Here is a 112632-nt window from a genome sequence, read left to right on the forward strand (position 1 = left end):
TGACCACCGTCGTCGAGGTCGACGTCACCAAGGTCGCCAGGCTGCGGGCGCGGGCCAAGGACTCGTTCCAGGCCAAGCACGGCGTGAAGCTGTCCTTCCTGCCGTTCTTCGCGCTGGCCGCGATCGAGGCGCTCCAGACGTACCCGATCATCCAGGCCAGCATGGACCTGGACGGCGGGACGATCACGTACCCGGCCGCGGAGCACCTGGGCATCGCGGTGGACACCGAGCGCGGGCTGCTCGTACCGGTCATCCACAACGCCGGTGACCTCAACATGGGCGGCATCGCGAAGCGGATCGCCGACCTGGCCGAGCGCACCCGGGCCAACAAGATCACCCCGGACGAGATGGCCGGGGCGACGTTCACGCTCACCAACACCGGCAGCCGGGGCGCGCTGTTCGACACCCCGATCGTGCCGTCGCCGCAGTCGGCGATGCTCGGCACGGGTGCCGTGGTGAAGCGCCCGGTCGTGGTCAACGACCCGGAGCTGGGCGAGGTCGTGGCGATCCGGTCGATGGTCTACCTGGCCATGTCGTACGACCACCGGCTGATCGACGGCGCCGACGCGGCCCGCTTCCTCACCGCGGTGAAGGAGCGGCTGGAGGGCGGCAACTTCGAGGCCGAGCTGGGTCTGTAGATCCGAGACGGCGAGGGGGCGCGCGGCGACATGCCGCGCGCCCCCTTCCTCGTTTCCGCGGGTCAGCCGCGCAGGTGCGCCTCGGAGACGGTCCAGAGCTGCTCGGCGGCCTCCGGGTCCCGGGCGTACGCGGCCCAGCCGGTGCGGGTGCCCGGCTGGTTCGGGCCGGCCTCCTGGCAGTCCTCGAAGTACCGGCCGCCGACGCCGTCGAGCAGCGGCGAGGTGGCGACCAGCACCGAGGTCGCGGCGCCCTGTTCCGAGGTCTTGAAGGCGGCCGCGTTGCCGCTGCGCATCCGCGCCAACTCCTCCTCGCTGATGTAGCGCTGGAGGTTGGTCCGGATCGCACCGGGCATCAGCGCGTTGGTGTAGACGCCGTCGTCCGCCCAGCGGCGGGTCGCCTCCACCGCGAAGAGCACGTTCGCGGTCTTGGACTGCCCGTACGCCAGCCACGGGTCGTACGGCCGCTGCCGGAAGTGGATGTCGGAGAACACCACTGGTGAGCGCAGGTGCGCGGCCGAGCTGACCGAGACGATCCGCGCGCCGTCGGCCGCGGCGAGCGCCGGGCGCAGCCCGGTGGCGAGCGCGAAGTGCCCGAGGTGGTTGGTCGCGAACTGCATCTCCCAGCCCTGCTCGGTGCGCATCTCGGGCGAGGCCATGATCCCGGCGTTGTCGACGAGCATGTGCAGCGGCCCGTCCCAGGTTCGGACGAACGAGGCCACCGAGGCGAGGTCGGCGAGGTCGAGCGGCGCGACCAGGATCCGGTCGTTGCCGGTGGTGCCGGTGATGTCGTCGGCGGCGCGCTGCCCGGCCTCGGTGTTGCGGACGGCGAGGGTGACGTCCGCTCCGGCGGCGGCGAGCGCCCGGGCGGTCTCCACGCCGATCCCGGAGGCGCCGCCGGTGACGACGGCCCGCCGGCCTGTGAGGTCCAGGTCGCGGACCACCTCCAGGGCTGTGGTCTCGGCGGAGAACGGGGTGGTGACGGGTGTCGAGCTGGTCATGGTCCATCCTTGTCGACGGCGACGCGGACCGATGTCCGCCCGCTACTATGAGAAGCGGAGGATCCTCCGTTACTCCGCCAGCATAACCGGAGGGCACTCCGGTTACCATCGTGCCGGGCCGGCGACCCGGTCGAGGGAGGAGAGCCCGTGCCCGACCGACAGCTGCGCGCGGACGCGCTGCGCAACCGGCAGCGGCTGCTGGACGCCGCGGTCCAGGCGTTTTCCCAGGACGGCCCGGAGGTAACGCTGGACCGGGTCGCCAAGGAGGCCGGCGTCGGCATCGGCACGCTCTACCGCCACTTCCCCAGCCGGGAGGCGCTGATCGAGGCGGCGTACCGCAACGAGCTGGAGAAGCTCTGCGACGCCGCCCCGGCGCTGCTCGCGGCCCAGCCCGCCGACGCGGCGCTGCGCGCCTGGATGGACCGGTTCGTCGACTACCTCGCCACCAAGCGGGGCATGGCCGACGCGCTGCGGCTGGTGATCGCCTCCGGCGCCAACCCGTACGCGCAGAGCCGCGACCTGCTGCTCGCCGCGCTCGGGGCGCTGCTCGCGGCGGGCGCCGCCGCGGGTGTCGTACGCGCCGACGTGGCCGCCGCCGACGTGCTCGCCAGCCTCAGCGGGGTCTCCCTGGTGGCGGGCGAACCGGACCAGCGCGCCCAGGCCGGACGCCTGCTCGACTTGCTGATGGACGGCCTGCGCCACCGGCCGGGCTGACCGAATCGGCCACCCGGCCCGACCTGCGCTGACAGACTCGGCCGGTGGGCTCGTACGGGTGGCGCGGACGCCTGGGACCGGCGGTGCCGGTGGCCCCCGGTGCCCGGGTCGACCGGTTCGAGATCTTCTTCGACCTGGTCTTCGTCTTCTCGTTCTTCATCATCACCCGGGCCACCGCGCTCCAGGTGACCGGCGGGGCGCTGCTGCACGCGCTGCTGGTCCTCGCCGTGCTCTGGTGGTCGTGGGTGGTGCACAGCGTGGTGGCCACCCGGGTACGCCTCGGCGAGGGCTTCGTCCCGGTGCTCATGACAGTCGGCATGGCCGCGCTGTTCACGTTCGCGCTGTCCCTGCCGCACGCGTTCCGCGACCCGCGCGGCAACGAGGCCGGGCCGATGGTCGCGGCGCTCAGCTACACCGTCCTGCGGTTGATCCACCTGCTGCTGTACCGGCACGCGGTCCGGGACAGCCCGAACGAGCGTCGGCAACTCCTCCGGTTCGGCCCGGAACTGATCGGCAGCACCGCGCTGCTGCTGGTCGCCGCGCTGCTGCCGCCGAGAATCGACGACCTGTTCTCCGCGGCGGTGCTCCGGGACGTGCTGTGGGGCGGGGTCATCCTGCTCCAGTACGGCAGCGGCATGATCGCCGGCACCTGGGGCTGGGGCGTCTCGTCCGCCGAGCACTGGACCGAGCGGTACGACCTCATCCTGATCATCGCGCTGGGCGAGTCGGTCATCTCCGTCGGCGTCGGCAGCAACCTGCTCGGCCAGCCGCCCACCTGGCCGGCCGTGGCGGCGGCGGTGCTCGGCATCTTCTTCACCGCCGCGCTCTGGTGGGCGCACTACGACATGGTCGGGCCGGCCGCCCGGATCGCGTTGCACGCCGCGCAGGACGGCCCCCGGGTGGCGATGGCCCGGGACGCGTACGCGTACCTGTTCCTGCCGATGATCGCGGGCATCATCCTGTTCGCGCTCGGCGCCGAGACGATCGTGCACGGGATCGCCGACCCGAACGTGCCGCCGAGCGAACCGGCGCACGGCCCGGGCGTGCCGCTGCTGTTCGGCGGCGTGATCTGCTACCTCTGCGGCAACATGTTGTTCCAGCTCCGCACCCTGCGCACGGTGAGCTGGACCCGGGTCGGCACGGTGCTGCTGCTGGGCGTGACCATCCCGGTCGCGGAGCGGGTGCCGGGGCTGGCCGCGCTGGGCATGCTGACCGCGATCACCGTGGGTATGGTGGCCGTCGAGGTGATCGTCTTCGCCGAGGGCCGGCAGGCACTGCGCAAGCTGGTCTTCGAGGAGCGCACCAGCCACGAGGCGCACGAGGCGGCCTGGCGGGCCCGTTGGCACGAGCAACCCGAGGACCGCGACGAGAACGGGTGAACCACCTGCCCGCCGCCCTCGTGATACCTGTCGGCCCCGCACCGGGGCCGCAGACGAGGGATACGGGGATCGCATGACCATCGACACCGTCCACGCCGGCGCGGCCGGCACCTGGCAGTTCGGCGACCTGACCGTCAACCGGATGGGCCTGGGCGCCATGCGGCTGACCGCGAACGCCGACGGCAGCCCGAGCGACCGGGACCGGGCCGTCGCCGTGCTGCGCCGCGCCGTCGAGCTGGGCGTCAACCACATCGACACGGCCGCGTTCTACTTCTCGCCGCTGCGCTCGGCCAACGAGCTGATCAACCGGGCACTGTCGCCGTACTCCGACGATCTGGTCATCGTGACCAAGGTCGGGCCCGGCAAGGACCCGTCCGGGCAGTGGCTGCCGGCGGCCCGCCCGGACCAGTTGCGCGGGCAGGTGGAGGAGAACCTGCGCCAGCTCGGCCGCGACCACCTGGACGTGGTGAACCTGCGGGTGCACGGCCCGGAGCCGCTGTCCGAGCACTTCGGCGCGCTGGCCGAGCTGCGCGACGCCGGGCTGATCCGGCACCTGGGCGTCTCCGCGGTACGCCCGCACCAGGTCGCCGAGGCCCGCGCCATCGCCCCGGTGGTGTGCGTGCAGAACTCGTACGGCCTGGGCTACCGCCGTACGCACGACGAGCTGATCCGGGACTGCGCGGCGCACGGCACCGCGTTCGTGCCGTTCTTCTCCATCGTCACCAGCGGCCGGGAGGCCGGCGCCACCGGCGAGGAGCGCCCGGAGGTGCACGCGGTGGCCCGGGAGCACGGTGTGACGGCGGCCCAGGTCCGGCTGGCCTGGACGCTGGCCCGGGGCCCGAACGTGCTGGCCATCCCCGGCACCGGCAACCCGGCGCACCTGGAGCAGAACATCGCCGCCGCCGCGCTGCGCCTCTCCCCCGCCGACCTGGCCCGCCTCGACGCGGTGTGAGGTTCGGCCGTCGGCAGAATCGGCGCGTACGGGGTGGCCCGCCGCCGCGTGCGCGCCGATGCTGAGGCGATGGCGACCTTCTCCGTGCAGGCCCAACCCACCGACGCGGCGAGCTGGACCGAGCTGGCCCGTACCGTCGAGGCGGCCGGCTTCGACGCGCTGTTCGCGGCCGACCACCCCGGCGACTGCGCGTCGCCGTTCGTCGCGCTCGCCGCCGCGGCGGCGGTGACCAGCACGCTGGGGCTCGGCTCGTACGTCTCCAACGCCGGCGTCCGCGAACCGATCCTGCTCGCCGCCGACGTGGCCACGCTCGACGTGGTCTCCGGCGGGCGGGCCCGGTTCGGCGTCGGCGCGGGCCACACGCCGGCGGAGTGGCGGGCCGTCGGGCGCGAGCGCCCGGACGTCGCCGGCCGGGTCCGCCGCTGCGTCGCGGTGACCGAGGCGGTACGGGCGCTGCTGGCCGGCGACGAGGTCACCGTGGACACCGAGGACCTGACGACGTACGCGGCACGACTCGACCGGCCCCGCCCGGTCCAGGACCGGATCCCGCTGACCGTCGGCGCTTCCAACTCGACGCTGCTGCGCTGGGCCGGGAGGCACGCCGACGTGGTCGGCCTGGCCGGCCTGGGCCGGACGCTGCCCGACGGCCACCAGCACACCGTCCGGTGGCGGGCCGACCAGATCGAGGCGCAGCTCGCGCACGTGGCGGCCGGAGCGGCCGGCCGGGACACACCGCCGGTCCTGGAGGCGCTGGTCCAGCACGTCGCCGTCACCGACGACGCGGAGGCGGCCGCCGCCGGGACGGCCGCCGAGACCGGGCTCACCCCCGCGGAGGTGCTGGCCACCCCGTTCGTGCTGGCCGGCACGCCCGACGAGATCGTCGCGGCGGTGGCCGGGCACCGGCGCCGCTGGGGTGTCACCCGCTTCGTGGTACGCGCCGGAGCCGTCGACGCGCTCGCCCCGCTCCTGCCCCGGCTGGCGGGAAAAGAGCTGGACTTCGAGCACACTCGAAAGTGAACACTGGGCGCATGACGACGACACGACGGCTGGGCCGCAGCGGCATCGAGGTCAGCGCGATCGGCATGGGTTGCTGGGCGATCGGCGGCCCGCTCTGGGACGGCACCCAACCGCTCGGCTGGGGCGAGGTGGACGACGACGAGTCGGTGCGCACCGTCCACCGGGCTCTCGATCTGGGCGCGACGCTGTTCGACACCTCCAGCAACTACGGCGCCGGGCACAGCGAGCGGGTACTCGGGCGCGCGCTCGCTGGCCGCCGGGACCGGGCGGTCATCGCGACCAAGTTCGGCTACCCCACCGACGAGGAGACCCGGCAGGCGCTCGGCGAGGACGCCAGCCCCGAGTACGCGCGGCGCAGCCTGGAGGGTTCGCTGCGCCGGCTCGGCACCGACCACGTCGACCTCTACCAGCTCCACCTGGGCGGCCTGCCGGTACCGCAGGCACTTGACCTCGTCGGCACGCTGGAGGACCTGGTCACCCAGGGGAAGATCCGGGCGTACGGCTGGAGCACCGACGACCCCGCCTCGGCGCGCGCCTTCGCCGAGGCCGGACCGCACTGCGCGGCGGTCCAGCACGACCAGTCGGTGCTGCGGGACAACGCGGCCATGCTCGCGGTGTGCGCGGAGTTCGACCTGGCCGCCCTGAACCGGGGGCCGCTGGCGATGGGCCTGCTCACCGCGAAGTACCAGGACGCGCCCACGGCCCGGGGCGACGACGACGTGCGCGGCGTGGCACCGGAGTGGCTGGACTGGTTCACCGGCGGCGTGCCGCGCGCCGAGTGGGCCGAGCGGGTGGCCCGGGTCCGTGAGGCGCTGACCGCCGACGGCCGCACGCTCGCCCAGGGCGCGCTGGGCTGGCTGCTCGCCCGCAGCCCGCACACGCTGCCGATCCCCGGTTGCCGCACCGTCGCGCAGGCCGAGGAGAACCTGGGAGCGCTGGCGTACGGGCCGCTGCCGGAGGACGCGTTCGCCGAGGTGGAGCGCCTGCTCGCCGACCTGCGCACCGCCCCCGCCGACGCCTGACCCGCTCGACCGCACCGGCAGCCACACCGCAGCTCTGTAGCACTTCGTAGCACACAGGCGGTAGACTGCCGGTGTGGCCGAGCACGCTCATCGCGAGATCACCCAACGCGAGCTGCGCAACGACTCCGGTGCCATCATGCGCGGAGTGGAGCGCGGAGAGTCCTTCACCATCACTCGCAACGGCACGCCGATCGGGCGGTTGATCCCGATCCGGCGCCGCACGTTCGTGCCGCGAGCCGAGGTTCTCGCGGCCTTCGCCAGCGCACCCCTGTTGGACGAGGCCCGCTTCCGGTCCGACCTCGACGCCGCCATCGACCAGGATCTGCCCAGCCGTGACTGGTGACCTCCCCGTGCGGGGTCTGATCGACACCAACATCGTCATCCATCTGGGCGGACTCGACGGGGCGGAACTGCCCGACGAGATGGTCATCAGCGCGGTCACGCTTGCCGAACTCTCGGCCGGTCCACATCACACCGACGATCCGCGCGAGCGCGCCCGCCGGATGAGCGTCCTGCAGCACGTCGAGGCCACGTTCGAGCCGCTCCCGTTCGACGCCGAGGCGGCGCGGGCCTTCGGCCTGGTCTCGGCGGCGGTGCTCGCCGCCGGGCGGGGAACGCGGCGCCGGGTAGCGGACCTGATGATCGCCTCCGTCGCACACGCCAACGCGCTTCCCCTCTACACCACGAACCCCGCCGACTTCCTCGGGCTCGACGGTCTGATCACAGTGCATCCGGTCAGCAGGCCGACCGGCTGAGGCCGGCCGTCGGCGCGTGACCGGCGGGCGTGACGAGTGAGTGATTTCGCTCCACGCATCCGAATCGCGCCGCGTACTCGAAGATGTGAGCATGCGGATCCTCATGGCCGGCGCGTCCGGTTTCCTCGGCACCCGACTGGTCGACTGCCTCACCGCGGACGGCCACCAGGTCACCCGCCTGGTCCGCCGCCCGCCGCGCACCCCCGTCGAACGGCAGTGGAACCCCTCCGCCGCGCAGCTCGACCCGCAGTGCGTCGCCGACGCCGACGCGGTGGTGAACCTGGCCGGCGCCGGGGTGGGTGACAAGCGCTGGAACGACGAGTACCGGAAGCTGATCCGGACCAGCCGGGTGGACAGCACCACCACGCTCGCCATCACGATCGCCGGCCTGCCCGCCGCCGACCGGCCCGCGGTGCTGCTGAACTCCTCCGCCGTCGGCTGGTACGGCAACACCGGCGACCGGGCGGTCACCGAGGAGGCGCCTGCGGGTGAGGGGTTCCTCGCCGACGTCTGCCGGGTCTGGGAGGCCGCGACCCGCCCGGCCGAGGACGCGGGCGTACGGGTGGTGCGCCTGCGTACCGGACTGCCGCTGCACCGCGACGGCGGCCTGCTCAAGCCGCAGCTGCTGCCGTTCCGCCTCGGCGTCGGCGGCAAGCTGGGCAACGGGCGGCAGTGGCTGCCGTGGATCTCGATGCGGGACTGGCTCGACGCCGCGAAGTTCCTGCTGGCCCGCGACGGCATCGCCGGCGCGGTGAACGTGGTCGGCCCGGCGCCGGTCACCAACGCCGAGTTCACCAGGGAGCTGGCCCGCCAGCTGCACCGCCCGGCGATCATGCCGATCCCGGCGGTGGCGCTGAAGGTGGCGCTCGGCGGTTTCGCGCAGGAGGCGCTGACCAGCGCGCGGGTGCTGCCCGCCGTGCTCGACAAGGCCGGGTTCCCGTGGGTCCACCCCGACCTGGCGGGCGCGCTGCGCGCCGCCCTCACCGAGTGAGCGGGCGAGGGCGGCGCGGCGGATCAGCAGCCGATCACCCAGTACGCGGGCCCGGTCTGCTTCAGCGTGCTCGTGTAGAAGGTGTTGTAGAGGCCCATCCGCTGCCCGCTGCCGAGCGCGTAGGCGTACCCGCCGGACTGGTAGGCCCGCCCGGCCACCACGTGTGCGTAGTTGCTGGCGGTGACGCAGACCGGCGCGCTGGTCGGCGTGGGCGAGGCGGTCGGCGTGGGCGAGGCCGTCTGGGTGGGTGACGCGGTGGCCGTCGGGGTCGGGCTCGGCGAGGCGCCACCACCGCCGAGCCCGAAGAAGACCGCGTCCCGGTACGTCGAACAGATGGTGTCCAGGAAGTACGCCCCGGCAGTGCCGCACTGGTCCGCGCCCGTACCCGGGTCGACGGGGGTGCCGTGGCCCATCCCGGAGACCCGGTAGAGGCGGACCTGGTCGGCGCCGTAGACCTCCAGGCCGGTGCCGGCCGGCAGCGTGGACGTGCTGGTCGGGGTGGTCGACACGCCCAGCACGTTCGTCCACTGGTCCCGCGACTCGGCGGCGTTCGCGGTCGCCACCGTGGTGTCGCTGGTGCCGTGCCAGATCGCCACCCGTGGGCGCTTGCCGGTGTACCCGGCGTACGCGCCGCGGACCAGGTCGCCCCACTGCGCCGGGGTCTTGTCCACCCCCGGGTTCATGCAGCTGAACGCGGTGACGGTGCTGGTGGCGCAGCGGTACGGGATGCCGGCGATGATCGAGCCGGCGGCGAAGACGTCGGGGTAGGCGGCGAGCATGGCCGCGCTCATCGCGCCGCCCGCGGAGAGGCCGCTGACGTAGACGCGGGCGCCGTCGGTGCCGTAGGTGGTCTTGGCGTAGTCCACCATCTGCTTGATCGACAGCGCCTCGCCCTGGCCGCGTGCGGTGTCACCGGTCTCGAACCAGTTGAAGCAGGAGTTGGCGTTGTTACCGCTGGGCTGCTGCGGCGCGATGAGCGTGAACTTCCACTGGTCGGCGTACTTCTGCCAGCCGGAGTTGGTGACGTAGGTCGAGGCGTTCTGCACGCAGCCGTGCAGCAGCACCACGGCGGGCGCGCCGGCGGGCAGGCCGTCCGGGCGGTACGCGTACATGGCCAGGTTGCCGGGGTTGGAGCCGAACCCGGTGACCTGGGTCAGCGAGGCGGCCTGGGCGGGAACGGCGGCGACCAGCGCGGTGGCCGCGGCCAGCACGACCCCGGCCGCCGCCCCGGCGACGCGGGCGATGAGGGATGAGGAGCGGGGCACGGGGACCTCCCGATCGTGGAATGTGAACTGAGTCACCTCCGAGTTGCCGAGACGTTACGGCCGCGTTTCGTCACACCGGAATGGCCGCCGCTCACACATTCACGACCACCGAAGTGTGCGGCGAGTTCCGTGTCCGGGCGGTCTGCCCAGGTCCGGTTGGTAACGTCCGCTGCGTGCCCTCCTCCCCGTCCCCGGCCGCCGGCCCGGCGCCGACGCGCGTCCGCGACCGGCGCGCCGACCTGCTGGTCACGCTCGCCGCGCTGGCCCTGGCCCTCTGGGTGACGAGTGGCCTGTGGCGGGATCCGAACAGCCGCGCGATCACCGTCAACTCCAGCGACCAGGCGCTGTTCGAGTGGCTGCTGGCGTTCGGCGGGCACGCGCTGACCCACGGGCAGAACCCGCTGTACACCACCTTGATCAACGTCCCGGACGGGGTGAACCTCGCGGTGAACACCTCGATCACCGTGTACGCGGCGGTGTTCGCGCCGCTGACGTACCTGATCGGGCCGCCCGCGACGTTCCTGGTGATCCTCACGCTCAACCTGGCCGCGACGGCGGTGGCCTGGTACTGGCTGCTCAGCCGGCACCTGGTCCGCAGCCGGCTGGCCGCCGGGGTGGGGGCGCTGTTCATCGCCTTCTGCCCGGCGATGGTGTCGCACGCCAACGCGCACCTGAACTGGACCGCGGGCTGGCTGGTGCCGCTGCTGATCTGGGGCGTGTTCCGGCTGCGCCGGCCGGGCCGGGCCGTCACCGGCGGGATCGTGCTCGGCCTGCTGGTGGCTGTCGCGTTCTCGATCGCCGCCGAAGGGCTGTTCTTCACCGCGCTGGCGCTCGGCGTGTTCCTCGTGGTGTGGGCGCTGCACCCGGCGCGCCGGTCCGAGGTACGCGCCGCGTTGCCCCGGATGGCGGCCGGGCTGGGCGTGACAGCGCTCGTCGCGGGGGCGCTGCTGGCGTACCCGCTCTGGCTGCACTTCCTCGGACCGCAACGGTTCCACGGCACCGGATTCGACCCGTTGATCCACTCCGAGGACATCGCCGCGTACGGGTCCTACCCGCGCCGGTCGCTGGCCGGCTGGGCCGGGTGGGGCACCTCGCTGGCGCCCAACCCGACAGAGGAGAACTCGTTCTTCGGCGTACCGCTGCTCCTGCTCGCCGTCGCCTGCTTCGCGCTGCTGTGGCGGCGCGCGGACCGCGCGTTCCGGGCCACCCTCGCGGCGCTCGGCGTGACCGCAGTGGTCTTCGCGGTGCTGTCGTGGGGGCCGACGGTGAAGTGGAACGGCCGCCGGTTCGACCAGACGCTGCCGTTCGGGGTGCTGGACAACCTGCCGGTGATCAACGCGGCGTTGCCGTCCCGGCTGGCGCTCGTGGTCGCGCCGGTCATCGGCCTGCTGCTGGCGTACGCGATCGACTCGCTGCGTGCCCGGCCGCCCCGGCGCCGGGTGAGCGGGCTCGCGTGGGCGCTGGGCTTCGCCGCGGCGCTGCTGCCGCTGGTGCCCACGCCGCTGCTGACCAGCGTCCGCGAGCCGATCCCGCAGTTCATCACCAGCGGCGCCTGGCAGCGCTACGTCCCGCCCGACGGGGTGCTGACGCCGCTGCCGCTGACCGTGGACGTCTACCCGGACGGGCAGCGCTGGCAGGCGTACGCGCTCGCCCACCGGCAGGGTGAGTTCCGGATCCCGTCCGGCTTCTTCCTCGGGCCGGGCGGGCCGGAGGGCCGGGGCCGGATCGGCCCGGTGCCGCGCACCTTCGACTCGCTGATGGATCAGGCGGGCCGTACCGGGCTGGTGCCGATCATCACCGACGGCAGCATCCGCGAGTCCCGGGCGGACCTGCGCTACTGGGGGGTCCAGGCGGTGGTGCTCCCGGACCGGGTGCACGGCGCGAAGTTCGACGTCGACGAGGAGGCGCTGCGGCGCACCGCCACCGCGCTGCTCGGCCCGCCCGAGCGGGTGGAGGATGTCTGGCTGTGGCGGGTGCCGGTCTGACCGCCGCCTCGACCCGATGGCGACGAGGCTCACGGGTCCGGTTCCCGGGGGCGGGACTAGGCTGGACGGGTGAGCGTGACGACTTCCGGGTTGACCGCCGTCCGCGCCGGCCTGCTCGACTACCAGGCCGCCTGGGACGAGCAGCGCCGGCTGCACGAGGCGGTGGTGGCCGGCGAGCAGGGCGATACGGTGCTGCTGCTGGAGCACCCCAGCGTCTACACCGCCGGCAAGCGCACCGAGCCGTGGGACCGCCCGATGGACGGCACCCCGGTGGTGGACGTGGACCGCGGCGGCAAGATCACCTGGCACGGTCCGGGGCAGCTCGTCGGCTACCCGATCGTCCGGCTGCCCGACCCGGTCGACGTGGTCGCGTACGTCCGGCGCACCGAGCAGCTCCTGATCGACGTCTGCGCCGAGTTCGGGCTGTCCGCCGGCCGGGTCGAGGGACGCAGCGGCGTGTGGGTGCCGGAGGACGACCGGGGCCCGGCCCGCAAGGTCGCCGCCATCGGCATCCGGGTGGCCCGCGGCGTCACGCTGCACGGCTTCTCCATCAACTGCGACTGCGACCTGGGCTTCTTCGACCGGATCGTGCCCTGCGGCATCCGCGACGCCGGGGTCACCTCGCTGACCGCCGAGCTGGGCCGGCCGATCACCGTCGCCGACGTGCTGCCGGTGGTCGAGCGGCACCTGCCGACGCTGACGCAGGTCTGAGCCCGGTGCGGCTCGACCTGGTCACGCTCGTCGTGGCCGAGTACGACCCCGCGATCGCCTTCTTCACCGAGGTGCTCGGGTTCGAGCTGGCCGAGGACAAGCCGTCGCTGACGAACGACGGCCGGCCCAAGCGCTGGGTGGTCGTCCGCCCGCCGGGCGGCGGCACCGGCCTGCTGCTGGCCCGCGCCGACGGCGAGCACCAGGCCGGTGCCGTGGGCGACCAGACCCACGGCCGGGTGGGCTTCTTCCTCCAGGTCGACGACTTCGAGGCGGTGTACCGCCGGATGGTCGACGCGGGCGTCGAGTTCGTCCGGCCGCCCCGCACCGAGCCGTACGGCCGGGTCGCGGTCTTCCGCGACATCGCCGGCAACCCGTGGGACCTGCTCGGCCCGGCCTGACCGCTCGGCGGCGCGGTGGCCGACCGGTCCGGATCGCCGTCCGCCCAGGGCCCACCTTTGCCGTCGGTCACGGCGAGTGACGATGCCGCGCCCGCAGCATGTGGCCTCCCGCCGACTTTGCTCTGCAGCCGGATCCGCAACGGTCACTCCTGGTCAACTGCTGCGTCCTTGGCTGCAGAGCAAAGGGCTCAAACACCCTTCCCTCCCTCCCGAGGGCTGTCCGCCATAACCCCAGCTCAGCGCAATCCGCCGGCCTCGAGGGCATCCCGACCACCCCGAACAACCCTCACTGAGCGTGATCACGGGACTGAGCGACCTCTCGTCACGCTCAGTGGCAGATCCGAGCCGATTCGGGAGGGCGGCGCGAGACCGACGGTCCCGATGGCGAGCCCGCGCCCCGCCACCGGGACCGGCAGAGAGCGAGTCCGCCGCCGGGACCGGCGGGGAGGGAGCCGCGCGAGGGCGCAGCCGTCAGGGCGTGAGACGGTGCAGGTCGCGCGGGAAGGCGGTCACCTCCCGGACGTTCGCCGCGCCCGTGAGCCGGGCGACGAACCGCTCCAGCCCGATCGCGAAACCGCCGTGCGGCGGCATGCCGTGCCGGAACGCGTCCACGTACCCGGCGTACGGCTCCACCGGCTCGCCGCGCGCCGCCAGGGCGGCCAGGTAGTCGCCGTGCCGGTGCAGCCGCTGCCCGCCGGTCACCAGCTCCACGCCCCGGAACAGCAGGTCGAAACCGTTGGAGTACGCGGGCCGGGCCGGGTCCGGGTGGGTGTAGAACGGGCGTTTCGCCATCGGGTAGCCGGTGACGAAGAGGAAGTCGCTGCCGTGCTCGCGGAGCGCCCACTCCCCCAGCGCCCGCTCGTGCGCCGGCGCCAGGTCGGGTTCGTCGGCCGGCGCTCCGGCGATCGTCAGCGCGTCGGTGAAGTGCACCGCCGGGATCTCGGCCGGCACCTCCGGCACCGTCACGCCGAGCGTCGCCAGCGCGCCACCGGCCCGCTCGCCGACCGTCCCCACCATCCCGGCCAGGGTCTCCCGCAGCACCGCCATCACGTCCCGGTGGTCGGCCACGAAGCCCAGCTCCACGTCGAGCGACGTGTACTGGGCCAAATGGCGCACCGTGTCGTGCGGCTCGGCGCGGAACACCGGCCCCACCTCGTACACCCGCTCGAAGACGCCGACCATGAGCTGCTTGTAGAACTGCGGCGACTGCGCCAGGTAGGCGGGCCGCCCGAACCAGTCCAGCGCGAACACGTTCGCCCCGCTCTCGGTGGACGAGGCGACCACCTTCGGCGTGTGCACCTCGACGAAGCCCTGCCCGTCGAGCGTGGCCCGGAAGCCGGACACGGCCGCCGCCGAGATCCGCAGCGCGGCGGAGCGGACCGGGTGCCGCAGCGCGACCGGCGCATGGTCGAGCTGGGTCGGCAGGGTGGCGGTGAGCACCGGCCGGTACAGGTCGAACGGGGGCGGGACGGCGGGTGGCCCGAGCGGACGTACCGTCGGCTCGACGACCTCGACCCCGGCGGGCGCGGCGGCGTTCGCGACCACCGTGCCGACCACCTCGACGACCGTCTCCTCGGTGAGCGCCTCGACCTGCTCCCGCACGGCGGGTGCGGCGACCACCACCTGGGCGAGCCCGGCGGCGTCGCGGACGATCAGGAAGGCCACCGACTTGAGCAGCCGGCGGCGGTGGACCCAGCCGGCGAGCCGTACGGTGGCGCCCACATGGGCGGGGAGTTCTGTGGACAGGATGCGTTGCACGACGACTACCTCCTTGACCAATCGCAACGCGATCCCCAGGGAGGTGTGGGCGAGCGGGAACCTCGCGGTGCCACCACACCTTCGCCCCCGCCTGGGCGGGAGCCTCGTTCGTCGCCTTTTCACCGGGGCCGGCCGGGCGGGCTCTACTGGGCGCGAAACGCCGTTCTTCCCGCAGCTCGGGAGGGTCTTCGCGGACCGGCGCCAGACCGCCTCGCAGCAACCGGCGGCTCTCTCGACTGGCGGATCGGTCCGTTACTCGGCTCCGTCACAGCTCTGCCGGCACGCTAGCACCGCACGCGCCGCGCTGTGACCGGGTTTTTTCGCCCCTGGTGTCCGGTGTCACAGCCATTCCGGCGTGACGGCCGTCGCCCTCGTTCATCGACCGGCGCCGACCGGCGTACGCTCGGTTTTGTGACGATCGAGCAATCCGCGCCGACGACTGAGCAGCCAGCGCGCACCGCGACTGTCGCCCCGGAGGGGCGGCGGATGCTGCGGATCGAGGCGCGCAACGCCGAGACGCCGATCGAGCGCAAGCCGCCGTGGATCAAGGTCAAGGCCAAGATGGGCCCGGAGTACACCCAGTTGCGCGGGCTCGTCTCGCGCGAAGGGCTGCACACCGTGTGCCAGGAGGCCGGTTGCCCCAACATCTACGAGTGCTGGGAGGACCGGGAGGCCACCTTCCTCATCGGTGGTGACCAGTGCACCCGGCGCTGCGACTTCTGCCAGATCGACACCGGCAAGCCGGCCGAGTTCGACGCCGACGAGCCGCGGCGCGTCGCCGAGTCGGTCGCCGCGATGGGCCTGCGCTACGCGACCATCACCGGTGTCGCCCGCGACGACCTGCCCGACGGCGGGGCCTGGCTCTACGCCGAGACGGTCCGGCAGATCCACGCGCTGCAGTCAGGCTGCGGTGTCGAGTTGCTGATCCCCGACTTCAACGCCGTCCCCGAGCAGCTCGCCGAGGTCTTCGGCTCGCGGCCCGAGGTGCTGGCCCACAACGTGGAGACGGTGCCGCGCATCTTCAAGCGGATCCGCCCGGCGTTCCGCTACGAGCGTTCGCTGGACGTGATCCGCCAGGCGCGGGCCGACGGCCTGGTCACCAAGAGCAACCTGATCCTCGGCATGGGCGAGGAGCGCGCCGAGGTGTCCCAGGCGCTGCGCGACCTGCACGAGGCGGGCTGCGAGCTGATCACCATCACCCAGTACCTGCGCCCCTCCCCCCGGCACCACCCGGTGACCCGCTGGGTCAAGCCGGAGGAGTTCGTCGAGCTGCGCGAGGAGGCCGAGGAGATCGGCTTCGCGGGCGTGATGAGCGGTCCCCTGGTCCGCTCGTCGTACCGCGCGGGCCGCCTCTACCAGCAGGCGCTCGACGCCCGCCGGGAGGTCACCGTCGCCGGCTGAGGCCGGCCGACCACCGCGTCACCCGCCGCCGGCCGCCCGCCGGATGCCATGATCACAGGCATGACCGCCGGGGTACGCGAGGAGCCACGCGAAGCCGTGCGCCCTCGTACGCCCCGGCGGCCGCCGTTGCCGACGCTGCTCGCCCTGCTCGTCGGGTTCGCCGGTGTGGGCTACCGGCTGGCGCTGCTGTTCGCCGACGTGCCGCCCACCAACAGCGACGAGGCGACGATGGGGCTGGCCGCCCTGCACATCGCCCGCGGTGACGGCTTCCCGGTGTGGTTCTACGGCCAGGCGTACATGGGCACGCTGGAGGCGTACCTGGCCGCGCCGCTGGTCGCGCTGGCCGGACCGTCGGTGCTCGTGCTGCGGCTGCCCACGCTCGCGTTGTACGCGTTGTTCCTGCTGCTGTCCTGGCGGCTGACCCGGCGGCTCGGCGGTGACCGCTGGTACGCCCTGCTCGTCGTCGCCGTGCTGGCGCTCGGCGCGGACCGGGTGGTGAAGAACCAGCTCATCGCCGGTGGCGGCTATCCGGAGCTGAACTCGGCCGGTGCCGCGCTGGCGCTGCTGACGGTCGGGCTGTGCGTGACCGGGGCGGGCGCGCGGCTGCCCCGCTGGGCGGCCTGGGGGCTGATCTCCGGGGTGCTGCTCTGGGTGGACCCGCTGATCCTGCCGTACGTGCTGGCGCTCGGCGCGCTGCTCGTGGCCCGCCGGTGGCGGGAACTGGGCGGCCGGGCCGGCCTGGTGCTGGCCGCTGCGCTGCTGCTGGGCGCGGCGCCGATGCTCGCGGACAGCATCCGGCACGGCCGCAACCCGGTGGCCGCGGTACTGGCGGCCGGTGGCACGGGCACACCAGCGGACTGGGCGGACCGGCTGCACGGCGCGCTGGTCCTCGGGCCGCCGCTGGCGATGGGCTTCTGCTCCCCCGGCCGGTGCGCCACCTGGCAGCTCTGGTGGGCCGTCGCGTTCCCGGTGCTGCTGGTGCTCGCCGCGCTCACTGCGTGGCGCACCCTCCGCCGTACCTCCGGAGGGCCGGGCTCACCGGAGCGGGCGTCGGCCGGGGTGCGGCTCGCGCTGCTCGGCGGCGCGGCGGGTGTGCTCGCCGCGTACGCGGTGAGCAACGCGGCCGGGCAGACGCCGATCGAGAGCAGCCGCTACCTGTCGTGCCTGGCGGTCGCCGTACCGGCCCTGCTCTGGCCACTGTGGCAGGCCGCCCGCCCGTTCGCCGCACACCGGCTCACCGGGCGGCGCCAGCTCGCCGAGGTGGCGGGATTCGGAGCACTGGCGGTGCTCGCGGGAGTGCTCGGTACCGGCATGGCGGCCACTGTGGACGTGGTGCGGACCGCGCCCGACGTGCACGCCGAGGCCGACCGGCACCGGTCGCTCGTGGACACGCTCGGCGCGCTCGACGTGCGGAACGTCCGCGGCGGCTACTGGACGTGCAACCGGCTCACCTACGCGACCGGCGAGAACGTGGTCTGCGCCGTGGTCGACGACGACCTGACCCCCGGTTTCGACAGGCTGCCCGCGTACCGGCGGGAGGTGGCCGCCGACCCGGACGCGGCGTGGGTGGCGCAGGCCGGCTCGCCGCTGGCCGCGCGGCTGGACGAGCGCGTCGGCGCCGAATCGGGGGCGCTCGATGTCGTCACCGTGGCCGGCTGGCGGATCTACCTGCCGCGCCGCTGACCCGGGCCCGGCCCGGTCCGGCGCGCTACCTGGCGCGGCGCTGGGCCGGAGCGGCTGACGGCCGGTCGAGCAGGCCCAGACGGTGCGCCAGCGCGGCGGCCTCCACCCGGTTGGTCACGTCGAGCTTGGCGATGATCCGGGACACGTGCACGCTCGCCGTCTTCGGCGAGATGAACAGGCGCTCGGCGATCCGGCTGTTGCTGTGCCCCTCGGCGACCAGCCGCAGCACCTCCTGCTCCCGGCTGGTCAGCAGGTCCGGCCCGGGTCGCCCGGTGCCCCGCAGCCCCACCCGGCGGGCAAGCGTCGCCGCCTGCTCGCCCAGCGGGGTGGCACCCAGCCGGGCGGCCAGCTCGGCCGTCTCCCGTACCGCGGCGGCGACCTCGTCCCGCTCGCCCGCCGCTGCGGCCGCTTCGGCCAGCCCGAGCAGCGCCCGGCCCAGCGGGTACGGCTGCCCGGCCGCCCGCCACGCCGCCACGGCCTCCCGCCACGCGGCGAGCGCCTCGGCGGGAGCGGCGGGGCCGAGCCCGGTCAGGACGGCGGTGACGTGGGCCGCGTGGGCGTGCTCGGCCGGGTGCCGGGCGGGCAGCGCGGCGGCCACCGCCGACACCTCGGCGGCGAGCGTCGCGTCCCCGCTGACGGCGGCGGTACGCGCCAGCGCGTTCAGCAGCGGCCAGCCCTCACGCGGCAGGTCGGCCAGGTGCGCGTCGGCCAGGGCGGCGCGCGCCGCGCGTACCGCCTCCAGCTTGTCGTCGGCGGCGAGCGCGGCCTCCACGCGCAGCTCGTGCAGCGGCAGCCGGTGGTTCGGCCAGAGGTACGGCCGGCCGAGGAACGCCAGCGCCCGCCCGACCACCTCGTCCGCGCCCGGATGGGCGCGGGCCAGGTGGAGCCCGGCGCGCAGTTGCAGCCAGTGCAGCCCGGACACGCCGGGCGGGTCGATCCGGGCCGCCTCGGCGCAGGTCGCGTCCGCCTCGTCCCAGCGGCCCAGCGCGATCAGCGCCTCGGCCCGGTTCGACAGCAGGTACGCCCCGATCGAGCGGCTGATGCCGACCCGGCGCGCCTCGCTCACCCCGGCCGCGGCCGCCTGTTCCGACTCGTCGTAGCGGCCCAGCTCGTAGAGCACGTCGGAGAGGAAGACCAGTGCGCTGACCAGGGCCCACGAGTCGTCGGCCGTCCGGGCCCGCGCCTCCACCCGGCGCAGCTCGGCCAGCCCCAGCTCCGGCGTGCCGTCGATGCGGTGCAGCAGGGCGATCCGGGTGGGCAGCAGCACCAGGTCGGTGCCGACCTCGGACGCGCCGGCCGCGGCCTCGGTGGCGACCGAGGCGGCCTCCCGAGGGTCGACCTTCATCAGGTGCGACGCGATGTCGGCGAGCACGCCGAGCCGTTCCGGGCCGTGCGGCGCGCCCGCCGCCAGCCGGTACGCCTCGCGCAGCTCGGTCGCGCCGTCGCTCTTGCCGAGCAGCGCGAACAGCCGGCCCCGGTGGTCGAGCAGGCGCGCGGCGCGCAGCGGTTCGGCGTCGGAGTCGACCTCGGCCAGCGCCGCCCGGGTGAGCGTGAGCGCCCGGCTGAGGTCACCGGCGGTCACCGCCGCGGTGAGCGTGTCCTCCAGCACCCGCAGGTGGTCCATGCCGAGCCGGTCGCCGGCGTCGGGCACCTGCTCCCACAGTTCGAGGACGCGCTCCAGCAGCCGGCTCTGCTCGGCGTACGCGTACCGTTCGGCCGCCGCCTCGGCGGCGACCCGGGCCGTGGTGAGCGCGCGCGGGTGGTCGTGTGCCGCGTACCAGTGGTGGGCGATCTCGGCCGGCGCGCGACCGGCGGCGACGAGGTGCGGCTGGGCCTCGATCGCGGCGGCGTACCGGGCGTGCAGCCGCGCGTGCTCGCCGGGCAGCAGGTCGTCGTGCACGGCCTCGCGGACCAGCGCGTGCCGGAACTCGTAGTCGCCGTCCGGGTCGGCCACCACGAGCTGCCCGGCGACGGCGGCGCGTAGCGCGTCCTCCAGTTCGGCCTCGGGCAGGCCGGCCACCTCGGCGAGGAGCTGGTGGGCGAAGCGGGTGCCGCCGGCGGCGGCGATCCGCAGCACCCGCTGGGCCGGCTCGGGCAGCCGGTCGACGCGGGCCAGCAGCAGGTCGCGCAGCGTCTCCGGGATGGCCGCGCAGCCGACCGGGCCACCGGCGGCGGCCAGTTCCTCGATGAAGAACGGGTTGCCCTGGGTGCGTTCGTGCACCTCGTCGACGGTCCGGGCGATCTGTTCGATGCCGAGCAGGTCGGCCAGTACGGCGGCGGTGCCGTCACGGTCGAGGCGGCCCAGCTCGATCCGGTCCACGCCGCGGACCCGGTCCAGCTCGGCGAGGAACGGCCGCAGCGGGTGCCCGCGGTGCAGCTCGTCGGTGCGGTACGTGCAGACCACCAGCAGGCGGGTGGCGCGGGCGGCCCGCACCAGGAAGCCGATCAGATCCCGGGTGGACCGGTCGGCCCAGTGCAGGTCCTCGATCACCAGCACCAGCGGGCGTTCCTCGGCGATCCGCCGGAACAGGTCGGCGACCAGGTCGAACAGGTAGCCGCGCGGGGTGTCGGCGAGGGCCGGTCCGGCGGGCGCGGCGACGCCTGCGGGCATCCGGGCGAGTTCCGGCAGCAGCCGGGCGAACTCCGCCTCGTAGCCGGCGAAGGCGGCCGGCCCGTCGTGGCGCAGCACGTCGCGCAGCGCGGCGGCGAACGGGGCGAACGGCAGGCCGGCCTCGCCCAGCTCCAGGCACTGGCCGACGAGCAGGCGCGCGCCGGCGGCGTCCACCTGTGTGCCGAACTCCTCCAGCAGCCGGGTCTTTCCGACGCCCGCCTCGCCGCCGACGAGCACCGTCGCGGGCTCGCCGGTCCGGGACCGGGCCAGCGCGTCGCCGAGCGCGGCCAGCTCGGGCCGGCGGCCGACGAGGACGGTGCTGGCGGCGCGTACGGTCACGCCGTCGAGCATGCCACGGCCCTCCGACGCCCCGACCGGGCCGATCGGACCGCGAATGGCCCCCGGTCCGGCCGCCCCCGTGACGGCCGGACCGGCGTACTTCCCCACGGCACCGGCCGCGCCGGCGAGCCCGGCGACGGCCGCCGGTGCGGTCACCGGCGGGCGTCGGTGGTGCGGGCGCTGTGCTGCCGGCGGCTGAGCCAGCCGCGCGGGTGCCGCCGTGGCAGCGACCGGGCGAGCCGGTCCTGGGCCGCGTCGGCCTGCAGCTCGGCGGCGTGGCTGCGGTGGATGCTGAGGATGAGGTCTGCGTCGTTGCCGAACATCTCGGATCTCCCTGTCGTGCGGTGTGTCCCTGTCGAGATCGACTCTCCGCGCGAAGGTGCCCCCGGGGCATGGGTACGCCGCCTGATCTTCTCCCCGTCCGGCCTCCTTACCGGCGGGCCGATTCGGGACGGCGCGGCGGTAAGGTACTCAGCCCTGGCGCAGGGGGCGGCCACGGATCAACGGGGTGCGCGCCGACCACTAGACTCTGCGGTATGGCAAAGCCCCAGGAGAAGGTCTCGTTCGGCCAGCGGCTGAAGCAGATCGGGATGGTGTTCCGGTTCACCGCCAAGCAGGACAAGTGGTTCGCGCCGCTGACCGCGGCGGCGGTGCTGATCCCGCTCGCGCTCACCGTGGTCGCGGTGATCGCCTGGGGCTGGATCTGGTTGCCGATCGGCATCCTGCTCGCCCTGCTGGCCGTGCTGATCGTGCTCAACCTGCGCTCGAACAAGGCGATGATGAACGCCGCCGAGGGGCAGCCGGGCGCGGCGGCGCAGATCATGGAGAGCATGCGCGGCGACTGGCGGGTCACCCCGGCGGTCAGCTCCACCACCCAGATGGACATGGTGCACCTGGTGGTGGGCCGGCAGGGCGTGATCCTGCTGGCCGAGGGCAACCCGCAGCGCGTCCGCGGCCTGCTCGGCCAGGAGAAGCGCCGCCTGGCGAAGGTGATCGGCACCGCCCCGCTGCACGACTACGTGATCGGGCAGGGCGAGGGTGAGCTGCCGGTCCGCAAGCTGCGGATGACGCTGATGCGGCTGCCGCGTGCCCTGTCTCCGAAGGACGTCAACGCGCTCGACAAGCGGCTCAAGGCGCTCACCGCGCGGCCGCAGATGCCCAAGGGCGCGATCCCGAAGAACATGCGGCCGGCGCGTGGCGCGTTCCGGCAGACCCGGGGTCGCTGACGTCCGGCGTACGCGGAAAGGAGCCGGTCCCGTGCGGGGCCGGCTCCTTTCTCGTGCGGGTCAGCGGCGCGGGGCGTCGGTGACGACCGACCCGGCGAGCCGGTCGTGCAGGCCGCGCCGGTGCTCGTCCATCAGCAGGGCCGGCACCACGAGGGCCAGCAGGAATCCGCGCAGCAGTCCGCGAAGCAGCCCGATCCGGCCGCCGTCGGCCCAGGACACGCAGCGCAGCCGGGTCAGGTACATGCCGGGGGTCTGGGCGAACAGGCCGATGAAGAAGCCGTACTCCAGGATCAGCACCAGGACCGGCGGCCAGCCGTCGCGGACCGGATCGGAGAAGGCCCGGGCGACCATCAGGCACAGCACCCAGTCGATGATCAGGGCGCCGAAGCGGCGGCCGAGACTGGGCGGGGTGAACGCGGGGTCGGTGGCGGGCGGCACCGGTGTGGCGGCGGTATCGGTCACAGCGGCCAGGGTAGCGCCGCCGCGACCCCTGACGAAAAATACGACATTCGGCATCAGAGTGTGCCGGGATGACGCTCCGCAAGCGACGTAACACGGCGGAAACAGACGAGACACGGCCGGGCAACCCCCCGGCCATAGCGTCGCCAGTAGCCAGCTACCGGAGTGGACCTGCCAGGAGGACGTGTGTTCGCCAATTCCGAGGAACTCCTGCGATACCTCGCCAACGAGGACGTGAAGTTCGTCGACGTACGTTTCTGTGACCTGCCCGGCGTGATGCAGCACTTCAACCTGCCGGTCGAGTCGTTCGACGACAGCGTCTTCACCGACGGCCTCGCCTTCGACGGATCCTCGATCCGCGGCTTCCAGGCCATCCACGAGTCCGACATGCTCCTGCTGCCGGACGTCGCCACCGCCTTCATCGACCCGTTCCGGGCCCAGAAGACGCTCGCGCTGAACTTCTTCATCCACGACCCGTTCACCCGCGAGGCGTACTCCCGCGACCCCCGCAACGTCGCGAAGAAGGCCGAGGCGTACCTCGCCGCCAGCGGCATCGCCGACACCGCCTACTTCGGCGCCGAGGCGGAGTTCTACATCTTCGACTCCATCCGCCACGAGACCTCGGCGCACCAGTCGTTCTACTACATCGACTCGATCGAGGGCGCCTGGAACAGCGGCCGGATCGAGGAGGGCGGCAACCGCGGCTACAAGACCGCCTACAAGGGCGGCTACTTCCCGGTGCCGCCGGTGGACCACTACGCCGACCTGCGCGACCGGATCGTGCGGCGCCTCGTCGACGGCGGCTTCACCGTCGAGCGGTCGCACCACGAGGTCGGCACCGCGGGCCAGTCGGAGATCAACTACAAGTTCTCCACCCTGCTGCACGCCGCCGACCAGCTCCAGCTGTTCAAGTACATCGTCAAGAACGAGACCTGGGCCGCCGGCAAGACCGCCACGTTCATGCCCAAGCCGCTGTTCGGTGACAACGGCTCCGGCATGCACACCCACCAGAGCCTCTGGCGCGGCGGCGAGCCGCTGTTCTACGACGAGACCGGCTACGCCGGCCTGTCCGACACCGCCCGCTGGTACATCGGCGGCCTGCTCCACCACGCTCCCTCGCTGCTGGCCTTCACCAACCCGACGGTGAACTCCTACCGTCGTCTGGTGCCGGGCTTCGAGGCGCCGGTCAACCTGGTCTACTCCCAGCGCAACCGCTCCGCCTGCACCCGCATCCCGGTGACCGGCAGCAACCCGAAGGCCAAGCGCGTCGAGTTCCGGGTGCCGGACCCGTCGAGCAACCCGTACCTGGCGTTCTCGGCCATGATGATGGCCGGCCTGGACGGCATCAAGAACAAGATCGAGCCGCCGGCGCCGATCGACAAGGACCTCTACGACCTCCCGCCGGAGGAGTGGGGCGACGTGAAGCAGGTGCCGGGTTCGCTGCCGGAGGTGCTCAACGCGCTCGAGGCCGACCACGACTACCTGCTCGACGGCGGCGTGTTCACGCCGGACCTGATCTCCACCTGGGTCGACTGGAAGCGGGCCAACGAGGTCGACCCGGTGCGTCTGCGCCCGACCCCGCACGAGTTCGCGATGTACTTCGACTGCTGAGCACGCTCGTCAGCACCGGCCGGGCCGGCTCCGCCATCGCGGAGCCGGCCCGGCCGTTTCACGCGGCCCGTCGGCGCAGCGCGGACCGGATACCGACGACTGCGACGACCACCACCAGCACCGTCATCAGCACCGCGCCCGGAGCCTTGCTGAACCGGGCCAGGTTGGATCCGTCCGGCAGGGTGAGCGCCGAGGCGACCGCGCAGGGCGCCACGAACCAGACCTGCCGGGCCAGCGGCACCGCCGCGACCGCGAGCACTGTCAGCGGCCAGATCGCGTACCAGGGGTGGAAGACCGGGGCGAGCAGCACCGTGGCGGCGAACGCCAGCCCCGCGCCGAGCAGCGCCACCCGGGGGCGGGCCAGCGTCAGCCGGGCCACCCGCTGCCGGGCGTCGTTGAGCCGCCGCAGCGCCGTCCACGCCCGCCACCAGAGCGCGACGAGCGTCCCGGCCAGCAGCACCAGCGCGACCGTCCGGGCCACCGGCACCGCCGCCGGCCGCCGCCCGGCCAGCTCACCGGCGTAGTCGATCACGAACCCGACGGCTGTGGGCGGGGACGTCCACTGCTGCGAGTCGCCGCTGTGGCCGAGCCCCTCCACCCAGCCCAGCCCGAGCCCGGTGGCGAGCGAGACGACCAGCAGCGTGCCGAGCACCGACGCGGCCAGCTGCCCGCCGTCGCGCAGCAGCGCCCGCCAGGTGTAGCGGCCGAGCACGGCGGCGAGCGCCGCGAACGGCAGCGCCACGACGGCGACCGCCTTCACCGCCACGGCCAGGCCGAGCAGCACCCCGGCCACCAGCAGCGCGCGCGGCTTGCCCGGCAGGCGGACCAGCACCAGCAGGCCGAGCAGGAGCAGTCCGAGCGCGAGCGCGTCGTTGTGCGCGCCGGCCACCAGGTGGATCCCGACCAGCGGGCACGCGAGCACCAGCCAGGCGGCGCGGCGGGTGGGCACCCCGGCGGCGCGGGCCAGGCCGGGCAGGCAGAGCGCGGCCAGCAGCACCCCGGCCACCGCGACCAGGCGCAGCGCCACGATCGTCCCGATCAGGCCGCCACCGGCGAGGACGGCGAGCCCGGCCAGCAGCACGAAGAACGGCCCGTACGGCGCCGGGGTGTCCCGCCAGATCGGCGACACCGAGTCGGTCCACGGGCAGCCGGCCGCGGCGACCCCCACCCGGTACGGGCTGAGCCCCTGCGTCCACGTCCAGCCCTGGCAGGCGTACGAGTAGACGTCGCGGCTGCCGATCGGCGGCGCGGCGAGCAGTGGCAGCGACCAGAGCCCGGCGGTCACGTACGCCCACCGGCCGGACGGTGCGCCCCACCGCAGCGACCACCAGGCGCCTACCAGCAGCAGCGTCCCGGCCAGCCAGCAGCCGAGCGTCACCGGCCCGTGCGGTGCGGCCCAGATCGCGGCGAGCGTGCCGCGCGGTGGCGTGCGGGGTAGCGCGCCGCCGAGCCATCCGGCGACGGTGAGCAGCACGGCACCGGCGAGGCCGGCGTAGCGGGCGAGACCGGCGGCGATCGGCCGGACGGGTCCGTCGGGCTCGCTCACCGGCACACTCCTCAGTCCACGGGAACCGGCTGCCGGCCCTTGCGAGCCGACCGTACCAACCACACGACCACCCCGATCACGAACAGGGTCATCAAGGGCGCACCGGGCATCTTGGTGTACCGGGGTAAACCGGTGCCGTCGGCCAGCACCAGGAACGACGACACCACGGTGACGATCGAGAACCAGAGCGTGCGGTGCGCGGTGGCGGCGAGCACGGCCAGCGGCCACAGCCAGTACCAGGGGTGGAACAGCGGGGAGAGTGCGACGGTGGCGGTGAGCGCCAGTCCGGCGTGCCAGAACGGCTCACCGCGACGGAACGACCGGAGCCAGAGCCAGATCAGCACGGCGACCAGCACGACCATGCCGATCGCCCGGGTCACCGGCAGCGCGTCGACGTGCACGCCGAACGGCGCCAGCAGGTAACCGACGGTCTGCCCCACCGCCGTCGGCGGCGAGGTCCAGGCCACCACCAGCCCGCCCTGTTCCAGCCCGCCGACGAACCCCAGCCCCAGCCCGGAGGCGAGGGTCACGGCGGCGAGCGCGGCGAGCGCGCCGCCGACCACCCACCCGCCGTCCCGCACCAGCGTCCTGATCCGGTACGCCCCGACGATCGCGGCCAGCGCGGCGAACGGCATCACGACCAGCGCAGTGATCTTGACGGCGGCGGCCAGTCCGAGCAGCGCCCCACCGGCGAGCAGCGGTCCGGGCCGGCCCGGCCGGGCGGCCACCACGGCCAGCCCGGCCACGAGCAGGCCGATCATCAGCGCGTCGTTGTGCGCGCCGGACACCAGGTGCACGGGCACCAGCGGGCTCGCCAGTGCCAGCCAGAGCGCCCGCCGTGGCGGCACCCCGCAGCGGCGGGCCAGCACCGGCAGCGCCCACGCGGTGAGCGCCACCCCGGCCACGGCGAGCACCCGGAACAGCGCGACGGCGGCGAGCAGCGAGCCGGTGGCCTCCACCACCGCGCCGGCGAGCAGCACGAACAGCGGCCCGTACGGCGCCGGGGTGTCCCGCCAGATGTAGGAGATGGTGTCCAGCCAGGGACAGGGCAGCGCGGACACGCCCTGCTCGTAGGGGTTGATCCCGGCCGAGAAGCTGGCGCCCTGGCAGGCGTACGCGTACACGTCGCGGCTGCCCAGCGGCGGCGCGACCAGCATCGGCAGCAGCCACAGCGCGACGGTGACCAGCACCCACCGGGACGACGGCACCCGATCCCGCAGCGACCACCAGGCCCACGCCAGCAGCGCGGTGCCGACCAGCCACAACCCGATGATCAGCGGCCCGTTCGGGCCCTGCCAGATGCTGACCGGGGTGGGACGCAACTCGCCGTCGGGCAGGGCGCCGCCGAGGAACGCGGCCACGGCGAGCAGCACCGAACCCGCCAGGCCGATCCAGCGCGAGAGGTGGTGAGGCACGTCCGACATGCTGCCAGTACGGTGGTTCGCGATCAGGAGGTGGGCATGCGGGGCGGTCGGGTGGTGGCGGTCTCCGCCGTGTCGGCGCTCGTCCTCGCCGTGCTCTACCTCGCCCTGCCGGCCACCGGCTCGGACCTGTCCGCGCAGGTCGCCCGCGCCGGGTTCTTCGCCGAGCACGGGGCCGCCCTGGTCGACCTGCGCTGGTACGGCGGCGTGCACCCGTGGGGCTACAGCCTCGTCTCGCCGCCGCTGATGGCACTGCTCGGGGTACGCGTCACCGGCGCGCTCGCCCTGCTCGCCTCCGCCACCGCGTTCGCCGCCCTGCTGGCGCGCACCCGGGTGCCCCGCCCGCTGCTCGGCAGCCTGGTCGGCGTGGTCACGATCGCCGGCAACCTGGTGTCCGGCCGGGTCACGTACGCCCTCGGCGTCGCGTTCGGCCTGGCCGCGCTGCTCGCGCTCACCGTCCCCGCCCGCCGCACCCGGCTCGTCGCCGCCGGCGCCGCCGCGCTGCTGGCCTCGGCGGCCAGCCCGGTGGCCGGGCTGTTCGTCGGGCTCGCCGGCGTCGCGCTGCTGCTGACCCGCCGGTACGCCGACGGCCTGCTGCTCGCCGTACCGGCCGCCGCGCCGCTCGCCGTGACCGGGCTGCTGTTCGGCGAGGGCGGCTGGATGAACATCAGCACGGCCGACACCGTGCACGCCGTGGTGACGAGCCTGGTGGTGGCGGCTCTCGTGGCGTACCGGCCGGTGCGGGTGGGCGCGCTGCTGTCCGCGGCCGGGGTGCTGGCGTCGGCGCTGCTGCACACCCCGGTCGGGCTGAACGCCACCCGCCTGGTGGTGATGTTCGCGCTGCCGGTGCTGGCCGCCACCGCGACACTCCCCGCCCCGGTGTCCGATCGGCTCCGCGCCGCCGGTCGGCGCTCCCGGGTCGCCGGCGCGGCCGGGCTGGCCGCGCTGCTGGCGGTGGTCTGCTGGTGGCAGCCGCCGGTGGTCACCGCCGACCTGCGCAGCGCCGACGACCCGACGGCCGACCCGGCGTACTTCACTCCACTGCGCGCGGAGCTGGCCCGGCGCGGGCTCACCGGGCGGGTGGAGGTGCCGCCGACCCGCAACTACTGGGAGGCGGCCCACATGGGGGACGTACCGCTGGCCCGGGGCTGGCTGCGGCAGGCCGACATTGACCGCAACGCGCTGTTCTTCACCACGGTGCCCGGCGCGGACGGCACCGGCATCCCGCTGACCTCGATCACCTACCGGGACTGGCTGGCCGACAACGCGGTGCAGTACGTGGCGGTGCCCGACGCCGAGTTCTCCTGGGTGGGGTCGTCGGAGGCGAAGCTGGTGGAGGCGGGCCAGCCGTACCTGACCGAGGTCTGGTCGGACCGGCACTGGAAGCTGTACGCGGTAGCCGAGCCCACGCCGCTGGTCGGCGCGCCTGGTGAGCTGGTCCGCCAGGACGGCGCCTCGATCACGTTCCGCGCCCCCGCCCCCGGCCCGATCCCGATCCAGGTACGCCACGACCGCTGGCTCACCGTCGACGGCGGCGCCGAGGTCACCCGAGACGGCAAGTGGACCACCGTGACGGTCCCCCGAGCCGGCACCTACACCCTCACAAGCTGACCCACCCGCCCCGCCCTGCCCCGCCCCCGCCCTCCTGTCCCCGTCGATCTTGCGGTTTCGGCCCCTTGAGAGCCGGAAATGCCCCTTTCGTCGGGGCGGCAAGTGCAAGATCAACGCCGAGGGAGGGCGGGGTGGGAGGGGGTGGGGTTAGAGGGGGGACTCCAGGATTCGCTGGACGACTGTGCGGGAGTGGCGGCCGGTGCGCAGGTACTCGTCGAGGAACTCGCCCTGGTCCTCGCGCCCCAGCAGCCGCACCACCCCGGCCAGCTCCACCCCGTGCCGGGGCAACTGGTCCCCGGCCCGGCCGCGTACCAGCATCAGCGCGTCGCGCACCTCGGCTGCGAGCGTCCAGCCGGCCGCCAGCTCGGCGGCGTCGGACGGATCGAGCAGCCCGGCGTCGCGGGCGGCGGCGAGGGCATCGAGCGTACGGGTGCCGCGCAGGGCGGGCACCTGACCGGCGTACCGGAGCTGGAGCAACTGCACCGCCCACTCGACGTCGGCCAGCCCGCCCCGGCCCAGCTTGGTGTGGGTGGCCGGGTCGGCGCCGCGGGGCAGCCGCTCGGTCTCCACCCGCGCCTTGATCCGGCGGATCTCGACCACCTGCTCGCGGCTCAGCCCTTCGGCCGGGTAGCGCACCGGCTCGATCATGGCCTCGAACTCGGCGCCCAGGTCGGCGTCGCCGCAGACGAACCGGGCCCGCAGCAGCGCCTGCGCCTCCCACACCCGGGACCAGCGCGCGTAGTACTGCGCGTACGCGGCCAGGCTGCGCACCAGCGGGCCCTGCCGGCCCTCCGGACGCAGGTCGGCGTCGACGCCCAGCGGCGGGTCGGGGGCGGGCGCGGACAGCAGCCGGCGCAGCTCCTCGGCGATCGCGTGCGCGGCGGCGCTCGCCGCGCTCTCCTCGCCCCCGGGCGGCGGGTCGTAGACGAACAGCACGTCGGCGTCGGAGAGGTAGTTCGACTCGTACCCGCCGAGCCGGCCCATGCCGATCACCGCGAAGCGCAGACCGGGCGGTCCGGGGTGGACGGTACGGGCGGCGCGCAGCGCGGCGGCCAGCGTGGCGTCGGCGACGTGGGACAACGCGGTGCCGACAGCCGTCACGTCCACCACTGTGGGCCGTCGTTCCCCGCCGCCGACCGGGCGCGGGGTGAGCGGGGCGAGCGAGCCGGCGTGGCTGAGCACGTCGGCGGCGGCGATCCGGACCAGTTCCCGGCGGCGCAGCGCGCGGACCGCCCGGATCGCCTCGACCGGGTCGTCGTGCCGGGCGACGGCGGCGGCGAACCCCTCGACCAGCGTCTCGCGCGGACGCGGGGTCAGTTCGCTGTCCTCGGCGAGCAGCCGCAGCGCCTCCGGTTCGCGGGCCAGCATGTCGGCCGCGTACCGGGACGAGGACAGCACCCGGGCCAGCCGGCGCGCGACCGGGCCGGAGTCGCGCAGCAGGCGCAGGTACCAGGGGGTGCTGCCGAGCTTGTCGGAGACCTGCCGGTAGTTGAGCAGGCCGCGGTCCGGTTCGGGGGCGTCGGCGAACTCGTCGAGCAGCACCGGCAGCAGCGTGCGCTGGATGGCGGCGGTCCGGCTGACGCCGCCGGTGAGCGCCTGGAGGTGCCGCAGCGCGCCGGCCGGATCAGCGAAGCCGAGCACCTCCAGCCGGTGCCGGGCCGCCTCGGGCGTGAGGCGCAGCCCTTCGGCCGGTACGCGGGCCACGGATTCGAGCAGCGGCCGGTAGAGCAGTTTGGCGTGCAGCCGGCGTACCTCGGTGGCGTGGGTGACCCACTCGGCGCGGAACTCCTCGACGGCGCTGCGGCCCGGCGTGGCCACGTAGCCGAGCGCGGCGGCGAGCCAGCGCAGCGCGGCCGGTTCGGTCGGCACGGTGTGGGTACGGCGCAGGGCCTGGAGCTGGAGCCGGTGTTCGACGGCGCGCAGGAAGCGGTAGCCGCGCAGGAGCGCCTCCCCGTCGGCGCGGCCCACGTAGCCGCCGGCGACGAGCGCGCGCAGCGCCGGCACGGTGCCGGGCACCCGCAGCGACTCGTCGCCCCGGCCGTGCACGAGCTGGAGCAACTGGACGGCGAACTCGATGTCGCGCAGCCCGCCCGGACCGCGCTTGATCTCGCGTTCCAGCTCCTTCGGCGGCACGTTGTCGAGGATCCTGCGGCGCATGGACCGGACGTCCTCGACCGCCTCGGGGCGTTCGGCGGCGGTCCACACGAGCGGGGCCAGCGCGTCGATCCACTCCTTTGCGAGCTCCAGGTCGCCGGCGGCCGGGCGGGCCTTGAGCAGCGCCTGGAACTCCCAGGTGCGGGCCCAGCGCTTGTAGTAGGCGAGGTGACTGGCGAGCGTGCGGACCAGCGGCCCCCGGTTGCCCTCGGGTCGCAGCGCCGCGTCGACCGGCCAGGCCACCAGCCCGCAGATCTGGATCAGCCGGGTGGCGATCTGGGTCGCGGCGGGCAGGTCGTCGTCGGTGGCGGAGACGAAGATGACATCGACGTCGGAGACGTAGTTCAGCTCGTCGCCACCGCACTTGCCCATCGCCACCACTGCGAGGCGGGGGCGCGGCGTGCCCTCGGGCAGCTCGTCGGCGGCGATGTCGTAGGCGGCGGCCAGCGTGGCGTCGGCCAGCCCGGACAGCGCCGCCATGGTCTGCTCCAGGCCGCGCCCGCCGGTCAGGTCGGCCGCCGCGATCCGCAGCAGCGCGAGCCGGTACGCCTGCCGCAGCAGCGGGACCGCGCCGGTCATGGTGGTGAGCCGGGCGGCGACGCCCAGGTCGAGCCGCCCGTCCGCGGTGGGGGCGAGCCCGTCCGGCTCGGTCGCCAGCACCGCCCACTGCCCGGGGTTGGCGACCAGGTGGTCGCCGAGCGCGGACGAGGCGCCGAGCACCGCGATCAGCCGGCGGCGCAGCCCGGGGTCGGCGGCCAGGGCGTCGCGTACGGCCACCTCGTCGCCGGAGCGCCGCTCGGACTCGACCAGCCGGTGCAGCTGACGCAGGGCCAGGTCCGGGTCGGCGGCACGGGACAGCGCGGCGAGCAGTTCGGCAGCGCCTTCGTCGGCGGGTTCCTGGGTGTCGGGCCGCCACAGGGCGAGCCCGTCCGGGCCGAGCAGGTCCGCGGCGCGGGTGGCGCCGTCACCCTCGGCGAATCCGTAGCGGGCCAGGCGCCCACGGGCCGGCCGGGTCACCGTCAGGCCCCGAGCAGCGGCAGGCTGCGGCGCGGGTTGTCGTCGCCGAGTTCGCCGAGCGCGAGCGCGGCGAACCGGATCGCGAACGGCTGCCACGCCTCCTCGACGTCGGCCATCACCCGGTCGCAGGCGGCCACCACCAGCTCCGGGTCGTAGCCCAGCTCGGCCAGCACCGCGGAGTCGCGGGACCACTCGGCGATCATCGCGGTGTCGCACTCGATGTGGAACTGCAGGCCCCAGGCCCGGTCGCCGAGGCGGAACGCCTGGTGCGGGTAGCGGGTGGACGCGGCGAGCAGCGTCGCGCCGTGCGGCAGCTCGGTGATCTCGTCGGCGTGCCACTGGAGGACGTCGGGCATCAGCGGCACGTACCGGAACAGCGGGTCGTTCTCGGCGGCGTCGCGCCGCCCGACGAGCGCCGGCCCGACCTCCGGACCGGACGGGCTGCGTTCGACCCGGCCGGCGTGCGCGGTGGCGAGCAGTTGCGCGCCGAGGCAGACCGCGAGCGTGGGCACGCGCCGGCGGACCGCCTTGCGCAGCAGCCCTTCCAGCGCCGGGAACCAGGGCGCGCCGGGAGCCCCGTCGGACCCCGGGTATGCCTGCTGGTCGCCGCCGAGCACCACGAGCGCGGCGTACCCCTCCAGGTCGTCGGGGAGCGGGTCACCGGCGTGCGGACGCAGCACGCGCAGCTCAAGGCCCCCTTCGGTGAGCCACTCCCCCAGGCGGCGGAGGTCGTCGGTCGGGTCGTTCTCGATCACCAGCGCGGTCGCCACGACGTCGAGGCTAACCGGTGCGCCCGACAGGGCACGGTCCGGCAGGCCCTAGGCTCCGATCGTGCCTGACGACTGCCTGCGCCCACCGGCCCTGCGTCCCGGCGACGCGGTGATGCTGGTGTCCCCGTCCGGGCCGACCCGTCCCGAACGGGTGGCCCGCGGCATCGAGCTGCTCACCGGCTGGGGGCTGCGGCCGGTGCCCGCGCCGAACGCGTACGCCAGGCGGGGTTACCTGGCCGGCGACGACGCGCTGCGGGCCGCGGACCTGAACGCGGCGTTCGCCGACCCGGAGATCCGCGGGGTGATCTGTACCCGGGGCGGTTACGGCGCGCAGCGGGTGGTCGACCTGATCGACATGGCGGCGGTACGCCGGGATCCGAAGGTGGTGGCCGGGTTCTCCGACATCACCGCGTTGCATTTCGCGCTCTGGCGGGGCGCCCGGCTGGCCGGGGTGCACGGGCCGGGCGCCGCGTGGCGGGACGAGCGCACGCCGCTCCGCTCGGCGGAGTCGCTGCACGCCGCTCTGACCAGCGCCGAGCCGGTGACGGTGGCGGCGGCCGAGGCGGAGGAGACGTTCCCGGTGCGGGTGCCCGGGCGGGCCGAGGGCCGGCTGATCGGCGGCAACCTGTGCCTGATCACCGCGTCCATCGGCACGCCGGACATGCCCGACCTGACCGGGGCGATCCTGCTGGTCGAGGAGGTGCAGGAGCCGCCGTACAAGATCGACCGGATGCTCACCCACCTGCGCCGCTGCGGCGCGCTGGACGGGATCGCCGGGGTGGCTGTCGGCCAGTTCACCGAGTGCGCGGACGGCTGGGACACCACGGTCGTGGACGTGCTCACCGACCGCCTCAGCGACCTCGGCGTGCCGGTCCTCGGCGGCCTGCCGATCGGCCACGGCCCCGGCCAGCTCACCGTCCCGGTGGGTACCCCCGCCACCCTGGACGCCACCACAGGCACCCTGACGGTGACCGCCGCCGTCCGCCAAGGCTGAGGCCCACCCCGGCGATCATGAGGTTGGCGGCAGTTCAGAGATCCACAACTGCCGCCAACCTCATGATCAACGCGTCGAGGGCGTGAGGTGGGCCACAGCGCCAATCTCCAAGGCCGCCCAGACCGCGCCGTCGGGGGTGACCGTCAGGCCGTGGGGTTCCGACGCCGGCGTGGGCAGGGCGTGGCCGGTGATGTGGCCGTCGGGGTCGATGTGGCCGATGCGGTTGGCGCCCCACTCGGTGAACCAGCAGCCACCGGCCGGGTCGGCGACGATCGCGTGCGGGCGCGCCTCCCGGTCCGGCAGCGGGAACTCGTCGATCCGTCCCTCCGGCGTGATCCGGCCGAGTTGCCCGGCGACGATCTCCACGAACCAGAGCGCGCCGTCACCGCCGCGGGTGATGCCGACCGGCCCCGCCGCCTCGGTGGGCAGCGGATGCACTGCCACCGTCCCGTCCAGGCCGACCCGGGCGATCGCGTTCGCCTGGTTGAGCGTGAGCCAGAGCGCGTCGTCCGGCCCGGCCGCCAGCATCGACGGGAAGCCCTTGTCCACCGGCAGCGGGAAGGAGGCCACCTCCCCGTCGACGCTCACCCGGCCGACCGTGTCGTCGCTCATGCCGGCGTACCAGAGCGCGCCGTCCGCACCCACCGCCAGCCCGCAGGGGCCGCAGCCGGGGGGCAGCGCCACCGAGCCGGTCTCGCCGCCGACGGTGATCCGGCCGAGCCGGTCGTCGCCCGAGCGGGTGTACCAGAGCGCGCCGTCGGGGCCGCCGACGATGATCAGCGGGCGGCTGCCGGGCGGGTCGTCGCGGTAGGTCCGTACCTCACCGTCGAGGCCGAGCCGGGCGACGCCGCCGGAGCCGGCCAGCGCCAGCCAGAGCGCCACGTCGGGCCCGACCGTGATCGAGTACGGCCCGGAGCCCGGCCCGGTGAGCGGGATCTCGCGGATGGCGGGCTGTGTCATGGAGTGGCCTTTCGTCGGGTTTCGCCCAGCCTCGCGGGCGCTCCGGCGCCCCGGCAACACGAATAATTCGGGCCTTTCGGACGGGATTGCCAGCTCGCTGACAGGTTCGCCACGGGTGGTCCTCAGTTCCGGCGACCACTGTCGGTGACGTCATCGCACCACCACCGAACAGGAGAATCGCATGATCCGCACGATGTCGAAGAAGCACCTGCTGGCCGGCCTGGCCGCTGCCGGCGTGCTCGGCGTCGGGATCGCCGCCCCGACGGTGGCGCTCGCCGACGACAAGAGCCCGAACCCGTCTTCGAGCGCCAGCAGCACCACCGACCAGGGTGACGACCGCCGCCAGAAGCACGCCGACCGGCAGGCCGAGTTCGCCGAGGCTCTCGCCAAGGAGCTGGGCGTCTCGACCGACAAGGTCACCGCGGCGCTGGAGAAGCTGCACGAGCAGCGCCAGGGCGACCGCCCGGAGCGGCCGGAGCGGCCGTCGACCGAGGACCGGCAGGCCGCGCTGAAGGAGCGGCTGGACCAGGCCGTCACCGACGGCAAGCTCACCCAGGAGCAGGCCGACGCGGTGCTCAAGGCCGCCGAGGCGGGCGTGTTCCCGGGTCCGGGCAAGGGCGGCCCGGACGGCACGCCCGGCCACCACGGCAAGGGTGGCGACAAGGGCGGTCCGGAGGGCAAGGCCGACCAGGGCGCCGAGGCCGAGCAGGAGGGCCAGGGCGGCAAGTGACGCGGTGACCCCGCCGCCCCTCACCGGCCGTTCCCTCCTCCTGGCCGGCGCCCGGCGGGGCCACCCACGCCTGATCCCCTCGGACCGCGGCGGGGTGGTGGTGCACTCGCACCACCACCCCGCCGCGCCCGTCTCAGCGCAGGTACGGCCCGTCCACGCCGATCCTGCCCGGCGCCGGGTTGCCGGGGAGGTCGAGCACGTAGACCCGGAGGTTGCCCTTGCCGCCGGCCGGGGCGGTGAGCGTGCCGTCGGTGACCGTCTTCACGTCACCGGTGACCGCGTCCACGTACCGGCCGTTCGGCACCCCGCGGAACGTGGCGCCGCCGGACACGGTGACCAGCGCGAAGCTGTCCACCGCGCCCTGGGTGAAGCGCCGCTTGTACGCCATCGCGCCGCTCACGCCCTCGGTCGAGTACTGCCCCTTCTGCAACGCCGGCACTGCCCGCCGGATCAGGTTGAGCCGCTGCACGTGCTTCACCAGCGGCTGCGCGAGCGTGGTGGCCACCGCCCCGCCGGCCGAGCCGACCACCCCGAAGTCGCTCGCGGTGACGCTGCCGGCCAGGTGGTCGCCGTAGTAGGCCCGGCCGGTGGTGTCGAGCGGACAGCTCGGCCCGCAGTCGATCCGGGCGCCCTTGCGGAACTCGATCTCCGAGCCGTAGTAGAGCGTCGGGATGCCGCGGAACGTCCACATCAGGCTCATGTTCTCCGCCCAGGCGTCGGTGCCGCCGGTGTACCGGGTGGAGGACTTGTTCGGCCCGTAGTCGTGGCTGTCGACGTAGACCACGTTGTACGTCGCGTCGTTGTAGCTGTCGTCGGAGTCCTTCCCGTTGCCGAACGCGTTGCCGGCGTCGGAGAAGTTCATGTGCATCCGCATGTCGATGACGTTCATGCCGGAGAACTGCGAGTGGTCCGGCGCGTGGTACGTGTTGCCGCGCAGGAACGCGTTGTCGGTGGTCGGTTGCCCGTTCGGGCCGAGCAGCTGCTCGTGGTCGTACTGCTCGATCGCGGCGCGGACGTCGTCCGGGCTGTACTCCTTGCGCTCCTTCCAGGTGAAGAACTGCGCGGAGTGGTTGACCGAGCCGCGGTTCCACTTGTCGTTGACGAACGCGGCGACCTCGCCGAAGACGTAGAAGTCCTTGCCCTTCTCGCCGAACCGGGCGACCGCGTGCTGCTGGATGGCGGGCAGGAAGCGCCGGTTCCAGGTGACCCGGGGGATGTGCACGGCGGTGTCGATGCGGAAGCCGTCCACGCCCATGTCGATGAACCTGTTGTACGCGTCGATCAGGTACTGCTGCACGGCGGCGTTCTCGGTGTTGAAGTCGGCCAGGTCCTCGTGCAGCCAGCAACTGCGCGAGTCCTCGCCCTCCCAGTTGCCGATCCAGCACTGGTGGTACTTGTCGGCCGGGAAGAGCTTGCTGGTCGGGGTGGGCCACTGGCACTGGTGGAGCGTGTAGCCCTCGGGGCTGCGCCCGCCGGTCGGCGTACCCCAGTTCAGGCACTGGTTGCCGGCGGGCGCGGCGGACGACCACACGTCGCCGTTGTACGGCCGGCCCTTGGCCTTGGCGTTCTGCGCCGGGGTGAGCGCCGGGTCGTTCCCGGTCGCCTCGACCGTCGGGTCGTACTCCCGGCCGGCCTGCGGCTGGTCGTAGTACCACTTCCACTGCTCGTCGCGGGTGCCGTAGACGGTGGGCGTGAACAGGCCCTTGGCGCCCCACCGGGAGCTGTGGTTGTAGACCACGTCCTGGAAGATCTTGATGCCCTTGGCGTGCGCGGCGTTGATCAGGTCCTGGTAGGAGGCGCCGGCGCTCTCCAGCCGCGGGTCCACCCGGTAGAAATCCCAGCCGTGGAGCCGTGGAAGTCGTAGTCGGACCGGTTGAGCACGACCGGGGTGATCCAGAGCGCTGAGAAGCCGAGCGCCTTGATGTAGTCGAGCTTGTCGACCAGCCCCTTGAAGTCGCCCCGGAACATCGGGTCGTCGTTGGCCGCGTTGCCGGAGGCGACGTGCTGGCTGCCGCCGCGGTTGTTCGTGGGATCGCCGTCGGCGAACCGGGCGGTCATCACGAAGTAGATGGTGTCCTCGCGCGGGTCGCCGCCGAGCGGGGCGCCGCCGGTCTGCGGGGTGCCGGTGGTCGCGGAGGCGGGCGCGCTCGCCGCCGACCGGTTGCCGGCCGCGTCCAGGGCCCGCACGGTCCAGGTGTACGCGGTGCCCGGCCGCAGGTCGTACGCGACGTGCCGGGTGGTGGTGCTGGTGACCGTGGTGCCGCCGGCTCCCCCGGTGCGGGTCAGCTCGTACCCGGTGACGCCCCGGTCGTCGGTGGCGGCGGTCCAGGTCAGCGTGACCGCCAGCCCGTCGGCGACGGCGGTGAGGCCGCCCGGCGTGGACGGCGGGGTGGTGTCCGGGGTGGCCGGCGCGCACGGGTCCGCGGCGGCGGCGGTGACCCGGCCGTTGTCGACGACACTGCGTCCCACGCCCAGGGTGTAGTCCACGCCGCCGTTGTTGTCCCAGGTCCCGGCGGTGTTGTTGAACGCGGCGGTCAGGCCGGTGGCCGCGCCGAGGTCGACGATCCGGCGGGCCCAGCCGGCGCAGCGCGTCTCCATGACGACGCCCGGCGCGGTGGTCCAGGCGCCGCCGGTGGGCCGGTAGTGCAGGTTCGCGGCGGCCCAGCCGCGCGGCGCGAGGTGGTACCAGACCTCGGCGGTGTTCCCCGGCGTCGGGCTCGGCGCGACAGTGGCGGACGGGCTCGCGGTCGGGGTGCCGGACGGCGACGGGGTGGCGCACGGGTCGCCCGTGCCGATCCGGCCGGCGGCGACGGTCACGGTGCCGGCGCCGAGGCGGTAGTTGGCGCCGTTGTTGTTGTCCCAGACGCCGCTGCCGTTTGTGAAGACGACCTGGAGCCCGGCGGCGGTGCCCAGGTCGACGGTCTTGCGGCGCCAGCCGGCGCAGGCGGTGTCCATCGGCACGCCGGGCACGGCCGTCCAGCCCTGCCCGTCCACGCCGTAGTGGATGTTGACGGACGCGCCCCAGGCGGCCGGTGACTGGTAGTAGACGGTGACGGTGTCGGCCGCCGCGGCGGCGGTGAACGGCAGCAGCGCGGCGAGCACACCGACGGCGAGCGCGAGCGCTCCCCACCGGCGGCGGTTGGTGGTGGTGCCCCTCATGGCGCTCTCCTGACACCCACGCCCGCACGGCGGGCGCAAGGGGATGAAGGCGTTGCAAGAACTTGCGACGCGTGGTGCCAGGAAGTTACCAGCTTCGATTCCCTGGAACCAGGGGTTCACCGTAGACACGGACGTAACGGACTGCACCGCCCGCAACGACTTGCTCCCGGCCGGCGAACGGCCGGGCCGGGAGCAAGGGCGCGCGCTCAGCCCTCGGCGGGCGGGGTGAAGACGCCGAGCAGGTTGCCCGACGGGTCGCGCAGCAGGGCGCGTACGAGTCCGATCGGCGTGGTCACCGGCGCCGTCAGAACGGTCCCGCCGGTCGCCTCCGCCCGGCGGCAGGTCTCCGCCACGTCCGCCACCTCGGCGTAGAAGATCGCGTAGTTGCCGGCGTCGGTGTCCCGGACCGCGCCGCCGATCCCCCGCTGCCCGCCGGCCGCCGTCTGCCGGTACGGGCCGCTCTGCTCCTCGAAACTCCAGCCGAACAGCTCGGAGTAGAACCGCTGTACCTCGTCCGGGCGGTCGGAGCCGATCTCGAACCAGGTCACGGGCGTGCTGGACATACATCCTCCTGAGGTTCGCGCCGGCGGTCGGCCGGCGTCGTCAGGATTCAGCCTCGTACCGGGCCACGACAGCGTCCTGTCGGTGTTTCCACCCGGATCAGACCAGGGTGAGCGGGCGCACCCGGTCGACCGGCACGTCGAGGTCGCCGGGACGCAACTCCCGGGTCACCGGCTCGGCCAGCGGGTGCACCGACACGATCCGGTCGGTGCGGAAGCAGCGCAGACCGTCGCGCAGCCGGCACCAGGCGACCAGGTACCAGTGCACCGAGTTACCCAGGTAGGCCAGCGGCTCCACGTCGCGCGCCGAATCGGCGCCGCCGCGGTCGGCGTACCGCAGGCGCAGCACCCGCCCGGCGGCGACCGCGTCGGCGACGGCGGCCGGAACGGGCGTGCCCGGCCCGTCGCCGACCAGGTGCACCCGGCCGGCGAGCCGGTGCGCCTCGGCCACCGCGGCGGGCGGCATCACCGCGACCAGCTTGCGCAGCGCGGCGCCGGCCGCCGGGGCGAACGGTGAGCCGCCGAGCCGGTGCAGCGCGACGGCCATCGCCACCGCCTCGGCCGGTGTCAGGTTGACCGGCGGCAACGTGCGCGCCCGGTCGACCACGTAGCCGCCGGTGCGGCCCGGCTCGGCCCAGATCGGCACCCCGGCGGCCTGCAACGCGGAGATGTCGCGCTCGACGGTGCGGGTGCTCACCTCGAAGCGGCGGGCCAGCCAGGTCGCGCTGCGCGGGCGCGGCGAGACCGCCCGCAGCTCCTCGACCAGGGCGTAGAGGCGGTCGGTGCGATTCACCCCCGGACGCTAACCCGGGGGTACGACACCCTCAGGCGATGCAGGCGCAGACGATCAGCGCGGCGCCGAAGTGGGTGGCGGCGCTGACCCGGGCCGCCGGGTGCGGCTCGTCGGCGGCGATGACGTCGCCCAGCCTGCCCGGGGTGAGCAGGTCCAGCACCAGGAACGCCAGCGCCATCACCAGCAGGCCCACCAGCCCGAACACCACAGTGGACGCGAGCCCCTTGGTGAACGAGCTGTAGCTGGTCAGCACGGCGGTGAAGACGATGCCGGCGATGCCGAGCTGGTTGGCGGCGAGCAGCAGCGCGGCGTTGCCGTTGCGGCGCACCCAGATCAGCTCCCGCAGCTTGCCCGGGGTGAGCAGGTCGACGAGCAGGAATCCGGCGGCCATCAGGGCGACCCCGACGATCCCGAACACGATGCTCTGCCACGCCCCGTCGAGCAGATCTCCCAGCACCAACGCCTCCCCGGCTCACGCCGCCCGGCGGTGGTGCCGGGGCGGTGCCGCAGACGATAGCGGCACCGCGCCAGCGTGATCTAGAGCGAGAGGTAGCGCTGCCGCTCGTACGGGGTGACCTCGCGGCGGTACTGCTCCCACTCGGAGCGTTTGTTGCGCAGGAAGAAGTCGAAGACGTGCTCGCCGAGCACCTCGGCGACCAGCTCGGAACCGGCCATCACGTCGATCGCCTCGGCCAGGTTCTCCGGCAGCGCCTCGTACCCCATGGCGCGGCGCTCGGCGCTGCTCAGCGACCAGACGTCGTCCTCGGCGCCCGGGGGCAGCTCGTAGCCCTCCTCGATGCCCTTGAGACCGGCGCCGAGCATCACCGCGAACGCCAGGTAGGGGTTGGTCGCGGAGTCCAGCGAGCGGACCTCGACGCGGGCCGAGTTCGGCTTGCCGTACGCCGGCACCCGCACCAGCGCGGACCGGTTCAGGTGACCCCAGCAGACGTACGCCGGGCTCTCGGTGATCCGGTCCGGCAGCGCCTGCGGGAACAGCCGCTTGTACGAGTTGACCCACTGGTTGGTCACCGCGGTGTACTCCCGGGCGTGGGTGAGCAGCCCGGCGATGAACGACTTGGCGACCTTGGACAGCTTCATCGGGTCGCCGGCGTCGTGGAACGCGTTGCGCTCCCCCTCGAACAGCGACAGGTGGGTGTGCATGCCGTTGCCGGGCTGGTCGGTGAACGGCTTCGGCATGAAGCTGGCCTGCACGCCGGTGGAGAGCGCCACCTCCTTCACCACGTGCCGGAACGTCATGATGTTGTCGGCGGTGGTGAGCGCGTCGGCGTAGCGCAGGTCGATCTCCTGCTGGCCGGGGGCGACCTCGTGGTGGCTGTACTCCACCGAGATGCCGATCCGCTCCAGCGCCAGCACCGCCTGGCGGCGGAAGTCCCGCGCCACGGCGTGCGTGGTGTGCTCGAAGTAGCCGCCGGTGTCCACCGGGATCGGCACCGAGCCGTCCTGCGGGCCGTTCTCCAGCAGGAAGAACTCGATCTCCGGGTGGGTGTAGAAGGTGAAGCCCTTGTCCGCGGCCCGGGAGAGCATGCGGCGCAGCACGTGCCGCGGGTCGGCCCAGGACGGGCTGCCGTCCGGCAGCGAGATGTCGCAGAACATCCGGGCGCTCTCGCCGCTGACGCCGCCCTCGAACGGGAAGACCTGGAACGTCGTCGGGTCCGGCATCGCGACCATGTCCGACTCGAAGACCCGGGCGAAGCCCTCGATCGCGGAGCCGTCGAAACCGATGCCCTCGTCGAAGGCCGCCTCCAGTTCCGCGGGGGCCACCGAGACGCTCTTGAGCGTGCCGAGCACATCGGTGAACCACAGCCGGACGAAACGGATGTCCCGCTCTTCCAGCGTACGGAGGACGAACTCCTGCTGACGGTCCACTTCCACCCCTCGTGACACGTACGTCCGCACCGGTCGGGCCGGCCCGGCCTGACCGCCCAGTCTCCACCGGGCTCGTTACGCCGACGTTACGCCCTCCCCGGCCGGCCGTCCCGCCGTGTCCACCGGGCTGGGACACGCGGGGCCGCGGTGCCCGTCTGCCGCAACCGGTCGGATTCGGCCGGGAGGCCTGGGGGAAGATGAGGACATGCCCACCCTGCGTCTCGCCCTGTGCCAGGTCAACCCGACGGTAGGCGACCTCGCCGGCAACGCCGGCCTGGTCCGCTCGTGGACCCGTCAGGCCGCCGACGCCGGCGCCCAGCTCGTCCTGTTCCCCGAGCTGATGCTCACCGGTTACCCGGTCGAGGACCTGGTGTTCCGCCGCTCGTTCGTGGCCGCGTCCCGCGCCGCGCTGCACCGGCTCGCCGCCGACCTGGCCGCTGACGGCCTCGGTGAGCTGCCGGTCCTGGTCGGCTACCTGGACGCGGACGGCCCGCCGCAGGTCAGCTCCGACGCCCAGCCGGGCCGGGGCGCCCGCAACGCGGCGGCGGTGCTGCACCGGGGCGAGGTCGTGGCCACCTACTTCAAGCACCACCTGCCCAACTACGGCGTCTTCGACGAGGACCGCTACTTCGTCCCCGGCGACACGCTGACTGTGGTGCGCGTGGGCGGGGTGGACGTGGCGCTGACCATCTGCGAGGACCTGTGGCAGGCCGGCGGCCCGTTCGCGGTGGCCCGGGAGGCCGGCGTCGGGCTGGTGCTGAGCATCAACGGCTCGCCGTACGAGCTGAACAAGGACGACGTGCGGCTGCCGCTGGTACGCCGGCGCGCCGCCGAGGCCGGGGCGGCCATCGCGTACGTGAACATGGTCGGCGGCCAGGACGAGCTGGTCTACGACGGCGACTCGATGATCGTCGCCGCGGACGGCACGCTGCTGACCCGGGCCCCGCAGTTCGTCGAGCACCTGCTGGTGCACGACCTGGAGCTGCCGGCGGCGGCAGGTGCACCCGGCGGGACCGGCGCGCTGAGCGACGGGATGCGCGTGGCCCGCCACGACATCCCGGCGATCCCGGCCGCGCCGACCGGCCCGGCGGCGGACGGCGGCATCATCGAGCCGGTCGCCGACGAGGCCGAGGTGTGGCACGCGCTGGTGCTGGGCCTGCGCGACTACATCGACAAGAACCGCTTCCCCTCGGTGGTGCTCGGCCTGTCCGGCGGCATCGACTCGGCGGTCGCGGCGGCCATCGCGGTGGACGCCGTGGGCCCGGAGCGGGTCGTCGGCGTCTCGATGCCCAGCCAGCACTCCTCCGAGCACTCCCGCACCGACGCCGAGGACCTGGCGAAGCGCACCGGCCTGGACTACCGGGTCGAGCCGATCCAGCCGATGGTGGACACGTTCCTGGCGAACATGTCGCTGTCCGGGGTGGCGGTGGAGAACCTCCAGGCCCGGGTACGCGGCGTCATCCTCATGGCGCTGTCGAACCAGGAGGGCCACCTGGTGCTCACCACCGGCAACAAGAGCGAGCTGGCGGTGGGTTACTCCACGCTCTACGGCGACTCGGTGGGCGGCTACAACCCGGTCAAGGACGTCTGGAAGACGCTCGTGTGGCGGCTGGCGAAGTGGCGCAACGCGGACGCGGCGCGGCGCGGGCAGACCCCGCCGATCCCGGAGAACTCGATCGGCAAGCCGCCGTCGGCCGAGCTGAGTCCCGGCCAGCTCGACAGCGACACGCTGCCCGACTACGACGTGCTCGACCCGATCCTGATCGGCTACGTCGACGGTGACCTGGGCCGCGACGGCCTGATCGAGTCCGGTCACGACCCGGCCGTGGTGGACAAGGTGCTGCGGATGGTGGATACCGCCGAGTACAAGCGACGGCAGTCCGCGCCCGGCACCAAGATCTCCATGAAGGCGTTCGGGCGGGACCGGCGGCTGCCGATCACCAACCGGTGGCGCGAGGACGGCTGACCGCTCCCCCGGCCGGGGGAGTGACATCCTCCACTCCGACCTGCCCGCGGCCCGCCGCCCGGTGCGACGATCGCGGGGAACCCGGGGACCGCGTGCGCGGCCTCGAGGAAGGAGATTGTCATGGTGGAGTCCACCCCGGCCGAGGTGACCGCCCTCTACGGCGGGCCGGCCACCCGGCGGGTACGCACCCGCGACCTGATCGCCGCCAAGGAGCGCGGCGAGCGGTGGGCGATGCTGACCTCGTACGACCAGTACACGGCCTCGATCTTCGACCAGGCGGGGATCCCGGTGCTGCTGGTCGGCGACTCGGCGGCGAACAACGTCTTCGGCTACGAGACCACGCTGCCGGTGACCGCCGAGGAGCTGCTGCCGCTGGTACGCGCCGTCGTACGGGCCACGAAGCACTCGCTGATCGTCGGTGACCTGCCGTTCGGCTCGTACGAGGAGGGGCCGGCGCAGGCGCTGCGCACCGCGGTGCGGTTCATGAAGGAGGGCGGCTGCCACGCGGTGAAGCTGGAGGGCGGGCGGCGCTGCGCCGCCCAGATCGAGGCGATCACCGGCGCCGGCATCCCGGTGATGGCGCACATCGGCTTCACCCCGCAGAGCGAGCACACGCTGGGCGGCTACCGGGTGCAGGGCCGGGGCGAGGCCGCCGAGGAGGTGCTCGCCGACGCGCGGGCGGTGGCCGGGGCGGGCGCGTTCGCGGTGGTGCTGGAGATGGTGCCGGGTGAGGTGGCCAAGCGGGTCACCGCCGAGCTGACCATCCCCACCGTCGGCATCGGGGCCGGCCCGGACACCGACGGGCAGGTGCTGGTCTGGCAGGACATGGCCGGGCTGCGGACCGGCCGGGCGCCGCGCTTCGTGAAGCGCTACGCCGACCTGGCGGGCGCGCTCACCGACGCCACCCGCCGGTTCGCCGACGAGGTACGCGGCGGCGAGTTCCCGGCGGCCGAGCACACGTTCTGAGGCGGTACGGCGGGAGCCGGCGCCGGCCCGCTCCCGCCGCGCTCGTCAGAGGTCGGTGACGCGGATGCCGGCGTGCGCCTTGTAGCGCTTGTTGATCGCGATCAGGTTGGCGGTGAACGCCTCGATCTGGTGGGCGTTGCGCAGCCGCCCGGCGTAGATGCCCCGCATGCCGGGGATCCGCGCGGCCAGCGCGCCCACGACGCCCACGAGTTCCCGGTCCTCGGTGCAGATCAGCACGTCCAGGTCGATCCGGTCGATCTCCGGGTCGGCCAGCAGCGGCGCGCTGACGTGGTTGAACGCGGCGCAGACCCGGGACTCGGGCAGCAGCGCGGCGGCCTGCTGCACGGCGCTGCCCTCGGCGACGGGAAGCGCGTACGGGCCCTGCTTGTCGAAGCCGAGCGGGTTGACGCAGTCCACCACGATCTTGCCGGCCAGCGGTCCGGCGAGCGCGGCGACGGTGGCCGCGTGCCCGTCCCACGGCACCGCCACGATCACCACGTCGCTGCGCCGGGCGACGTCCTCGTTGTCGCCGCCGGAGACGACGGCACCCTCCGGTACGTGCGGCAGGGCGGCGATCTCGGCGGCGGCCTGGGTGGCCCGCTCCGCGGTGCGGGAGCCGATCAGCACGGTCTGCCCGGCCCGGGCGAACCGGTAGGCGAGACCCCGTCCCTGGTCGCCGGTGCCACCGATGATGCCGACGGTCAGCCCGGAGACGTCGGGCAGCGTGGTCGCGTCGTAAGCCATGGGCTCATCCTCGCAAAGCGGGGGCACGTGCGGTGCATCCCGATGCTGTGACAATGGCCGCGCTGGTCACGCCCGTTCGAAGGCGACCCGGCGCTGGGCCGGGTCGGCGGCGGTGAGCCGTACCCGGACGCGTTCGCCCAGCGGCAGCTCGCCGGTGCAGCGGGCGCGCACCGGCGGCTCGTCGAGCGCGATGGTGCCGCCGGGCGGGCGGCCGGGGCGGCCGTTGCCCGCCGGGCGCGGTTCGTCCACGTCGAGCACCGCCGCCTCGAACGTCTCCCCCACCCGGTGTGCGAGCAGCACCGCCTCGGCCAGCTCCACGGCGCCCCGGGTGGCGGCGCCCGCCGTGCGGTCGGTCGCGGCCATCACCTCGGGCAGCTTCGGCAGCGCGGCCCGGACCTGCTCGGGCACCTCGCGGCCCTCGTGCAGCGCCAGGCAGACCTCGGTGGCGTAGCGGTCGGCCAGCCGTCGCAGCGGCGCCGTGACGTGCGCGTACGCGGCCGCCACCCCACCGTGCCCGGGCTGCTCGGGCAGTTCCCCGTCGAAGGCGGTGTACACGGCGCCGCGCATCAGCTCGGCGGCCTGGTCGACGAAGGCGGCCACCCGGGGCTGGGAGGTGTCCAGCCCGTCGAGCACCTGACCCACCGGGGTGCCGTCCGGCCAGGGCACGCCGAGCGGTCCGGCGGCGAGCCGCAGCCGCTCGACCGCCTCGGGCCGGGGCCGGGGCATGGTGCGCAGCAGCCCGATCCGGCCGGCCAGCATGATGTCGGCGGCGGCCATCCCGGTCAGCAGCGAGATCTGCGCGTTGTGCTCCTCCATCGCGCCGGGGCCGCGCAGCACCAGCCGCCACCCGTCGCCGTCGGGCTCGACGTCCTGCTCCGGCAGCGGCAGGTTGATCGCGCCCCGGCTCAGGCCCCGCGCGGTGAGCAGCGCCCCGATCTCGGGCAGCAGGGCGATCGGCTCGGGCAGCCGGCCGGCGTCGGCGTCGCGCTGCACGCCGCCGTAGTCGAGCTTGGCCCGGCTGCGCACCAGCGCCCGCTCCAGGGTGACCGCGACGGTGCCGCCGTCGGCGTCCAGGTCGACGGTCCAGAGCACGGCGGCCCGGTCGGCGTCGGGCAGCAGGCTGGCCGCTCCCTCGCTGAGCGTGTGCGGGTGCAGCGGCACGTTGCCGTCGGGCAGGTAGACGGTCTGACCCCGGCGCCACGTCTCGGCCTCCAGGTCACCGCCGAGGCGTACGTGGGTCAGCACGTCCGCGATGGCGTACCGGACGCGGTAGCCGCCGCCGGGACGGCGGGTGAGGTGCATGGCCTGGTCGAGGTCGCGCGAGGTCGCCGGGTCGACGGTGACGAACGGGATGTCGGTCCGGTCGGCGACTGCGGGTGGCGGCGCGGCGGCCGCCAGGTCGGCCTCGCGCTGCGCCGCGGCCGGGAAGCTCTCGGGCAGTCCCAGCTCGCGGCGCAGCGCGCCGAAGTCGATACGGGGCGCCAGTACGCGTCGGATCACCACGCGGTCAATCCTGACAGCGCCCCGCACGTTCCGCTCCCCGGGAGGGAGCAGTGTCCGCGGCGTCAGGCGCGGCGGGCCGGCGCCTTACGTGCGGTGGTGCTCTTGGCGGCGGTGCTCTTGCGGGCCGGCGCCTTCTTCGCGGCGGTGGTCTTCTTCGCCGCCGTGGTGGTCTTGCGCGCGGTGGTGGTCTTGCGGGCGGGCGCCTTCTTCGCCGCCGCCTTGCGCGCCGTGGGACGCGTCGAGGCGGTGGTCTTCTTCGCGGGCGCCTTCTTCGCCGCGGCGGTGGTCTTCTTCGCCGCCGAGGTGACCTTCCGCGCGCCGGTGGTCTTCTTGGCCGCCGTCGTCTTCTTCGCCGCCGTCGTCTTGCGGGCCGGCGCCTTCTTCGCGGTGGCGGTGGTCCGGGCCGTCGTGGTCTTCCGGGCCGCCGTGGTCTTCTTGGCCGCGGTGGTCTTCTTGGCCGCCGTGGTCTTCTTCGCCGGCGCCGTCTTCTTGGTTGCTGTCGTCTTCTTCGCGGTGGTCTTCTTCGCCGGCGCGGTCTTGGCGGTGGCCCGGCCGGCCGGCGCCGTACGAGCGGCGGTCTTCTTCGCCGTCGTCCTGCTGGTGGTGGTCTTGGTGGCCGGCGCCTTGCGCGCCGCCGACACGACCTTCCTGGCGGCCGCCTTCTTTGCCGCCGCCTTCTTTGCCGGTGTCCGTCCGGCGCCGGCGCCCGAGGCGTTCGGCGACGCCTTGGTGACCGTCGTCGTCCTGCCCGCGGCGGTCCTCTTCGCGGTCGTCCGTTTCGCGGCCGGGCGGGTGGCCTGCTGTGCTTCGGCCATCTCGGTTCCCTTTCCTGGGGACGTGCTCTCGCCCTCGCGGAGCACGGATCACCTCGACGCGGGCCCTCCCGCGCCGTCTAGCGGCCCTCCCCGGCCCAACGGGCGTCCTCGGCGTCCCACGCGTCGTTACGATCCCGCACTGTCTGCAGGGCGTTGTCCGCGTCGGCGGCTGAGGCGTACGGTCCGAGAACGTGCTTGGCGGGGCACACGTCGGCATCGGTCTCGACCCGGTGGTGTCGCGTGCACCAGTAGTAGTGCCCACCACTTCCGTCGTCGCTCATGCGATCACTGTGCACCGGGAACCGCCCGGCCGCCACCGGAACGGCACAAATAGTCACGGCCTTCTCCACATTAGACCTGGTCGGGGCGGTTGTGGCGGGGAACGGCGGAAGACCCGGAGATGCCCGCACTCGTCCGAACGGCCGGTACCGGCGCGGGTGGGGAACGGACAGGATCGGCGCTCGTGATCACCACGACGACGGGCACGGGGGCCTGTCCGCGATGCGGCGCGACACCGGTGTCGCTGGACGGGGCGTTGCCCTGGTGCGCCGGGTGCGACTGGAACCTCGACACCTACGACGCGCGCCGCCAGCCGCCGGAGTTCGGCTGGTCGCCTGTCGACAGGCGGACCCACCGGCTCGCCGCGCGGCTCACCCGCCGGCAGTACGCCGCCCTGCTCGGCCGGTCGCTGGAGCCGACCGGGCCGGGGTTCACCGGCGTTCTCGTCGCCGCCATCTCGGTACTTCTCCTGCTCGGCGTGGCCGGGATCGCGGTGGCCGGGGTGTGGCTGCTGTTCGCGTACCCCTTCCCGAACCTCGCGGTGGTCGGCGGCGTGGCGCTGATCGCGCTCGCGGTGGCGCTGCGGCCGCGTTTCGGCCGGCTCGACCGGGACCTGGACGTGCTCACCGAACGGGAGGCGCCGGAGCTGCACGCCCTGGTCCGGGAGGTGGCGACGGCGGTGGGCGCGCCGATGCCGCACGTGATCGGCGTCGACGACGGCATCAACGCGTACGCGACGTCGGTCGGGCTGCGCCGGCGGCGCGTGCTCGGTCTCGGGCTGCCGCTGTGGGGTGCCCTGGACGGCCCGGCGCGGGTCGCGCTGCTCGGTCACGAGCTGGGCCACTTCGTCAACGGCGACGTCCGCCGGGGGCCGGTGACCCAGCCGGCGCTGACCATGCTCGGCAACGCCGCCGACCTGTTCCGGCCCCGGGGCGGGTCCGACGGCGGCGGGGTGCTGGTGATGGTCGGCGAGTGGCTCGGGAACCTGGCGTCCTGGACGCTGTCGCGGCTGCTGTTCGCCGGGCACGTGGTGCTCGTCGCGACCGCGCTGCGGGAGAGCCAGCGGGCCGAGTACCTGGCCGACGAGATGGCCGCCCGCGCCGGCGGCACGTCGGGCGCGACCCGGCTGCTGGATACGCTGCTGCGGACCGACTCGGTGGCCACCGCGGTGCGCAACGCGGTACGCGGCGGCCACGGGCCGGACACCTGGCGGGTGGAGACGGGACGCGCGCTGGACGCCGCCGCCGAGCGGCTGTCGCTGGAACGCCAGCTCACCGTCCGGGAGGACGCCTCGCTGTTCGCCACCCACCCGCCGACCGGCCTGCGGCACCGGATGCTCGGCGCGCGGCCCTGGCAGGATCCGGCGGTGACGCTCACCGAGGCACGGGCCGCGCGGATCGACGCCGAGCTGGCCCGGCACTACGAGCGGGCCGGCCGGGCGCTGAGCTGGAACGCCTGACGCTCAGGCAGGTGCCGGGACGGGCTCCGGACCGGGTACGGGGGCGGGCGCCGGGCGGGCCGCCGCGATCGCGTACGCCAGGGCGTAGGGCGTGCAGGCCAGGTGGAACATCGGCTCGACGAGCACCCGGTCGGTGATGAGGAACCGTTCCCAACCGGTCGGCCGGGGCAGCCCGAACGACGAGTCGGTCCAGCAGGTGAACAGCCAGAGCGGTGCGGAGATCCGGTCCACCGCGTCCGGCGGCAGACCGTCCGCCACCGGCGCGGTGGCCGGGATCGAGGTGACCACCGCGAGGATCACCGCCGCGTCGGCCGCCACCAGCGCGCCGAGCAGCCCGGCCGACCACGCGAGGCGGACCCGGCCCTTCCGCGCCAGCGCCCCGGCGGCCCAGAGCGCCGCCGTCAGCAGCGCCAGCCAGAGCAGCAGCCCGGGCACCGTCTCCCACACCTGGCTCTCGCCCCGGGCGGCGAGCAGCGCCAGCGTCGCGGTCACCGTCGCGGCGACCGGCAGCACCACGCCGAGCGCGGTGGGCAACGCCCTGACGCGTACGGTCCGGCGCGCGGCCCGGGTCACGACGAGCGCGAGCGCCGTGCCGAGCAGCGCGGTGAGCGCCGACCAGGCCGGCAGCTGCGCGGCGGCGGCCCACGGCACGCGCATCTCCAGCCACCCGTGGGCCACGCCCGTCACCGCGGCCGCGACCACGAGGACCGCGACGCAGGCCGACGGCGCGAGCAACAACACCCCTGCGGTACGCCCCAGCCGCCGCGACCCGGCCCGCCCGGTCAGTGGCGCGGCCGCCCGGCGCGCCGCCAGGCTCGCGGCGAACCGGAGCATCACCCACCGCTGCCCGGTGCGGGCCAGCTCGTGCAGCTCGGCGGCCCACTCGCGGGCCAGGTCGGCGCGCAGCTCCGCCGGCCACCGGCGTACCGCGACCCGCAGCAGCAGCGCCGCCACCCACCGAGTCACCACGCCGGCGCCCCGGCCGGGTCCGCGCCGCCGGCACGTTCGGAGGGTACGAGGGCACGCAACTCGGCCAGCGCCAGCCGGGCCGACCGGATGCCCTCGCCGGTGAGGCGGTAGTAGCGGCGGGCCGGGCGGCCGGCGGCGACCGGGTCGACGTCCTCCCAGTCGGCGGCGAGCCAGCCCGCTTCCTGGAGGCGGTGCAGCACCGGGTAGAGCGTCCCGCTGGGCAGGCCGGTGAGCCGCATCAGGTCGAGGCCGTAGCGCGGCGCCTCGGGCTCGGCGAGCAGCGCCGAGAGCACCTTCGCCACCGGAATGGTCAGTCGCACGGGCCTACTCTATCGGAACTCTACATAGGGTGGTTGCACCGTCGTAGCAGGACAAACGGTGATCGGCAATGGGACGGCGCGGTCCGTTTGCCGGGACCGGAGGCCGGTCCGGCGGGGACCGCTCAGGTGGATCACCAGCGGCCCGGATGCAGGCCGCGACTCCATATGCGAGCCTCGACGGACGAATCCGCTGTCGCGCTTCCAGCGGACAGCGACCCGAGCTGGGGAGAGAAATCGTGGGCAACCTTGACGTCGCGCTGAAGAACGCGATGAACATCGACGGCGCGATCGGGGCCGCGCTCGTCGACTACACCAGTGGCATGACCCTCGGCGTCGCCGGCGGCACCGGCGAGATCGACCTGACCGTCGCCGCCGCCGGCAACACCGACGTCGTACGCGCCAAGCTGCGCACCATCGAGATGCTCAAGCTCGACGACGAGATCGAGGACATCCTGATCACGCTCGGCAGCCAGTACCACCTGATCCGCCCGCTGAGCAACCGCACCGGCAAGGGACTGTTCCTCTACCTGATGGTCAGCAAGAGCCGGGCCAACCTCGCGATGGCGCGGCACCAACTGCGCACGATCGAGGAGAGCCTGGAACTGTGAGCCGGGTGGACGACCTCCCCCGCCGTACGCGCGCCCAGGCCGGCACCCTGCCGCCACCACAGGCGCTTCCGCGGTCGCTGGCCGGCAACCCGGCACTGCCGTACCCGGCCATCGGCCAGGAACTCTCCGCGCTGCGGTTGCAGATCCCCGGCGTGCACGGCTGCGTCCTCGGCGGCGTCGACGGCCTGCTCGTCACGCACAACCTGCAGAACGGCGCCGACCCGGACGACCTGGCCGCGCTCGCCGCCACCACGTACGGACTCGGCCGTCAGGTCGGGCTCCGGCTCGGGCAGGGCGACTTCCAGCAGTCCACGGTGCGCAACGCGGGCGGCTACCTCAGCGTGTACGCGATCAACGGGCAGGCGCTGCTCGCCGTGATCGGCACGGACAGCATCAACGTGGCGCGGCTGCACCTGCACGCTCCGACCACCGCGGGCCGGCTCGCCGAACTACTCGACGGCGTCAGCCCGGCCACGTCCTGACGTACGCCGGTCGTCCCGGTCCCACCCGTCCGGACCGGAGGCGGCCGGCGTACCCCCGGCTTCTGCCGCTCGGGTGGCGCGGAGGTCGCGGGGCGCGGTCACGCGCTTGGCGCGGCGGTCGCGGCGCGGGGTCAGAGGCCGAAGCGGCCGGCCCACGCGGTCACGTCGGCGACTGTGGCGTTGCCGCCGCAGACCACCAGGCCGACCCGGGCGTCGGCGCCCACCCGCTCGACCACACGGCGGGCGGCGGGCAGCAGGCACCCGGCGGCGGGCTCGGCCCACACCTTGGCGTGCTCGGCCAACTCCAGCGTGCCCCGCACCGCCTCGGCGTCGGAGACCACGAGGACGTCGCTGACCAGTGCGGTCACATGGTCGTAGGTGAGCTGCGAGACACTCGGCGCGCTGAGCGTGGTGACGATCGACGACAGCGGCACCTCGACCGGGCCGCCCTTCGCCAGCGCCTGCGACATCGCCTGCGCGCCCTCGGTCTCGACGCCCCAGACGCGTACCCCCGGCCGGCGCGCCCGCAGCGCCGCCGCAACGCCCGAGATCAGCGCGCCCCCGCCGATGCTGACCAGCACGTCGGTCAGCTCACTGGCGTCGTCGGCCAGTTCCAGCCCGACAGTGCCCTGCCCCGCGAGCACGATCGGGTCGTCGAACGGGTGCAGCAGCGTCACGCCCTCGTCCCGCAGCCGGTTCATCAGCGCGAACGCGCCGGCCATGTCCTCGGTCAGCCGCACGTCCGCCCCGGCCGCACGGGCCACCTCGACCGCCCGCGCCGGTGCCGTGCGGGGCATGACCACTGTCGCCGCCACCCCGAGCGCGCCGGCCATCACCGCGACCGCGATGCCGTGGTTGCCGCCGCTGACCGCTACCACCCCGGCCGCCCGCTCCGCGTCGTCGAGCGCGAGCAGCTTCGCCGCCGCACCACGGGCCTTGAACGAGCCGGTACGTTGCAGCAACTCCAGCTTGGCGGTGACCGGTACGCCGAGCAGCTCGGTCAGTCCCGGGCTGGGCAGAGTCGGAGTGTGTACGACGACGTCGGCGATCCGGTCGGCGGCCGCCTGGATGTCCGCAAGCTCGATCACCCCCGCAGCGTCCCACACCGGTCGGACGTGCGCGGGTCCGTGCTGCCGCCCGGGCAGGGCCGCGAACGTCAGCGGCTGTAGGCCCACTTTCGAGCTCCACAGGCACGCCCGGACCGGGGACGGTCGTCAGACCCAGCCGCAACGGCTGGCCTGGACGCCTGCCTGGAAGCGGCTGGAGGCGCCCAGTCGCACGGTGAGCGACGTCATCATGCGCTGCACGCTGCGCACCGAAATGGCCAGCTTGCGCGCGGCCGATTCGTCGGTGTGCCCGGCTGCGAGCAGCCGCATAAGCTCGCGTTCGGGTGTCGTCAGTCCCTCCGCGTCCGGTGTCGCCGTCTCCCCGAAGGGGGTCGCGGTGCGCCAGACCTGCTCGAAGAGCGCGACGAGACCGGCGATGACGCCACGGCTCCGTACCTCCAGCGCCCCCTGCCGGGGGTCGTCAGTGTCGATGGGCACCAGCGCGGTCTCTCGATCCACGACGACCATCCGCATTGGGAGCGTCGGGGTCGTGCGGGACTGGCTGCCCAGGCTCGCCATCCACCGCGCGTGAGCGAGGGTGGCGGGGTCGTTGCGCAGGCTGTCCTGGTAGACGTTGCGAATGTGGACGCCGCGTTCCAGGGCCGTCTGGTTGAGCGGGGCCTCGGCCTTCATCGTGTCCGGGTGCTGCGCACCGCCGGTGCTGAACGACAGGCACTCGGTGCGAGCAGTGCGGGCCAGCTCGCTGAGACGCTCGCGGACGGCGTCGACTCCGTCCAGGACACGGCCCTCCGCCGCCCGGTTGTGGTGGTCGTGCACGGTGGCGACGGCGGCGATCGCCGCCCTGGTCGCCTCCACCTGACGCTGCCGAACGGCCACCTCGGCCTCGACCTTGGCGAGTAGCGCCGACAGTCCGGCCTGCGGCCGTACGGCATGGGCGTGACCGCCATCGGCATCGAGCCTGATCAGCGCGAGCTCGGCGAGGTTGTCCAGCGCCTCACGCACCTCGGCTGCAGTGACCGCCAGATGGCGCGCCAGGCCGGCAACATTCAGATCGGGGTGCTGCAGCATCGCGCGATAGACCGTCTCGTGCTGCGCCGAGAGCCCGAGCAGATCGAACACCGTGCCTCCCCCGAGTAATCCGCGTTCGCATTCTGCCCTACCGAGGGCCGGTCCTGCGACCCCGTTCCACGCTGGCGTGATCCCGCCCGGCGGCCTCGCGCCAGGTCGAAAGTGATGACAACCTCCGAGCTGCTCGCAATGATTTGTTCAACGGCGAGGACAACCCGCCGGGTGCGACTTCCCTCCCAGTATTCCGCTGGCAGCAGCAATCGAAAGGGTATTGCCATGCTTGCATGTACTCATAAAGCTCGGCGCTTTATCATCCTCACCTCGCTAGCACTGGCCACCGCCGCCGCGCTGGCCAGCGGTCACGACGCGGGGACGGCGCTGAGTGAGGGATTCGGCTGGGTCGCCAGCGAGCGGATCGTCATGGCATCCCCCACCTTGAGCGAGGGGTTCGGCTGGGCGCCCGGGCAGTCCACGCAGCCCGAGGGCGGGGTGTGATGGTGGCGGCGCACGTGCGCATCGCAGCGCTCGACGGTGCCTCCACCGTGGACCCCACATGCCTGCGCGACCTCATCTATGCGTACGCCGGGCGGGGAGAGGAAGTCGAGCACATCCGCGTCCGAGCCGGGCCCGGCCGAGCGGACATCCTCGCCTTCCTGGACACCGACGACGCGGAATGGGCAATGAAGGCCCTCCGGATCGTGGTGCACAAAGTGCTCACCGGTTCGTCCGCTCTGCGCGGCTGGCGAATCGTCTGACCATTCCGGTTCATCGAGATTGCTTCTCCAGAATTCGACCCCACTTCTGAAAGAGGGCCACAGGAATGTCTGACCAACGCATCATCCTCAAGACCGGCACCAGGATCGGTGCCACGATCGGCACCTCGCTCGCGACCCTCCGCCGTGCCGTCCGGCGGCCCGCCCGTGCCGCCGCCGTCACCGCGCTCGCCCTAACCGGCGGCGTCGCTCTGATGGCGCCGCCCGCGGGGGCCGCCACCACGCGGGAGCAGATCGTCAGCGTCGCCGCTGGGCAGATCGGCCGCACGGGCTGCAATCCCGGCTACCTGAACAGCTGCGGCATCGAATGGTGTGCGGAGTTCGCCCGCTGGGTCTGGCGGACGTCGGGCGTCTCCGACGTCAGCGGCCTCGACTCCTGGGCGCAGTCGTTCAAGTCCTACGGCCAAGCGCGAGGGCTCTATCACTCCCGGTCGAGCGGGTACACCCCCCAGCCGGGTGACGCCATCGTCTTCGACTGGAACCACAGTTCCAGCGACCCGAAGCCCATCGATCACGTCGCGATCGTCACAAGCGCCAGCAGCACCCAGGTCAACACGATCGGCGGCAACCAGGGCAGCTCCGACAACTACGCGAGCAAGGTCAGCCGGGCCAGCTACTCCCGCACCAATGTCGACATCGACGGGTACATCTCCCCTGCCGGCATCGGCGCCGGGGCGGTGATCGTTGAGAAGGCCGTCGGGCACAGCGTGACCGGTGACTCCTTCCACGACCTGGTGGCGCGCAAGCCCGACGGCACCCTCTGGCTGTTCGCCAACAATTTCGTGCGGGACGACGGCACCCCGTACGTCGCGACGCGGCAGGTCGGCAGCAGCTGGGGCAACTTCAACTACGTGGTGAACGCGGACGTGACCGGCGACGGCTACTCCGACCTGGTGGCGCGCAAGCCCGACGGCACCCTCTGGCTGTTCTCCAACAACATCGAGCGCGACGGCGTGCCGTTCAACGACAACCGGCAGATCGGCAGCGGTTGGGGCAACTTCGACCGGATCATCGGCGCGGACGTGACCGGCGACGGCTTCACCGACCTCGTGGCGCGCAAGCCCGACGGCACCCTCTGGCTCTTCTCCAACAACATCGGACGCGACGGCGTGCCATTCAGCGACAACCGGCAGATCGGCACCAACTGGAGTGGCTTCGACACCCTTGTCGGCGCGGACGTGACCGGCGACGGCTTCACCGACCTCGTGGCGCGCAAGCCCGACGGCACCCTCTGGCTCTTCTCCAACAACATCGGACGCGACGGCGTGCCGTACAGCGACAACCGGCAGATCGGCACCAACTGGAGTGGCTTCGACACCCTTGTCGGCGCGGACGTGACCGGCGACGGCTTCACCGACCTCGTGGCGCGCAAGCCCGACGGCACCCTCTGGCTCTTCTCCAACAACATCGGACGCGACGGCGTGCCGTACAGCGACAACCGGCAGATCGGCACCAACTGGAGTGGCTTCAGCCCCATCATCTGACAGCACGATCCGACACCGCGCCCGGCTCCAGCCGGGCGCGGTGTCCGTCTGTCTGCGCTGTACGTGCCAGAGGCTTGCGTCGTTGTCACCACCCCACCACGGGACGACCGCGTCCCTACGAGCCGGACAGCCTGCCGCTGCACCGAGGCATTCTTGGCGCTGTCACGGTTGCGTGGCGGCCACCTCGGCGTCGCTGCGGAGGATGCAGAACTCGTTGCCCTCTGGGTCGGCGAGCACCACCCAGCCGGTGCCGTCGGGCTCACGCCGGTCGGCCACCACTGCCGCGCCCAGCCTGGTCAGCCGTGCCAGTTCCTCGTCGCGCGTCCCCTCGGCCGGGCGCAGGTCGAGGTGGATGCGGTTCTTGACCTGCTTCGCGTCCGGTACCTCGATGAAGAGCAGGCGGTGCTGCCCGTCCCGCGAGTAGATCATGCACTCCTCGTGGCCCGGCTCGTTCGGGTCGTCCGGGTCCTCGCGGTAGTCGAGGACCGATGCCCACCAGCGGGACAGGGCGTAGGCGTCGGCACAGTCCACGGTGGTGTGGGACACGTAGGAGGTCATCACCGGATCATCGCAAGGTCCGGCCGGAGATGTTCCACCGCGCCGAGGGCGGGTACTCCCGATCATGCGTATCGACATCGACGAGCCGCGGGCCGCAGAACTGTTCTGGGAGGGCATGCGGGAGGTGGCAGCCGGCGCCGCCCGGCATCAGGACGAAGACCTGTACCGGGCGATCGTCAAGATCGGCCGGGGTGCGCTCGCCCAGGGCGGCGAGCTTGTGCCGCAATGCGGCCTGTTCCTCCAGTGCCCGGTCTGTGAAGCGGTGGCGGGTCAACGGTGCATCAACGTACCGAGCCACCCGCTCCGCGACGACCTCCTCCATCCGGAACGTGTCGAGCTGGCCGACCTGGTACTGAGGGGTGAAGCATCGCTTCCCCCGCCGCTGCGGGACGAGTGACCTGGTTCGAGGTCGAACGTCGACGCGCTTCTCACCAGCGATCCCGAGGTCGGCTCGACAGCCTCGACCACTCAGGGCGCGTCGCCAGCCGCCAGTCCCGCGCCGAGCGCGGCCAAGAAGGCCAGCAGCTCACGCCGTGCGGCCTCGTCATGTGTGCGGTGATTCAGGAAGTCCGACGTGATGCAACGGGAGCGGTTCTCGACCACCTCGATCAGCTCGGCCAGCTGAAGCCGAGCCTCGATCACCGCGTCCTGGTCCACCTGACGGCACCAGGCCCCGATCAGGTCGGGGTCGGTGGAGACGGCATCGATCCCGCAGCACCCGAGAACGCACTCGACCTCGCAGAAGGCGATGCACTTACGCAGGGGCGACGGCACATCGACCGATACGTCCGCCATCGCCGACTCCTCCCCGAGCCGCCGCTACGGTGACGACGGGTAGCCGATGTTAGCCCCTGCGCCAGGGCGCGCTCCTCCGAATTCGGCGGCCGCCCGGAGCCATAGCCATGGTCGTCAAGGAGGCTGGGCGGGTGAACGTTTCGTGGAGTGCCACGTCTCTCACGTCAGGGAGGTTCGTGCCGACGGAGCGGTCGGACGTCGCCGGTCTGATCGAGCGGTTCGATGATCTGCGTGCCCAGGGGCGCGGCTACCTCGAAGTGCGGGGCGACGCCGCATTCCCGGTGCTGACGCTCGGGTTCGCGGGGTCCGCGGCGGTCGTCCATCTGATAACGGACGAGGACGCCGCGTCCCTGCTGGCGGCCGATGAGCCCGCGGGCACCGATGCGGAAGTGCTGGTGCTGGACGACCCGGTCGAGTTCACCGCAGACGTCGTTCTCGACCTCGAACGCGCCTGGCAGGTCCTCGAGGAGTTCGTCAGTACGGGCGATGCTCGCCGCGCAGGAGAGTGGCGCGAGTTGTAGCGCCGGTGGCTCTGAGCTGGTGGGCGACGGACGAGTCGACCTGTACGCCGGATTCTGTGCCCGGCACGCCCGTAGGCGCACCGGCGGCGGCCATCCATCTCGGCCTGCCGTTGCCGGCAGGCTCCAGCGGCCTACCCGCAGACATCGGGCGGGCAGCCCTCAAGCGTCTGCGCGGGTCGTCATCTTGCGGTGACGGCCCTTTCTTGGCCTTGCTCCGGGTGGGGTTTACCGAGCCACCCCGGTCACCCGGGGTGCTGGTGGGCTCTTACCCCACCGTTTCACCCTTACCGTCCCGTGACGGGCCGGCGGTCTGTTTTCTGTGGCACTGTCCCGCGGGTCACCCCGGGTTGCCGTTAGCAACCACCCTGCCCTGTGGAGTCCGGACGTTCCTCGGCGACGGGCCGGAGCCCGTCGACGCGACCGCCCGGTCGACTCGTCCGTCGCACCCTCATCCTAACGACGCACCCGCCGCGCCCATTTCCACCCCGGTCCGCCATGGTGCGCACGCCCGCCCGGCCACTACCCGGCCCGGGATCCGGACCGACTAGCCTCGGGGGACCATGGATCTCTCCGACGCCGCGCTCCTGCTCGCCGCCGGTCTCGCCGCAGGCACTGTCAACGCGGTAGCCGGTGGGGGCTCCCTGATCACGTTCCCGGCGATGATCGCCACCGGCCTGCCGCCGGTGGCGGCGAACGTCTCCAACTCGGTGTCGGTCTTCCCCGGGTACGTGGCGAGCGTGGCGGGCAGCCGGGTGGACCTGCCGCGCGGGCGGGAGCTGTGGTCGCTGCTGCCCACCGCGGTACTCGGCACGATCGCCGGGTGCGCGCTACTGCTGGCGACTCCGGCGCGCGCGTTCGAGCTGGTGGTGCCGTTTCTCGTGCTGGGCGCTACCGCCGTACTCGCGTTCCAAGGCCCGCTGCGCCGGTTGGTCGGCCATCCGGAACGGTTGGGCGCGCGCCGCCGTACCGTCACGGTGCAGACCATGGTCGCGCTCGGCACGGTGTACGGCGGCTACTTCGGCGCGGCCCTCGGGGTGATGCTGGTGGCAGGGTTGGCGCTGGTGCTCGACGCGACGCTGGCCCGGGTGTCGGCGGTGAAGAACCTGCTCTCGGCGGTGGTGGGGCTGACCACGCTGGTGGTGTTCGCCCTGTTCGGCCCGGTGAACTGGGCAGCCGTCGCGGTGGTCGCGCCGGCCACCCTGTTCGGCGGGTACGCGGGTGCGCGGCTGGCCCGCCGGCTTCCGCAGGTGGTGTTGAAGACCGTCATCGTGGTGTTCGGCACCACCATCGGTCTCTACCTGCTGTCGCGCGCGCTGAACTGACGACGAGCGGTCAGTACGCCTCCCCCACCGGCTCCTCCGGGGCGTGCTCGGCGCGGCGGGCCGCCCGGTTCCAGATGACCCGTTCGCCGTAGCCGGCCGCCATCAGGTGACCGAACGCGAGGTACGCGAGCACGCCGGCGGCGAGCACCCCGAAGCCGACCCAGAACGGCAGCGCGAGGCTGTGCTCGGCCAGCTTGCCGGAGATGATCGGCGCGGGCGCGGCGGCGCCCCAGCGGACCAGGTTGAACGCGCCGGTGGCGACGCGCCGGTCGGCGGAGCCGAGCCCGAGCGCCAGGTCGGTCAGGTTGGCGTTGGCGAGGCCCATGAACAGGCCGGCGACGACGAGGACGACGAGCGACATGGCGGTGCCGGTGGAGGTGGCGAACAGGACCATGCAGACCAGCAGGCCGAGCAGGGCGACGCCGACGGTCTGCACCGCGCCGATGCGGTGGGCCAGCCGGTGCCCGATCAGCAGGATGCCGGCGGCCAGGCCGAGGCCCCAGCCGGTGAACGCGAGGCCCAGCGGGATGACGTCGAGGCGCAGGAACAGCGGCGTGTAGCCGAGCACGACGAAGAAGACGAAGTTGTACGCGGCGGTGACCACGCACAGCGTCACGAACGCGGGTTTGCGGTAGGTGGCGAAGATCTGGCCGAGGCGTACCGGCTGTTGCTTGTTCGCCGGTTCGCGCAGCTTGCGGGCGGCGACGCCGAGCGCCAGCACCATGAACACGCCGCAGACGAAGAACGGCAGCCGCCAGCTGACCTCGCCGAGCAGGCCGCCGATCAGCGGGCCGACCGCGAAGCCGAGCCCGAGGGCGGTCTCGAACAGGCCGACCACCCATTCCCTGTCGTTCGCCAGGTTGACCAGGACCACCATGGCGGTGGCGAAGAACATCGCGTTGCCGAGGCCCCAGACGCCGCGCAGCACGGAGAGCTGCACGATGTCGTTGCTGAACGAGGCGAGGATGGCGGCCAGGCCGACCACGGAGACGCCGGTGACGAGCACCGGCTTGAAACCGAACCGCCCGCTGGCGAGCGTCGCCGGGATCATGCCGACGGCCATGACCGCGATGTACGCGGTGAAGAGCAGCTCGACCTGCCAGGCGGTGACGCCGATGGCCTCGCCGATGGCGGGCAGGATCGGGTCGACCACGGCGATGCCGGCGATGGCGAGGAACGCCACGAGCGTGGTGGCGTAGATGGCACTGCGGTTGGGCTCGGATCGGCGATCCACTCCGCAACCTCCCAGATAGCTGTATCGTACAGGTATTTTTCTTGTATCATACAGCTATGAGCGAGGACGTCCACGACGCCGAGATGACCCTCGGCCGGATCGAAACCGAGGTCGCGCTGCTGATGCGCCTGGGTGAGGCCACCCGCCGCGGCACCGGCACGATGGAGCACCGGCTGCTGGACCGCGCCGCGTACGTGATCCTGCGGCACCTCGACGCGGCCGGCCCGCAGAACGTGTCGGCGCTCGCCGCGCGGCTGAACCTGGACGGCTCGACCGTCACGCGGCAGGTCTCCGCGCTCCAGCGCGACGGGCTGATCTCACGTACCCCCGACCCGGCCGACGGACGCGGCACGGTGATCTCCGCGACGGCGGCCGGGCTCCAGCGGATGGCCGCCGTCCGGGCGGCCCGCACCCGGCTGTACGGCGACATCCTCGCCGCCTGGCCCGAGGCGGACCGGGAGACGCTGGCGGACATGTTGCACCGCCTCAACGAGGCGCTCGACGCACGCAACCGCCGCCGCTGAGGCGCGTCGCGGGCCCCCGCCCGACGGACGAGGGCCCGCCCCGGTTACGCCACCGGCTCGCGCGCGGAGTCCGCGTCGCGGTCGGCACCGGGCGTGACGCGCGGGTCGCCCTCGTCGGCGAAGTAGTCGTCCGGCGTGGTGCCGTCCGGGCCGTCGGCCACCTTCGCGGCGCGCAGCACCAGCGTGACCAGCGCGGCCACCACCAGGTTCACCAGCACCGCCACGATGCCCACGTAGATGGTCTTCGGCGTGTCGAAGCCGAACTTCTCCAGCGGGAACGCCGAGCCGGCGAAGTGCTTCTTCCCGGTCGCCGGGTTGCCGATCTGGTAGAGCATCCACATCCCCAGACCCATGCCGGCCGCCCAGCCGGCGATCAGCGCGCCCCTGTGGAACCAGCGGGTGTAGAGGCCCAGCGCCACCGCCGGCAGCGTCTGCAGGATGATCACGCCGCCGATGAGCTGCAGGTCGATGGAGAACTGCGGGTCGAGGAAGACGATGCAGGCCACCGCGCCGACCTTCACCACCAGCGAGGTGATCTTCGAGACGTTCGCCTCCTGCGCCGGGCTGGCGTCCCGCTTCAGGTACTCCTTGTAGATGTTGCGGGTGAACAGGTTCGCCGCCGCGATCGACATGATCGCCGCGGGGACCAGCGCGCCGATGCCGATGGCCGCGTACGCCACCCCGGCGAACCAGTCCGGGAACTGCTGGTCGAACAGCAGCGGCACCACGGTGTTGCCGTCCGTCGTGCCCCCCTTCGCGCCGGGCAGCGGCTTCACGTTCGCCGCGATGGCCATGTAGCCGAGCAGCGCGATCAGCCCCAGCAGCAGGCTGTACGCGGGCAACGCGGACATGTTCCGCTTGATCACGTCGCGGTTCCGGCTCGCCAGCACGCCGGTGATGCTGTGCGGGTAGAGGAACAGCGCCAGCGCCGAACCGAACGCCAGCGTCACGTACTGGATCTGGTTGTTCTGGTTGAGCAGGATGCCGTCGCCGGGCGCGGGTGACGCCTGGAACTTCGCGTCGGCCGCGTCGAAGATGGCGCCCCAGCCGCCGAGCTTGTACGGCAGCCAGATCACCGCGACCAGGATCACGATGTAGATCAGCGAGTCCTTGACGAACGCGATCAGCGCCGGCGCGCGCAGCCCCGACTGGTACGTGTACGCGGCCAGGATCGCGAACGCGATGATGATCGGCAGGTGCCGGGCCAGCGCGCTGTCCCCGGTGACGCCCATGGTCTTGAGCACCGCCTCGATGCCGACCAGTTGCAGCGCGATGTACGGCATGGTGGCGACGATGCCGGTGATCGCGACCAGCAGCGCCAGGATCGGCGAGCCGAACCGGTTGCGGACGAAGTCGGCCGGGGTGACGAACCCGTGCCGGTGCGAGACCGACCAGAGCCGGCACAGCACCAGGAACACCAGCGGATAGATGACGATCGTGTACGGCACCGCGAAGAAGCCCGCCGCACCGGCCCCGAAGATCAGCGCCGGCACCGCGACGAACGTGTACGCGGTGTAGAGGTCACCACCGACCAGGAACCAGGTGATCCAGCCGCCGAAGCTGCGCCCGCCCAGTCCCCACTCGTCCAGGTGGGCCATGTCCTTTGGTCTGCGCCACCGGGCGGCCACGAAACCCATGGCGCTGACCAGCAGGAACAGCAGCGTGAAGACGATGATCTCGGTGAGGTGGTCCCGCCACATCAGTGGTCACCCCGCTTCTTGGTCATCTGGTAGACCAGCGTGGTGGTGCCGACGCCGAGCAGGATCCAGGCCAGTTGCAGCCAGTAGAAGCGCGGGAAGCCGAACAGCCGGGGCGAGTCGGCGTTGAACAGTGCCGGGATCAGCGGCACCACGATCGGGATGAAGAGCAACCAGTTCCAGGGACTCTTGTCCTTCGCCCTGGATCGCGCCGTGTCGAGCGCCTCCGGTTCCGGTGCGGACATGTGACACCCCTCCGGGCATTCGTAGCGGGCCATGTGACGGCCGGAGGCTACGACCCTGTGACAGGGGTCACGTCCGATCGGGTGATGTCGATGCGCCGAACGGCCGCCGGCATGCGCCGAGCGGCCGTCAGACGTCCGTGAGGTGGGAGGTGTCGTTCACCGAGCGGACCGCGACGCCGCCGTCCGGGTACAGGTCCAGCACCGAGATACCGGCCGTGTCCAGGTAGAGCCGGTGCAGGAACGCATCGCCGGCGGCGAGCGCGTCGCGCAGCACCAGCTTGATCGGCGAGACGTGGGAGACCACCACGACCGTCTCCCCCGGGTACGCCGACCGCAGCCGGTCGACGGCCCGCCCGGTCCGCTCGGCCACAGTCACGAACGACTCGCCCCGGGGCGGAGCGACCCGGGTGGAGGCGAGCCAGGCGTCCAGCTCGGCCGCCCAGCCCTCGCGTACCTCGGCGAACGTGTGCCCCTCCCAGACGCCGAAGTCGCACTCGATCAGGTCGTCGTCGGTGCGTACCGGCGGGTTGCCGACCTGCGCGGCGACCGCCTCGGCGGTGGCCGTACACCTCGACAGCGGGGAGCTGACCACTGCCGCGACGGACGGGGCCAGCGCGGCCACCCGGGCGGCGGTGGCCCGGGCCTGGGCCCGGCCGCGCTCGGTGAGCGGCACGTCGCCCCGGCCGGAGTAGCGCTTCTGCACGGTGCGTTCGGTCTCGCCGTGCCGCACCAGGATCAGCCGGGTGGCCTCCTCGGTCGGGCGCGGCTCCCAGGAGGCGGGCGTGGTGGCCGGGTCGGTGCCGGTGGCGCGCACGACCGCCGCCTCCCGCACGTCGGCCGTCGGGGTGCCCGGCGCGACGCCCGCCGCGGCGGCGTCCATGGCCGCGTTGGCGAGCGCGTCGGCGTGCCGGTTGCGCTCGCGGGGCACCCAGGTGAACCGTACGGCGGCGAAGCGGCTGACCAGCCCGGCCGCCTGGGCGGCGAGCGGCCGCAGCCCGGGGTGCTTGATCTGCCAGCGGCCGCACATCTGCTCGACCACCAGCTTGGAGTCCATCCGCGCCTCGACCTCGGCCGCGCCCAGCTCGGCGGCGGCCTCCAGCCCGGCGATCAGGCCCCGGTACTCGGCCACGTTGTTCGTCGCGGTACCGATCGACTCGGACCGCTCGGCCAGCACCTCACCGGTCTCCGGATCCCGGACCACCGCGCCGTAACCGGCCGGGCCGGGGTTGCCCCGGGAGCCGCCGTCGGCCTCGATCACGACCGCGCGCACCGCCACGGCGGTTACAGCCCCGACTCGTTGGTCCGGACCATGATCCGCCGGCACTCCTCGCAGCGCACCACGTCGTCCGGGTCGGCCTTGCGGATCCGGGCCAGGTCGGCGCCGGACAGCTCCAGCCGGCAGCCGCCGCAGCGGCCACCGGTCAGCAGCGCGGCACCCAGGCCGGTGTCCTCACGGATCTTGTCGTAGAGGCCGACCAGGTCCGACGGGAGATCACCGGCGAGCGGCTGGCGGGAGGTGCGCTTGAACTCCTCCTCCTTGGCGATCTCCGCCATGGTGTCGTCGCGGCGCTGCTCGGTCGCGGCGCGGCGCTCACGGGCCTCCGCGAGCCGGCTCTCGATGCCGTCGAGCACGCCCTGCGCGGTCTCCCGCTGCTCCATCAGCTCCAGCTCGGCGTCCTCCAGGTCGCTCTGCCGGCGGTTCAGCGAGACCAGCTCGTGCTGGATCGCCTCCAGCTCGCGGGCCGGGCCGCTGCCCGAAGCCAGCCGGGCCTCGTCCTTGCTCTTACGCGCCCGCACCTGGTCGACGTCCTTCTCGATCCGGGCGATGTCCCGATCCAGGTCGTCGACTGCCACCTGGGCGCGGACCCGCTCGTCCTCCAGCGCGGACAGCTCACGCGCCAGGGCCTCCAGCTCGGCACGCTCCGGCAGGGTGCGGCGGCGGTGCGCGAGCTGGGCCAGCGCGGTGTCGATCGCCTGGAGGTCGAGCAGGCGGCGCTGCACCTTCGGGTCAGCCTTCACGTCGGGGCTCCTTGTCGTCCGGCCGGGGCGCGGCGGCGTGCACGGTCCACGGGTCGGTGTCCAGGTCGGACACCACGGTCTCGACGTCCAGCTCGGCGGCCAGGTAGGCGGCCAGGTCGTCCAGCCAGGGTCGCTCCGTCGCCCAGTGGGCGGCGTCCAGCAGCGCCGGGCCACCGGCGGCGAGGTGTTCCCCGGCCGGGTGGTGGCGCAGGTCCGCGGTGAGGAACGCGTCCACCCCGGCCGCGGTCGCCTCGGCGAGGAAGCCGTCCCCCGAGCCGCCGCTGACGGCGAGGGTACGAACCATACGCCCGGGATCCCCGGCGGCGCGAACTCCCCAGGCGGTGACCGGGAGCACGGCGGCGGCCAGCCGGGTCAGCTCGGCGAGCGTCATCGGGGTGGGCAGCTCACCGATGCGGCCGATGCCCCGGCCGGGCCCGGCGGCGGGCGAGCCGGGGCGGGGCGGGTGCAGCGGGCGCAGCCCGGTCAGCCCGAACCGGGCGGCGAGCGCGTCGGACACGCCGGGATCGGCCACGTCGGCGTTCGTGTGCGCCACGTGCAGGGCGACGTCCGCCTTGATCAACCGGTGCACGATCCGGCCCTTGTACGTGGTGGCGGCCACCGAGGAGACGCCGCGCAGCAGCAGCGGATGGTGCGCGACGATCATGTCCGCGCCGGCGTCGAGCGCCTCGTCCACGGTCTCCGGGACCACGTCCACCACGCAGGCGACCCGGCGTACCGGGTGGTCGGGCTCGCCCAGCACCAGGCCGACCCGGTCCCACTCCTCGGCCCAGGCGGGCGGATAACGGCGGTCCAGCGCGGCCACCACGTCGGCGACGGTTGTACTCACGGGCGGCCAGCTTACCGGCGTCCGGGCCGGTACACGCCGACCGCCGCCGGGCGCGGCCCCCGGCGTCCGCCGAGGGCCGTACCCATCGCGCCTCTCAGCCGACCGGGGCGACCGGCCGGTCCGCGCCGCGCAGGGCGGCCAGGCCGGCGTCCCAGGGGAAGGCGTCCGCGCGCCGGTCCCCCGTGCCGGGCGGGTGCAGGCGTACGACGTGGTCGCCGAACACCACCCGGACGCCCCACTGCCCGAGCCGGTCGAGGCTGGCCCGGAACGCCGGGTGCGCGGCCATCGCCTCGTTCGTGTACGGGACGGCAGCGATCGGCACCCCCATCCCCTGCGCCTCGACCAGCAGCCCGAGCGCCAGGGTGTCGGTGATGCCGACCGCCCACTTGTTGATCGTGTTGACGGTGGCCGGGCACACCAGCATGGCGTCGGCCGGGGGCAGCACGTCCGGGTCACCCGGGTTCTTGTAGTGCGTACGCACCGGGTGGCCGGTCTGCCGGGCCAGCTCCGCCCGGTCGACGAACTTCGCGCCGTCCGGCGTGGTGACCACGCAGACCGTCCAGCCCTCCCGCTGGGCGAGGTCGACCAGCCGGCCGACGTGACGGGCCAGCGGCGAACCGCAGGCGATGACGTAGAGCACCCGCCGGTGCCCGTTGGCGGTCTCCGGACCGCTCATACTCCGACTCCCATGTGCTCAGCCAACTCCGCGATCGGCGGAGGCGGCGCACCACGTGTGCGACGGAGAATCTCGGACATCAACTCGTGGGCTATCGGCCGGCACCGGATCTCCGACGGCGCGAGCCGGTCACCGCGCAGCAGCATGTCCCCGGCGTTGGCGACGTCACCGATCTGGGAGTAGCCCCGGGCCAGGTCGAGCAGGTGGTGCGCACGCCGCTCCGGCAGCAGCGCGTTGAACGCGGGCTCGGCCAGCCGCATGTGGGTCTCCACCGCCCGGCCGCCGTCGCCCAGTTCGACCGCCGCCGCCGCGCGGTGCAGCTCCAGGTTGGTCGGACCGAACGAGGTCCAGTAGTGGTTGTGGTCGCCGCCGAGCATGGTGGCCGCCTCACCGGCGCCCGCGAGCAGGTCGTCCACTGTCGCCGAGTCACCGATCCGGGCGGCCGCCATCGCGCCCTGGAGCAGCAGCATCCCGTACACCGAGAGCCGTTCCGGCCGGACGTCGTTGTCGCCGCCGGGCGCGAGCCGGCCCGCGATGCGGACGTTGAGCTCCAGCGCCGGGCGGGGGCGGCCCATCGCGACGAGCGCGTTGCAGACGCGCGTGGTGGCGATGCCGGCCAGCAGCGGGTCGTCGGCGCGCTGGGCCACCGCCATCGACCGGTCGGCGGCGAGCCAGGCGAGGTCGCACTCGCCGAGCTTGCGCAGCACCGAGGAGGCGATCTGGTAGACCTGCCCGAGCAGGTGGGCGGCCTCGCGTACCTGGTCGCCGGCGGCGTAGCCGGCGTCCGCCGCCTGGGCGTCGCGCAGCAGCTTGGGCAGGGCGCGGGTGAGCATGCCGTAGCGGCCGTACTGGTAGGTGAGCCAGGCGTGGTTCACGGCCTTGCGCATGTCGGCCAGCGGCGGGGGGTAGGGCGCCGCGTCGAAGTAGGCGCTCATCGAGTCGTACCGCTCCAGGGCGGTGCGGATCTCCTCCACCTCGACCTGGTCGATGCAGTTGAGCGCGTCGGTACGCCGTTCCGGATCCTTGCCGTGCAGCAACTGCACGTCGATCTGGAGGATGTCGGCGATCTCGTAGAGCACGGAGAACTTGTCCAGCCGGCGGACGCCGCGCTCCACCTTGTCCACCCAGCTCTTGGACTTGCCGAGCCGGTCGGCGAAGACCTGCTGGGACATCTTGCGGCGGCTCCGCCAGTACGCCACCCGCCGGCCTATGGGCAGTTCGTCCATTCCCGCTCCCTCCCCCTCACGGCGCCGGCCGGTCCCCCCACGTCCCTCAGGCTCGCGCCGATCGCACAGGTTGTGCGTCCACCGTCCAGCCAGTTCTCGTAGTTTTCGTGCAAGTTGCACCGACCGTTAGTCACCTCAACGAGCGTGGGTTACGGCAGTGACGGCTCTCGACGTGTGGCTTGTGGACGGTTCGGGCTTGTGGACGGTTCGGCGGGACCAGAGGGGACGACAGACATGTGGAGGAACGTCCGACCGCGCGTCGCTCACCTCTCGCCGCTGGAACGGGTCCGGCTGCGGCGCGTCGCGGTGCGGTACGCGCTGCACGGCTGGCCGGTCACCCCCGGCGCCTGCCTGGCGAACAGCCGGTTCGTGTGCGGCCGGGCCGGCTGTCCCACTGTGGGCTGCCACCCGGCGCTGGAGGACTGGGAACACGCCGCCAGCGCCGACCCGGCCCGGGTGGCCACCTGGTGGCGCAGCCGCCCGCACGGCATCCTGCTGCCCACCGGCCACGCCTTCGACGTCCTGGAGGTCGCCGCCCACCTGGGCCGGCAGGTCCTGGACGCGGTCGCCACCCATCCGGCCGGGTTCGGCGTACGCGGGCCCGCGCTGGTCACCCCGACCGGCCGCTGGATGTTCCTGGTACGCCCCGGCGACCCGCTGCGGCCCGAGCTGGAGCACTGCTTCCACGTGGTACGCCACGGACCCGGCTCGTGGGTCCCGGCGCCGCCGACCCGGCTGCCCGAGGGGACGGTGCGCTGGGTGGTCGCGCCCGAGCAGGCCCGGTGGCAGCTACCCGACTCGTACCTGGTGCAGAACGCGCTGATCGCCGCGTTACGCGCGGCAGGCGTCACGTTCGGCGCGGAACTGCTGCCCGGCCATCTCCCGCTGCCCCGCCGCGGCCGCTGACGTCATCTCCTGATCATGGTCGGTCCGGTGACCCGGACGGGTGGCCGACAGCGACCTCACCGGCACCGGAGTCGTTGAACCTGGCGAGGGCGCGTGCGCGCCAGAGCGGGGGTTTGACCATGTCCAGGGACGACGCTGCCCGCCACACCGGCGGTACCGAGCCGGCGCGGCCCCGCCGCCGCCTGCACCCGTGGGCCTTCACGCGCCCCTTGGGCGTCCGCCCCGGCCGTCCTCGCCCCACCGGTTCCCGCCCCGCCATCCTCCACCGCCCCCTCCGCTGACCCACTCCTGCCTCCCCTCTCCCTCGTCGCCCGCGCCCCCGCCCACCGCCGGTTGATCAAGGACTTTGTGTCCCCCCAGCACGCCCCGAAGGACACAAACCCCTTGATCACCGCACAGAGGCGGGCCGGGCGGGGATCAGGTGGGGAGGACGGGCAGAGTGGGCAGGGTGCGGGAGTGATGCTGGTGGGCTTCGTCCGTTACCACGGCGTGCTGCCAGGGGGACGGTAGGCGGTCCAGCCACGCCAGGCCCGGTTCGCCCATCGCCACCGCGGCTGTCGCGTACGCATCCGCTACGCCCAGATCCGGGCCGACCACAGTCACCGAGCGCAAACCCGTCGCCGGTACGCCCCGGCGCGGGTCCAGCACGTGGTGGCCGCGCTCGTACACGCCCGAGGTGGCGACTGCCAGGTCGGTGCCGGTCAGCACCAGACAGATCGCCGCCACGTCCCACGGATGCCGCACCCCGATCCGCCACGGCTCGCCGGCCGCGTCGTGGCCGCGTACCCGCACGTCGCCGCCCGCGTTCACACAGTGGTTCGGCGCGCCCGCGGCGACCAGCCGGTCCGAGGCGACCTGCGCCGCCCAGCCCTTCACGTAACCGGACGGATCGAGGCGCCCGGTCGCGTACGCGTCGAAGAACCCGTCGGTGGCGGTCCACAGGTCGGCGCAGGCGGCCAGCACGGCCCGCAGGTCGGCGGAGGCGTCCGCGGCCCGCAGTTCGCCCCGGTCCAGCCGGCACACCTCACTGTCGTCGCGGTACGTGCTGAACCGCGCGTCCACCTCGCGCAGCCAGCCGAACGTGTCCTCGGCCAGCTCGTGCAGCGTGGACGCGGGCAGGTCGTCGGCCAGGTCGAGGCTGATCGCCGTACCCATGACGTGTTCGACCCGGCGCAGGCCGCGCCGGGCGGACGGACCGGGACCGACGACGGCGGCGGCACCGGCACGAACCGGCACGGTCACGCCTTGTCCAGCGCGGCCTGCAACGACTGCTTGTACGCGGTGCTGGTGTAGGTGGCCCCGGACACGGTGCTCAGGTTGGCGCTCTGCCGGGCCACCACCTCGCCGGAGGTGCCGCTGTAGCGGGCCTGCACGTCGTCGCTGCGCTGCCCGGACTGCCCGCCCAGCGGCAGTCCGATCGCGGTGGCGTCGACGATCCGGCTGCCGCTGAGCGTGATCCGGACCTGGAGCGAGCCGTACTCGTAGGTGACCGACGGCCCGGTCACCGTGCGGGTGGTGACCTTCGGCGCGCTGGTGGTGGTCCGGGGCGCGGCCGGCGTGGTGCGGGTGCGGGTGCCGCCGCGGCTGGCCGCGCTGCGGTCGGCGGACGGCTTCGGGGTGGGCTTCGACGAGGCGCGCGGCGACGGGGTGACGTCGCCGGGCGCGGAGCCGGTGGGCGACGGCGGTTCGGGCGCGGCCGAGCCGTCGGGGGCGACCGGGGCCAGCGCGGCCGGTACGTCCGCTCCGGCCTGCCCGGCGCCCGGCGCGCCCTTGAGCACCACCAGTGCGGTGGTGCCGGCGGCCAGTCCGGTGATCGCGAGCATCGCGCGACGCATGGCGGTGCCTCTCCTACAGCTCGAACGCGGTCAGGTGGATCTGGCGGCGGGGCACGCCCGCCGCCCGCAGCGCGGCGACCGCCTCGTCGACCAGGCCGCCGGGGCCGCACAGGTAGACGTCGCGGCGGGTCAGGTCGGGCACGAGCCGGCGCAGGCCCTCGGGGTTCATCACCTGGCGGGGGCCGGGGTCGTCGCGGCGGCCGACGACGTACCAGACGGAGGTCTGGCGGGCCTGCGCGAGCCAGTCCAGCTCCTGGTGCAGCAGCACGTCGGCGGGGGTACGCGCCCGGTAGATCAGCGCCGCGCCGGGCGGCAGCTCCTCCAGCATCGCCCGCAGCGGCGCGATGCCGCTGCCCCCGGCGATGAGCAGCGCCCGTTCCCGGGTGCGGTGCGCGGCGGTGAACGTGCCGGAGGGGCCCTGCGCCCAGACCCGGGTGCCGGGCGTGAGGTCGCGCAGTTCGGCGGTGTACCCGCCGACGACCTTGACGGTGATCCGCAGCCACCTGTCGTTGGCGGCGGCGGAGACGGAGAACGGGTGCGACTGCCACCAGCAGCCGGGGTTGAGGAAGCGCCAGCGGAAGAACTGCCCGCCGAGCAGGTCGATCTGGTTGAGCCGCTGCCCGGTCAGGTAGACCGAGACGGTGTCCGGGCTCTCCGCCACCACGTCGGCGACGCGGAGCCGGTGCCGCAGGTTGAACACCAGCGGCGCGAGCATCCGGCCCCACACCAGCGCGGCCACGACCAGCAGGTACGCGGCGATCCAGCCGGTCCGTACCGGGCCGGGTTCGTAGAGCTGCGCGCCGTTGCTGAACTGGTGCGCGTACCCGAGCAGCAGCGTGAGGTAGCTGGCGGCGTGCAGCAGGTGCCACAGCTCGTACGGCAGGCGGCGCCGCACGGCGCGTACCGCGGTGAACGCGACGGCGACCAGGATGCCCGCGGCGAGGAACGCGGTGACCATGTCCTCGTAGTTGGTCAGCAGCGCGCCGACCTCACCGAGCACCGTCTTGCGTTCCTGCCGGGAGTAGCCGACCACCAGCAGCGACATGTGCGCGAGCACCGCCACCAGCAGCGTCGCGCCGAGGTCACGGTGCACCCGGGAGATCCGCTCACCGCCGAGCGCGCGTTCCAGCACGCCGAGCCGGCTCATCATCAGCACCTGCACCAGCAGCAGGTAGCCGGCGATCAGCCCGGTGATCCGGCCGCCCGCGGTGAGCAGGTCGGCGGTGTCGGCGAGCGATCCGGACGGGGTGTCCAGCCACCACGGTCCGACCGCGGCGACCAGGCCCAGCCAGAAGACCACCGCGAGCGCACGCCGGCCGCCGGGTCCGCGGCGCGGACGACCCGGGGGTACGGGGGCAGCCGGACGGCCGCCGTACGGGGCGGGATGCCCGGTACGACGGCCGGCGGCGCGGATGTCCTGGTACGTCACGCGTAGATCTTGACCGGGGTGAACTTCTGCCGGGGGAAGACCTTGTCCACCTGGGCGGTGGTCAGGCCGAAGCGGCCCTGCGCGACCGATCCGTAGACGTTGAACATGTTGTTGTATTCCGGCACGTCGCCGCTGTCCAGCTTGTCCAGCCCGTTCCAGGTGCCGAGCAGCGAACCGGCCAGCTTGCGGCCGGACAGCACGGTGACCACGCCGCCGTGCCCGTGGTCGGTGCCGCCGCCGTTGGAGCCGACCCGGCGGCCGAACTCGCTGGACACCATGATGGTCACGTCCGCCGCCCGGTCGCCCAGGTCGGTGAAGAACGCGGCCATCGCGCCTGCGAGTTCGTTGAGCCGCCGCCAGAGCTGGCCGCCCTCGCGGGTGCCCTGGTTCTCGTGGGTGTCGTAGCCGCCCATGCCCACCGTCGCCACCCGCACGTTCGCGCCGCCCTTGATGAGCTGGGCGAGCTGCTTGAACGCGTTCCCGACGCCCTGGTACTCGACGCCTTCGGCGGCGGAGTACGGCTTGGCGGCGAGCTTCTGGGCGGTGGCGAGCGCGCCCATGCCCTCGATCACCGCCTCCTCGACCGGGTGGTTGATGCCGGTGAACAGGCCGCGGATCGCCTTCTCGGTGGCCGCGCGGAACTTGTCGTCGCCGTTGAGCCGCAGGTCGCCGACGCTGTTGAGGGAGATCGCGCCGTTCACGCCGACGAGCGAGCGGGGCAGCGTGCTGCCGATGCCGACGCTGCGGAACGCGGTGCCCTTGCCGAGCGAGTCGACCAGGCTGTCCAGCCAGCCCCGGCCGCCGGTCTCGCCGGGCAGGCCGCCCAGGTTGCAGGCGTCGGCGGCCTGGAAATGGCTGCGGGACAGCCGCGGGTCGGACACGGCCGGCACGAAGCCGAGCTGCCCGGCCTTGAGCCACTTCTCCAGCGGCGCGAACGCGCTGGTCAGCTTGAAGCCGCGGGCCAGCGCCAGCGAGTCGTCACCGAGCAGCAGGTCGGGGCGCGCCTTGGCGAGCACCGGGTCGTCGGCCGGTGCGACAAGGCTCAGCCCGTCGAGCCCGCCGTAGAGGAAGACGTGGATCAGCGTGCCGGTCTTGGTCGCGGCGAACGACGCCGAGGTGGTGACGAACTGTGCCGTCGCGAGCGCGGTCGCGGTCGCGGCGGCGCCGGCGCCGGCGACGAAGGTACGCCGGGTGACGCCCCGGCCGTCCTGCTGCGCCTCCTCGATCTCCTCCAGCCGGCGGTACCGGTCGGTCTCGGCCGCGTTCTCGGCCGCGACGATGTCCGCCTCCGCGCGCAGCAGCGCCTCGGCCGGGTTGTCGGCCAGCCGCCGCAGGTCGGGGCATTCGGGGTGCAGGGGGTACGGGTTCACGGTCATCTCCATCGAATGCCTCACCGGAGGTGGTGCTGGGGGGACGCGAGGATCGTCCGCGCGACAGCGGCGATGGCCCCGTTGAAGGTGGCGTCGACCTTGGCGCTCTCGGCCACACCTGCGACGGCGAGCACGAGCTTCTTCTCCTTGGCGCTGAGCTTCTGCTGCACCAGCCGCTGGGCCAGCGCGTCCACGTACGCCCCGGCGGTGGCGGGCGGCTTCGCGACCAGCTTCTCCGGCTTGACGAAGGTGAACTGCTTGCGCCAGCCGCCGATCAGGTCACCGGCCTCGTTCCAGCCGTCGATCATCGTCCCGGCCGAGGTCCAGGCCAGGTAGACGTCGGCGTAGCCGTCCGGGGTGGGCTTGCCCATCGGGTACTGGCCGAGTTCGCGCATCTTGTCCTGGATCTGCCGCAGGCCCTGCGCGAACGGGGTGCGCCGGTTGTCGCCGGTGAAGCCGGGGGCCGCGTCCGGCGAGACGCCGAGCACCCGGTACGTGGCGACCAGGTACTCCATCGGGCGGCGTACCTTCTGGCCGATCGCGGCCCAGAACTCCGAGGAGCTGAACAGCGTCGCCAGCACCGGCCGGATCTGCCCCTTGTTCGTGGTGTACGCCTTCGCGAGCCGGTCCACCACGGACTTCGGCGGGGTGTCGGAGACGAACCGGGTGGCGAGGTTCTGTGCCACGTACCGCGCGGTCGACGGGTGCATCGCGATGTAGCGGATGTACGAGTCGATGACCTTGTCGGCGGCCACCGGGTCGTCCGAGTTGTTGGCGTGGCTGAACCCGAGGATCTTCACCTTGCCGAGGTAGTGCCGCTCAGCGAAGAACTTGTACTTGCCGTCGGCGACACCGCGTCCGGTCTGGAGCAGCGCGGCCTGGCGGACGTCCTTCTCGGTGTAGCCGCCGTCGACGCCGACCGAGTACAGCTCCAGGTTCTCCCGGGCCAGGTTCTCGTTCACCGCGTCCTTGCGCGAGTCGACCTGGTTCAGGTAGAGCAGCAGCGCCGGGTGCTTGTTCGCGGCGACGAGCATCTCCGGGTAGCTGCCCAGCGCGTGCTTGCGGATGACGTCCCGGTCGAACGCGTTGCGGTAGTTCTCCCCGCCGTCGAAGTCGGCGGCGACGTGCAGGAAGTCGTTCCAGAAGTCGACCATCACCTCGAACAGCTGCCGGTCCGACCAGATCTGCCGGGCGATGGTGGCGTCCACCGTCTCGCGGGCCGGGTCGACGCCCTTCTCGTTGAGCTGCTCGCGCTGGTCGCGCAGCTGCGCCGGGCTGAGCTTGAGCGACTGCAGCTCGGCCAGCTTCAGCTCGGCCTTCGTCGGGGCGATCTTCTCCGGTTCGAGCTGCTGGCGCAGCCAGTCGTCGATGCCGAGCCGCTTGATGTCGGCCATCACCTTGGGGGTGGCGGCGAACGTGGTGCGGGTCGCGAGGTGCCGGATCGGGTCCTTCGCGAGGACCGTCTTCACCGTCACCTTGGTCGCCTCGGCGGCGGCCGCCGGGCTGCCGTAGAGCCGGCCACCGGACGGCGCGTTGCGCTTGAGCGCCTCGCCGGCCCGGGAGCCCATGTAGCTCTCGTTCTGCTCGGTGTAGGTCCGTACCGTGCTCGGCTGCTGGCCGCTGGGCCGGGCCGCGTTGCCGTCGGTGGTCACCGTGCCGGTGGCGTCACCGGCCGGCGCGTCACTGAACAGGCCGCGCACCTGCGGGGACATGGCCAGGGCGGCGCCACCGGCGACCACCACGGCACCGCCGAGGGTGGCGAGCGCCCGGCGGCGGCCCCGCTTCGGGGCCTCGTCGCCGTCGTCGTCCAGGTCGGGCAGTCCACCGCCGGGCGGCGGGCCGTACCCGCCGCCGGGCTGGGCGTAGCCGCCGGACTGGGGGTAGCCGGCGGGGGCCGGCGCGGCGGGGGCGAAGCCGTTCGGCCCGACCCACTGGGGGCCCTGGGCGGGGTGGGCGCCGGGGTGCGGCGCGGCGTGCGGGTCGCGGTACCCGTCCGGATGGGGGTGCTGGTATCCGTCCCAGCCGCGGTCGTCCCGGGGTCGACGCGGTGGCACGTTCAGGTCGGCCATGTACCTATCCCGTTTTCTTCGAGCGCCGGCACGCCTGCCACCCGATGGGGGTCGGGTGGCGCAGGGGCGGCGACGGTTGCCGGAGAAGTTGCCTACGGGAAAGTAGCCATGCCGTCCCGGCCGCTCAAGGCGCGCCGAACGCGCTCGTGAGCGCACTTAAGACGGTGCTCAGGCCCGCCGCAGAGGACCCGGCGGGGCGGTGGGGGCGCGGCGACCTCCGGAGCAGGGCCGACCCGGGCGCGCACCGACCGGATGCGAGGTTTCGCACCCCGGCGACGCCGCCGGGAGCGTTCACCGCCTCACCGAAACTTAAGGTACGGATAAGCCTGCGCTGAGAACCGCGTTCCGCCTGTCCGGTCCGGCGAAACAGCGGCAGCGGCGGCGCGTGACCGGCCTCCGATCCGGGTATGCCGCCGAACCGCTGAAGCCGTGAGGGGAAGGCACCGCCATGCTCAGCCAAGAGGATCAGCGCAGGTTCGAACAGATCACCCGCCAGCTACGGGAGAGTGATCCACGATTCTTCGCCCGGTTGGACAGCCGGATCAAAGGCCGCCGGGGCCGGTACATGATGCTGTTGACGATCGTGCTGTGGGCGTCGCTGCCGGCGATGACAGTGCTCGTCGGACGGCTCGCCGGGGCGATCTGCGCGGTGGTGCTCGTCGCCAACGCCGCAGTGATGTGGCGCTTTCGCCGCCGGTTGCTGTAGCCGCGGGGACGCTACCGTTCCCCGCCGTCGGCCGCCCTGGGGGACTCGGCTTCGCCGCGGCTGAACTCCCGGTACGCCCGGCGCAGCCGCTCGGCCAGGCCCGGCCCGCCGATCCCGGCACCGGGTGAACCGAGCTGGCGCAGCAGCAGCTCCGGGCCAGTGGCGAGCGTGGGCGGACGGTCCGGCAGCGCCACTGGCGACAGCCAGAACCGGTCCGGTTCGGCGTCCGCCTCGACCGGCGGCAACCCGGCCAGGGCCCGCGCCGCGCCGACCACCGGCACACCGGTCGTCCCGGCCGGCTCCGGCCCGGCGCCCGACTCCGGCCCGGCACCCGGGGCCGGCTCCGCGCCCGCACCGCCGGCTCCGCCTGAGCCACCGGCGTCGGCGCCGCGCAGCATACGCAGCCGGTCCAGCAGCTCGGCGCGGGACCGGCCACGCCAGTGCAGCAGGTGGAACGGGTCCGCGTCGAACGCCTCTGCGAGCAGGTAGAACGTGGCCGCCAGGTGTTTGCACGGCACCGCGAAGTCGGGGCAGCCGCAGCGCTGGTCCAGCTCGCCGATCTCGGCCGGGAACAGCGGCGCGCCCGCGTCGGCGAACAGCTCCTCCAGTTCGGCCGGCAGGTCACCGGCGAGCAGCCGGGCGCTGAAGAACGCCTGCCCGGCCAGCTCGGCCTCGATCCGCCGCCACGTCTCCTCCGGGTACGCGGCCAGCCCGATCCGCACCGGGTAGGGCCGTGGCCGGGAGCCCTGCACCTCGGCGGTGACCTCGCCCGGTGACACGTCCAGCCGGAGCACCTGGCCCCGGCGCGCGTACGCCCGGCCGCGGGTGAGCCGGGAGCCGAGCGCGAACGACTCCAGTACCTCCACGAACCGCCGGGACCACCAGGACTGCCCGATCGCGCCCCGGGTGCTGCGTGCCCGCAGGCCGCCCTCGACGCGTACCGGCGGACCGTAGTCGTCGAACCGGTTGAATGGGCTCACTCGACCACCGCCCCGGACTCCAGCCGGAACAGGTCGCGCAGCGTGTCGGTGGACAGCTCGGTGACCCACTGCTCGCCGCTGCCCACCACCGACCGGGCCAGGCTGCGCTTGTCGGCGATCATCGCGGCCACCTTCTCCTCGACGGTGCCGGCGCAGACGAACTTGCGTACCTGCACGCGGCGGCGCTGTCCGATGCGGAACGCCCGGTCGGTGGCCTGGTCCTCGACTGCGGGGTTCCACCACCGGTCCACGTGCACCACGTGGTTGGCGGCGGTCAGGGTGAGTCCGGTGCCGCCGGCCTTGAGTGAGAGGACGAACAGCGGCGGCCCCTGCGGCGTCTGGAACCGGGTCACCATGGCGTCCCGTTCGGCCTTGCCGACCCCGCCGTGCAACAGCAGCACCTCCCGGCCGGTACGCGCCGACAGGTGCCCGCGCAGCATGCCGCCGAACTCGGCGTACTGGGTGAACAGCAGCGCCTTCTCCTCCGCCGCGAGCACCTCGTCGACGATCTCGTCGAGGCGTTCCAGCTTGCCGGACCGGCCGTCCAGCGCGGAGCCGTCGTGCAGCAGCTGGGCGGGATGGTTGCAGACCTGCTTGAGGCGGGTCATGGTGGCCAGCACCAGTCCGCGCCGCTCGATGCCGTCGCTGGACTCGATCTTCGCCATCATGTCGTCGACCACGGCCTGGTAGAGCGCGGCCTGCTCGGCGGTGAGGTTGCAGACCACCTCCATCTCCAGCTTCTCCGGCAGGTCGGTGATGATCGTCGGGTCGGTCTTGAGGCGGCGCAGCACGAACGGTCCGGTGATCCGGCGCAGCCGCTCGGCCACCTCGGCGTCGCCGTGCCGCTCGATCGGTTCGGCGAAGCGCTTGCGGAACGTCGCGGCCGGCCCGAGCAGCCCCGGATTCGCGAACTGCATGATCGACCAGAGGTCGGCGAGCCGGTTCTCCACAGGCGTACCGGTGACCGCGACCCGGTGCCGCGCGGGCAGTGACCGGACCGCCTCGGCCTGTCGGGTCGCGGCGTTCTTGATCGCCTGCGCCTCGTCCACCACCACCCGGTGCCAGTCGACGCCTGCGAGCTCGAACGCGTCCCGGGCGGCCACCGAGTAGGTGGTGAGCACCAGGTCCGCCTCGCCCACCGCGGCGGCGAAGCCCTCGCCGCGGGCGCGCTCGGCGCCGTGGTGCACGTGGACCCGCAGCCCGGGCGCGAACTTCGCCGCCTCCCGCTGCCAGTTGCCGACGAGCGACATCGGGCAGACCAGCAGCGTGGGCCCGGCCTCGGGCGGGTCACCGGCGAGCAGCGCGAGCAGTTGCACGGTCTTGCCGAGGCCCATGTCGTCGGCGAGGATCCCGCCGAGCCCGAGCGACTGGAGGAACGCCAGCCAGGCCAGCCCGCGCCGCTGGTACGGCCGCAGCGTCCCGGTGAAGCCCGGCGGCGGGTCGGCCGGGGTGAGCCGCCGTTCCGCCTCACCGGCGAGCAGGTCGCCGAGCGCGCCGTCGGCTACCACGTCCAGCACCGGCAGCTCACCGGCACTGTCGTCACCGGACAGTCCCATCCGGAGCAGGTCGGCCACCGTCAGCTCGCCGGAGGACCGCAGCAGTTTCAGCCCGGCCTCCAGCCGCTGCGGGTCCAGCTCGACCCACCGGCCGCGCAGCCGGACCAGCGGCGACTTCAGGTCGGCCAGCGACGCCAGTTCCTCGGCGGTGAGCGGCTCGTCGCCGAGCGCCAGCTCCCAGCGGTAGTCGACGAGCGCGTCCAGCCCCAGCTTCCCGGCGGTGGTGGCGACAGCACCCGGCGCGGTACGGCTGCGTGCCCGCAACCGCGCCCCCAGCCGGGACGAGGAGCGCCGCCACCACGACGGCAGCAGCACCCCGAACCCGGCCGCGTGCAGCACCGGCGCGCCCTCGCGCAGGAACCGGTGCGCGCCCTCGGCGTCCAGCTCCATGCCCTCGGGCGCGGCGGTACGCAGCGCGGCGTCCACCTCGGGCCACAGCCGGCTGGCCCGGCCCAGCTCGGCCAGGAGCGTCTCCTGCGGTTCCACGCCCCGGGCGGCGAGCGCCGGCGCGGGCCGCTGCCAGATGTGCGCGGCGTCCACCACGAGCCCCGGCTCGTCGGCCGGGTGCAGGCCGAACTCGACCCGCCAGACGGCGTCCTCGACCAGTTCGGCGACCGGGTCGACGGCCGGCTCGACGAGGCGGAAAGTGGCCCGTACCGCGCCGCCCGCGGCGTCGCGCTGCCAGGCGTCCAGCTCGTCGCGCAGCGTCGCCAGCGCGTCCGGCTCGGCCGGGAAGGCGCGCTCCGGGCCGGTGAGCGCGGCCAGCCAGCGCGGCACCGCGCCGACCGGGCGCATCCCCCGGTGCAGCCGGGTGTCGGCCAGCGCCACCCGGGCGGCGGCGTCGACGAGCGCGTCCAGCGTCTCCGCGACCAGCTCACCGGCCCCGATGTCGCCGGCCCGCCCGCCCCACGCGTCCTCCACCGCGCCGCCCGGCGCACCCGGCGGCTCCGGTCGCCACTCCCGGGCGGCGCGGGCCGCCGGTGGCAACGCCATCGCCAGGTCGCGCGCCCAGGCCGCGTCGATGCCGGTCAGCAGCGGCCGCCAGAGCGCCAACCCGGTCGCCACGTCGTCCGCCCTCACGACCCGCAGCCGCCGCCCGGCCCCCGCGACACCCGAGGCCGCACCGGCCGCGCCCGAGGCCGCCGGTGACCGCCGCGCCGAGGTCCGCCCGCCGGTCGCGGCCGATCCTCCGTCGGGCACACCACCGGGGTACGCCTCGAGCACGACCGGCAGCAGCCGGCCGCGTACGACCAGGTCGGCGGCGAAGTCGGCCAGCTCGCACAGGTGACGCAGGCTCGCCCCGACCGGGCCCGGCATCGGGGCGCGCAGCAGCGCGTACGCGTCGTCCGGGGCGTACCCCAGGGCGGGAGCGCGCCATCCGGCGCGGGTGACCGGGCCGCGGACCGGTTCCCCGACGGTGGCCCGGACCAGTTCCGGCGAGTCCAGCGGCGAGCCGGCCCGGGTCGGCAGGTCCAGCAGTACGGAGATCGGCTCGCCCGGCACCCCGAGCGCGGCGGCCAGCGTGGCGTGGTCGGCGGCGAACGGGTGCGGGCGCTCGCGCGGGACGCGGCCGGGGCGGCGGGGCGCGCGGGCCGGGAGTGTGCTGTCCTCGGCCCACAGGGCGAGCCCGGCGCCGGGCAGCCACAACCCGTGGATGACCAGCACTGCTCCCCCTCGCCGACGCCGGGGCCGGAAGACGGCGCCCGGGGAGTCAGGATAGGCCGCCGGGCACCGCTATCGTCGGCGCCATGGTCGACCTTCTCGTGATCGGCGGGCTCGGCGTCGACGTCCGTGCCCGGGTGCCCGCCCTGCCGCCGCCCGTCGCCGACTCGCTGCTGGTGCCCCCGATCGACCTGCGGATCGGCAACACCGGCGCCGGGGTCGCGCTGGCGGCGCACGCGCTCGGCCTGCGGGTGGCGCTCGTGGACGTGCTGGGCGCCGACCCGGCCGGGGACGTGGTGCGGGCGGCGCTGGCGCGTACCTCGATCCGGACCACGCTCGCGGACGCGCCGGCCGGTACCCGCCGCTCGGTGAACCTGGTCGATCCGGCCGGGCGGCGGATGTCGCTGCACGACCCGCGTCCCTGGTCGGGGCCGGCGCCGTTCGGCGAGGCGGAGCTCGCCGCGCTCGTCGCCGAGGCGACCCACGTCCACCTGTCGATCATGGATTGGGCCCGGGACTCGCTGGCGATGCTGCGCACCGCCACGTCGGTCTCCACCGACCTGCACGACTGGGACGGCGAGAACGACTACCACCGCCCGTTCGCCCGGATCGCGGACCTGGTCTTCGTCAGCGACACGCGGCTCGGCGAGCGGGCCGCGAAGGAGGCGGCCGAGCTGGCGCCGCGCACGGTACTCGTCACCGCCGGGGCGGCGGGCGCGACGCTGCACGCCCCCGGCGTGCCGCCGACACACGTGCCCGCTGCCACCCCGCCCGGGCCGGTCGTGGACACCAACGGCGCCGGGGACGCGTTCGCGGCCGGGGTGATCGCCGCCCGGCTGCGCGGCGCGGGCGTCCTCGACGCGGCCCGGTACGCCGCCCGGGTGGCGGCCGCCGCCTGCACCCACGACGGGATGGAGTATCCGGACGGGCTGCTGCCCCGCGAGTGACCCGTCAGATCGCGCCGGTCTCGCCGTCGGTCAGCTCGCGCAGGATGTCGGCGTGCCCGGCGTGCCGGGCGGTCTCCTCGATCAGGTGCACCAGCACCCAGCGCAGCGACACCTCGCCGAGCTGTGGGTGCGGCACCACGTGGTCGAGGTCGAAGCGGGCGGCGACCCGGCGGGACTCGTCGCAGGCCGCCTCGTACGCGGCTACGAGCGTCTCGACCGTCTCGCCGGCGCGCAGCGTGAAGCTGGCGTCGGCGTCGGCCTGGGAGGTGACGTAGACGTCGCCCGGCTCGGGAGCGAACAGGCGGCGGAACCAGTTGCCCTCGACCACCGTCAGGTGCTTGAGCAGCCCGGCCAGGGTGGTCAGCGAGGGCACCAGACGCCGGCCGGCGTCGGCGTCGGTCAGGCCGCGCACCTTGCGCAGCACTGTGGCCCGGTGGAAGTCGAGGAACGCGTCGAGGATCGCCCGTTCGTCGCCCGTGCGGGCGAGGACCGGACCGAGTGTCGGATCGATCGTCGGGTGCGCCATTTCCGGACCCTAGTACGTGGTGTGCCCGCCCCGCTGCCCCGCGTGATCCCCTGCGCGGGCGGGCCGGCCGGGGCAGGATGGGCGCATGGCTTCCACGGTGCAGATCCCCCTGGTGGGCGGCGCGGCCGACGGCGAGACCGTCACCGTCGAGCTGGACGTCAACGGCCGCCCGCCGCTGACCCACCACCACCTCGGGTCGAAGGGGCTCGCGGAGGCGCAGATCTACGAGCTGGAGTCGGACGACCAGCCGGGCCGGGAGTGGGTCTACGCCTGGCGCGGCCCGGCGGTCTGACGGCCCGGCTCACAGCGCGTGTGTCAGCGTGCGGGCGCGGATGCTGTCCAGCACGCTGCGGGTCACCTGCGACGTGCCGCGCGCCTGCTCGCACACCTCCGCGACCCGGCGCGCGGTCGCGTCGGCCCGGGCCTCCCGCTCGTCCCACAGCCGGTCCACCTCGGCCAGCAACGGGCCCTCCACCTCGCGTTCCACGCCGCGCAGCGCCGGCACACCGAGCCGCTGGGCCAGGTCGAAGACCTTTCCGGCGTACGGCAGCGGCAGGAACGGCGTGCCCATCATGGCCGCGAAGATCAGGAAGTGCAGGCGCATGCCGACCGCGAGGTCGAAGTGGCGCATCAGGCCGAGGATCTGCGCCGGACGGTAGTCACCGTGCAGGATCCGGCCCCGGTCGGCGGCGGTCATGTGCGACAGCACGCCGTGGGAGTGCCGGATGTCGTCGCGTTCCATCGGCACGAACAGCACGTACGCGTCGATCCGGTGCACCAGGAAGTCACCGATCTGGGCGAGCAGGCGATGGTAGCCGTCCACGTCGAGCCGCTCGGCGGCCCGGCCCGGCTCGCGCACGCTCAGCCCGACCAGCCGGGACCCGGCCGGTACGCCCTCCTCACGCAGCCACTGCTGGCGGAACTCCTCCGGTTCGAGCAGGAACGCCGGGTCGGCGGTGACGGTGATCGGGTTGACCAGGCCGGCCTCCTCCAGCACCATCCGCGACTCCTGGTCGCGCACTGTCACCTCGACGGCCTGCGCCAGCGTCTCGCGGACCATGCCGCTGTCCAGCGTGTCGGTGAGCGGGCCGACCCCCACCGCGTACGTGATCAGCGGCAGTCCTCGCTCCTGGGCGACCCGGACCACCCGCAGGTAGCGCCGGGCCTCCTTGTCGTAGAGGATCCCGCCGCCGCCGAGGATGAGCAGGTCGAGCTGGTTGAGCACCGGGGACGAATCGACCCGGCTGACGCCCTCCCACGGCACCGCCTCGACCTCGGGGTGGGCCAGCGCGGTGTGCGCCGGGTTGCGGGAGAAGACGATGATCCGGGCATGGGGCTCGTGGCGGCGCAGATCGTCCAGCAGACCCGTGAGGATCGCCTCGTCGCCGAGGTTGCGACCGCCGTAGGACCCGAGCACGCCGATGGTCAGTCCGGTGCGTTCCCTCATCCGTTGCTCCTTCCCAGGGGCGTCCGCGCCAGCGTTCCCGCTGGCCGCCCCGGGTTAACGCACGGCGAGGAGGCTCAACGGGTGGCGTCGCCGACCAGACGGGAGACGAGGGTGGAGACCACCTGATCGGTGTCGAACCCGGCGTCGATCGAGGTGGTGAGCAGGTCGAGCAGGAGCCCGTCGACCGCGTAGTGCAGCAGCGCCACCTCGTACGCCCCGCCCGGTAGCCCGGCGGCGGTGTGGTGGGCGACGTCGTCGGCGTACCCCCGGCGCAGCACGCCGCCGAGCGCGGCCCGCAGCTCCGGGCGGCGCGCGGCCTCCAGCCGCAGCTCGAACAGTGCCCGGGTGAGGCCCGGCTCGCGGGTGGTGCGGGCGACGATGTCGCGCAGGTAGTCGGTCATCAGCGCGAGTGACGGCTCGCGGCTGCCGAGGTCAGCCAGGACGGCCGGGTCGGGCGCGATCCGGTCGAAGATGCGTTCGGCCAGACCGGCGAGCAGCGACGCGCGGGACGGGAAGTAGTTCGAGGTGGTGCCGGTGGGTACGCCCGCCTCGGCGTCGACCGCCCGGTGGGTCAGCCCCCGCGCGCCCGCGTCGGCGAGCACCCGCAGCCCGGCGTCGGCGAGCAGGGTACGGCGTTCCGGATTCCTGGCCACGCGAACACACTAGCAACAACTACGACAGGTGTTGTAGATTCATCGCCGAACCACGACAGCCGTCGTGGATCACCTCGGACATCGGAGCCGGTTTGCGCAAGCTCGTGTACTTCGTCGCCAGTACCCTCGACGGCTTCATCGCCGCGCCCGACGGGTCGTTCGACTTCCTTCCACTGACGCCCGACCTGGCGCCCCACCTGGTGGCCGAGTGGCCCCAGACGCTGCCCACGTTCGCCCACGCCCAGCTCGGCATCGACTCCCCGCCCAGCGGTCGCTTCGACACGGTGCTGATGGGTCGCGGCAGCTACGAGCCGGGTCTGAAGATCGGCGTCACCAGCCCGTACGCCCACCTGGAGCAGTACGTGTTCAGCCGCTCCCTGCCCCCTGCCGACTACCCGGACGTGCACGTCGTCGACGGCGACCCGGCCACCCTCGTCCGCGAGCTGAAGACCCGGCCCGGGCGTGACATCTGGCTCTGCGGCGGCGGGCAGCTCGCCGGTCAGCTCCTCGACGAGATCGACGAGCTGGTGGTCAAGCTCAACCCGGTGGTCGTCGGCAGTGGCATCAAGCTCGTCGACAGCGGCTTCGATCCGCGCCGGCTCACGCTCACCTCGGCGCGCCCGTTCGACGCCGGCGTGGTCGTCCTGCACTACACGCGCAACGATTAACCCGGTTGCCCCGGACGGCGGGCGGCACGCACCGTGGAGCGGTGACGAAGACCCGGCTGCACTGGCACGAACTGCCCGCACACGTCCGCGACGGCGTCGAGGCCGTCCTCGGCGACCGGGTGGTGGCGGCGCGGTCCCAGTCGGGCGGCTTCTCCCCCGGCACCGCCGACCGCGTCCGTACCGCAGGCGGTGGCCGGGCCTTCGTCAAGGTGGTCAGCCCGGCGCAGAACGACCGCAGTCCCGACCTGCACCGCGCCGAGGCCCGCATCGCCACCGCCCTGCCGCCGGACACGCCCGCGCCCCGGCTGCTGGGCAGCTACGACGACGGCGACTGGATCGCGCTCGTCTTCACCGACGTGGAGGGCCGGCACCCGGTCACGCCGTGGCGGGCCGACGAGCTGACCGCCGTGCTGTCCACGCTGGAGACGATGGCCGGCGCGCTCACCCCGGCGCCGGCCGCCGCGCCCACCCCCACCGCCGCCGAACGGCTCGCACACGACTTCGGCGGCTGGCGGCGCCTCGCGGCCGACCCGCCGGCCGACCTCGACCCGTGGGCCCGGTCCCACCTGCCCGAACTGTGCGCCGCCGCCGACCGGGGTCTGGCCGCGCTCGCCGGCGACACGCTCTGCCACGTCGACGTCCGCGCCGACAACCTGCTGCTCGGCCCGGACGGGTCGGTCACCGTCGTCGACTGGCCCTGGGCCTGTCGCGGGCCGGCCTGGCTGGACACGCTGCTCACCGTCGCCAACGTGCAGGTGTACGGCGGACACGACCCGGACGCGCTGCTGGCCACCCAGCCGCTGACCGCAGGCGTGGACCCGGCCGACCTGACCGGCGTGCTGGCCGGGCTCACCGGGTTCTTCCTCGACGGCGCCCGCCAGCCCCCACCACCCGGCATCCCGACCGTGCGCGCGTTCCAGCGCCTCCAGGGCGAGTCCCTGCTCCCGTGGCTGACCCACCGCCTGAAGCCCTGACCCCCGCCCGCCCGCCCCCGCCCCGCCCCGCCCCGCCCCGCCCCGCCCCGCCCCGCCCCGCCCCGGCGATCTTGCAGTTGCTGTCCTCGGGATGTCCCTTTCGGCGCGCTTTGTCAGGGCCGAAACTGCAAGATCACCGGGCGCAGAGGGCTACCCCCGCGTGGGGGTGCCCAGGGGGTCGGCGAACAACGGGGAGAAGCCCAGTTCGGCGGCGCCGATCAACGTCGCGTCGTAGCCGAGTGCGGACACGCGCAGGCGGGCCTTGTCGCGGGAGATGGGCAGCACGTTGGCGGCGATCCGGCTGCGGACGTGGGCGGCCGACGCGGGGAAGACCTCCTGGAGCGTGCCTCCGAAGATCACCACGCCGGGGTTGAACAGGTTGATCACGTTCGCCACGCCGATGCCCAGCCAGTCACCGATGTGCCGCAGTGCCTCCTGCGCCGCAGGTTCCCCCTGAGCGGCGGCGGCGACCACCCCGCGTACCGCCTCGCGCCCCTTCTCCCGCGCCGGGCGACCCGCGACGTCGAGCAGCGCCCGCTCACCGACCTCGGCCTCCAGGCACCCGCGCGAGCCGCAGCCGCAGGGCCGCCCCTGGTACGGGTTCACGAGCATGTGCCCGACCTCGGAGGCGTACCCGCCGTCGCCGTCGAGCAGTTCCCCGCCCACGATGATCCCGCCGCCGACACCCACGTCACCGTGCAGGTAGACGAGGTTCTGCACGCCGACGCCGGCCCCGCGCTGATGCTCGGCCAGCGCCCCGAGGTGCGCCTCGTTGCCGACCAGGACGGGCAGGCCAAGATCGAGCCGCCGGGCCAGCTCGGCGCCGAACGCCTGGTCCACCCACCCCATGTCCGGTCCGAAGCGGACCATCCCGTCGCCCGGCCGGATCATGCCGCAGTAGGAGGCGCCCACGCCGACGCAGACCGATCCGGGTGGCGCGGCGTGGTGCAGGGCCCGCCCGAAGTCGGCGAGCACCGAGACCACGGAGTCGAGGTCGGCCCCGGCCCGTGGCCGTTCCGCCTCCAGCCGCGCCGCCACCACACCGCCGAGCCCGACGCGGGCGGCCACGAGCCGGTCCACGGCGATGTCGAAGGCGAGGACGTAGACGGTGTCGGAGGCGGGACGCACCACACGCGAGGGACGCCCGGCCCGGCCGCTGCCACCCGCCGTCACCTCGCGGACCAGGCCGGCCGCCGCCAGTTCCGCGGTGAGCGCCATGACCGTGCTGCGGTTGACGCCCATCCAGTCGGCCAGCTCGACGCGGGTGACCGGGCCGGTCAGGTGGACGCGCCGCAGCAACGCGCCGAGGTTGAGCCGGCGGCTGTCCCCCTGCGCGTGCCGGTCTGCTGCCAGACCTTTCAGCATCGACAACTCCGTCGGATGGCGACTGGCTCGTGGCCCGAGGATAGTTCCCGCACATCGACGGGTGCCAGCGCCCGCCGAAGGGACGGCCGTCTCAACCATCCTGGGCCCGACCGGCGTTCATTGCGGGTGAGGGGGTGGGCATGTCGGAGTCGTTCCGCGAGTTCGTGGTGCAGCGGTCACCCGCGTTGTCGCGGACCGCGTACCTGCTGACCGGTGATCACCAGCTCGCCGAGGATCTGTTGCAGAGCGCGCTGGCCCGCAGCTACCGCCACTGGCGGCGGATCCGGGAGGGGGATCCGGAGGCGTACGTGCGCCGGGTCATGTACCACCAGCAGGTCTCCTGGTGGCGCCGCCGGCGGGTGGCCGAGCGGCTGGACGCGACGCCGGCCGAGCGCGGCGGCGGCGACCACACCGACGAGACGGCGTTGCGGCTGAGCGTGGTGGCGGCGCTGCGGCGGCTCACCGCGCGGCAGCGGGCCGTGGTGGTGCTGCGGTACTACGAGGATTTGACCGAGGCGCAGGTGGCCGAGGTGCTGGGCTGCTCGGTGGGCACCGTGAAGCGGCACGGGCACGACGCCGTACGCCGGCTCCGCGATCTGGTCCCCGAGCTTCTGGAGCGGACTCCGGAAAGGAGCGAGCGGTGAGCGTACGGCTGCGGGAGGCGTTGCGGGAGGCGGCGGCCGGGGTGCCCGCGTACCCGGTGCACGACCGGGCGGTGCGGACCGCGCGGCGCACGCGGTGGCGGACCGCCGCGGTGGTCACGGCGGTGCTCGCGCTGGTGGCAGCAGTGCCGCTGACGGTACGCGGGGACGGCCGGACCGCGCCGGCGGGCGCGGGCGGGGCGGCGCTGCCGGACCGGCTCGGGCTGCCCCAGGTCGGCGCGTTGCGGGCCACCGACCGGCCCGCGCTCGGCCCGGCGTCGGTGGTGTTCAGCGGGCAGGCGCGCGGGCTGACCGGCCTGTTCGACGAGAACGGCGCTGTCGGCATCGTCGGGGCGGACGCGGACCGGTACCGGACGTGGACGGTGGGCTTCGAGGTGCCGGCCGGGGAGGGGGTGCTGCTCTCCCCCGACGGGCGGTTCCTCGCGGTGCCGAACGGGTCGCCCACCAGCCCCGGTGTGGACGTGATCGACCTGGCCGGCGGCACGGTCCGGCGGTTGCCCAGCCCTCGGCCGGGCAGTGTGGGGACGGCGCCGGCCGGGTGGGCGCCGGACGGGTCGGCGCTGGCGGTCGTGGACACGACTCCAGCGGATCCGGAGCGCAGCTCGTACGTCAACACGCTCAGCCTGGTGCGGCTGGACACCGGCCGGGCGGTCCGCCTGCTGGAGACCACGCAGGTACCGGGATTCGGCTCGCCGGTGGCGTTCGCCGCCGACGGGTCACGGCTGGCCTACCAGGTCGGCACGAAGGTCCTCGTGAGCAGCGCGGACGGGCGGCAGATCTCCTCGTTCGCGTTGCCGCCCGACACCGCGCTCGCCGGCAAGGGGGCCTGGCTGCCCGACGGCTCGCTGGCGCTGGTCGGGCACGAGGTGGCCGCCGACCGGTGGCGGCTGCGCCGGGTCGACACCGACGGCCGGGAGCTGCCCGCGCCCCCGCTGGCTGCCGTCTCGGGCGTGACGGCGATCCGGCTGCTCGGCTGGCTGCCGGACGGGAGCGCGTGGGTGGTCGCGTACCGGCCCGAGCCGAGCGCGCCGAGCTGGTACGCAGACAGCTTGGCGATGGACCAGCGGACCGCGTACGGCAACGTGCGGTCGATCCGGGTCCTGGCCCTGACGCCTGGTGCCGCCGCGCCGGTCACCGTGCTCACCGCGCCGGACCAGGTGCTCGCCGTCGACGTGGCGGACTCGGTGGTACGCGCCGGCCGGGTCCGCGAGGCCGATCCGCCGTCGGGACCCGGCGGCCGGGTGTGGTGGGGGGCGGGTCTGGTGGCGCTGGCGCTCGGCGGCCTGGTGGCGTACCGGCGGCTGCGCCGCGCGCGTCGGTGACGCGGGTGGAACGCCACGGGTGTCTCCCCGGCCGGGGAGACACCCGTGAGGTCGGCGCGGAGGGTTACTCGGCCTCGCGGACCGGGCTCTGCGGCACCACCATCACCGGCCGGTGGGCGCGGTGCAGCGTGGCCATGGCGACGCTGCCGAGCAGGATCTTGCGGACCGCCGTGCGGCCACGGGAGCCCACCACGACCAGGCTCGCCTTGCGTTCGGTGGCGACGGCGGAGAGTGCGTCGGCCACCGCGCGGCCGGGAGCACCGCCGCCGGCGCGGACGCGCACCGTGGTCACCGGCTGCCCGTCGACGGTCTCCGGCGTGTCCCCCTCGTCGCCGTCGACGGCGGCCAGGACGATCTCCCGCTCGGGGAAGAGGCGGCGGGCGGCGGCGAGCGCGGCCTCGGATCCGGCCGAGGCGTCCCAGCCGACCACCACCGGCCCGGCGGCGAGCGCGTCGTACTCGTCGGTCAGCAGCGGGTGCGGCACGACCAGTACGGGACGCGGGCTGTAGTGCACGGCCATGTCGGAGACGCTACCGAGCACCGCGCGGGCGCCGCCGAGGCCCCGCGAGCCGAGCAGCAGCACGTCGGCCTGCTTCTCGTCGGCCAGCTCGGCGAGCCGGAGTCCTTCACCGCCGTAGCTGCGGCACACGAGCGGCTCGGCGTCCCAGCCGGCGGCCCGGCCCAGCATCACGCCGACCGCAGTCATCCGGTCGGCCTCCCGGCCGCCCTCGCGCTCGATCGCCTCCACGAACACGTTGATGTTGCGGGTGCCGGTCCAGAGCCGCTTGCGCAGTTCCTCGCTGGCGAACGGAGGCGTCCACAGATGCCCGATCCACGCGTGCGCGCCGGGGAACAGCAGCGCCCCCACCTCGATGGCGGCGCTAGCGGCCGGAGACCCGTCGTAACCCACCACCACTTGCCTGCCATGCTCGTCGCTCACCGCACCCAACCTCTCTCACCGACGACATCTCCACAAGATCGTATCCGGGCCAGGACCGGGTCCGAGCCGGATCATCCGCCACGGAATCATCGGTACGCTGGGCGGATGAGCAGCCCGGACCTGTCGTACCTACTCGACCACACCAGCCACGTGTTGCGTACCCGGGTGGCGGCGGCGCTCGCCGAGATCGGGCTGACCGCACGGATGCACTGCGTGCTCGCGCACGCGCTGCCCGAGGAGCGTACGCAGATCCAGCTCGCCGAGATGGGCGACATGGACAAGACGACGATGGTGGTGACGGTGGACGCGCTGGAGCAGGCCGGGCTGGCCGAGCGGCGTCCGTCGCGTACGGACCGGCGGGCGCGCATCATCGCGGTCACCGAGGAGGGCGCCCGGGTCGCCGCGCGCAGCCAGGAGATCGTCGACCGGGTGCACGCCGAGGCGCTGGCGAGCCTGCCGGACGACGAGCGGAAGGTCTTCCTGCGCGCGCTGGAACGCCTGGCCGCAGGCCACCTGGCCACGCCGGTGCAGAGTCCGAAGCCGGCCCGCCGGGCCCGTCAATAGTCCCTCAATAGATTGTCTGTAACGGAACTATCCGTTACGGTCTCTCCTGTCGCACCTCTCGACAGGAGGACTCCATGTCCGCTCCCCGCTCCCGGCGGCTCGCCCTCGGCGTGCTCGCCACCGGCGCCCTGATGACCATCCTCGACGGCAGCATCGTCACCGTGGCGATGCCGGCCATCCAGCGCGACCTGCGCTTCTCCCCCGCCGGTCTGAGCTGGGTGGTGAACGCGTACCTGATCGCGTTCGGCAGCCTGCTCCTGCTCGCCGGCCGGCTCGGCGACCTGATCGGTCGCCGTACGATGTTCCTCGGCGGCACCGCGCTGTTCACCGCCGCCTCCGTGCTGGCCGGGGTGGCGGCGAACAGCGCCACGCTCGTCGCGGCCCGCTTCCTCCAGGGCGTCGGCAGCGCGGCGGCCACAGCGGTGAGCCTCGGCATCCTGGTCACGCTCTTCCCCGACGCCGCCGGGCGGGCGCGGGCCTTCGCCGTGTTCGCGTTCACCGGCGCCGCCGGCGCGGCCATCGGCCAGGTCGCCGGCGGCCTGCTCACCGACGCGCTGGGCTGGCACTGGATCTTCCTGATCAACCTGCCGATCGGCCTGGCGACGATCGCGCTCGCGGTCCGTACGCTGCCTGCGGACCGGGGCCTGGGCCTGGCCGCCGGAGCCGACGTGGCGGGCGCGCTGCTGGTCACCGCCGGGCTGGTGCTGGGCATCTACACGGTGGTCACGATCGAGCGGTACGGCGCGACGTCGGCGCACACGCTCGGCCGCGGCGCGCTGGCCGCCGCACTGGTCGCCGGGTTCGTGGCCCGGCAGGCCACCGCGCGCCGCCCGCTCATGCCGCTGCGGCTCCTGCGCTCGCGCGGCGTCGCCGTGGCGAACGTGGTGCAGATCCTCACCGTGGCCGCGACGTTCGCGTTCCAGGTCCTCGTCACGCTCTACCTCCAGCAGGTGCTCGGCTACGACGCCACCCGCACCGGGCTGGCGCTGCTCCCGGCCGCCGTGGTCATCGGCGCGGTGTCGCTCGGCGTCTCGGCCCGGCTCAACGCCCGCTTCGGCGAGCGGGCCGTGCTGATCGCCGGGCTCACGCTGCTCGCCGCCATGTTCGCGCTGCTGGCCCGGGTGCCTGCGGACGGCCGCTACCTGCCCGACGTGCTCCCGGTGATGCTGCTCGCCGGCGGGTTCGGGCTGGTGCTGCCGGCGCTCACCGCGCTCGGCATGTCCGCCGCCCGCGCCGAGGACGCCGGTCTCGCCTCCGGGCTGTTCAACACCACCCAGCAACTCGGCATGGCGTTCGGCGTCGCGGTGCTGTCCACGCTGGCCGCCGCCCGTACCACGGACCGGGTCGCGCTCGGCGACGACCGGGCCGCCGCCCTGACCAGCGGTTTCCACGCGGCGTTCGCGGTCGGCGCGGGACTCGTGGTGGTCGCCGTCGTGCTCGCGTACGCGCTGCTGCGCCCGCGCACGGCGGCGCGCGCCGACGCCCCGGCGCTCGTGGGGGTGAGTCAGCCGGGGGCGCGCGCCGGATGGGTGAGGAACGGCAGCACCGCGGCCGGCAGCGCGGGTGAGGCCACCACGTCGTAGTGGGTGAGCCCCGGCAGCACCGCGAGCCGGGACGCGGGCCGGGCGGCGCCGTCGCCGCCAGCGTCCCGGTGACCGCTGCCGAGCAGGCCGAAGAACTCCGCCGCGTGGCTCACCGGGATCTCGTCCGCGTCGGCGAAGACCAGCAGCACCGGCATCGGCAGCGCGGCCACCTCGGCGGACCAGTCGTAGTCCCGCCGCAGCAGGTCCCCGCTGCGGGTCCAGAGCAGCGGCCAGTCCTGCGGGCGGGGCGCGACCCGCGCGTACCGCTCGTACGGCGGGGTGCCGCGCATGCGTTCGGCGGCGCGCTCGTCGTGGGCGGACATCGCGGCGAGCGGCTCCGGGTACCAGCCGCTGCGCCGGAACGGCGTGGAGACGAGCACCAGGCGGCGGACCAGGGCGGGGTGCTGGATCGCGGTACGCAGGGCCACCCCGCCGCCGAGCGAGTAGCCGAGCACGTCGGCGCGCGGCAGGCCGAGGTGACGCAGCAGCCCGGCGACGTCGTCGGCCATCGACTCGTACCGCAGCGGCCGGTCCAGACCGCCGGTGCGGCCGTGGCCCCGCAGGTCCACGGCGATCAGCCGGCGACGCGCGGCGAGCGCCTGCCGGACCGGCGCGAACGTCTCCGTCGACCCGTATCCGCCGTGCAGCAGGACCAGCGGCCTGCCGGTGCCGTGCTCCTCGTACCAGATCCGCAGCCCGCCGACGTCCGCATAGGTCACCCGCCGATCGTCGCGCCCCCGGCGCCGTGGCGGGCGCGTTCGCGGACGCCGCTCAGCGGGACGCGCGGGGGCGGGCGCGCAGGTGGGCGCGTTCGCCCTGGCTGCCGAAGAGGCTGAGGAACTCCACCCCCTCGCTGTCGGCGCGGCCGAACCAGTGGGGTACGCGGGTGTCGAACTCGGCCGCCTCACCGGGTTCGAGCACCAGGTCGTGCTCGCCGAGCACGAGCCGCAGCCGCCCGTTGAGCACGTAGACCCACTCGTACCCCTCGTGGGTCTTCGGCTCGGGCTCGGACCGCCCGCCGGCCGGGATGATCAGCTTGTACGCCTGGATGCCGCCGGCGCGGCGGGTGAGCGGCAGCATGGTCATCCCGAACGCGGCGACCGGCCGCAGGTGGACGCGCGGGTCGCCGGTGGGCGGGGCGCCGACCAGTTCGTCGAGCGTGACGCCGTGCGCGCGGGCCAGCGGGAGCAGCAGCTCCAGCGTGGGCTTGCGACCGCCGGACTCCAGCCGGGACAGCGTGCTCACCGAGATGCCGGTGGCGGCGGAGAGGTCGGTGAGTGTGGTCTCCCGCTCGCGGCGCAGCGCGCGCAGCCGGGGGCCGACCGCGTCGAGGGCCTGGTCGAGGTCGTCGTCCATGCTCACCAGTTTGCCACATCAGCAACAGAGTTTGCAGTTCTGCCGGACCTCGCCGCAATCTGGTCGCGGAGGTGGTCACGATGACCGAGAACTACGAGGTACTGGTGATCGGCGGCGGCGCGGCCGGGCTCAACGGCGCGCTCATGCTGGCCCGGGCACGCCGGTCGGTGCTGGTGGTGGACGGGGGCGAGCCCCGCAACGCGCCCGCCGACGGCGTGCACGCCCTGCTGGGGCACGACGGCGTGCCGCCGGCCGAGCTGCTGGCGCGCGGCCGGGACGAGGTGCGCCGCTACGGCGGGCACCTGACCGAGGGCCGGGTCGAGACGGTGGACCGCGACGGCGACGGGTTCGCGGTGGCGCTCGCCGACGGCCGCCGGGTGCGCGCCGGGCACGTGCTGGTCGCCACCGGCCTGGTCGACGAGCTGCCCGAGGTGCCCGGCCTGCGCGAGCGCTGGGGACGGGACGTGGTGCACTGCCCGTACTGCCACGGCTGGGAGGTGCGCGAGCGGCCGATCGGGGTGATCGGCAGCGGCCCGATGTCGGTGCACCAGACGCTGCTGTTCCGGCAGTGGAGCGACGACGTGGTCTACCTGCGGCACACCGCGCCGCCGCTCACCGACGAGCAGGCCGAGCAGCTCGCCGCGCGCGGCGTGCCGGTGGTCGAGGGCGAGATCGCGGCCGTCGAGACGGCCGGGGACCGGCTGACCGGGGTACGCCTGCGCGACGGCCGCACCGTCGACCGCGAGGTGCTCACCGTCGCGCCCCGGATGGTGGCGCGCGCCGGGTTCCTGGCCGGGCTGGGCCTGCGCCCGCAACCGCACCCCAGCGGGATGGGCGAGTACCTGCCGGCCGACGAGTCGGGGCGTACCGATGTGCCTGGGGTGTGGGTCGCGGGCAACGTGACGAACCTGTCGGCGCAGGTCGGCGCCGCCGCGGCGGCGGGCGCCTGGACTGCGGCGATGATCAACGCGGATCTGGTGCAGGCGGAGACCCAGCGGGCGGTCGCGGCGCACCGTGGCGCGCGGGCGGGTGGGTGACCACGAATCACCCCTAACCTGACAATTCTTCCCCTAGGTTGAGTCGGAGAGGGCAGTCGGAACCTGGGGGGCGATGTGAAGGGCTATCCGGCGATCGAGGATCACGGGCTCATCGGCGACCTGCAGACCGCCGCGCTGGTGACCTGTGACGGAACGATCGACTGGTTCTGCGCGCCGCGCTTCGACTCGCCGAGCATCTTCGCGGCGCTGCTGGACAAGGAGAAGGGCGGCTTCTTCCAGATCGCCCCGCACGAGGTCCGGTACGTCACCAAGCAGCTCTACCTGCCCGGCACACCGATCCTGATCACCCGGTTCATCAGCGCGGACGGCGTCGCCGAGGTGATGGACTTCATGCCCGTCACCGGCGAGCGGGTCACCGACTCGCACCGCCTGGTCCGCATGGTCACCATGGTGCGCGGCAGCATGCGTTTCCGGGTGGAGTGCCGGCCGCGGTTCGACTACGCCCGCGAGCGCCACGAGGTGGAGCGGCACCGCAACGGCTACCTGTTCCGCAGCCCGTCGGCGACGCTCACCTTCAACCCGATCGACCCGGTACGGCAGCTCTGGGCCCAGACCGGCGAGATCCGCATGGAGGACGGCGACCTGATCGCCTACGGCACGCTGAAGGAGGGCGACACCGGCGGGGTGATCCTGGAGACGGGCAGCGACGAACCCCGGATCATCCCGCCGGAAGAGGTCCAGGGCATGTTCGAGTGGACCCGGGACTACTGGCGGCGCTGGGTCGAACGCTCCCGCTACACCGGGCGCTGGCGGGAGATGGTCGAACGCTCGGCCATCACGCTCAAACTCATGACGTACGCGCCGACCGGCGCGATGATCGCCGCGCCGACCGCCGCGTTGCCGGAGCTGGTCGGCGGCACCCGCAACTGGGACTACCGCTACACCTGGGTACGCGACACCTCGTTCTCGGTGCACGCGCTGCTCGGCCTCGGGTTCACCGAGGAGGTCAGCCGGTACATGAACTGGCTGGACGAGCGCATCCGCGAAGCCGGCGACCACCAGGACCCGCTGAAGATCATGTACCGGGTGGACGGCTCCTCGGACCTGCACGAGGAGGTGCTCGACCACCTGGAGGGATACCGGGGCTCCCGCCCGGTACGCATCGGGAACGGTGCCGCCGACCAGCTCCAGCTCGACATCCACGGCGAGGCGCTCTACGCCATGCACCTCGCCGACGAGCAGGGCATCCGGGTGTCGCACCAGGTGTGGAAGAGCACCGTGCGCCTGATCGACTGGCTCTGCCACAACTGGGACAAGCGCGACGCCGGGATCTGGGAGAGCCGGCACCACCCCCGCAACTACACGTTCGGCCGGGTGATGTCCTGGGTGGCGCTGGACCGCGCCATCCGGCTGGCCAACCGCACCGGACGGCCCGGGGACATGAGCTGCTGGACCGAGCAGCGCAACCGGATCTACAACCAGGTCATGGCCCGCGGTTTCCACCGGGAACGCGGCAGCTTCGTGCAGGCGTACGACGAGAACGTGCTCGACGCCGCGCTGCTCTACATGCCGGCGGTCGGCTTCGTCACGCCCAGCGACCCGCTCTGGCTGTCCACGCTGGAGTCGATCGAGCGGGATCTCGTCTCGGACAGCCTGGTCCACCGGTACGACCCGCTGCACTCCCCCGACGGGCTGCCCGGCCACGAGGGCACGTTCAACATGTGCACCTTCTGGTACGTCGAGGCGCTGGCCCGCTCCGGCCGGCTGGACGACGCCCGGCTCACCCTGGAGAAGATGTTCACCTTCAGCAACCACCTCGGCCTCTACGCCGAGGAGATCGCCTCCACCGGTGAGCAGATCGGCAACTACCCGCAGGCGTTCAGCCACCTCGCGCTGATCAACTCGGCGCTGGCGGTGAACGACCTGCTCGACGCCGAGGCCGACGCCCGCCTCCGCCGGTAACTCCGGTGATCTCCGGCCCGGCGCCGGGTAGCCTTCACCGCATGAGGTTCCACGCCGCCGTCATGAAGCCCTGGTCCCTCCGCTGACGGCGGCAGGGTGACCGGTTTCTTCTGACGTACCAGCTCTGCTCCGCCGTCCTGGCGTTCCCGCCGGGCGGTGTCCTCGCGCTGCCCGGCTCCACGACGAGCCGAGAGCGGACTGTGAACAACCTCGACCACGTTTTCTCATCCCCATCCACCTCAGGCGTCTCGCTGCCCGCCGGGCACCGGGCGCACGTCCGGGCCGACGGCGTCCGCGTCGTCCGCGGCGGCCGGGTCGTGCTGTCCGACGTCGGCGTGACCGTCTCCGCCGGATCCCGACTGGCGGTCGTCGGCGAGAACGGCCGCGGCAAGACCACACTGCTCCACGTGCTGGCCGGCATCCTCGTGCCCGATCAGGGCACCGTGGAACGGCTGGGCACGATCGGCGTCGCGCGGCAGAACCTGGAGGCGCGCCACGGCGAGACGGTGGGCACGCTCGTCCACGAAGCGGTCCGGGAGTCCGAACGCGCGCTGCGGGCGCTGGACGACGCCGCCGACGCGCTGGCCGAGGGCCGGGCGGGCGCGGACGACGCGTACGCGGCAGCACTCGACGCGGCGACCCGGCTGGACGCCTGGGACGCGCAGCGGCGCGTCGACGTGGCGCTGGCCGGTCTCGACGCCTGCCCGGACCGGGAGCGCCCGCTGGCGACGCTGTCCGTCGGCCAGCGCTACCGGGTCCGGCTGGCGTGCCTGCTCGGGGCCCGGGTCGACCTGCTGATGCTGGACGAGCCGACCAACCACCTCGACGCGGCCAGCCTGGCCTTCCTCACCGCGCGGCTGCGCGAGCATCCGGGCGGCGTGGTGCTGGTGACCCACGACCGCGCCCTGCTGCGGGACGTGGCCACGGAGTTCCTCGACCTCGACCCCAGCGCGGACGGCCGCCCGCGCCGCTACGCCGGGGACTACGCGGCCTGGCAGGACGGGCGCCGCCGCGACTTCGCGCACTGGGTACGCGACCACGAGGCGCAGCAGGCCGAGCACCAGCGGCTGGCCGACGCGGTACGGGAGGCGCAGGGCCGGCTCAGCACCGGCTGGCGTCCGGAAAAGGGCCACGGCAAGCACCAGCGCCAGTCCCGCGCCCCCGGCCTGGTCCAGGCGCTGCGACGCCGGCAGGAGGCGCTCGACGAGCACCGGATCACCGTCCCGGAGCCACCACAGCCACTGCGCTGGCCGCCGCTGGACACCCGGGCCGGACTGCCGATCCTGCGGTGCCACGACGTGACGGTGACCGGGCGTCTGCGTACCCGGGTCACGCTCACGCTCGACGGCGGGGACCGCCTGCTGGTGACCGGGCCCAACGGCGCGGGCAAGTCGACGCTGCTCTCCGTGCTGGCCGGCGACCTCGCGCCGTCGACCGGCGAGGTCCGTCACCCGTCCGGGGCGCGGGTGGCGTACCTCGGTCAGGAGGTGCCCGACTGGCCGCCCCTGATGCTCGCCCACGACCTGTACGAGCAGCACGTGGGCCGCTTGCGCTCCACCGGGCGCCTCGGCTCCGGCACACCTCTGCCGCTGGGCGCGACGAACCTGCTCGACGCCGAGGCCCGGCGTACCCCGGTCGGCCGGATGTCGCACGGGCAGCAACGGCGGCTGAACCTGGCGCTGCGCCTGGCCGAACGTCCCGACCTGCTGATCCTCGACGAACCCACGAACCACCTGTCCGCGCCGCTGGTCGACGACCTCACCGCCGCCCTGCTGACGACCAGGGCCGCGGTGGTCGTCGCCACCCACGACCGCCAGATGCTCCACGACCTGGCGGCCTGGCCCACGCTGCCGCTCACGGCCGGCGACGCCGGGCCCTCCGGTCACCCAGGGTCACGCCTGCCGGAAGGTTGATGCCTCGAGCGATATGACTGAGAGGCACATGTATGCCCCTCAGTCATATCGCTCGTGCGGACCGGCTTCCCGGGTCCACCCGACGAAGCGGCGGTGCAGTGCGCCGGCAGGCGCCCAGGGCATGTCCACGGAGGCCTGCACAAGGTAGGCGCCGAGGTAGAGGGCCAGCGACACCGGCGCACCGGCGTACTCCGCCCGCAGCTCCCGCCTCCGCGTCGGGCACGGCCAGGTCAGGTCGCAGCCGCCGCAGTGCCAGATCGGCATGACCGGGCCGTGGGTGGTCACCGCGCGCCCTCCAGGAATCGCGCGGTGACCGCCCGCGCCTGCCGGCTGGTCGCCCATTCCACCTGCCAGCAGGGGTACGGCGTGAGCCGCGCCCACCACGCCCGGCACCCGGCACACATGCCGTCGAGTCCCCGGACGTGAACCGCGAGGATCGTCTCCTCCGGCCCGCCGATCACTCGTCACTCCCCTGCGGCCAGTGACCACGGTTGATCGGAATCCGGTGCCGCGAATGACAGGGCAGGTCGGCGCCGCACCGGCAGACCCGTCTCCACCGCCGCCAGCACCAGACCGGCCGATGCCGCCGCGCGAACGTCAGCGCGGCGGCGGACAGATACGCGTCGTACGAGACGCGGCGCTCCCGCGAGGCGCCGCCGTCCGGGGACCGTTGTCCGCCTCGCGCCTGGTCCAGCAAGCGTCGCCGGGCGATCTCCTGCTCCCGGGCCTGGAGGCGCTCACCGAAGCCGGACACCGCCGACGACGAAAGGTACCGACCGACGAGCCGCCGCAGGAGCAATGGAATCCCGTACCGGGACAGTGCGGTCCTGAGCCCACCGACGCCCTCGCCACGAGCCGCCTCAGCAGCGGCGACATGTCGCCTCTCTGTCGCCCCTCGGTTCACCGCGTGGATCAGATCGCTCCGGCTCATCGACGGTTCGTCGCCAGTGCTCGACATCTCCACCTCCGCCAGGGAAAACATGTGCCCTCTCAGCGCTGCCGGTCCACAGTGACGTGCAGGTGTCACCGATCGCGACGGCACAAGAGCCGACAATCCGACCACATAGGTGACGACATTTAGGCGACATAGCACTATCGTGGCGGGCATGACCGCCCCCAACACGGTTCTGCGCGGCGTCCGCACCGGAATGCGCATGAGCCAGGACGACTTCGCCCGCGCGCTCCAAGCCGCCGGCCACCGCGTCGGCGAGCCCAACGACGCCAACAAGCGACTCGTCCAGCGATGGGAGTCCGGTGCGATCGCCGCACCGCGCCCCGTCTACGCCCGCGCGCTGGAGGTCGTCACCGGCCTGCCCATCTCACTGCTCGGCTTCGCCGCGGTGCCCGGCGGGCACGTGGCCGACGACAAACACGGTGGCCACGACCTGACCTCACCCGTATCGAGCCTGGCCACGCCGACGCCGACGCCCAAGCCCGCCACGGCCCACAGGTCGTACGAGGGCGTATGGCTCAGCCGCTACCAGTACTACTCCAGCGGACGGGAGGAGTCCTTCGCCGGACAGCACTTCGTCGTCCTGCTGCAGCACGGCGACAGGCTGACGGCGCGCAGCCTGCCCGGATCGGCTTCCTCATCTCTGTCGCTGGACCTGACCGTGGACGGTGCCGTCATCACCGGCACGTGGGTGGAGCAGACCGACCCGGCCGGCTACTACCGGGGCGCCCGCTATCACGGGGCGATCCAGCTCCTGGCTGAGCCGACGGGCCGACGGATGGCCGGGAAGTGGGTCGGATTCGGCAAGGACATGGACGTGAACACCGGCCCGTGGGAGCTCGTCTTCCGCGACGCGTCGACCTCCAAGGCGACGCTGGACCGGTACAACACGTCAGCGACGTAGAGACGCCGCACCATCGCCTCGACTGGTGGACATGAACAGTGCTCGTGTCGACTACTCTGCAGCGGAATGCGGCACGGCAGGGTGTCCGCACCCAGGCGAGGCGCACATCGTGCTCGCGACGACAACAGGAGAGCGCTGTGACAGTCCGCGCCACGGGCCGGCCGTTGACCCGACTGGAGGCCGCCCAGGCGCAGGCAGAGCACGTGCTCGGTGCCCGGAAGGCCAAGCGGATCGCGATGTTCGGCAACGGCACGCTGTATGTCAAGGCCGGCACGATGGCGCAGGGCATGTCCTGGCTCATCGACTTCGTGGTGTGCCTGTTCGCTGTCGCGGTAGGTGTCGTCGCCCTGTCCGTGGTGGACCGGGCGGTGACCCTCTCCGGCGGTGCCCTCGCCGGGGCGGTGCTCGCGTTGTTCGTTCTGGTGCCGGTTCTCTACGGCCTCTGCTACGGCAACGGTCGCGCGCTCGGCGCGGTCCTCACCGGCACACAGCTCGTGCGGGTCAAGGACGGCAGCCGGATCGGCGTCAAGGCGTGCTGGGCCATGCTGGTCCGGACGCTGTTCATGCCGGTCCTGTCCGTCGTGCTGGTGGTGAGCGCGTTCAGTACCGGTTCCGCGGATGCGCCCGGTTCGCTCGTGCGGACCAGCATCGACCCGGACGCCACCCGGCGCCTCCACGCCGCGGGCATCCGTTGACCCGTCACCACACCGCACCGCGACGGCCGACGCTGCCCCCGTACATCGCCTAGCCTCTCGGGCGTGGAGCACCTGCGCGACCTCGCCGTCCGGTTGGCGATGGACGAACCGGGCTCGCCGGTGCCGGACGAGCGCGGCGCTCGGCTGCACCTCATGCGTCAGGCAGCGGCGAGCATCGTTGCGGGAGAGGGCGACGCCGAGGACCTGGCGCACGAGATCTACTGCCAGGCGGCCGAATCCCAGTCACCGGAGCTGCGACCCGTGGCCGATCGCTTCCTGGAGCCGTACGTCGCATGGGGCGCGACGTACGACCAGACGGAGAAGGCGGGAGCGGCCACGAAGGCGGCCGCGCAGTCGTTCCTGCGCGACCATCCGGCCTGAGCGGCTCCCGCGAGTCTCGCCTACAGCGGTGATTGGGAGGGATCGAGCCCTTGACCGGCTGCGGACACTGGGGGCAGGCATATGACCCGGGAGGTCGACATGCGCTGGGTGATCCTCGTACTCGTCATCGCGGTCGCCGTGTTCGTCGTCGGCCTGCTGCGTCGTCGTCGGCAGACACGCGTGGACGGCCGGCGGATACGTGACCTCCGGGCATCCACCGAGGCACGCCGCCGGCTCGACGACCATCGGAATCGCACGGACGGCAGCAACACCGGCAGCGGCGGCGTGGGCGGCTGGAGTTCCTGACCTCTCCGGTAGATCACAGACGGTCCGCGCTTCTACCGCGCTTCAGATGACGGAACCTTCGCCGGGGACGGCACGGGCAAACGCCGCACGTGATGAGCCATATGCTGCACCCCGAGTGGAAGCGGGGACTCATGAGGCTTGTCGATCGGGTTCGCGGCGGATCCTTCGTCGCCGGCGTACTGGTGGTACTGGGCCTTGCCGGCTGCGTCACACGAGCCGACCCGCCACCGCCTCCGGCACCCTCAGTGGATCCCGCACCGTCGGCATCGCCCACCGAGCAGGAGGCGCTGATGGCGACGATTCGCCAGCTGGTCGAGCGGGCCGATGTCGGCGACGACATCCGGGAGCGCACGATCGAGGTCGGCGAGCCCTATGAACCCTGCGACCTGCTCATTGCCGACCCCGACCGGTCGAACGGGGGCGGGTTGGAGTTCGATCAGGTGTGGGGCGCGGGCCTGGAGGTCAATCCCGTAGGGATCTTCGTCGACGTCCAGCCCCCGAGAACCCTTCTGAACGTCACGGTGATCGGTCTGCGCGATGCCTCGGCGGCCGCTGCGGCCGCGCGTACGGCGCGCACCGCACGTTGCCCCAGTAAGGATTTCCGACTCAACATCGGGATGGCCACCGCCCGGTGGGGCGCACGCACGATGACCATCGGATCGACGAGCGCGCGGCTGACCACGGCGACGGTGAGCCGGGTGAACCCGGAAAGCGCGGAAGGAATGCCGTTCCTGCCGGGCAACGCGCGGCTGATCTTCGCGCACGGCTCGCTGCTCATCAGTGTCGAGGCGCTCACCTTCTGGCCGCCCAAACTGAGCACCGCCACCGACGTCACCGCAATCGCTCAGGAGAAGGCGACGTCCCTGGCAACGGCAATCGTCAGGACCGTCCCCGCGCCCGGTTAGGACCGAGCCTCCCCGCCGGCATCGGCACCCGCTGCCCGAGCTGATGTCGACGTTCAAAGCAGGACCGGCTGTGCCGTGCGGATCGCGTACCGGTCTGCGGAGGTCGTCCGGCTGCTCACTCGCGTTAGTGTTGCCCGTGATCGTATGGCTCAACGGCACTCACGGCGTGGGCAAGACGACGACCAGCATGCTCGTGCAGCAGCTGATCCCGGATTCGCGAGTGTTCGACGCCGAGAAGGTCGGCGAGGCTCTCATGGACATCACGCCAGGACTGCCCGCGACTGACAACTTCCAGCACTGGCCGCCGTGGCGGCAGCTCGTCGTCGAGACCGCCCGCCGTGTTCTCGACTACACCGGCGGCTCGCTCGTAGTGCCGATGACTGTCCTGGTCGAGCAGTACTGGAAGGAGATCAGTACGGGCCTCGCCCAACATGCCATCCCGGTCAGGCATTTCGTCCTCCACGCCGACCAAGACACCCTCCGCAGCCGTATCGAGGGGGAACACTCCATTCCGTCTCCGTTCCGCCTCAAGTACCTTCAGCCCTACGCCGAGGCGGCCCGCACGTGGCTGCATGCCGAGGCCGAGATCGTCGACACCACGCACCTGACTCCCGCCCAAGTCGCCGCGCAGATCGCCCTCAGAGCTACCGAGGGACGCTCAGAGGCGTCGATACGCCCTGTCACACGCACTGAGGAAGCCGACGTAGGAGTCCCGGCGAGCTGAGCCGTTGATGTTGCCCGCTGTTCCGATCGTTCCTCACGAGCGGCGGCGAGCTGGCCCGCGACCTGGCGACGGGAGGCCCAGACTCCGATCAGGCCGGAGATGCTGGCTGCGGCCAGAGTTGACACAGATGTGACCAGCGCTACGGCGACCGTATCCTGCACGTCACCCATGATCGCTCACCAAGGCGAGAGGAGAGCACCATGGTCCCGCGTCATGCGGCACCTCGACCAGCATCGCGGATCTTGCCGAGAACGAGGTCTTCGTGATGCTGACTGGGCGGATCTCGCTGCTGAAAGATGGTGGGCGCGGCAGGTTTCGAACCTGCGACCCCTCGCTTGTAAGGCGAGTGCTCTCCCACTGAGCTACGCGCCCGGAACGCCCGTACGGCGGGCCGGAGCGGCCAGCTTACCTGCCCGCCTCCGGCCCCGCGCAACGACGTGCCTGGGGTGTGGGACTCAGGCGGCGACGGCCTCGGCCAGCGCCTTGCGCCAGCCCTGCTGGTCGCGCGCCTCGCCGGGCATGTTCATCTCGGCGAACCGGACCACGCCGGCCTTGTCGATGACGAAGGTGCCCCGGTTGGCGATGCCCGCGACGTCGTTGAAGACGCCGTACGCCTGCGCCACCGCGCCGTGCGGCCAGAAGTCGGACAGCAGCGGGAACCGGTAGCCCTCCCGGTCGGCCCAGATCTTGTGGGCGTACACGGAGTCGACGCTGACGGTCAGTACCTGGACGTCGTCGTTGACGTACTCGTTGAGGTTGTCCCGCACCTCGCACAACTCGCCCTGGCAGATGCCGGTGAAGGCGAGCGGGTAGAAGACCAGCAGCACGGTCTTGCTACCGCGGAAGTCGGAGAGCCGGACCTCCTGGTTGTTCTGGTCCTTGAGCAGGAAGTCGGGCGCCTCGGCGCCAACCTCGATGGGCATGCGTGCTCCCTCGGGATCGGGTCTGGAGATGATCAGCCTGCCACACCCGGCGACCTCGGTCGCCGGGTGTGCGGCGCGCCCTACTTCTTGCTCTTGGACCCGCGACGCATGACGAGGCGGGCACCGCTCCAGTCGCGGCCGGCGTTGATGGTGGAGGTCTGCTGGAGCCCGGCGGTCTGCGCGCTCTCCGCGACCTCGCTCGGCTCGACGTGACCGTCGCGGCCGGCCTTCGGGGTCAGGAGCCAGACCACGCCGTTGTCCGCGAGCGGCCCGAGGGCGTCGACGAGGAGCTCGAACAGGTCACCGTCGCCGTCGCGGTGCCAGACCAGAACCGCGTCGACCACCTCGTCGGTGTCCTCGTCGACGAGTTCCCCACAGCGGTCGGTCAGGGCGTCCCGGAGATCGGTGTCGACGTCGTCGTCGTAGCCCATCTCCATGACGACCATGCCCGGCTCGATACCGAACCGGTCCGCCAGGCTGCGTACCCCGTCGGCCTGGCCAGCGGTCGCGCTCACTGTCGAGTGCCTCCTCATCTATCCCTGCTCGTGGCGTCGGGTGACACCGTCGGGCTCAGTCCACACAGTTGCGGCTCGCCGCGCAAGTGGCGCACCGGGTGGAACGGAATTTACCGTGCCAGCAGCGTACGGGCACCCTGGGTGATGGCTTCCGCGGAGACCAGTACCTGACGGGCAGCCGGACCTAATGGTACAAACGAGTCAAGCGCGGCTACGCGGCGTGCGGCACCCACGTACCCGGTGTCGACGAGCGCGGACAGCACGCCCTCGCCCACCCCGCCGGTTCGCCGCGTCTCGTCCACCACCAGCACCCGGCCGGTCGCCGAGGACTCCCTGATGATGTCGGCCACCGGCAGCGGTGCCAGCCAGCGCAGGTCCACCACCCGGCTGCCCACGCCCTCCTCGGCGAGCGTGGCCGCGGCGCGCAGCGACATCCGCACCCCGTTACCGAACGTGATGATGGTGAGATCCTCGGCGGAGCCGATCCCGTACACGCGGGCCCGCCCGATCGGCACGTGCCGGTCCGCCCAGGCGCCCGGCTCGGCGTACTCGGCGGCCCACTCGTCGTCACCGTCCGTGTACAGGTCCCGCACGTGGTAGAGCGCGATCGGCTCCACGAACACGCAGACGCTGCCGTCCACCCGGGCCGCCGCCAGGCAGGTCCGCAGCATCGGCGCGGCGTCGTCCGGCCGGGCCGGCACGGCCACCACAAGCCCCGGTACGTCCCGCAGCGCCCCCAGCGAATCGTCGTCACGGTCGTGGCCGCCGAGTCCATCCGGGCTCGCCAGGCCGGGCACCCGCACCACCATCGGGTTGCGGAACGCGCCCCGCGACAGGAACCGCATGGTGGCCGCCTCGCCGCGGAGCTGGTCCTCGGCACCGTGCAGCAGCGTCAGGTGGCGGATCTCGGGCACCGGCAGCAGACCGGCCAGCCCGGCGCCCAGCCCGAGCCCGAGGATCGAGGTCGCGTCCGGCAGCGTGTCGAACACGCGCGCCGCCCCGAACCGGTCCCGCAGCCCTTCGGTCACCCCGTGCAGCCCGCCGCGGGTTGCCACGTCGTGGCCGAACACCGCCGTCCCGGGGTGGTCGAGCATGCCGTCGGCGAGCGCGGCGTTGATGCTCTGCGCCAGCGTGAGCGGGCCGGTCAGCTCCGGCGGCTTGCCGCCGAACGCCTCCGCCCGCGCTCCGGCGCCCGGCCCGGCCGCGTGTGCCGCCGCCTCGGCGACCGCGCGGGACACCCGCACCGGCCGGCGCGGGGCCAGCTCCCGCACGATCTCGACCGGGGAGGCGAGCTTCGGCTCGTCCAGCACCTCCTCGGCGACGCGGCGCAACTGCCAGCCCCGCTCGTCGTAGCGGGCGAGCAGTTCCTCGCCACTGGCGTACCCGGAGGTCACCAGCAGCCGCGCGGTGGCCAGCAGCGGGTCGCGGGCCGCGTCGCCGTCACCCTGCTCCATCAGGCGGACCGCGCTCAGGTGCAGCACGGCGGGCCGGCGCTGCCGGCGTACCCACTCCGCCGCCTCCGCCGCGACCCGGTAGGTCGCGGCCACGTCCGTGCCGTCGGCGGCGAAGTACCTGATGCCGGGCCGGGCCCGCAGCGTGGCGGCCACCCAGCCCTCGGCGGAGGCGCCGCTGTCCGCGCAGACGAACAGCACCGGGATGCGCAGGCCGGTGTGGTCGTACCAGCCGGTCGTGTTCAGCGCGGCGGTGGCCGTGGCGTGGTCGGCCGCGCCGTCGTCGAAGGCGCAGACCACCACGGCGTCGGCGGGCCAGGGCGCCGCCTCGGCCTCGCCGTCGGCGGGCCGCGCGTCGCGGCGCAGCCGCTCCAGCGCCAGCCCCAGGCCGACGGCGCGTGGCAGGTGCGAGCCGGCGGTCGAGGTGGTCGGCACGACCGCCAGGTCGGCGCGGCCGAAGACCTTCGCCCGCCCGCCGGCTGCGGGTTCCTCGGCGGAGGCGACGAGGCCGCGCAGCACGTCGCGCGCCGCCGCCGCGAACGCGTCGTCGGGCGAGGGCTGCGGCAGATCGGGTACGACGACAGTCGCGTCCCCGTCCGCGTCCACGACGATCCCGGCGCCCACGGGAAGGCTCGCCGCCTCCGTCTCCCCCGGGTCAGCGTCGAGATCTTGGTAGGAAACGGCCCCCATAGGGGCACTTTCGCTCCAAGATCTTCCCGGTTCCGGAGTGGTGGGTGAGGCGGCGGGGAAGGTGCCGGCGGCCTGGGCGGCGCGCAGGCAGTAGAACGCGCCGGAGCGGGCGTGCAGCAGCGCGGGGTCGGTCGGCCGCAGCGCGGCTGCCACCGCGGCGTCGCCCTCGTGACCGGCCGACTCGATCGTGTAGTACCCCTCACCGAAGCCGGACAGCCACCGGCCGGCCAGGTCGAGCAGCCGGCTGGTCAGCTGCGCGTCGAACAGGGCCAGCGCCTGCGCCCCGGTCAACGCACCGCCGTCGGGCAGCGGTTCGCCCAGGTCGCGCCGCTGGTCGGGCGCCCCGAGCGCGGCCAGTTCGGCTCGGAGCCGGTCGTCGAGATCGTGCGGGGTGGTCACGCGGACAGCATTACCGACTCGGGCCCGCCTCGCCCACTCGGACACGTTCCGCCCGGCGTGGCTCAGACCTGCCCACACTCCTGCGGGCAGCCTCCGTCGGACACCTTGAGCACCAGGTCCCGCAGTGTGGCCAGTTCGTCGGTGCTCAGGGCGTCGAGGAGTCGGGAGTCCGACATCACCTGGCGGACCCGGTCGCGTACCTGCCGCCCCCGCCCGGTCACCACGAGCGCCTTCTGCCGCCGGTCGGCCGGGTCGGTGCGCCGTTCCACCAGCCCGGCCTGCTCCAGCTTGTCGGCCAGGCCGGTGACGTTGGACCTGTCGCAGCCGAGTTGCTCGGCGAGGTCGCGGGCCGGGAGCGGGCGGTCCGGGTCCAGCTCGTGCAGCGCCCGGGCGACCGCCGGGGTGAGGCCCAGTGCCGCGATCCCCTCGTGCTGGTGGTGCCGCATCGCGGCGGCGACGTGCAGGATCCGGCGCACGGTCTCCCCGGCCAGGCCGGCCCGGTCACGGGCGGTGGGAACGGTGGAATGCGCCATCCGTTCATGTTATGGCGAAGTCGATCTTCGATCATCCGAACGGTCAGGCACCTCATGCAACCGATTGCCGATCATGAAGCGCTGTTCGGCGGAAATTCCCGCCCGGTCGTCCGCGCGTCACCTTCTGTCCATCGACGTCCGTGAGGCTTCCCGGAGTCGACGAACCGGACTCCGGGGAGGAAAACCGTGGCTCTGTCCCGACGTACCATCCTGCTCAGCGGCGCGGCGCTCGGCGCCGCCGGCGCGGCAGCCGGCCTGCCGGTCGCGGCCGCCGCGTCGCCCGGCCCGCTGCGCCGCGACCCGTTCACGCTCGGCGTGGCCTCCGGCGACCCCGACCACGAGGGCTTCGTGCTCTGGACCCGGCTGGCGCCGGAGCCGCTGGCCGAGGACGGCCTGGGCGGCATGCCGTCGCGGGCCGTGCCGGTGGCCTGGGAGGTCGCCGCCGACGAGCGCTTCCGGCACGTGGTGCGCCGGGGCGTGGTCCTGGCCCGGCCGGAGTCGGCGCACAGCGTGCACGTCGAGCTGGGCGGCCTGCTGCCCGGACGGGAGTACTACTACCGGTTCCGGGCGGAGCGCTGGCTGTCCCCGGCCGGGCGCACCCGCACCGCGCCGGCGCCGTGGCTGATGCCGTCCGCCCTCGCGATGGCCTTCGCCTCCTGCTCGCAGTACGAGCACGGCTACTTCACCGCGTACCGGCGGCTGGCCGAGACCGAGCCGGAGCTGATCCTGCACCTCGGCGACTACCAGTACGAGTACGCCAGGGACACCTACACCGTCCCCGGGGGCAACCCGCGCGACCACGAGGGCCCGGAGACCCGCACGCTGGCGAACTACCGGCAGCGGCACGCCCAGTACAAGACCGACACCGACCTCCAGGCGGCGCACGCCGTCGCGCCCTGGGTGGTGGTCTTCGACGACCACGAGGTGGAGAACAACTGGGCCGACGAGGTGCCCGAGGCGCCCGACCCGGACTTCCTCGCCCGGCGGGCCGCGGCGTTCCAGGCGTACTACGAGAACATGCCGCTGCGCCGCACCTCGATCCCGCGCGGCATCGACATGCAGCTCTACCGGCGGGTGCGCTGGGGCCGGCTGGCCACCTTCCACATGCTCGACACCCGGCAGTACCGGGACGACCAGGCGTGCGGCGACGGCTACAAGAGCTGCGCTGACGCCTCCGACCCGGCCCGCTCGATCACCGGCGCCGCCCAGGAGGCGTGGCTGCTGGACGGCTTCCGCCGTTCCGAGGCCCGCTGGGACCTGCTCGGCCAGCAGGTGTTCTTCGCCCAGCGGGACAACAACTCCGGCCCGCTCACGGTGACGAGCATGGACGCCTGGGACGGGTACGTGGCCTCCCGGGACCGGATCACCCGGGGCTGGACGGCCGCCGGAGTGCGCAACCCGGTGGTGCTCACCGGCGACGTGCACGCGCACTGGGCCAGCGACCTGAAGCTGGACTACGCGGACCCGACCTCGCGCACCGTCGGCAGCGAGCTGGTCTGCTCGTCGATCACCTCGACCGGCGACGGCGCGGACTCGCCGACCGGCTCGCACCCGTGGCTGGCGTTCAACCCGCACCTGCGCTTCCAGAACAACCTTCGGGGGTACGTGCGCACCACGATCACCCCGACCGAGCTGACCGCCGACTTCGACGTGCTGCCGTACGTGAGCCGGCCGGACGCGCCCGCGTACACCCGGGCCCGGTTCGTGATCGAGGACCGCGTACCCGGGTTGAACCTGACGTACGACCGGCCGCCGGCCGCGGCGCGCACCGCCGCCCCCGGCGTCGACCAGGGCCGGCAGACGGTGGAGGCGGAGACGGTCCGCCCGTGACGGCGCGGCCGGGCCGGGCGCGGGGCGCCCGGTCCGGCCGGTCAGCCGGCCAGGAACGAGAAGCGCACCTGGCGGTCGGGGTTGTCGCCGTTGGTGTCGACCAGGCAGATCGACTGCCAGGTGCCGAGCTGGAGCCGCCCGCCGAGCACCGGCAGCGTCGCGTACGGCGGCACGAACGCCGGCAGCACGTGGTCGCGGCCGTGCCCGGGCGAGCCGTGCCGGTGCCGCCACCTGTCGTCGGTGGGGAGCAGGTCGTCGAGCGCCCGCAGCAGGTCGTCGTCGGACCCGGCGCCGGTCTCGATGATCGCCAGCCCGGCGGTGGCGTGCGGGACGAAGACGTGCAGCAGCCCGTCCCCGGCGCCGGACACGAACCGTTCGGCCTCGCTCGTGATGTCCCGGACGGTCGGACGGGAGCCGGTCCGGACGGTGATCACCTCACTGCGCATACGGCGCATTCTGCCGCAGTGCCCGGTTCGCCGCCCCGCCCGCCGATAGCGCATCCGGTGATCGCGCAAAGTTACTGATGGGTACCTGTGTTCAGCGTCGCGTCTGGGGGTGGGAGAGGTGACGACACGCGCCACCAGGGGGCAGGATGGCGCTAGAGACCTATCCCACACGAAACCGAGGGAACGCCTGTGGCTACGGAACGCAAGCGCCCGGTGATCACCGCTGGTCTGCCGAGCCAGCTTCCGGACATCGACCCTGAAGAGACCAGCGAATGGGTCGAGTCACTCGACGGTGTCATCGACGAGCGCGGGACAAAGCGAGCCCGGTACGTCATGCTGCGCCTGCTGGAGCGGGCCCGCGAGCGGCAGGTCGGGGTGCCGTCACTGACCACCACCGACTACATCAACACGATCCCGCCGGAGCGCGAACCGTGGTTCCCGGGTGACGAGCACGTCGAGCGGCGGCTGCGGGCGTACATCAGGTGGAACGCCGCGATGCTGGTGCACCGGGCGCAGCGCCCGGAGATCGGCGTCGGCGGCCACATCTCGACGTTCGCCAGCTCGGCGTCCCTCTACGAGGTGGGCTTCAACCACTTCTTCCGGGGCAAGAACCACCCCGGCGGCGGCGACCAGATCTTCTACCAGGGTCACGCCTCCCCCGGCATGTACGCGCGGGCGTTCCTGGAGGGCCGGCTCAGCGAGAACCAGCTCGACGGGTTCCGGCAGGAGCTGTCGCACCCCGGCGGCGGGCTGCCGTCGTACCCGCACCCGCGGCTGATGCCGGACTTCTGGGAGTTCCCCACCGTCTCGATGGGTCTCGGCCCGCTGAATGCCATCTACCAGGCACGGTTCAACCGCTACCTGCAGCACCGCGGCATCAAGGACACCTCCCAGCAGCACGTCTGGGCGTTCCTGGGCGACGGCGAGATGGACGAGGTCGAGTCGCTCGGCGCGATCGGCGTGGCCGCCCGCGAGGAGCTGGACAACCTCACCTTCGTGATCAACTGCAACCTCCAGCGCCTGGACGGGCCGGTCCGCGGCAACGGCAAGGTCATGCAGGAGCTGGAGGCGTTCTTCCGGGGCGCCGGCTGGAACGTCATCAAGGTGGTCTGGGGCCGGGAGTGGGACCCGCTGCTCGCCGCGGACACCGACGGCGCGCTGGTCAACCTCATGAACACCACGCCCGACGGTGACTACCAGACCTACAAGGCGGAGTCCGGGGCGTACGTGCGGGAGCACTTCTTCGGCCGCGACCCGCGGACCCGCAAGATGGTCGAGCACCTGTCCGACGACGAGATCTGGAACCTCAAGCGGGGCGGCCACGACTACCGCAAGCTCTACGCGGCCTACAAGGCGGCGATGGAGCACACCGGCCAGCCGACGGTGATCCTCGCCAAGACGATCAAGGGCTGGACGCTCGGCTCGCACTTCGAGGGCCGCAACGCCACGCACCAGATGAAGAAGCTGACGCTGGAGGATCTGAAGCTCTTCCGCGACCGCCTCTACCTGGACATCCCGGACAAGCAGCTGGAGGAGAACCCGTACCTCCCGCCGTACTACACCCCGGGCGAGAAGTCCGACGAGATCGCGTACCTGAAGGACCGGCGTCAGCAGCTCGGCGGCTACCTGCCCACCCGCAGCACCGCGCGCAAGACGCTGGCCATCCCGGGCACCGAGCGGTTCTCCGACGTCAAGCGCGGGTCGGGCAAGCAGAAGGTCGCCACCACGATGGCGTTCGTCCGCCTGCTCAAGGACATCATGAAGGACAAGGAGTTCGGCAAGCGCTGGGTGCCGATCATCCCGGACGAGGCCCGCACCTTCGGTATGGACTCGCTGTTCCCGACCCAGAAGATCTACTCGCCGCACGGCCAGCGCTACACCTCGGTGGACCGGGAGCTGTTCCTGTCCTACAAGGAGTCGACGACCGGCCAGATCCTGCACGAGGGGATCAACGAGGCCGGGTCGGTGGCCTCCTTCACCGCCGCGGGCACGGCGTACGCCACCCACGGCGAGCCGATGATCCCGCTGTACATCTTCTACTCGATGTTCGGCTTCCAGCGCACCGGCGACGGGTTCTGGGCGGCGGCGGACCAGATGGCGCGGGGCTTCGTGCTCGGCGCGACCGCCGGCCGGACCACGCTCAACGGTGAGGGCCTCCAGCACGAGGACGGTCACTCGCTGCTGCTCGCCGCCACCAACCCGGCGGTGGTCTCCTACGACGCGGCGTTCGCCTTCGAACTGGCGCACATCGTGGAGAACGGCCTGCACCGGATGTACGGCGAGGCGCAGGAGAACATCTTCTACTACCTCACCGTCTACAACGAGCCGATCTTCCAGCCGGCCGAGCCGGAGGGCGTGGACGTCGAGGGCATCGTCAAGGGCATCCACCGCTACTCCCCCGCGCCGCAGGTCGGCGACGACGCGCCGAAGGCGAACATCCTCGCCTCCGGCACCGGCATGCAGTGGGCGCTCAAGGCCCAGCAGCTGCTCGCCGAGGATTGGGGCGTGTCCGCCGACGTGTGGTCGGTGACGTCCTGGACCGAGCTGCGCCGCGACGCGGTGGAGTGCGAGGAGCACAACCTGCTCAACCCGGGCGAGGAGCCGCGGGTGCCGTACATCGCGCGGAAGCTGGCCGACGCCGACGGGCCGAAGGTCGCGGTGAGCGACTGGATGCGCGCGGTACCGGACCTGATCGCCCGCTGGGTACCCGGGGACTACACCTCGCTCGGCACCGACGGGTTCGGCATGTCGGACACGCGGCACGCGCTGCGCCGCCACTTCCACGTGGACGCCGAGTCGGTGGCGGTCGCCACGCTGCGCCAGCTCGCGCTGCGCGGCGTGGTGCCGGCCCACGTGCCGGCCGACGCGGCCCGCAAGTACGCGCTGGACGACGTCAACGCCGC

General features: G+C 73.3%; 109 protein-coding genes, 1 tRNA gene and 1 other RNA gene (2 of these 111 only partly in view). 52 read left to right on the forward strand and 59 right to left on the reverse strand.

The features are described from left to right. Positions 1 to 638: the final stretch of a 2-oxoglutarate dehydrogenase, E2 component, dihydrolipoamide succinyltransferase gene (sucB, locus tag CLT75_RS16070; RefSeq protein WP_135241370.1), read on the forward strand. 1216 nt of this gene lie to the left of the window's left edge; only the last 638 of its 1854 coding nucleotides appear in the window; the start codon falls outside the window, past its left edge; the stop codon is at positions 636 to 638. A 62-nt stretch (positions 639 to 700) separates the two neighbouring features. On the opposite strand, the gene CLT75_RS16075 is transcribed toward sucB, so the two are convergent. Further along, entirely contained in the window at positions 701 to 1636 is a 936-nt protein-coding gene (locus tag CLT75_RS16075) for an SDR family NAD(P)-dependent oxidoreductase (protein WP_135241371.1), read from the reverse strand. Positions 1637 to 1783: 147 nt separating this feature from the next. Between CLT75_RS16075 and CLT75_RS16080 the strand changes: the two genes are divergently transcribed. The 8 genes from CLT75_RS16080 (at position 1784) to CLT75_RS16115 (ending at position 8466) form a co-directional block, all read left to right on the forward strand. Further along, a complete protein-coding gene (locus CLT75_RS16080) occupies positions 1784 to 2350 on the forward strand; it encodes a TetR/AcrR family transcriptional regulator (protein WP_135241372.1) in 567 nt (188 codons plus the stop codon). A 44-nt stretch (positions 2351 to 2394) separates the two neighbouring features. Next, entirely contained in the window at positions 2395 to 3729 is a 1335-nt protein-coding gene (locus tag CLT75_RS16085) for a low temperature requirement protein A (RefSeq protein ID WP_135241373.1), read from the forward strand. A 73-nt stretch (positions 3730 to 3802) separates the two neighbouring features. Then, complete coding sequence (locus CLT75_RS16090; protein WP_135241374.1) at positions 3803 to 4681, forward strand: oxidoreductase; 879 nt, start codon at positions 3803 to 3805, stop codon at positions 4679 to 4681. Between the two features lie 69 nt (positions 4682 to 4750). Beyond that, positions 4751 to 5698, forward strand: coding sequence for an LLM class flavin-dependent oxidoreductase (locus CLT75_RS16095; protein WP_135241375.1), 948 nt, complete (start codon positions 4751 to 4753; stop codon positions 5696 to 5698). 11 nt (positions 5699 to 5709) lie between these two features. Then, positions 5710 to 6720, forward strand: coding sequence for an aldo/keto reductase (locus CLT75_RS16100; RefSeq protein WP_135241376.1), 1011 nt, complete (start codon positions 5710 to 5712; stop codon positions 6718 to 6720). Between the two features lie 73 nt (positions 6721 to 6793). Beyond that, a complete protein-coding gene (locus tag CLT75_RS16105; protein ID WP_135241377.1) occupies positions 6794 to 7063 on the forward strand; it encodes a type II toxin-antitoxin system prevent-host-death family antitoxin in 270 nt (89 codons plus the stop codon). Positions 7064 to 7070: 7 nt separating this feature from the next. Continuing rightward, positions 7071 to 7475 carry a PIN domain-containing protein gene (locus CLT75_RS16110; RefSeq protein ID WP_486485188.1) on the forward strand — a complete coding sequence of 135 codons (405 nt, stop codon included), beginning with the start codon at positions 7071 to 7073 and terminating at the stop codon, positions 7473 to 7475. Between the two features lie 91 nt (positions 7476 to 7566). Next, positions 7567 to 8466, forward strand: a complete 900-nt coding sequence (locus CLT75_RS16115; protein WP_135241379.1) for a TIGR01777 family oxidoreductase — start codon at positions 7567 to 7569, stop codon at positions 8464 to 8466. A 23-nt stretch (positions 8467 to 8489) separates the two neighbouring features. On the opposite strand, the gene CLT75_RS16120 is transcribed toward CLT75_RS16115, so the two are convergent. Further along, on the reverse strand, positions 8490 to 9731 hold the full coding sequence (locus CLT75_RS16120; RefSeq protein ID WP_135241380.1) for an extracellular catalytic domain type 1 short-chain-length polyhydroxyalkanoate depolymerase: 1242 nt from the start codon (positions 9729 to 9731) through the stop codon (positions 8490 to 8492). Between the two features lie 173 nt (positions 9732 to 9904). On the opposite strand from CLT75_RS16120, the gene CLT75_RS16125 reads away from it, so the two are divergent. The 3 genes from CLT75_RS16125 to CLT75_RS16135 all read left to right on the forward strand — a co-directional run bounded on the left by CLT75_RS16125 (position 9905) and on the right by CLT75_RS16135 (position 12825). Next, the gene (locus CLT75_RS16125; RefSeq protein ID WP_209310336.1) at positions 9905 to 11716 is read left to right on the forward strand and encodes a DUF6311 domain-containing protein; all 1812 of its coding nucleotides are present in this window, start codon (positions 9905 to 9907) and stop codon (positions 11714 to 11716) included. A gap of 69 nt (positions 11717 to 11785) precedes the next feature. Continuing rightward, the gene (gene lipB / locus CLT75_RS16130; protein ID WP_135241382.1) at positions 11786 to 12427 is read left to right on the forward strand and encodes a lipoyl(octanoyl) transferase LipB; all 642 of its coding nucleotides are present in this window, start codon (positions 11786 to 11788) and stop codon (positions 12425 to 12427) included. Between the two features lie 5 nt (positions 12428 to 12432). Continuing rightward, positions 12433 to 12825 carry a VOC family protein gene (locus CLT75_RS16135; RefSeq protein WP_135241383.1) on the forward strand — a complete coding sequence of 131 codons (393 nt, stop codon included), beginning with the start codon at positions 12433 to 12435 and terminating at the stop codon, positions 12823 to 12825. 471 nt (positions 12826 to 13296) lie between these two features. Here the strand turns inward: CLT75_RS16135 and aspS are convergent, their stop codons facing one another. Then, positions 13297 to 14583 (reverse strand): aspartate--tRNA(Asn) ligase, encoded by a 1287-nt coding sequence (gene aspS / locus CLT75_RS16140; protein ID WP_135241384.1) that lies wholly within the window; start codon positions 14581 to 14583, stop codon positions 13297 to 13299. Between the two features lie 411 nt (positions 14584 to 14994). Between aspS and lipA the strand changes: the two genes are divergently transcribed. After that, a complete protein-coding gene (gene lipA, locus CLT75_RS16145) occupies positions 14995 to 15984 on the forward strand; it encodes a lipoyl synthase (protein WP_013287743.1) in 990 nt (329 codons plus the stop codon). 60 nt (positions 15985 to 16044) lie between these two features. Continuing rightward, the gene (locus CLT75_RS16150; RefSeq protein WP_135241385.1) at positions 16045 to 17667 is read left to right on the forward strand and encodes a DUF423 domain-containing protein; all 1623 of its coding nucleotides are present in this window, start codon (positions 16045 to 16047) and stop codon (positions 17665 to 17667) included. A 25-nt stretch (positions 17668 to 17692) separates the two neighbouring features. Here CLT75_RS16150 and CLT75_RS16155 read toward each other — a convergent pair whose 3' ends face one another. Together CLT75_RS16155 and CLT75_RS32675 are read right to left on the reverse strand one after the other, a co-directional pair. Further along, on the reverse strand, positions 17693 to 20617 hold the full coding sequence (locus CLT75_RS16155) for an ATP-binding protein (RefSeq protein WP_486485189.1): 2925 nt from the start codon (positions 20615 to 20617) through the stop codon (positions 17693 to 17695). A 152-nt stretch (positions 20618 to 20769) separates the two neighbouring features. Further along, entirely contained in the window at positions 20770 to 20940 is a 171-nt protein-coding gene (locus tag CLT75_RS32675) for a hypothetical protein (protein WP_167796925.1), read from the reverse strand. A gap of 213 nt (positions 20941 to 21153) precedes the next feature. Here CLT75_RS32675 and CLT75_RS16160 point away from each other — a divergent pair, with 213 nt between their 5' ends. Next, on the forward strand, positions 21154 to 21843 hold the full coding sequence (locus CLT75_RS16160; protein ID WP_013287747.1) for a DUF4191 domain-containing protein: 690 nt from the start codon (positions 21154 to 21156) through the stop codon (positions 21841 to 21843). Between the two features lie 60 nt (positions 21844 to 21903). Here CLT75_RS16160 and CLT75_RS16165 read toward each other — a convergent pair whose 3' ends face one another. Then, the gene (locus CLT75_RS16165; protein ID WP_013287748.1) at positions 21904 to 22359 is read right to left on the reverse strand and encodes an RDD family protein; all 456 of its coding nucleotides are present in this window, start codon (positions 22357 to 22359) and stop codon (positions 21904 to 21906) included. Positions 22360 to 22488: 129 nt separating this feature from the next. Between CLT75_RS16165 and glnA (CLT75_RS16170) the strand changes: the two genes are divergently transcribed. Next, positions 22489 to 23913, forward strand: a complete 1425-nt coding sequence (gene glnA, locus CLT75_RS16170) for a type I glutamate--ammonia ligase (protein ID WP_013287749.1) — start codon at positions 22489 to 22491, stop codon at positions 23911 to 23913. A 58-nt stretch (positions 23914 to 23971) separates the two neighbouring features. Here glnA (CLT75_RS16170) and mptB (CLT75_RS16175) read toward each other — a convergent pair whose 3' ends face one another. After that, positions 23972 to 25459: a polyprenol phosphomannose-dependent alpha 1,6 mannosyltransferase MptB gene (mptB, locus tag CLT75_RS16175; RefSeq protein ID WP_135241387.1), complete on the reverse strand. Its 1488-nt coding sequence runs from the start codon at positions 25457 to 25459 to the stop codon at positions 23972 to 23974. Between the two features lie 11 nt (positions 25460 to 25470). Then, on the reverse strand, positions 25471 to 26883 hold the full coding sequence (mptB, locus tag CLT75_RS16180; RefSeq protein WP_135241388.1) for a polyprenol phosphomannose-dependent alpha 1,6 mannosyltransferase MptB: 1413 nt from the start codon (positions 26881 to 26883) through the stop codon (positions 25471 to 25473). 36 nt (positions 26884 to 26919) lie between these two features. On the opposite strand from mptB (CLT75_RS16180), the gene CLT75_RS16185 reads away from it, so the two are divergent. Continuing rightward, positions 26920 to 28491, forward strand: coding sequence for a hypothetical protein (locus tag CLT75_RS16185; RefSeq protein WP_135241389.1), 1572 nt, complete (start codon positions 26920 to 26922; stop codon positions 28489 to 28491). 147 nt (positions 28492 to 28638) lie between these two features. Here the strand turns inward: CLT75_RS16185 and CLT75_RS16190 are convergent, their stop codons facing one another. Then, a complete protein-coding gene (locus tag CLT75_RS16190) occupies positions 28639 to 31662 on the reverse strand; it encodes a bifunctional [glutamine synthetase] adenylyltransferase/[glutamine synthetase]-adenylyl-L-tyrosine phosphorylase (protein ID WP_135241390.1) in 3024 nt (1007 codons plus the stop codon). Between the two features lie 2 nt (positions 31663 to 31664). After that, entirely contained in the window at positions 31665 to 32432 is a 768-nt protein-coding gene (locus tag CLT75_RS16195; protein WP_135241391.1) for a type 1 glutamine amidotransferase, read from the reverse strand. Positions 32433 to 32544: 112 nt separating this feature from the next. Here CLT75_RS16195 and CLT75_RS16200 point away from each other — a divergent pair, with 112 nt between their 5' ends. After that, on the forward strand, positions 32545 to 33426 hold the full coding sequence (locus tag CLT75_RS16200; protein WP_486485351.1) for a S66 peptidase family protein: 882 nt from the start codon (positions 32545 to 32547) through the stop codon (positions 33424 to 33426). 66 nt (positions 33427 to 33492) lie between these two features. Here CLT75_RS16200 and CLT75_RS16205 read toward each other — a convergent pair whose 3' ends face one another. Beyond that, a complete protein-coding gene (locus CLT75_RS16205; RefSeq protein WP_135241393.1) occupies positions 33493 to 34386 on the reverse strand; it encodes a virginiamycin B lyase family protein in 894 nt (297 codons plus the stop codon). Positions 34387 to 34567: 181 nt separating this feature from the next. Here CLT75_RS16205 and CLT75_RS16210 point away from each other — a divergent pair, with 181 nt between their 5' ends. Continuing rightward, positions 34568 to 35116 carry a hypothetical protein gene (locus CLT75_RS16210; RefSeq protein ID WP_135241394.1) on the forward strand — a complete coding sequence of 183 codons (549 nt, stop codon included), beginning with the start codon at positions 34568 to 34570 and terminating at the stop codon, positions 35114 to 35116. 133 nt (positions 35117 to 35249) lie between these two features. Here the strand turns inward: CLT75_RS16210 and CLT75_RS33305 are convergent, their stop codons facing one another. The 6 genes from CLT75_RS33305 to glnA (CLT75_RS16235) form a co-directional block, all read right to left on the reverse strand. Continuing rightward, entirely contained in the window at positions 35250 to 36941 is a 1692-nt protein-coding gene (locus CLT75_RS33305) for an alpha-amylase family protein (RefSeq protein WP_486485190.1), read from the reverse strand. After that, entirely contained in the window at positions 36896 to 38275 is a 1380-nt protein-coding gene (locus CLT75_RS33310; RefSeq protein ID WP_486485191.1) for a carbohydrate binding domain-containing protein, read from the reverse strand. Before CLT75_RS33310 ends, CLT75_RS33305 begins: the two co-directional genes overlap by 46 nt. Positions 38276 to 38481: 206 nt before the next feature. Beyond that, on the reverse strand, positions 38482 to 38838 hold the full coding sequence (locus CLT75_RS16220; RefSeq protein ID WP_135241395.1) for a VOC family protein: 357 nt from the start codon (positions 38836 to 38838) through the stop codon (positions 38482 to 38484). Between the two features lie 97 nt (positions 38839 to 38935). Then, on the reverse strand, positions 38936 to 39628 hold the full coding sequence (locus CLT75_RS16225; RefSeq protein WP_135241396.1) for a WYL domain-containing protein: 693 nt from the start codon (positions 39626 to 39628) through the stop codon (positions 38936 to 38938). A gap of 31 nt (positions 39629 to 39659) precedes the next feature. After that, complete coding sequence (locus CLT75_RS16230; protein ID WP_135241397.1) at positions 39660 to 40085, reverse strand: DUF350 domain-containing protein; 426 nt, start codon at positions 40083 to 40085, stop codon at positions 39660 to 39662. Positions 40086 to 40165: 80 nt separating this feature from the next. Continuing rightward, positions 40166 to 41515 (reverse strand): type I glutamate--ammonia ligase, encoded by a 1350-nt coding sequence (gene glnA, locus CLT75_RS16235; RefSeq protein ID WP_121683520.1) that lies wholly within the window; start codon positions 41513 to 41515, stop codon positions 40166 to 40168. Between the two features lie 205 nt (positions 41516 to 41720). On the opposite strand from glnA (CLT75_RS16235), the gene CLT75_RS16240 reads away from it, so the two are divergent. Both CLT75_RS16240 and panB read left to right on the forward strand, forming a co-directional pair. Beyond that, the gene (locus tag CLT75_RS16240) at positions 41721 to 43481 is read left to right on the forward strand and encodes an NAD+ synthase (protein WP_135241398.1); all 1761 of its coding nucleotides are present in this window, start codon (positions 41721 to 41723) and stop codon (positions 43479 to 43481) included. Between the two features lie 120 nt (positions 43482 to 43601). Further along, positions 43602 to 44447, forward strand: a complete 846-nt coding sequence (gene panB, locus CLT75_RS16245; protein ID WP_135241399.1) for a 3-methyl-2-oxobutanoate hydroxymethyltransferase — start codon at positions 43602 to 43604, stop codon at positions 44445 to 44447. Positions 44448 to 44492: 45 nt separating this feature from the next. Here the strand turns inward: panB and npdG are convergent, their stop codons facing one another. The 4 genes from npdG to CLT75_RS16265 all read right to left on the reverse strand — a co-directional run bounded on the left by npdG (position 44493) and on the right by CLT75_RS16265 (position 47790). After that, entirely contained in the window at positions 44493 to 45191 is a 699-nt protein-coding gene (gene npdG, locus CLT75_RS16250) for an NADPH-dependent F420 reductase (protein WP_135241400.1), read from the reverse strand. A gap of 66 nt (positions 45192 to 45257) precedes the next feature. Beyond that, positions 45258 to 46694 (reverse strand): RNB domain-containing ribonuclease, encoded by a 1437-nt coding sequence (locus CLT75_RS16255; protein ID WP_135241401.1) that lies wholly within the window; start codon positions 46692 to 46694, stop codon positions 45258 to 45260. 62 nt (positions 46695 to 46756) lie between these two features. Next, positions 46757 to 47509: a histone gene (locus tag CLT75_RS16260; protein ID WP_486485192.1), complete on the reverse strand. Its 753-nt coding sequence runs from the start codon at positions 47507 to 47509 to the stop codon at positions 46757 to 46759. A gap of 77 nt (positions 47510 to 47586) precedes the next feature. Beyond that, positions 47587 to 47790 carry a hypothetical protein gene (locus CLT75_RS16265; protein ID WP_486485193.1) on the reverse strand — a complete coding sequence of 68 codons (204 nt, stop codon included), beginning with the start codon at positions 47788 to 47790 and terminating at the stop codon, positions 47587 to 47589. A 236-nt stretch (positions 47791 to 48026) separates the two neighbouring features. Here CLT75_RS16265 and CLT75_RS16270 point away from each other — a divergent pair, with 236 nt between their 5' ends. After that, positions 48027 to 49247: a M48 family metallopeptidase gene (locus CLT75_RS16270; RefSeq protein ID WP_486485194.1), complete on the forward strand. Its 1221-nt coding sequence runs from the start codon at positions 48027 to 48029 to the stop codon at positions 49245 to 49247. A 3-nt stretch (positions 49248 to 49250) separates the two neighbouring features. On the opposite strand, the gene CLT75_RS16275 is transcribed toward CLT75_RS16270, so the two are convergent. Together CLT75_RS16275 and CLT75_RS16280 are read right to left on the reverse strand one after the other, a co-directional pair. Next, entirely contained in the window at positions 49251 to 50216 is a 966-nt protein-coding gene (locus CLT75_RS16275; RefSeq protein ID WP_486485195.1) for a hypothetical protein, read from the reverse strand. Next, positions 50210 to 50536 (reverse strand): PadR family transcriptional regulator, encoded by a 327-nt coding sequence (locus CLT75_RS16280; RefSeq protein WP_135241405.1) that lies wholly within the window; start codon positions 50534 to 50536, stop codon positions 50210 to 50212. The genes CLT75_RS16275 and CLT75_RS16280 overlap by 7 nt, the downstream gene beginning before the upstream one ends. Positions 50537 to 50772: 236 nt before the next feature. On the opposite strand from CLT75_RS16280, the gene CLT75_RS16285 reads away from it, so the two are divergent. Both CLT75_RS16285 and CLT75_RS16290 read left to right on the forward strand, forming a co-directional pair. After that, positions 50773 to 51144, forward strand: a complete 372-nt coding sequence (locus tag CLT75_RS16285; RefSeq protein ID WP_135241406.1) for a hypothetical protein — start codon at positions 50773 to 50775, stop codon at positions 51142 to 51144. Then, positions 51141 to 51626 carry a roadblock/LC7 domain-containing protein gene (locus CLT75_RS16290; protein WP_135241407.1) on the forward strand — a complete coding sequence of 162 codons (486 nt, stop codon included), beginning with the start codon at positions 51141 to 51143 and terminating at the stop codon, positions 51624 to 51626. The genes CLT75_RS16285 and CLT75_RS16290 overlap by 4 nt, the downstream gene beginning before the upstream one ends. Before the next feature lie 131 nt (positions 51627 to 51757). Here the strand turns inward: CLT75_RS16290 and CLT75_RS16295 are convergent, their stop codons facing one another. Both CLT75_RS16295 and CLT75_RS16300 read right to left on the reverse strand, forming a co-directional pair. After that, positions 51758 to 52714, reverse strand: a complete 957-nt coding sequence (locus CLT75_RS16295; protein WP_135241408.1) for a threonine/serine dehydratase family protein — start codon at positions 52712 to 52714, stop codon at positions 51758 to 51760. A 126-nt stretch (positions 52715 to 52840) separates the two neighbouring features. Next, a complete protein-coding gene (locus tag CLT75_RS16300) occupies positions 52841 to 53812 on the reverse strand; it encodes a LuxR C-terminal-related transcriptional regulator (RefSeq protein WP_135241409.1) in 972 nt (323 codons plus the stop codon). 114 nt (positions 53813 to 53926) lie between these two features. On the opposite strand from CLT75_RS16300, the gene CLT75_RS16305 reads away from it, so the two are divergent. The 3 genes from CLT75_RS16305 to CLT75_RS33315 all read left to right on the forward strand — a co-directional run bounded on the left by CLT75_RS16305 (position 53927) and on the right by CLT75_RS33315 (position 56018). Next, the gene (locus CLT75_RS16305) at positions 53927 to 54256 is read left to right on the forward strand and encodes a hypothetical protein (RefSeq protein WP_135241410.1); all 330 of its coding nucleotides are present in this window, start codon (positions 53927 to 53929) and stop codon (positions 54254 to 54256) included. Further along, entirely contained in the window at positions 54256 to 54516 is a 261-nt protein-coding gene (locus CLT75_RS16310) for a hypothetical protein (RefSeq protein WP_135241411.1), read from the forward strand. The genes CLT75_RS16305 and CLT75_RS16310 overlap by 1 nt, the downstream gene beginning before the upstream one ends. A gap of 65 nt (positions 54517 to 54581) precedes the next feature. After that, positions 54582 to 56018, forward strand: a complete 1437-nt coding sequence (locus CLT75_RS33315) for an FG-GAP-like repeat-containing protein (protein ID WP_486485196.1) — start codon at positions 54582 to 54584, stop codon at positions 56016 to 56018. A 162-nt stretch (positions 56019 to 56180) separates the two neighbouring features. On the opposite strand, the gene CLT75_RS16320 is transcribed toward CLT75_RS33315, so the two are convergent. Then, positions 56181 to 56576, reverse strand: coding sequence for a VOC family protein (locus tag CLT75_RS16320; protein ID WP_135241412.1), 396 nt, complete (start codon positions 56574 to 56576; stop codon positions 56181 to 56183). Positions 56577 to 56640: 64 nt separating this feature from the next. Here CLT75_RS16320 and CLT75_RS16325 point away from each other — a divergent pair, with 64 nt between their 5' ends. Next, positions 56641 to 56973 (forward strand): zinc finger domain-containing protein, encoded by a 333-nt coding sequence (locus tag CLT75_RS16325; RefSeq protein ID WP_135241413.1) that lies wholly within the window; start codon positions 56641 to 56643, stop codon positions 56971 to 56973. 71 nt (positions 56974 to 57044) lie between these two features. Here the strand turns inward: CLT75_RS16325 and CLT75_RS16330 are convergent, their stop codons facing one another. Next, positions 57045 to 57371, reverse strand: a complete 327-nt coding sequence (locus CLT75_RS16330) for a DUF6331 family protein (protein WP_135241414.1) — start codon at positions 57369 to 57371, stop codon at positions 57045 to 57047. Between the two features lie 176 nt (positions 57372 to 57547). On the opposite strand from CLT75_RS16330, the gene CLT75_RS16335 reads away from it, so the two are divergent. After that, positions 57548 to 57892, forward strand: coding sequence for an Imm1 family immunity protein (locus CLT75_RS16335; RefSeq protein ID WP_355508154.1), 345 nt, complete (start codon positions 57548 to 57550; stop codon positions 57890 to 57892). A 27-nt stretch (positions 57893 to 57919) separates the two neighbouring features. Here CLT75_RS16335 and rnpB read toward each other — a convergent pair. Continuing rightward, an RNA gene (gene rnpB, locus CLT75_RS16340) (RNase P RNA component class A) lies at positions 57920 to 58328 on the reverse strand. A 124-nt stretch (positions 58329 to 58452) separates the two neighbouring features. Between rnpB and CLT75_RS16345 the strand changes: the two genes are divergently transcribed. Continuing rightward, entirely contained in the window at positions 58453 to 59214 is a 762-nt protein-coding gene (locus CLT75_RS16345; protein WP_135241416.1) for a sulfite exporter TauE/SafE family protein, read from the forward strand. Between the two features lie 10 nt (positions 59215 to 59224). Here the strand turns inward: CLT75_RS16345 and CLT75_RS16350 are convergent, their stop codons facing one another. Then, on the reverse strand, positions 59225 to 60448 hold the full coding sequence (locus CLT75_RS16350) for an MFS transporter (protein WP_135241417.1): 1224 nt from the start codon (positions 60446 to 60448) through the stop codon (positions 59225 to 59227). 56 nt (positions 60449 to 60504) lie between these two features. Here CLT75_RS16350 and CLT75_RS16355 point away from each other — a divergent pair, with 56 nt between their 5' ends. Then, a complete protein-coding gene (locus CLT75_RS16355) occupies positions 60505 to 60972 on the forward strand; it encodes a MarR family winged helix-turn-helix transcriptional regulator (RefSeq protein ID WP_135241418.1) in 468 nt (155 codons plus the stop codon). 44 nt (positions 60973 to 61016) lie between these two features. Here CLT75_RS16355 and mctP read toward each other — a convergent pair whose 3' ends face one another. From mctP to CLT75_RS16390, 7 genes are all read right to left on the reverse strand, one after another. Then, positions 61017 to 62672 carry a monocarboxylate uptake permease MctP gene (mctP, locus tag CLT75_RS16360; protein WP_135241419.1) on the reverse strand — a complete coding sequence of 552 codons (1656 nt, stop codon included), beginning with the start codon at positions 62670 to 62672 and terminating at the stop codon, positions 61017 to 61019. Further along, a complete protein-coding gene (locus CLT75_RS16365) occupies positions 62672 to 62914 on the reverse strand; it encodes a DUF3311 domain-containing protein (protein ID WP_013475661.1) in 243 nt (80 codons plus the stop codon). The genes mctP and CLT75_RS16365 overlap by 1 nt, the downstream gene beginning before the upstream one ends. 127 nt (positions 62915 to 63041) lie before the next feature. Next, complete coding sequence (locus CLT75_RS16370) at positions 63042 to 64190, reverse strand: bifunctional RNase H/acid phosphatase (protein WP_135241420.1); 1149 nt, start codon at positions 64188 to 64190, stop codon at positions 63042 to 63044. A gap of 5 nt (positions 64191 to 64195) precedes the next feature. Beyond that, positions 64196 to 64933 (reverse strand): CT398-like coiled coil hairpin domain-containing protein, encoded by a 738-nt coding sequence (locus CLT75_RS16375; RefSeq protein WP_135241421.1) that lies wholly within the window; start codon positions 64931 to 64933, stop codon positions 64196 to 64198. Next, positions 64923 to 65780, reverse strand: a complete 858-nt coding sequence (locus CLT75_RS16380; protein WP_120568674.1) for a Nif3-like dinuclear metal center hexameric protein — start codon at positions 65778 to 65780, stop codon at positions 64923 to 64925. Before CLT75_RS16380 ends, CLT75_RS16375 begins: the two co-directional genes overlap by 11 nt. Before the next feature lie 94 nt (positions 65781 to 65874). After that, on the reverse strand, positions 65875 to 66456 hold the full coding sequence (locus CLT75_RS16385) for a flavoprotein (protein WP_135241422.1): 582 nt from the start codon (positions 66454 to 66456) through the stop codon (positions 65875 to 65877). Beyond that, positions 66453 to 67682: a helix-turn-helix domain-containing protein gene (locus tag CLT75_RS16390; RefSeq protein ID WP_135241423.1), complete on the reverse strand. Its 1230-nt coding sequence runs from the start codon at positions 67680 to 67682 to the stop codon at positions 66453 to 66455. The genes CLT75_RS16385 and CLT75_RS16390 overlap by 4 nt, the downstream gene beginning before the upstream one ends. Before the next feature lie 234 nt (positions 67683 to 67916). On the opposite strand from CLT75_RS16390, the gene CLT75_RS16395 reads away from it, so the two are divergent. Continuing rightward, positions 67917 to 68588, forward strand: coding sequence for a bifunctional DNA primase/polymerase (locus tag CLT75_RS16395; RefSeq protein ID WP_135241424.1), 672 nt, complete (start codon positions 67917 to 67919; stop codon positions 68586 to 68588). 417 nt (positions 68589 to 69005) lie between these two features. On the opposite strand, the gene CLT75_RS16400 is transcribed toward CLT75_RS16395, so the two are convergent. The 5 genes from CLT75_RS16400 to CLT75_RS16420 form a co-directional block, all read right to left on the reverse strand. After that, positions 69006 to 69743, reverse strand: coding sequence for an FAD:protein FMN transferase (locus CLT75_RS16400; RefSeq protein ID WP_135244038.1), 738 nt, complete (start codon positions 69741 to 69743; stop codon positions 69006 to 69008). A gap of 83 nt (positions 69744 to 69826) precedes the next feature. Beyond that, positions 69827 to 70423, reverse strand: coding sequence for an FMN-binding protein (locus CLT75_RS16405; RefSeq protein ID WP_135241425.1), 597 nt, complete (start codon positions 70421 to 70423; stop codon positions 69827 to 69829). A gap of 13 nt (positions 70424 to 70436) precedes the next feature. Next, entirely contained in the window at positions 70437 to 71852 is a 1416-nt protein-coding gene (locus tag CLT75_RS16410) for a ferric reductase-like transmembrane domain-containing protein (RefSeq protein WP_135241426.1), read from the reverse strand. Further along, positions 71849 to 73228 (reverse strand): DUF1501 domain-containing protein, encoded by a 1380-nt coding sequence (locus CLT75_RS16415; protein ID WP_486485352.1) that lies wholly within the window; start codon positions 73226 to 73228, stop codon positions 71849 to 71851. Before CLT75_RS16415 ends, CLT75_RS16410 begins: the two co-directional genes overlap by 4 nt. Positions 73229 to 73242: 14 nt before the next feature. Then, positions 73243 to 75291 carry a DUF1800 domain-containing protein gene (locus CLT75_RS16420; protein ID WP_135241428.1) on the reverse strand — a complete coding sequence of 683 codons (2049 nt, stop codon included), beginning with the start codon at positions 75289 to 75291 and terminating at the stop codon, positions 73243 to 73245. 448 nt (positions 75292 to 75739) lie between these two features. Here CLT75_RS16420 and CLT75_RS16425 point away from each other — a divergent pair, with 448 nt between their 5' ends. Continuing rightward, positions 75740 to 75997, forward strand: a complete 258-nt coding sequence (locus tag CLT75_RS16425) for a DUF3040 domain-containing protein (protein WP_135241429.1) — start codon at positions 75740 to 75742, stop codon at positions 75995 to 75997. A gap of 11 nt (positions 75998 to 76008) precedes the next feature. Here CLT75_RS16425 and CLT75_RS16430 read toward each other — a convergent pair whose 3' ends face one another. Both CLT75_RS16430 and CLT75_RS16435 read right to left on the reverse strand, forming a co-directional pair. Next, complete coding sequence (locus CLT75_RS16430) at positions 76009 to 76977, reverse strand: SWIM zinc finger family protein (RefSeq protein WP_135241430.1); 969 nt, start codon at positions 76975 to 76977, stop codon at positions 76009 to 76011. After that, positions 76974 to 80198 carry a DEAD/DEAH box helicase gene (locus CLT75_RS16435; protein WP_135241431.1) on the reverse strand — a complete coding sequence of 1075 codons (3225 nt, stop codon included), beginning with the start codon at positions 80196 to 80198 and terminating at the stop codon, positions 76974 to 76976. Before CLT75_RS16435 ends, CLT75_RS16430 begins: the two co-directional genes overlap by 4 nt. An 83-nt stretch (positions 80199 to 80281) precedes the next feature. Between CLT75_RS16435 and CLT75_RS16440 the strand changes: the two genes are divergently transcribed. Then, entirely contained in the window at positions 80282 to 81142 is an 861-nt protein-coding gene (locus CLT75_RS16440; protein WP_135241432.1) for a carbohydrate kinase family protein, read from the forward strand. Between the two features lie 4 nt (positions 81143 to 81146). On the opposite strand, the gene CLT75_RS16445 is transcribed toward CLT75_RS16440, so the two are convergent. Continuing rightward, entirely contained in the window at positions 81147 to 81668 is a 522-nt protein-coding gene (locus CLT75_RS16445; protein ID WP_135241433.1) for a DinB family protein, read from the reverse strand. 85 nt (positions 81669 to 81753) lie between these two features. Between CLT75_RS16445 and CLT75_RS16450 the strand changes: the two genes are divergently transcribed. Further along, entirely contained in the window at positions 81754 to 81960 is a 207-nt protein-coding gene (locus CLT75_RS16450; RefSeq protein ID WP_128138808.1) for a hypothetical protein, read from the forward strand. Positions 81961 to 81969: 9 nt separating this feature from the next. On the opposite strand, the gene CLT75_RS16455 is transcribed toward CLT75_RS16450, so the two are convergent. Further along, positions 81970 to 83115, reverse strand: a complete 1146-nt coding sequence (locus CLT75_RS16455; protein ID WP_135241434.1) for a polysaccharide pyruvyl transferase family protein — start codon at positions 83113 to 83115, stop codon at positions 81970 to 81972. Between the two features lie 74 nt (positions 83116 to 83189). Beyond that, positions 83190 to 83768 carry a TetR family transcriptional regulator gene (locus tag CLT75_RS16460; protein ID WP_135241435.1) on the reverse strand — a complete coding sequence of 193 codons (579 nt, stop codon included), beginning with the start codon at positions 83766 to 83768 and terminating at the stop codon, positions 83190 to 83192. Between the two features lie 92 nt (positions 83769 to 83860). Here CLT75_RS16460 and CLT75_RS16465 point away from each other — a divergent pair, with 92 nt between their 5' ends. Further along, positions 83861 to 84436 (forward strand): dihydrofolate reductase family protein, encoded by a 576-nt coding sequence (locus tag CLT75_RS16465; protein ID WP_135241436.1) that lies wholly within the window; start codon positions 83861 to 83863, stop codon positions 84434 to 84436. Positions 84437 to 84477: 41 nt separating this feature from the next. Next, a complete protein-coding gene (locus CLT75_RS16470; RefSeq protein ID WP_135241437.1) occupies positions 84478 to 85410 on the forward strand; it encodes a phosphotransferase in 933 nt (310 codons plus the stop codon). 150 nt (positions 85411 to 85560) lie between these two features. Here the strand turns inward: CLT75_RS16470 and CLT75_RS16475 are convergent, their stop codons facing one another. Then, the gene (locus tag CLT75_RS16475) at positions 85561 to 86775 is read right to left on the reverse strand and encodes an ROK family protein (RefSeq protein WP_135241438.1); all 1215 of its coding nucleotides are present in this window, start codon (positions 86773 to 86775) and stop codon (positions 85561 to 85563) included. A 140-nt stretch (positions 86776 to 86915) separates the two neighbouring features. On the opposite strand from CLT75_RS16475, the gene CLT75_RS16480 reads away from it, so the two are divergent. Further along, entirely contained in the window at positions 86916 to 87419 is a 504-nt protein-coding gene (locus CLT75_RS16480) for a SigE family RNA polymerase sigma factor (RefSeq protein ID WP_135241439.1), read from the forward strand. After that, complete coding sequence (locus CLT75_RS16485; protein ID WP_135241440.1) at positions 87416 to 88759, forward strand: beta-propeller domain-containing protein; 1344 nt, start codon at positions 87416 to 87418, stop codon at positions 88757 to 88759. The genes CLT75_RS16480 and CLT75_RS16485 overlap by 4 nt, the downstream gene beginning before the upstream one ends. 64 nt (positions 88760 to 88823) lie before the next feature. Here CLT75_RS16485 and CLT75_RS16490 read toward each other — a convergent pair whose 3' ends face one another. After that, complete coding sequence (locus CLT75_RS16490) at positions 88824 to 89699, reverse strand: universal stress protein (RefSeq protein ID WP_135241441.1); 876 nt, start codon at positions 89697 to 89699, stop codon at positions 88824 to 88826. Between the two features lie 105 nt (positions 89700 to 89804). On the opposite strand from CLT75_RS16490, the gene CLT75_RS16495 reads away from it, so the two are divergent. Next, positions 89805 to 90263, forward strand: coding sequence for a MarR family transcriptional regulator (locus CLT75_RS16495; protein WP_135241442.1), 459 nt, complete (start codon positions 89805 to 89807; stop codon positions 90261 to 90263). Positions 90264 to 90337: 74 nt separating this feature from the next. After that, the gene (locus CLT75_RS16500; RefSeq protein WP_135241443.1) at positions 90338 to 91846 is read left to right on the forward strand and encodes an MFS transporter; all 1509 of its coding nucleotides are present in this window, start codon (positions 90338 to 90340) and stop codon (positions 91844 to 91846) included. On the opposite strand, the gene CLT75_RS16505 is transcribed toward CLT75_RS16500, so the two are convergent. Together CLT75_RS16505 and CLT75_RS16510 are read right to left on the reverse strand one after the other, a co-directional pair. Next, positions 91768 to 92565: an alpha/beta hydrolase gene (locus CLT75_RS16505; RefSeq protein ID WP_135241444.1), complete on the reverse strand. Its 798-nt coding sequence runs from the start codon at positions 92563 to 92565 to the stop codon at positions 91768 to 91770. The two genes, CLT75_RS16500 and CLT75_RS16505, sit on opposite strands and share 79 nt — an antisense overlap. 52 nt (positions 92566 to 92617) lie before the next feature. Continuing rightward, positions 92618 to 93202 (reverse strand): helix-turn-helix domain-containing protein, encoded by a 585-nt coding sequence (locus CLT75_RS16510; RefSeq protein WP_091421325.1) that lies wholly within the window; start codon positions 93200 to 93202, stop codon positions 92618 to 92620. An 80-nt stretch (positions 93203 to 93282) separates the two neighbouring features. On the opposite strand from CLT75_RS16510, the gene CLT75_RS16515 reads away from it, so the two are divergent. The 3 genes from CLT75_RS16515 to CLT75_RS16525 all read left to right on the forward strand — a co-directional run bounded on the left by CLT75_RS16515 (position 93283) and on the right by CLT75_RS16525 (position 98075). Continuing rightward, positions 93283 to 94239: an NAD(P)/FAD-dependent oxidoreductase gene (locus CLT75_RS16515; protein ID WP_135241445.1), complete on the forward strand. Its 957-nt coding sequence runs from the start codon at positions 93283 to 93285 to the stop codon at positions 94237 to 94239. A 75-nt stretch (positions 94240 to 94314) separates the two neighbouring features. Beyond that, positions 94315 to 96162 carry a glycoside hydrolase family 15 protein gene (locus CLT75_RS16520; RefSeq protein WP_135241446.1) on the forward strand — a complete coding sequence of 616 codons (1848 nt, stop codon included), beginning with the start codon at positions 94315 to 94317 and terminating at the stop codon, positions 96160 to 96162. 200 nt (positions 96163 to 96362) lie between these two features. After that, a complete protein-coding gene (locus CLT75_RS16525; protein ID WP_486485197.1) occupies positions 96363 to 98075 on the forward strand; it encodes an ABC-F family ATP-binding cassette domain-containing protein in 1713 nt (570 codons plus the stop codon). A gap of 39 nt (positions 98076 to 98114) precedes the next feature. On the opposite strand, the gene CLT75_RS16530 is transcribed toward CLT75_RS16525, so the two are convergent. From CLT75_RS16530 to CLT75_RS33320, 3 genes are read right to left on the reverse strand one after another with little or no spacing between them, the layout of a single operon-like run. After that, positions 98115 to 98360, reverse strand: coding sequence for a hypothetical protein (locus tag CLT75_RS16530; RefSeq protein WP_135241447.1), 246 nt, complete (start codon positions 98358 to 98360; stop codon positions 98115 to 98117). Next, positions 98357 to 98536 carry a hypothetical protein gene (locus CLT75_RS16535; protein ID WP_018787085.1) on the reverse strand — a complete coding sequence of 60 codons (180 nt, stop codon included), beginning with the start codon at positions 98534 to 98536 and terminating at the stop codon, positions 98357 to 98359. Before CLT75_RS16535 ends, CLT75_RS16530 begins: the two co-directional genes overlap by 4 nt. Further along, positions 98533 to 99057, reverse strand: a complete 525-nt coding sequence (locus tag CLT75_RS33320) for a hypothetical protein (protein ID WP_486485198.1) — start codon at positions 99055 to 99057, stop codon at positions 98533 to 98535. Before CLT75_RS33320 ends, CLT75_RS16535 begins: the two co-directional genes overlap by 4 nt. Positions 99058 to 99172: 115 nt before the next feature. Between CLT75_RS33320 and CLT75_RS16545 the strand changes: the two genes are divergently transcribed. The 6 genes from CLT75_RS16545 (at position 99173) to CLT75_RS16570 (ending at position 102942) form a co-directional block, all read left to right on the forward strand. Continuing rightward, positions 99173 to 99931 (forward strand): XRE family transcriptional regulator, encoded by a 759-nt coding sequence (locus CLT75_RS16545; RefSeq protein WP_135241448.1) that lies wholly within the window; start codon positions 99173 to 99175, stop codon positions 99929 to 99931. A gap of 137 nt (positions 99932 to 100068) precedes the next feature. Then, positions 100069 to 100626, forward strand: a complete 558-nt coding sequence (locus CLT75_RS16550) for a hypothetical protein (RefSeq protein ID WP_135241449.1) — start codon at positions 100069 to 100071, stop codon at positions 100624 to 100626. Positions 100627 to 100689: 63 nt separating this feature from the next. Then, positions 100690 to 101007, forward strand: coding sequence for a hypothetical protein (locus CLT75_RS16555; protein WP_135241450.1), 318 nt, complete (start codon positions 100690 to 100692; stop codon positions 101005 to 101007). Positions 101008 to 101106: 99 nt separating this feature from the next. Continuing rightward, positions 101107 to 101313, forward strand: a complete 207-nt coding sequence (locus tag CLT75_RS16560) for a hypothetical protein (RefSeq protein WP_135241451.1) — start codon at positions 101107 to 101109, stop codon at positions 101311 to 101313. 290 nt (positions 101314 to 101603) lie between these two features. After that, positions 101604 to 102218 (forward strand): hypothetical protein, encoded by a 615-nt coding sequence (locus CLT75_RS16565; protein WP_135241452.1) that lies wholly within the window; start codon positions 101604 to 101606, stop codon positions 102216 to 102218. A 136-nt stretch (positions 102219 to 102354) separates the two neighbouring features. Next, positions 102355 to 102942, forward strand: a complete 588-nt coding sequence (locus CLT75_RS16570; protein WP_486485199.1) for a GTPase domain-containing protein — start codon at positions 102355 to 102357, stop codon at positions 102940 to 102942. 297 nt (positions 102943 to 103239) lie between these two features. Here the strand turns inward: CLT75_RS16570 and CLT75_RS16575 are convergent. The 5 genes from CLT75_RS16575 to CLT75_RS16595 form a co-directional block, all read right to left on the reverse strand. Beyond that, positions 103240 to 103314: transfer RNA gene (locus CLT75_RS16575), tRNA-Val, on the reverse strand. An 83-nt stretch (positions 103315 to 103397) separates the two neighbouring features. After that, entirely contained in the window at positions 103398 to 103865 is a 468-nt protein-coding gene (locus CLT75_RS16580; protein ID WP_135241453.1) for a peroxiredoxin, read from the reverse strand. 80 nt (positions 103866 to 103945) lie between these two features. After that, the gene (locus CLT75_RS16585; protein ID WP_013287823.1) at positions 103946 to 104380 is read right to left on the reverse strand and encodes a DUF3052 domain-containing protein; all 435 of its coding nucleotides are present in this window, start codon (positions 104378 to 104380) and stop codon (positions 103946 to 103948) included. A gap of 110 nt (positions 104381 to 104490) precedes the next feature. Beyond that, positions 104491 to 106920: a transketolase C-terminal domain-containing protein gene (locus CLT75_RS16590; RefSeq protein ID WP_486485200.1), complete on the reverse strand. Its 2430-nt coding sequence runs from the start codon at positions 106918 to 106920 to the stop codon at positions 104491 to 104493. A gap of 62 nt (positions 106921 to 106982) precedes the next feature. Then, positions 106983 to 107453 carry a MarR family transcriptional regulator gene (locus CLT75_RS16595; RefSeq protein ID WP_135241455.1) on the reverse strand — a complete coding sequence of 157 codons (471 nt, stop codon included), beginning with the start codon at positions 107451 to 107453 and terminating at the stop codon, positions 106983 to 106985. A gap of 186 nt (positions 107454 to 107639) precedes the next feature. Between CLT75_RS16595 and CLT75_RS16600 the strand changes: the two genes are divergently transcribed. Then, the gene (locus CLT75_RS16600; RefSeq protein WP_135241456.1) at positions 107640 to 109283 is read left to right on the forward strand and encodes an alkaline phosphatase D family protein; all 1644 of its coding nucleotides are present in this window, start codon (positions 107640 to 107642) and stop codon (positions 109281 to 109283) included. Positions 109284 to 109324: 41 nt separating this feature from the next. Here the strand turns inward: CLT75_RS16600 and CLT75_RS16605 are convergent, their stop codons facing one another. After that, entirely contained in the window at positions 109325 to 109729 is a 405-nt protein-coding gene (locus tag CLT75_RS16605) for a secondary thiamine-phosphate synthase enzyme YjbQ (protein ID WP_030271630.1), read from the reverse strand. Positions 109730 to 109918: 189 nt separating this feature from the next. Between CLT75_RS16605 and aceE the strand changes: the two genes are divergently transcribed. Continuing rightward, positions 109919 to 112632, forward strand: partial view of a pyruvate dehydrogenase (acetyl-transferring), homodimeric type gene (gene aceE, locus CLT75_RS16610; protein ID WP_135241457.1) — the 5' portion only. Its footprint extends 31 nt past the window's final position; only the first 2714 of its 2745 coding nucleotides appear in the window; the start codon lies at positions 109919 to 109921; the stop codon falls past the right edge of the window.

The sequence above is a fragment of the Micromonospora sp. CNZ285 genome (genome assembly GCF_004637285.1).

Excerpts from the sequence above, each read along its gene's own strand:
- CLT75_RS16075 (WP_135241371.1), bottom strand. The coding sequence starts at position 1,636 with ATGACCAGCTCGACACCCGTCACCACCCCGTTCTCCGCCGAGACCACA.
- CLT75_RS16090 (WP_135241374.1), top strand. The coding sequence starts at position 3,803 with ATGACCATCGACACCGTCCACGCCGGCGCGGCCGGCACCTGGCAGTTC.
- CLT75_RS16095 (WP_135241375.1), top strand. The coding sequence starts at position 4,751 with ATGGCGACCTTCTCCGTGCAGGCCCAACCCACCGACGCGGCGAGCTGG.
- CLT75_RS16100 (WP_135241376.1), top strand. The coding sequence starts at position 5,710 with ATGACGACGACACGACGGCTGGGCCGCAGCGGCATCGAGGTCAGCGCG.
- CLT75_RS16115 (WP_135241379.1), top strand. The coding sequence starts at position 7,567 with ATGCGGATCCTCATGGCCGGCGCGTCCGGTTTCCTCGGCACCCGACTG.
- CLT75_RS16150 (WP_135241385.1), top strand. The coding sequence starts at position 16,045 with ATGACCGCCGGGGTACGCGAGGAGCCACGCGAAGCCGTGCGCCCTCGT.
- CLT75_RS32675 (WP_167796925.1), bottom strand. The coding sequence starts at position 20,940 with ATGTTCGGCAACGACGCAGACCTCATCCTCAGCATCCACCGCAGCCAC.
- CLT75_RS16160 (WP_013287747.1), top strand. The coding sequence starts at position 21,154 with ATGGCAAAGCCCCAGGAGAAGGTCTCGTTCGGCCAGCGGCTGAAGCAG.
- CLT75_RS16165 (WP_013287748.1), bottom strand. The coding sequence starts at position 22,359 with ATGCCGAATGTCGTATTTTTCGTCAGGGGTCGCGGCGGCGCTACCCTG.
- mptB (WP_135241388.1), bottom strand. The coding sequence starts at position 26,883 with ATGTCGGACGTGCCTCACCACCTCTCGCGCTGGATCGGCCTGGCGGGT.
- CLT75_RS16185 (WP_135241389.1), top strand. The coding sequence starts at position 26,920 with ATGCGGGGCGGTCGGGTGGTGGCGGTCTCCGCCGTGTCGGCGCTCGTC.
- CLT75_RS16200 (WP_486485351.1), top strand. The coding sequence starts at position 32,545 with ATGCTGGTGTCCCCGTCCGGGCCGACCCGTCCCGAACGGGTGGCCCGC.
- CLT75_RS16205 (WP_135241393.1), bottom strand. The coding sequence starts at position 34,386 with ATGACACAGCCCGCCATCCGCGAGATCCCGCTCACCGGGCCGGGCTCC.
- CLT75_RS16210 (WP_135241394.1), top strand. The coding sequence starts at position 34,568 with ATGATCCGCACGATGTCGAAGAAGCACCTGCTGGCCGGCCTGGCCGCT.
- CLT75_RS33310 (WP_486485191.1), bottom strand. The coding sequence starts at position 38,275 with ATGAGGGGCACCACCACCAACCGCCGCCGGTGGGGAGCGCTCGCGCTC.
- CLT75_RS16220 (WP_135241395.1), bottom strand. The coding sequence starts at position 38,838 with ATGTCCAGCACGCCCGTGACCTGGTTCGAGATCGGCTCCGACCGCCCG.
- CLT75_RS16240 (WP_135241398.1), top strand. The coding sequence starts at position 41,721 with ATGCCCACCCTGCGTCTCGCCCTGTGCCAGGTCAACCCGACGGTAGGC.
- panB (WP_135241399.1), top strand. The coding sequence starts at position 43,602 with ATGGTGGAGTCCACCCCGGCCGAGGTGACCGCCCTCTACGGCGGGCCG.
- npdG (WP_135241400.1), bottom strand. The coding sequence starts at position 45,191 with ATGGCTTACGACGCGACCACGCTGCCCGACGTCTCCGGGCTGACCGTC.
- CLT75_RS16260 (WP_486485192.1), bottom strand. The coding sequence starts at position 47,509 with ATGGCCGAAGCACAGCAGGCCACCCGCCCGGCCGCGAAACGGACGACC.
- CLT75_RS16265 (WP_486485193.1), bottom strand. The coding sequence starts at position 47,790 with ATGAGCGACGACGGAAGTGGTGGGCACTACTACTGGTGCACGCGACAC.
- CLT75_RS16305 (WP_135241410.1), top strand. The coding sequence starts at position 53,927 with ATGACAACCTCCGAGCTGCTCGCAATGATTTGTTCAACGGCGAGGACA.
- CLT75_RS16310 (WP_135241411.1), top strand. The coding sequence starts at position 54,256 with ATGGTGGCGGCGCACGTGCGCATCGCAGCGCTCGACGGTGCCTCCACC.
- CLT75_RS33315 (WP_486485196.1), top strand. The coding sequence starts at position 54,582 with ATGTCTGACCAACGCATCATCCTCAAGACCGGCACCAGGATCGGTGCC.
- CLT75_RS16320 (WP_135241412.1), bottom strand. The coding sequence starts at position 56,576 with ATGACCTCCTACGTGTCCCACACCACCGTGGACTGTGCCGACGCCTAC.
- CLT75_RS16325 (WP_135241413.1), top strand. The coding sequence starts at position 56,641 with ATGCGTATCGACATCGACGAGCCGCGGGCCGCAGAACTGTTCTGGGAG.
- CLT75_RS16330 (WP_135241414.1), bottom strand. The coding sequence starts at position 57,371 with ATGGCGGACGTATCGGTCGATGTGCCGTCGCCCCTGCGTAAGTGCATC.
- CLT75_RS16345 (WP_135241416.1), top strand. The coding sequence starts at position 58,453 with ATGGATCTCTCCGACGCCGCGCTCCTGCTCGCCGCCGGTCTCGCCGCA.
- CLT75_RS16355 (WP_135241418.1), top strand. The coding sequence starts at position 60,505 with ATGAGCGAGGACGTCCACGACGCCGAGATGACCCTCGGCCGGATCGAA.
- mctP (WP_135241419.1), bottom strand. The coding sequence starts at position 62,672 with ATGTGGCGGGACCACCTCACCGAGATCATCGTCTTCACGCTGCTGTTC.
- CLT75_RS16365 (WP_013475661.1), bottom strand. The coding sequence starts at position 62,914 with ATGTCCGCACCGGAACCGGAGGCGCTCGACACGGCGCGATCCAGGGCG.
- CLT75_RS16385 (WP_135241422.1), bottom strand. The coding sequence starts at position 66,456 with ATGAGCGGTCCGGAGACCGCCAACGGGCACCGGCGGGTGCTCTACGTC.
- CLT75_RS16390 (WP_135241423.1), bottom strand. The coding sequence starts at position 67,682 with ATGGACGAACTGCCCATAGGCCGGCGGGTGGCGTACTGGCGGAGCCGC.
- CLT75_RS16395 (WP_135241424.1), top strand. The coding sequence starts at position 67,917 with ATGTGGAGGAACGTCCGACCGCGCGTCGCTCACCTCTCGCCGCTGGAA.
- CLT75_RS16400 (WP_135244038.1), bottom strand. The coding sequence starts at position 69,743 with ATGGGTACGGCGATCAGCCTCGACCTGGCCGACGACCTGCCCGCGTCC.
- CLT75_RS16405 (WP_135241425.1), bottom strand. The coding sequence starts at position 70,423 with ATGCGTCGCGCGATGCTCGCGATCACCGGACTGGCCGCCGGCACCACC.
- CLT75_RS16415 (WP_486485352.1), bottom strand. The coding sequence starts at position 73,228 with ATGACCGTGAACCCGTACCCCCTGCACCCCGAATGCCCCGACCTGCGG.
- CLT75_RS16420 (WP_135241428.1), bottom strand. The coding sequence starts at position 75,291 with ATGGCCGACCTGAACGTGCCACCGCGTCGACCCCGGGACGACCGCGGC.
- CLT75_RS16425 (WP_135241429.1), top strand. The coding sequence starts at position 75,740 with ATGCTCAGCCAAGAGGATCAGCGCAGGTTCGAACAGATCACCCGCCAG.
- CLT75_RS16440 (WP_135241432.1), top strand. The coding sequence starts at position 80,282 with ATGGTCGACCTTCTCGTGATCGGCGGGCTCGGCGTCGACGTCCGTGCC.
- CLT75_RS16445 (WP_135241433.1), bottom strand. The coding sequence starts at position 81,668 with ATGGCGCACCCGACGATCGATCCGACACTCGGTCCGGTCCTCGCCCGC.
- CLT75_RS16450 (WP_128138808.1), top strand. The coding sequence starts at position 81,754 with ATGGCTTCCACGGTGCAGATCCCCCTGGTGGGCGGCGCGGCCGACGGC.
- CLT75_RS16455 (WP_135241434.1), bottom strand. The coding sequence starts at position 83,115 with ATGAGGGAACGCACCGGACTGACCATCGGCGTGCTCGGGTCCTACGGC.
- CLT75_RS16475 (WP_135241438.1), bottom strand. The coding sequence starts at position 86,775 with ATGCTGAAAGGTCTGGCAGCAGACCGGCACGCGCAGGGGGACAGCCGC.
- CLT75_RS16480 (WP_135241439.1), top strand. The coding sequence starts at position 86,916 with ATGTCGGAGTCGTTCCGCGAGTTCGTGGTGCAGCGGTCACCCGCGTTG.
- CLT75_RS16495 (WP_135241442.1), top strand. The coding sequence starts at position 89,805 with ATGAGCAGCCCGGACCTGTCGTACCTACTCGACCACACCAGCCACGTG.
- CLT75_RS16500 (WP_135241443.1), top strand. The coding sequence starts at position 90,338 with ATGTCCGCTCCCCGCTCCCGGCGGCTCGCCCTCGGCGTGCTCGCCACC.
- CLT75_RS16510 (WP_091421325.1), bottom strand. The coding sequence starts at position 93,202 with ATGGACGACGACCTCGACCAGGCCCTCGACGCGGTCGGCCCCCGGCTG.
- CLT75_RS16515 (WP_135241445.1), top strand. The coding sequence starts at position 93,283 with ATGACCGAGAACTACGAGGTACTGGTGATCGGCGGCGGCGCGGCCGGG.
- CLT75_RS33320 (WP_486485198.1), bottom strand. The coding sequence starts at position 99,057 with ATGTTTTCCCTGGCGGAGGTGGAGATGTCGAGCACTGGCGACGAACCG.
- CLT75_RS16560 (WP_135241451.1), top strand. The coding sequence starts at position 101,107 with ATGCGCTGGGTGATCCTCGTACTCGTCATCGCGGTCGCCGTGTTCGTC.
- CLT75_RS16565 (WP_135241452.1), top strand. The coding sequence starts at position 101,604 with ATGGCGACGATTCGCCAGCTGGTCGAGCGGGCCGATGTCGGCGACGAC.
- CLT75_RS16580 (WP_135241453.1), bottom strand. The coding sequence starts at position 103,865 with ATGCCCATCGAGGTTGGCGCCGAGGCGCCCGACTTCCTGCTCAAGGAC.
- CLT75_RS16595 (WP_135241455.1), bottom strand. The coding sequence starts at position 107,453 with ATGGCGCATTCCACCGTTCCCACCGCCCGTGACCGGGCCGGCCTGGCC.
- CLT75_RS16605 (WP_030271630.1), bottom strand. The coding sequence starts at position 109,729 with ATGCGCAGTGAGGTGATCACCGTCCGGACCGGCTCCCGTCCGACCGTC.